94 protein-coding genes, 16 tRNA genes, 2 rRNA genes and 7 pseudogenes (2 of these 119 only partly in view) are annotated in these 115343 nt (G+C 34.8%); 31 read left to right on the top strand and 88 right to left on the bottom strand.

Annotated features, from left to right (window positions below; genetic code table 11):
- The 3 genes from ACXKY9_RS03995 to ACXKY9_RS03985 form a co-directional block, all read right to left on the bottom strand.
- Positions 1–318, bottom strand: partial view of a DUF2306 domain-containing protein gene (locus ACXKY9_RS03995; RefSeq protein WP_001080302.1) — the 5' end (the start) only. Its footprint begins 336 nt before the window's first position; 318 of the gene's 654 nt are visible here — the first part of the coding sequence; the start codon lies at positions 316–318; its stop codon lies off the left edge, out of view.
- A gap of 232 nt (positions 319–550) precedes the next feature.
- Complete coding sequence (locus ACXKY9_RS03990) at positions 551–1186, bottom strand: hypothetical protein (protein ID WP_000935784.1); 636 nt, start codon at positions 1184–1186, stop codon at positions 551–553.
- Positions 1187–1300: 114 nt separating this feature from the next.
- Positions 1301–1927 carry a VanZ family protein gene (locus tag ACXKY9_RS03985; RefSeq protein ID WP_000379423.1) on the bottom strand — a complete coding sequence of 209 codons (627 nt, stop codon included), beginning with the start codon at positions 1925–1927 and terminating at the stop codon, positions 1301–1303.
- A 216-nt stretch (positions 1928–2143) separates the two neighbouring features.
- Here ACXKY9_RS03985 and ACXKY9_RS03980 point away from each other — a divergent pair.
- The 4 genes and pseudogenes from ACXKY9_RS03980 to ACXKY9_RS03965 form a co-directional block, all read left to right on the top strand.
- Positions 2144–2245 (top strand): annotated as a pseudogene (locus ACXKY9_RS03980) (TetR family transcriptional regulator); the annotation flags it as partial.
- A gap of 193 nt (positions 2246–2438) precedes the next feature.
- Complete coding sequence (locus ACXKY9_RS03975) at positions 2439–2750, top strand: ArsR/SmtB family transcription factor (protein WP_000433539.1); 312 nt, start codon at positions 2439–2441, stop codon at positions 2748–2750.
- A 286-nt stretch (positions 2751–3036) separates the two neighbouring features.
- Complete coding sequence (locus ACXKY9_RS03970; RefSeq protein WP_000757551.1) at positions 3037–4212, top strand: MFS transporter; 1176 nt, start codon at positions 3037–3039, stop codon at positions 4210–4212.
- Positions 4213–4567: 355 nt separating this feature from the next.
- Positions 4568–4672 (top strand): YjcZ family sporulation protein, encoded by a 105-nt coding sequence (locus ACXKY9_RS03965; RefSeq protein WP_000505689.1) that lies wholly within the window; start codon positions 4568–4570, stop codon positions 4670–4672.
- 58 nt (positions 4673–4730) lie between these two features.
- On the opposite strand, the gene ACXKY9_RS03960 is transcribed toward ACXKY9_RS03965, so the two are convergent.
- From ACXKY9_RS03960 to ACXKY9_RS03945, 4 genes are all read right to left on the bottom strand, one after another.
- Positions 4731–6100, bottom strand: a protein-coding gene (locus ACXKY9_RS03960) for an IS3-like element ISBth167 family transposase (protein WP_087942837.1) whose coding sequence is annotated in 2 segments (ribosomal slippage) — positions 4731–5635 and positions 5635–6100 — 1371 coding nt in all. Because the reading frame shifts where the segments join, the coding sequence is not laid out codon by codon here.
- Positions 6101–6253: 153 nt separating this feature from the next.
- Positions 6254–6625, bottom strand: a complete 372-nt coding sequence (locus ACXKY9_RS03955; RefSeq protein WP_000620582.1) for an ATP synthase subunit I — start codon at positions 6623–6625, stop codon at positions 6254–6256.
- 22 nt (positions 6626–6647) lie between these two features.
- Entirely contained in the window at positions 6648–7232 is a 585-nt protein-coding gene (gene pssA / locus ACXKY9_RS03950; RefSeq protein ID WP_000041621.1) for a CDP-diacylglycerol--serine O-phosphatidyltransferase, read from the bottom strand.
- Complete coding sequence (locus ACXKY9_RS03945; RefSeq protein ID WP_000198950.1) at positions 7225–7683, bottom strand: MarR family winged helix-turn-helix transcriptional regulator; 459 nt, start codon at positions 7681–7683, stop codon at positions 7225–7227. The genes pssA and ACXKY9_RS03945 overlap by 8 nt, the downstream gene beginning before the upstream one ends.
- 436 nt (positions 7684–8119) lie before the next feature.
- Between ACXKY9_RS03945 and ACXKY9_RS03940 the strand changes: the two genes are divergently transcribed.
- The gene (locus tag ACXKY9_RS03940) at positions 8120–8404 is read left to right on the top strand and encodes a YmzC family protein (RefSeq protein ID WP_000400966.1); all 285 of its coding nucleotides are present in this window, start codon (positions 8120–8122) and stop codon (positions 8402–8404) included.
- 357 nt (positions 8405–8761) lie between these two features.
- Positions 8762–9307 carry a DUF4352 domain-containing protein gene (locus ACXKY9_RS03935; protein ID WP_001035574.1) on the top strand — a complete coding sequence of 182 codons (546 nt, stop codon included), beginning with the start codon at positions 8762–8764 and terminating at the stop codon, positions 9305–9307.
- 104 nt (positions 9308–9411) lie between these two features.
- Here ACXKY9_RS03935 and ACXKY9_RS03930 read toward each other — a convergent pair whose 3' ends face one another.
- The gene (locus ACXKY9_RS03930) at positions 9412–9669 is read right to left on the bottom strand and encodes a hypothetical protein (RefSeq protein WP_000013694.1); all 258 of its coding nucleotides are present in this window, start codon (positions 9667–9669) and stop codon (positions 9412–9414) included.
- A gap of 197 nt (positions 9670–9866) precedes the next feature.
- Here ACXKY9_RS03930 and ACXKY9_RS03925 point away from each other — a divergent pair, with 197 nt between their 5' ends.
- Positions 9867–9992, top strand: a complete 126-nt coding sequence (locus ACXKY9_RS03925; protein ID WP_000540377.1) for a YjcZ family sporulation protein — start codon at positions 9867–9869, stop codon at positions 9990–9992.
- A gap of 553 nt (positions 9993–10545) precedes the next feature.
- Here the strand turns inward: ACXKY9_RS03925 and ACXKY9_RS03920 are convergent.
- From ACXKY9_RS03920 to ACXKY9_RS03905, 4 genes are all read right to left on the bottom strand, one after another.
- The gene (locus ACXKY9_RS03920; protein WP_000532036.1) at positions 10546–11286 is read right to left on the bottom strand and encodes a YrrS family protein; all 741 of its coding nucleotides are present in this window, start codon (positions 11284–11286) and stop codon (positions 10546–10548) included.
- A 237-nt stretch (positions 11287–11523) separates the two neighbouring features.
- The gene (locus tag ACXKY9_RS03915; protein ID WP_002100802.1) at positions 11524–11958 is read right to left on the bottom strand and encodes a hypothetical protein; all 435 of its coding nucleotides are present in this window, start codon (positions 11956–11958) and stop codon (positions 11524–11526) included.
- An 865-nt stretch (positions 11959–12823) separates the two neighbouring features.
- Positions 12824–13474 (bottom strand): glycoside hydrolase family 18 protein, encoded by a 651-nt coding sequence (locus tag ACXKY9_RS03910; RefSeq protein ID WP_002100801.1) that lies wholly within the window; start codon positions 13472–13474, stop codon positions 12824–12826.
- A 902-nt stretch (positions 13475–14376) separates the two neighbouring features.
- Positions 14377–15228, bottom strand: a complete 852-nt coding sequence (locus ACXKY9_RS03905) for a helix-turn-helix transcriptional regulator (RefSeq protein ID WP_001060884.1) — start codon at positions 15226–15228, stop codon at positions 14377–14379.
- 122 nt (positions 15229–15350) lie between these two features.
- Between ACXKY9_RS03905 and fabF the strand changes: the two genes are divergently transcribed.
- From fabF to ACXKY9_RS03890, 3 genes are all read left to right on the top strand, one after another.
- A complete protein-coding gene (fabF, locus tag ACXKY9_RS03900) occupies positions 15351–16586 on the top strand; it encodes a beta-ketoacyl-ACP synthase II (RefSeq protein WP_000442906.1) in 1236 nt (411 codons plus the stop codon).
- An 83-nt stretch (positions 16587–16669) separates the two neighbouring features.
- On the top strand, positions 16670–17092 hold the full coding sequence (locus ACXKY9_RS03895; RefSeq protein ID WP_001026485.1) for a GNAT family N-acetyltransferase: 423 nt from the start codon (positions 16670–16672) through the stop codon (positions 17090–17092).
- A 540-nt stretch (positions 17093–17632) separates the two neighbouring features.
- The gene (locus ACXKY9_RS03890; protein WP_000501912.1) at positions 17633–18046 is read left to right on the top strand and encodes a hypothetical protein; all 414 of its coding nucleotides are present in this window, start codon (positions 17633–17635) and stop codon (positions 18044–18046) included.
- A 322-nt stretch (positions 18047–18368) separates the two neighbouring features.
- Here the strand turns inward: ACXKY9_RS03890 and ACXKY9_RS03885 are convergent, their stop codons facing one another.
- On the bottom strand, positions 18369–18776 hold the full coding sequence (locus ACXKY9_RS03885) for an Lrp/AsnC family transcriptional regulator (RefSeq protein ID WP_000883327.1): 408 nt from the start codon (positions 18774–18776) through the stop codon (positions 18369–18371).
- 119 nt (positions 18777–18895) lie between these two features.
- Between ACXKY9_RS03885 and ACXKY9_RS03880 the strand changes: the two genes are divergently transcribed.
- The 5 genes and pseudogenes from ACXKY9_RS03880 to ACXKY9_RS03860 form a co-directional block, all read left to right on the top strand.
- Positions 18896–19654, top strand: a complete 759-nt coding sequence (locus ACXKY9_RS03880; RefSeq protein WP_000354667.1) for an MBL fold metallo-hydrolase — start codon at positions 18896–18898, stop codon at positions 19652–19654.
- A gap of 681 nt (positions 19655–20335) precedes the next feature.
- Positions 20336–20818, top strand: coding sequence for a hypothetical protein (locus ACXKY9_RS03875; protein WP_000598086.1), 483 nt, complete (start codon positions 20336–20338; stop codon positions 20816–20818).
- Between the two features lie 477 nt (positions 20819–21295).
- Positions 21296–21547 carry a hypothetical protein gene (locus ACXKY9_RS03870; protein ID WP_000276006.1) on the top strand — a complete coding sequence of 84 codons (252 nt, stop codon included), beginning with the start codon at positions 21296–21298 and terminating at the stop codon, positions 21545–21547.
- On the top strand, positions 21540–21722 hold the full coding sequence (locus ACXKY9_RS03865) for a 3-alpha domain-containing protein (RefSeq protein WP_000589741.1): 183 nt from the start codon (positions 21540–21542) through the stop codon (positions 21720–21722). Before ACXKY9_RS03870 ends, ACXKY9_RS03865 begins: the two co-directional genes overlap by 8 nt.
- A gap of 12 nt (positions 21723–21734) precedes the next feature.
- Positions 21735–21935, top strand: a pseudogene (locus ACXKY9_RS03860) (MFS transporter); the annotation flags it as partial.
- A gap of 288 nt (positions 21936–22223) precedes the next feature.
- On the opposite strand, the gene ACXKY9_RS03855 reads toward ACXKY9_RS03860, so the two are convergent.
- Positions 22224–23240, bottom strand: a complete 1017-nt coding sequence (locus ACXKY9_RS03855; protein WP_000839699.1) for a hypothetical protein — start codon at positions 23238–23240, stop codon at positions 22224–22226.
- A gap of 323 nt (positions 23241–23563) precedes the next feature.
- Between ACXKY9_RS03855 and ACXKY9_RS03850 the strand changes: the two genes are divergently transcribed.
- Positions 23564–24994 (top strand): IS4 family transposase, encoded by a 1431-nt coding sequence (locus tag ACXKY9_RS03850; protein WP_000117012.1) that lies wholly within the window; start codon positions 23564–23566, stop codon positions 24992–24994.
- A 268-nt stretch (positions 24995–25262) separates the two neighbouring features.
- Here the strand turns inward: ACXKY9_RS03850 and ACXKY9_RS03845 are convergent.
- The 3 genes and pseudogenes from ACXKY9_RS03845 to ACXKY9_RS03835 all read right to left on the bottom strand — a co-directional run.
- Positions 25263–25646, bottom strand: a pseudogene (locus ACXKY9_RS03845) (IS4 family transposase); the annotation flags it as partial.
- Between the two features lie 143 nt (positions 25647–25789).
- Complete coding sequence (gene ltrA / locus ACXKY9_RS03840; protein ID WP_000169371.1) at positions 25790–27097, bottom strand: group II intron reverse transcriptase/maturase; 1308 nt, start codon at positions 27095–27097, stop codon at positions 25790–25792.
- Positions 27098–27610: 513 nt separating this feature from the next.
- Positions 27611–28660, bottom strand: a pseudogene (locus ACXKY9_RS03835) (IS4-like element IS231C family transposase); the annotation flags it as partial.
- A gap of 101 nt (positions 28661–28761) precedes the next feature.
- Between ACXKY9_RS03835 and ACXKY9_RS03830 the strand changes: the two are divergent.
- From ACXKY9_RS03830 to ACXKY9_RS03820, 3 genes are all read left to right on the top strand, one after another.
- Complete coding sequence (locus tag ACXKY9_RS03830; protein ID WP_000668849.1) at positions 28762–29940, top strand: NupC/NupG family nucleoside CNT transporter; 1179 nt, start codon at positions 28762–28764, stop codon at positions 29938–29940.
- A gap of 334 nt (positions 29941–30274) precedes the next feature.
- Positions 30275–31291 (top strand): LCP family protein, encoded by a 1017-nt coding sequence (locus ACXKY9_RS03825; protein WP_001986019.1) that lies wholly within the window; start codon positions 30275–30277, stop codon positions 31289–31291.
- Between the two features lie 234 nt (positions 31292–31525).
- A complete protein-coding gene (locus tag ACXKY9_RS03820; protein WP_000777363.1) occupies positions 31526–32788 on the top strand; it encodes a VanW family protein in 1263 nt (420 codons plus the stop codon).
- Between the two features lie 42 nt (positions 32789–32830).
- Here the strand turns inward: ACXKY9_RS03820 and ACXKY9_RS03815 are convergent, their stop codons facing one another.
- Together ACXKY9_RS03815 and ACXKY9_RS03810 are read right to left on the bottom strand one after the other, a co-directional pair.
- Positions 32831–33103, bottom strand: coding sequence for a hypothetical protein (locus ACXKY9_RS03815; protein ID WP_000288803.1), 273 nt, complete (start codon positions 33101–33103; stop codon positions 32831–32833).
- Positions 33104–33119: 16 nt separating this feature from the next.
- Positions 33120–33638 carry an RNase A-like domain-containing lipoprotein gene (locus ACXKY9_RS03810; RefSeq protein WP_000822692.1) on the bottom strand — a complete coding sequence of 173 codons (519 nt, stop codon included), beginning with the start codon at positions 33636–33638 and terminating at the stop codon, positions 33120–33122.
- A 396-nt stretch (positions 33639–34034) separates the two neighbouring features.
- Here ACXKY9_RS03810 and ACXKY9_RS03805 point away from each other — a divergent pair, with 396 nt between their 5' ends.
- On the top strand, positions 34035–34583 hold the full coding sequence (locus tag ACXKY9_RS03805; protein ID WP_000852235.1) for a TVP38/TMEM64 family protein: 549 nt from the start codon (positions 34035–34037) through the stop codon (positions 34581–34583).
- Positions 34584–34646: 63 nt separating this feature from the next.
- Here the strand turns inward: ACXKY9_RS03805 and ACXKY9_RS03800 are convergent, their stop codons facing one another.
- The 3 genes from ACXKY9_RS03800 to ACXKY9_RS03790 form a co-directional block, all read right to left on the bottom strand.
- On the bottom strand, positions 34647–36347 hold the full coding sequence (locus ACXKY9_RS03800) for a M4 family metallopeptidase (protein ID WP_000730368.1): 1701 nt from the start codon (positions 36345–36347) through the stop codon (positions 34647–34649).
- A 178-nt stretch (positions 36348–36525) separates the two neighbouring features.
- On the bottom strand, positions 36526–36780 hold the full coding sequence (locus tag ACXKY9_RS03795; RefSeq protein ID WP_000746247.1) for a hypothetical protein: 255 nt from the start codon (positions 36778–36780) through the stop codon (positions 36526–36528).
- On the bottom strand, positions 36777–38051 hold the full coding sequence (locus tag ACXKY9_RS03790; RefSeq protein WP_001187939.1) for a tetratricopeptide repeat protein: 1275 nt from the start codon (positions 38049–38051) through the stop codon (positions 36777–36779). Before ACXKY9_RS03790 ends, ACXKY9_RS03795 begins: the two co-directional genes overlap by 4 nt.
- Before the next feature lie 198 nt (positions 38052–38249).
- On the opposite strand from ACXKY9_RS03790, the gene ACXKY9_RS03785 reads away from it, so the two are divergent.
- Positions 38250–39713 carry a nicotinate phosphoribosyltransferase gene (locus ACXKY9_RS03785; RefSeq protein WP_000150184.1) on the top strand — a complete coding sequence of 488 codons (1464 nt, stop codon included), beginning with the start codon at positions 38250–38252 and terminating at the stop codon, positions 39711–39713.
- 203 nt (positions 39714–39916) lie between these two features.
- Here the strand turns inward: ACXKY9_RS03785 and ACXKY9_RS03780 are convergent, their stop codons facing one another.
- The 8 genes from ACXKY9_RS03780 to fdhF form a co-directional block, all read right to left on the bottom strand.
- Positions 39917–42283, bottom strand: coding sequence for a heavy metal translocating P-type ATPase (locus ACXKY9_RS03780; RefSeq protein ID WP_000796577.1), 2367 nt, complete (start codon positions 42281–42283; stop codon positions 39917–39919).
- A 22-nt stretch (positions 42284–42305) separates the two neighbouring features.
- Positions 42306–42683, bottom strand: a complete 378-nt coding sequence (locus ACXKY9_RS03775; RefSeq protein WP_000918378.1) for an ArsR/SmtB family transcription factor — start codon at positions 42681–42683, stop codon at positions 42306–42308.
- Between the two features lie 207 nt (positions 42684–42890).
- Complete coding sequence (locus ACXKY9_RS03770; protein ID WP_000390569.1) at positions 42891–43445, bottom strand: class I SAM-dependent methyltransferase; 555 nt, start codon at positions 43443–43445, stop codon at positions 42891–42893.
- 130 nt (positions 43446–43575) lie between these two features.
- A complete protein-coding gene (locus ACXKY9_RS03765) occupies positions 43576–44991 on the bottom strand; it encodes an amino acid permease (RefSeq protein ID WP_001284887.1) in 1416 nt (471 codons plus the stop codon).
- A gap of 103 nt (positions 44992–45094) precedes the next feature.
- Positions 45095–46228, bottom strand: a complete 1134-nt coding sequence (ald, locus tag ACXKY9_RS03760; protein WP_001219744.1) for an alanine dehydrogenase — start codon at positions 46226–46228, stop codon at positions 45095–45097.
- 369 nt (positions 46229–46597) lie between these two features.
- A complete protein-coding gene (locus ACXKY9_RS03755; protein ID WP_001164700.1) occupies positions 46598–48469 on the bottom strand; it encodes a glycerophosphodiester phosphodiesterase in 1872 nt (623 codons plus the stop codon).
- Positions 48470–48624: 155 nt separating this feature from the next.
- Entirely contained in the window at positions 48625–49107 is a 483-nt protein-coding gene (locus ACXKY9_RS03750; RefSeq protein WP_001040507.1) for a helical membrane plugin domain-containing protein, read from the bottom strand.
- A gap of 12 nt (positions 49108–49119) precedes the next feature.
- Positions 49120–52056, bottom strand: coding sequence for a formate dehydrogenase subunit alpha (gene fdhF, locus ACXKY9_RS03745; protein ID WP_000840675.1), 2937 nt, complete (start codon positions 52054–52056; stop codon positions 49120–49122).
- 300 nt (positions 52057–52356) lie between these two features.
- On the opposite strand from fdhF, the gene fdhD reads away from it, so the two are divergent.
- Positions 52357–53163, top strand: a complete 807-nt coding sequence (gene fdhD / locus ACXKY9_RS03740) for a formate dehydrogenase accessory sulfurtransferase FdhD (protein WP_000529230.1) — start codon at positions 52357–52359, stop codon at positions 53161–53163.
- A gap of 227 nt (positions 53164–53390) precedes the next feature.
- Positions 53391–53897 carry a GNAT family N-acetyltransferase gene (locus ACXKY9_RS03735; protein ID WP_000405883.1) on the top strand — a complete coding sequence of 169 codons (507 nt, stop codon included), beginning with the start codon at positions 53391–53393 and terminating at the stop codon, positions 53895–53897.
- Between the two features lie 507 nt (positions 53898–54404).
- On the opposite strand, the gene ACXKY9_RS03730 is transcribed toward ACXKY9_RS03735, so the two are convergent.
- Positions 54405–54527, bottom strand: coding sequence for a hypothetical protein (locus tag ACXKY9_RS03730; protein ID WP_001068392.1), 123 nt, complete (start codon positions 54525–54527; stop codon positions 54405–54407).
- A gap of 330 nt (positions 54528–54857) precedes the next feature.
- On the opposite strand from ACXKY9_RS03730, the gene ACXKY9_RS03725 reads away from it, so the two are divergent.
- From ACXKY9_RS03725 to ACXKY9_RS03715, 3 genes are all read left to right on the top strand, one after another.
- Positions 54858–55529, top strand: a complete 672-nt coding sequence (locus tag ACXKY9_RS03725; RefSeq protein ID WP_000238956.1) for a response regulator transcription factor — start codon at positions 54858–54860, stop codon at positions 55527–55529.
- Positions 55530–55594: 65 nt separating this feature from the next.
- On the top strand, positions 55595–57040 hold the full coding sequence (locus tag ACXKY9_RS03720; protein WP_000041028.1) for a HAMP domain-containing sensor histidine kinase: 1446 nt from the start codon (positions 55595–55597) through the stop codon (positions 57038–57040).
- 145 nt (positions 57041–57185) lie between these two features.
- Positions 57186–57698 (top strand): GNAT family N-acetyltransferase, encoded by a 513-nt coding sequence (locus ACXKY9_RS03715; RefSeq protein ID WP_000351212.1) that lies wholly within the window; start codon positions 57186–57188, stop codon positions 57696–57698.
- A 32-nt stretch (positions 57699–57730) separates the two neighbouring features.
- Here ACXKY9_RS03715 and pdxR read toward each other — a convergent pair whose 3' ends face one another.
- Positions 57731–59131, bottom strand: a complete 1401-nt coding sequence (gene pdxR / locus ACXKY9_RS03710; RefSeq protein ID WP_000891882.1) for a MocR-like pyridoxine biosynthesis transcription factor PdxR — start codon at positions 59129–59131, stop codon at positions 57731–57733.
- A gap of 120 nt (positions 59132–59251) precedes the next feature.
- On the opposite strand from pdxR, the gene ACXKY9_RS03705 reads away from it, so the two are divergent.
- Positions 59252–60178: a DMT family transporter gene (locus ACXKY9_RS03705; RefSeq protein ID WP_001059047.1), complete on the top strand. Its 927-nt coding sequence runs from the start codon at positions 59252–59254 to the stop codon at positions 60176–60178.
- A 186-nt stretch (positions 60179–60364) separates the two neighbouring features.
- Positions 60365–60889, top strand: coding sequence for a DUF4871 domain-containing protein (locus ACXKY9_RS03700; RefSeq protein ID WP_000719695.1), 525 nt, complete (start codon positions 60365–60367; stop codon positions 60887–60889).
- 292 nt (positions 60890–61181) lie between these two features.
- Here ACXKY9_RS03700 and ACXKY9_RS03695 read toward each other — a convergent pair whose 3' ends face one another.
- The 19 genes and pseudogenes from ACXKY9_RS03695 to ACXKY9_RS03605 all read right to left on the bottom strand — a co-directional run bounded on the left by ACXKY9_RS03695 (position 61182) and on the right by ACXKY9_RS03605 (position 81337).
- Positions 61182–62381: an NAD(P)-dependent malic enzyme gene (locus tag ACXKY9_RS03695; RefSeq protein ID WP_000880782.1), complete on the bottom strand. Its 1200-nt coding sequence runs from the start codon at positions 62379–62381 to the stop codon at positions 61182–61184.
- A gap of 59 nt (positions 62382–62440) precedes the next feature.
- Complete coding sequence (locus ACXKY9_RS03690; protein WP_000512720.1) at positions 62441–63787, bottom strand: 2-hydroxycarboxylate transporter family protein; 1347 nt, start codon at positions 63785–63787, stop codon at positions 62441–62443.
- A 122-nt stretch (positions 63788–63909) separates the two neighbouring features.
- Positions 63910–64617: a response regulator gene (locus ACXKY9_RS03685; protein WP_000598669.1), complete on the bottom strand. Its 708-nt coding sequence runs from the start codon at positions 64615–64617 to the stop codon at positions 63910–63912.
- Entirely contained in the window at positions 64614–66218 is a 1605-nt protein-coding gene (locus ACXKY9_RS03680; protein WP_000746423.1) for a sensor histidine kinase, read from the bottom strand. Before ACXKY9_RS03680 ends, ACXKY9_RS03685 begins: the two co-directional genes overlap by 4 nt.
- Before the next feature lie 78 nt (positions 66219–66296).
- Positions 66297–68279, bottom strand: a complete 1983-nt coding sequence (locus ACXKY9_RS03675; RefSeq protein WP_001169205.1) for a methyl-accepting chemotaxis protein — start codon at positions 68277–68279, stop codon at positions 66297–66299.
- Positions 68280–68560: 281 nt separating this feature from the next.
- The gene (locus ACXKY9_RS03670; RefSeq protein ID WP_000621163.1) at positions 68561–69310 is read right to left on the bottom strand and encodes a C39 family peptidase; all 750 of its coding nucleotides are present in this window, start codon (positions 69308–69310) and stop codon (positions 68561–68563) included.
- Positions 69311–69323: 13 nt separating this feature from the next.
- On the bottom strand, positions 69324–70145 hold the full coding sequence (locus ACXKY9_RS03665; RefSeq protein ID WP_000728596.1) for a hypothetical protein: 822 nt from the start codon (positions 70143–70145) through the stop codon (positions 69324–69326).
- A 231-nt stretch (positions 70146–70376) separates the two neighbouring features.
- Complete coding sequence (locus tag ACXKY9_RS03660) at positions 70377–71627, bottom strand: sensor histidine kinase (protein ID WP_000715830.1); 1251 nt, start codon at positions 71625–71627, stop codon at positions 70377–70379.
- A complete protein-coding gene (locus tag ACXKY9_RS03655; protein ID WP_001238623.1) occupies positions 71624–72295 on the bottom strand; it encodes a response regulator transcription factor in 672 nt (223 codons plus the stop codon). Before ACXKY9_RS03655 ends, ACXKY9_RS03660 begins: the two co-directional genes overlap by 4 nt.
- A 195-nt stretch (positions 72296–72490) precedes the next feature.
- Positions 72491–73195 carry a metallophosphoesterase family protein gene (locus tag ACXKY9_RS03650; protein WP_000821994.1) on the bottom strand — a complete coding sequence of 235 codons (705 nt, stop codon included), beginning with the start codon at positions 73193–73195 and terminating at the stop codon, positions 72491–72493.
- A 404-nt stretch (positions 73196–73599) separates the two neighbouring features.
- Positions 73600–74976, bottom strand: coding sequence for an ABC transporter substrate-binding protein (locus tag ACXKY9_RS03645; protein ID WP_000060579.1), 1377 nt, complete (start codon positions 74974–74976; stop codon positions 73600–73602).
- A 21-nt stretch (positions 74977–74997) separates the two neighbouring features.
- On the bottom strand, positions 74998–75819 hold the full coding sequence (locus ACXKY9_RS03640; protein ID WP_000635946.1) for a carbohydrate ABC transporter permease: 822 nt from the start codon (positions 75817–75819) through the stop codon (positions 74998–75000).
- Positions 75816–76748 (bottom strand): carbohydrate ABC transporter permease, encoded by a 933-nt coding sequence (locus ACXKY9_RS03635; RefSeq protein ID WP_000573803.1) that lies wholly within the window; start codon positions 76746–76748, stop codon positions 75816–75818. Before ACXKY9_RS03635 ends, ACXKY9_RS03640 begins: the two co-directional genes overlap by 4 nt.
- Entirely contained in the window at positions 76748–77845 is a 1098-nt protein-coding gene (locus ACXKY9_RS03630) for an ABC transporter ATP-binding protein (RefSeq protein ID WP_000571387.1), read from the bottom strand. The genes ACXKY9_RS03635 and ACXKY9_RS03630 overlap by 1 nt, the downstream gene beginning before the upstream one ends.
- Positions 77842–78408 (bottom strand): glycerol-3-phosphate responsive antiterminator, encoded by a 567-nt coding sequence (locus tag ACXKY9_RS03625; RefSeq protein ID WP_002100736.1) that lies wholly within the window; start codon positions 78406–78408, stop codon positions 77842–77844. Before ACXKY9_RS03625 ends, ACXKY9_RS03630 begins: the two co-directional genes overlap by 4 nt.
- 306 nt (positions 78409–78714) lie before the next feature.
- A pseudogene (locus tag ACXKY9_RS03620) lies at positions 78715–78990 on the bottom strand (GNAT family N-acetyltransferase); the annotation flags it as partial.
- A 142-nt stretch (positions 78991–79132) separates the two neighbouring features.
- Entirely contained in the window at positions 79133–80002 is an 870-nt protein-coding gene (locus ACXKY9_RS03615) for an ankyrin repeat domain-containing protein (protein WP_000287338.1), read from the bottom strand.
- Between the two features lie 441 nt (positions 80003–80443).
- The gene (locus ACXKY9_RS03610) at positions 80444–80947 is read right to left on the bottom strand and encodes a nitrous oxide reductase accessory protein NosL (RefSeq protein ID WP_000865666.1); all 504 of its coding nucleotides are present in this window, start codon (positions 80945–80947) and stop codon (positions 80444–80446) included.
- 135 nt (positions 80948–81082) lie between these two features.
- Positions 81083–81337 (bottom strand): hypothetical protein, encoded by a 255-nt coding sequence (locus tag ACXKY9_RS03605; protein WP_000857377.1) that lies wholly within the window; start codon positions 81335–81337, stop codon positions 81083–81085.
- Between the two features lie 254 nt (positions 81338–81591).
- Between ACXKY9_RS03605 and ACXKY9_RS03600 the strand changes: the two genes are divergently transcribed.
- Entirely contained in the window at positions 81592–82896 is a 1305-nt protein-coding gene (locus tag ACXKY9_RS03600; protein WP_000880474.1) for a CitMHS family transporter, read from the top strand.
- Between the two features lie 44 nt (positions 82897–82940).
- On the opposite strand, the gene ACXKY9_RS03595 is transcribed toward ACXKY9_RS03600, so the two are convergent.
- The 7 genes and pseudogenes from ACXKY9_RS03595 to colA form a co-directional block, all read right to left on the bottom strand.
- Entirely contained in the window at positions 82941–83633 is a 693-nt protein-coding gene (locus ACXKY9_RS03595) for a response regulator (protein ID WP_000503466.1), read from the bottom strand.
- Positions 83634–83635: 2 nt separating this feature from the next.
- Positions 83636–85243, bottom strand: a complete 1608-nt coding sequence (locus ACXKY9_RS03590) for an ATP-binding protein (protein ID WP_003283130.1) — start codon at positions 85241–85243, stop codon at positions 83636–83638.
- 147 nt (positions 85244–85390) lie between these two features.
- Complete coding sequence (locus ACXKY9_RS03585) at positions 85391–86251, bottom strand: methyl-accepting chemotaxis protein (protein ID WP_372584302.1); 861 nt, start codon at positions 86249–86251, stop codon at positions 85391–85393.
- 81 nt (positions 86252–86332) lie between these two features.
- Positions 86333–87367 (bottom strand): annotated as a pseudogene (locus ACXKY9_RS03580) (HAMP domain-containing protein); the annotation flags it as partial.
- A 241-nt stretch (positions 87368–87608) separates the two neighbouring features.
- The gene (gene floT, locus ACXKY9_RS03575) at positions 87609–89183 is read right to left on the bottom strand and encodes a flotillin lipid rafts scaffold protein FloT (protein ID WP_000155019.1); all 1575 of its coding nucleotides are present in this window, start codon (positions 89181–89183) and stop codon (positions 87609–87611) included.
- A gap of 12 nt (positions 89184–89195) precedes the next feature.
- Positions 89196–89744, bottom strand: a complete 549-nt coding sequence (locus ACXKY9_RS03570; RefSeq protein WP_000242433.1) for an NfeD family protein — start codon at positions 89742–89744, stop codon at positions 89196–89198.
- A gap of 246 nt (positions 89745–89990) precedes the next feature.
- Entirely contained in the window at positions 89991–92888 is a 2898-nt protein-coding gene (gene colA / locus ACXKY9_RS03565; RefSeq protein ID WP_001036423.1) for a collagenase ColA, read from the bottom strand.
- A 246-nt stretch (positions 92889–93134) separates the two neighbouring features.
- On the opposite strand from colA, the gene opuD reads away from it, so the two are divergent.
- A complete protein-coding gene (opuD, locus tag ACXKY9_RS03560) occupies positions 93135–94685 on the top strand; it encodes a glycine betaine transporter OpuD (protein WP_000591579.1) in 1551 nt (516 codons plus the stop codon).
- Between the two features lie 79 nt (positions 94686–94764).
- On the opposite strand, the pseudogene ACXKY9_RS03555 reads toward opuD, so the two are convergent.
- From ACXKY9_RS03555 to ACXKY9_RS03495, 13 genes and pseudogenes are all read right to left on the bottom strand, one after another.
- Positions 94765–94935: pseudogene (locus tag ACXKY9_RS03555) on the bottom strand (GNAT family N-acetyltransferase); the annotation flags it as partial.
- A gap of 122 nt (positions 94936–95057) precedes the next feature.
- Positions 95058–98033, bottom strand: a complete 2976-nt coding sequence (locus ACXKY9_RS03550; RefSeq protein ID WP_015382173.1) for an NEAT domain-containing protein — start codon at positions 98031–98033, stop codon at positions 95058–95060.
- Between the two features lie 128 nt (positions 98034–98161).
- A complete protein-coding gene (gene yhbH, locus ACXKY9_RS03545; RefSeq protein WP_000503518.1) occupies positions 98162–99337 on the bottom strand; it encodes a sporulation protein YhbH in 1176 nt (391 codons plus the stop codon).
- 452 nt (positions 99338–99789) lie between these two features.
- Positions 99790–101685: a PrkA family serine protein kinase gene (locus ACXKY9_RS03540; RefSeq protein WP_000353273.1), complete on the bottom strand. Its 1896-nt coding sequence runs from the start codon at positions 101683–101685 to the stop codon at positions 99790–99792.
- Between the two features lie 386 nt (positions 101686–102071).
- Positions 102072–104141 (bottom strand): sensor domain-containing protein, encoded by a 2070-nt coding sequence (locus ACXKY9_RS03535; protein WP_000657169.1) that lies wholly within the window; start codon positions 104139–104141, stop codon positions 102072–102074.
- A gap of 127 nt (positions 104142–104268) precedes the next feature.
- Entirely contained in the window at positions 104269–104757 is a 489-nt protein-coding gene (gene trmL / locus ACXKY9_RS03530) for a tRNA (uridine(34)/cytosine(34)/5-carboxymethylaminomethyluridine(34)-2'-O)-methyltransferase TrmL (RefSeq protein ID WP_000538147.1), read from the bottom strand.
- 58 nt (positions 104758–104815) lie between these two features.
- Positions 104816–105703, bottom strand: coding sequence for an amidase domain-containing protein (locus tag ACXKY9_RS03525; protein ID WP_000260592.1), 888 nt, complete (start codon positions 105701–105703; stop codon positions 104816–104818).
- A gap of 44 nt (positions 105704–105747) precedes the next feature.
- A complete protein-coding gene (gene queG / locus ACXKY9_RS03520) occupies positions 105748–106890 on the bottom strand; it encodes a tRNA epoxyqueuosine(34) reductase QueG (RefSeq protein WP_000345216.1) in 1143 nt (380 codons plus the stop codon).
- Positions 106891–107089: 199 nt separating this feature from the next.
- Positions 107090–107163, bottom strand: a tRNA-Gly gene (locus ACXKY9_RS03515).
- Positions 107164–107278: 115 nt separating this feature from the next.
- The gene (locus tag ACXKY9_RS03510) at positions 107279–107929 is read right to left on the bottom strand and encodes a DsbA family protein (RefSeq protein WP_000841306.1); all 651 of its coding nucleotides are present in this window, start codon (positions 107927–107929) and stop codon (positions 107279–107281) included.
- A 188-nt stretch (positions 107930–108117) separates the two neighbouring features.
- Positions 108118–108894, bottom strand: coding sequence for a transglycosylase domain-containing protein (locus ACXKY9_RS03505; protein WP_000664720.1), 777 nt, complete (start codon positions 108892–108894; stop codon positions 108118–108120).
- Positions 108895–109386: 492 nt separating this feature from the next.
- Positions 109387–109848, bottom strand: a complete 462-nt coding sequence (locus tag ACXKY9_RS03500) for an NUDIX hydrolase (RefSeq protein WP_000400458.1) — start codon at positions 109846–109848, stop codon at positions 109387–109389.
- A 146-nt stretch (positions 109849–109994) separates the two neighbouring features.
- Positions 109995–110714: a YebC/PmpR family DNA-binding transcriptional regulator gene (locus ACXKY9_RS03495; RefSeq protein WP_000532952.1), complete on the bottom strand. Its 720-nt coding sequence runs from the start codon at positions 110712–110714 to the stop codon at positions 109995–109997.
- 340 nt (positions 110715–111054) lie between these two features.
- Here ACXKY9_RS03495 and ACXKY9_RS03490 point away from each other — a divergent pair, with 340 nt between their 5' ends.
- Positions 111055–111375 carry a DUF3884 family protein gene (locus ACXKY9_RS03490; protein WP_000149815.1) on the top strand — a complete coding sequence of 107 codons (321 nt, stop codon included), beginning with the start codon at positions 111055–111057 and terminating at the stop codon, positions 111373–111375.
- Between the two features lie 117 nt (positions 111376–111492).
- Here ACXKY9_RS03490 and ACXKY9_RS03485 read toward each other — a convergent pair.
- From ACXKY9_RS03485 to ACXKY9_RS03405, 17 genes are all read right to left on the bottom strand, one after another.
- Positions 111493–111574: transfer RNA gene (locus tag ACXKY9_RS03485), tRNA-Leu, on the bottom strand.
- Between the two features lie 10 nt (positions 111575–111584).
- Positions 111585–111655 (bottom strand) — tRNA-Cys (locus ACXKY9_RS03480).
- 14 nt (positions 111656–111669) lie between these two features.
- Positions 111670–111744: transfer RNA gene (locus ACXKY9_RS03475), tRNA-Gly, on the bottom strand.
- 5 nt (positions 111745–111749) lie between these two features.
- Positions 111750–111824 (bottom strand) — tRNA-Gln (locus tag ACXKY9_RS03470).
- Between the two features lie 63 nt (positions 111825–111887).
- A tRNA-His gene (locus ACXKY9_RS03465) sits at positions 111888–111963 on the bottom strand.
- Between the two features lie 19 nt (positions 111964–111982).
- Positions 111983–112056, bottom strand: a tRNA-Trp gene (locus tag ACXKY9_RS03460).
- A gap of 7 nt (positions 112057–112063) precedes the next feature.
- Positions 112064–112147 (bottom strand) — tRNA-Tyr (locus tag ACXKY9_RS03455).
- 10 nt (positions 112148–112157) lie between these two features.
- A tRNA-Thr gene (locus tag ACXKY9_RS03450) sits at positions 112158–112233 on the bottom strand.
- 18 nt (positions 112234–112251) lie between these two features.
- A tRNA-Phe gene (locus ACXKY9_RS03445) sits at positions 112252–112327 on the bottom strand.
- Between the two features lie 9 nt (positions 112328–112336).
- Positions 112337–112412: transfer RNA gene (locus tag ACXKY9_RS03440), tRNA-Asp, on the bottom strand.
- Between the two features lie 3 nt (positions 112413–112415).
- Positions 112416–112492: transfer RNA gene (locus ACXKY9_RS03435), tRNA-Met, on the bottom strand.
- A gap of 26 nt (positions 112493–112518) precedes the next feature.
- Positions 112519–112594: transfer RNA gene (locus tag ACXKY9_RS03430), tRNA-Val, on the bottom strand.
- A gap of 4 nt (positions 112595–112598) precedes the next feature.
- Positions 112599–112673 (bottom strand) — tRNA-Glu (locus ACXKY9_RS03425).
- A 17-nt stretch (positions 112674–112690) separates the two neighbouring features.
- Positions 112691–112782, bottom strand: a tRNA-Ser gene (locus tag ACXKY9_RS03420).
- 2 nt (positions 112783–112784) lie between these two features.
- A tRNA-Asn gene (locus ACXKY9_RS03415) sits at positions 112785–112859 on the bottom strand.
- 8 nt (positions 112860–112867) lie between these two features.
- Positions 112868–112983: ribosomal RNA gene (gene rrf, locus ACXKY9_RS03410) — 5S ribosomal RNA — on the bottom strand.
- 100 nt (positions 112984–113083) lie between these two features.
- A 23S ribosomal RNA gene (locus ACXKY9_RS03405) occupies positions 113084–115343 on the bottom strand (it continues 663 nt past the right edge of the window).

Below are 115343 nucleotides of genomic sequence, written 5' to 3'. Positions count from 1 at the left end.
AAAAGATAGGTATAGTCCAGAAACGCCTCCTAATAATATACCAACCATATAGATTCTCCCAATTATTCGATGACGGTTGATATTCCTTTCTCTAAATCTAGTGGATAATGTAAAAGGACCAATTACTAATGCTACTATACTAGTTGTAATATGTATAAATAGCATCATATACCAGAACGCACTTAATTTAGATCCAAACATAAGCTTCACTTTTACAAGCCCTGTTTGAAATCCATCCATAATAAAATATTGGACAACAATATAACTAGCTACTAAAAATGCAAAACAAGTAACTACAAACCAAATTTTCCTGTTCAAATTTTACTGCCTCCTTATTACATTCACGAAAATTAGATTATATATTTCTTTTCATTCTCGGGAAAAATAGAAAAGCCTTCTTTACTCTCTTTAGCACATTGTTTTTATAAACCGAATGACTTACATGCAACGACGAATAAAATATATGATACAAGGCCCTTCTTCATACATAAAAACCCTCAAGTATGTCGTTCTATACTTGAGGGTTTTTTCATTTATTCTCTCTCGTCTCTCATTTTCTTAAATCAATAATTAGCTCATCTGTAATCTGCTCAAGATGGAAAAATCTTTTTATATAATGGATATCAGACCATTTTTCTTCTCCACCAATAATAAATAATTCTTGCGCATCATACATAAATGAAAAGCTTGGATAGAAACTGTCCGCTTTTATTTCAATCCCACCAGTACGATTACTGATAATCTTACAGTCTGCTGAATAGCTTAATAGCGTATAGAGAGAATCTTGTGCTGATTGGAAGAAATACTTCATAAGTGTGGTTATATCATCACTATTGGTAATGCACACTTTAAAAAAGTTCGTATCCTTTTTCTTATTAGTAAAAACTAGCTCAAAATGAAGTTTATTCTCTTCTAAAAACCCTTCAATAAAGTCTCTACATAAATAAGTTTCAAATAACATATACATAGGAAATTTGTTATGTGCGCCTATAAATCCTTTAATAATTTCTTCAAATCCTGTATGCTGATTCAAATTCGTTCCCACTCCTATCATAATAGGGTGATTTAAATAAATAGGATACGGTGATTGCCCTTCATCTTTTAACATATACACTCGTTTTTCATCTGTATGAAGAGCTGGTTTAGACTCTTTTAGTAAGTATTGAGATAATTGAACATTTAACACATTTACACCTGCCTATCATGTCATACATAAACTGTATCTATTAAGTTAGAAAAAAGGATGAACAATTCATATTTTACCGTGTATAAGCGAGAAGAACTAGAATAGATCGCCGGCTTACATGTCTCCAGGATAATAAATGAACATCGCACCTACAAATGAAAAAACTAAACAAAAAACAGCCTCGTATTTTATAACTAAAGAAGAGTTCGTATCAAGCCTTTTTTCCTCTCTTTTACATATCATTTTAAACATTTTAAATAAAACTCTATATATTACATACCCCACAATTGCCCCAAGGGTATTCGTAAATACATCATCAATATCTGTAATTCTATTATTTAATAATTGGTTTAACTCAATTGCCAATGAAAAAAAGAATCCCGCACATACGGTGTTTTTCATTTTTCTAAACTGCGACCAAATAGTCGGTAATAAAAAACCTAATGGCATAAACAGTACAATGTTCAAAAGATACGTCGTACTACCTGCCGTATCAAATAGAGTCAAGTTGATTTGACTTACACGAATCCACGTTTCATATCTACTTATATCCCATACAGTCGCGATCTGCGTCACCCTATACACTAGCGAAAGGTAGAATAGAAAAACATATACCCACAAAAAATGCAGAATAGATATAGTTCTTTTCGCTTTAAAATAAAATCCAATTTGAAACACAATACAAAACATAATAGTAAAAAAATAAGTATACAAATAACTCATCAAAACTCCTGTATCCATGTAGAATCCCCTAACTTTACAATTTCATCTATGACTTTGTTGTTTATAGGATAGGAGAAACTTTTAAAATAAAAAGTGGGGTAAACATAAAATTTTTCTTAAATCTTCAGTTGGGTTTTATTATTACTCTTCTTAGGAATCCACCATTGATAGCTAGGCAACAGTATGCTTACACTTAACAATATTATCATTTTTGCACGTAATCCTCGTAATACTTTAACCGATGAAGCATATATAAAATCATGTGAATCGTTTGTTCAGTTAAAACATGAAATTAAGAAATATATGACGTACTATAATCACTCTTGCTATCAATAGAATGTACAGAAGATGACTCCTGTTTGCATACAGAAATCATCTTTTTTAGGTTACCGATTTTTTTTATAATGTCCTTTACAAAGGGTACAAATCAAGAGCATCTTATTCCTATTCAAGGGGATCAACTATACCTTCCTCCCTTAAAATCACTAAAACCCATTTACGAATCTATAAAAGTAGATATAATATCCTTATGGAACCTTTATTAATTTATAAAGCATTGTCAAATGAAACAAGATGTCAAATTTTATCATGGTTAAAAAATCCAGAAAACCATTTCGACGAAAAACCTTACCTAGAACAAGACCTTAACTTTCAAGTTGGAGTATGTGTAGGAGATATCCAGCTTAAAACTGGCTTAGCTCAATCGGTTATTTCTAGTTATTTATTAACTATGAAAAAAGCAGGCTTACTAGAGTCTGACCGAATTGGAAAATGGACCTACTATCGTCGAAATGAAAAAACAATACGAGAGTTTTCTGAATACGTCCAAAACGAATTATAAAATGAAAGCTAATAATCAATCAGCATACTAATTGATTATTAGCTTTCACACATTCTGCTTTTTTACAGGTATCCAATGACTTCTTATAAATTGCACTGCCTGTAAAAGCAAGAAACATCGAAAGGAGAATTTTTTTTAATATATCATATCTAGTTATTTAGATATCTGTTATTGTATTTCAGATTACATACTCCTGATAATATTGGCATCCAATCATGCTTATAATAATGCTTCTTTGTTAATGAATTTACTTTCAAAATACTGATACGAATGGAGAGTTTTATAAATGAAAAAAGTAAATCCTTTACTTATTCTGACACTCGCAATAGGTGTGTTCGGAATTATTACTACCGAGATGGGTATTGTCGGCGTATTACCACAAATCACTGAAAAGTTCGGAATTTCAACTACACAAGCTGGATTTTTAGTAAGTATATTTGCACTAGTTGTTGCTATTTCTGGTCCGTTTTTAATTCTGCTCGTCTCTAGTATTAATCGCAAAATAATTTTATTAACAGCAATTTTCACATTTGTTATTTCAAATTTAATCTACGCTTATACAACACAATTTGAAGTCATGCTTGTTTTTCGTATTTTACCGGCAGCGCTTCATCCACTCTTCTTTTCAATCGCTCTTGTAACAGCTGCTAAACTTGTCCCTCCAGAAAAGAGCGGTCAAGCAGTTACAAAAGTTTTCATGGGAATTACTGTTGGTTTCGCTTTAGGTATACCACTAACCTCTTACCTTGCAGACCAATTTTCACTCGAAATGGCTTTCTTATTCGGAGCATTCGTTAACACTCTTGCATTCATTGGAATACTACTCCTACTTCCTTCTATGCCTGTTAAAGAAAAAATGTCTTTCGGCAAACAAATTCGTATACTCGGCAAACCAGGATTATGGTTAAATATTTTAACCGTCACATTCCTTTTTGCAGCCATGTTTTCCGTATACAGCTACTTCGCCGAGTACCTTGCAAAAGTAACTTCCATGAATGGATCTCTCATCAGTATCATGCTATTCATATTTGGTATAGTTATGATTTTAGGTAATCATTTATTTGGTGGTCTCCTGCAAAAAAGCATAATAAACACTGTAATATCATTCCCTATTCTATATTCTATTGTTTACATATTGGTTTATTATTTAGGTTCCTACCCTGTTCCAATGATTTTTATAGTATTCATTTGGGGAATCGTACATGCTGGTGGATTAATTGTTGGTCAAACATGGTTAATAAGTGAAGCTAAAGAAGCACCTGAATTTGGTAACAGTCTATTCGTTTCGTTCTCAAATCTCGGAATTACTTTAGGAACCACTATTGGAGGCTGGTTCATTTCAAACTTAGGTATTCACCAGCTTATTTGGAGCGGCTTTATATTCACACTACTCTCATTTCTATTAATTATAATAAAACTAAAATTTTTCAATTCTAATAGCCAGGCTTCATTATCAAGCTAGTACATTTTCAGTTCCAAATTCGATAAAGTGAAACTTTAATCAGCCCTCACCAATCGGACTTTTATTAATTTCAACGTTTAGACAGATACATAACTCCAAAACTAAAACGTTTATTGCAATTATCGATATGGAACATTTTACAAAACAACTTAACATGGTAAAATAATATTCGGACAGGAGTCCAATATTATTAAAATTAAGATGGTTCAAGTCGGAGGAAGGCACCTTAGGGTGTCTTTTCTTTATTTGCAAATGGACCTGCTCAATTATTGTGTAAAAAACATAAAGTAAGTTGAATCCATTAAAATACATGAGTGACCCCTTGTTTTCCCCTCTTATTAAAGGAGGAACTATTATGGGATTTGGTGGTAGTTGTAGTAGTGGTTGTGGCGGCGGCTTTGCTTTACTAGTTGTATTGTTTATTTTATTAATCATTGTTGGAGCTTCTTGCTTCTGCTAAAAAACTATTGGAAAAGACACTCTTATATGAACTGAACCCAAAAAATTAGACAAATATATTAAGCAGCTACTAAGGATTGAACTCTGTATTGCACAGGGGACAATCCTTTTAGTTTTGTTTTAATTCTTTTGTGATTGTAGTAATGAATATAAGTTTCTAGTTCTTGCTTAAATTGTTCCATACTTTCAAACTCTTTAAGATAAAGTAATTCAGACTTTAATAAGCCAAAGAAATTTTCCATGACTGCATTATCTAAGCAATTTCCCTTACGGGACATACTTTGGATAACGTTATGTTTTTTAAGCGACTGATGATATTGTCGCATTTGATAATGCCAACCTTGATCCGAGTGTAAAATAGGAGTTTCCTTATCATTCAAACATTGAAACGCCTTATTTAACATTTTAGAAACAAGGGAATAGGCAGGTCTATGTTCTATATTGTAAGCTATAATTTCTCCGTTATATAAGTCTAAAATGGGTGATAGATATAGTTTTTTACCATGTAAGTGGAACTCCGTCACATCTGTTACCCATTTCTCGTTTGGTTTTGATGCGTGAAAATTACGTTTTAAAATATTAGGAGCGAATTTCCCGACAGTCCCTTTATATGAACGATATTTTTTTAATCGAACAAGACATTTTAATCCCAGGATATTCATTAAACGTCGAACGGTTTTATGATTTAATGCATGGCCTCGATTACGTAATTCCAATGTAATACGACGATAACCATACCTCCCAAAATTCTCACTAAAAATCTCTTTAATTAATTCTTTAACTTTCTTATATTTATCTGGACGTTTCGCTTGTTTCATCCAGTAATAATACGTACTACGAGCGATATTAGCGACTTTCACAAGGTCAACGACCTTATATTTATGCCTTAATTCATAAATCAATTGCGCTTTGTCTTGGTCTGTGATGTTTTCTTCTTTTGAACTAAGGCATTCAACTTTTTTAAATAGTCATTTTCCATACGCAGACGTTCATTCTCTGCTTGTAGCGCTTCTATAGAACCTTCAAGAAATACTTCGTTTTGTTTTAAATGTTGGAGCTTAGCTTTTTCTTTGGCCATGGTTAGACGCCCCTTTTTCTTTGATTTTAGGGCATCTAATCCTTCTGTTTCATAAGCTACTTTCCATTTTCGGAGTGTTTCGCAAGAAGGAATATTAAAAAAAGCAGCTGTTTCTCTCAGAGATGTCCCATTTTCATTCATATAATGAATTACATCTAGTTTATACTCGAGAGGGTAAGTTGTATAGCGTTTTTCAAACGCCTTTTCCCCTGAAAATTCAAACCGTTTAATCCATTGATAAAGTTCTCTAGGATGAACCCCTATAGAATTAGCAATGGTTTTTCCGCCTTCCGTACCTTCTAGATATCGTTTTACTGCTTGTATTTTATCTTTTGAAGAAAATTTAGCCATAAAAAATGCACCTCCAATTGTTAGTTATGTGTCTAACAATTGGGGTGCACTTCATATATGGGTGTCTTTTCTTTGTAATAAAAAGCTCTCTAGAAAAGAAAGTTTTGAGGCTTTTACATTCAAATCATCCAAATTAGTTATTTACACAGCACTTTATTTCTTCTCATCCCTCATACTGTAATAGCCCAAATTAATAATAATCAGGAAATACCCACCCATAATTCCAGCTGCAAATGTCCACATGTACTCACGGTGTTCAATTTCATACATAATAATCGCACCGAGTATGGCGGCTGCAAACCGATTCATCATGCCGAGCATTGGTGCTTTTTCTTTTTTTACGATGCTATTTCCGAACTTTTCGATACGCCTTCCTAAAATCCAGGCGCAGTACATACTCACTAAAAGGCCGATGCTTATCCCTACAAACTGGGCTGGAAAAGGTGTCAGCAACCATCCCAATAACATCACGCCTAATAAACAATATATTTGTATGTTGAATGATCTTAATGCCATACGAATCATATTATGCTCCTTATCTTTCCTATTAATCCCATCTTTCGGACTTCAAGCTTTCCGATATATCTTTTTTAAAATGAGGGAATTTGATTTTACTCACCATTAAATAAGCGAGTACGCATGTGCCAAATGCCACGGAAACTGGGTTATTTAGGAGGCATAAAATGAGGAGACACATTGCCGCAAATGGAATGGGCATTCCGATGAATGTTGGGAGTTTGCTTTGTTGCGTGTTAAATCTAGCAAGCCGCAGCATTCCGCAAATACTATAAGCGAGCGCACATATCATCCCGATAAACTGCAAATCTTTTAAAGCGACACTATAGGCAAGAATAGATGGTGCCACACCGAAGGTCACTAAATCCGCAAATGAGTCTAACTCTCCGCCTATTTCCGAAGCAGCATCTAGTTTCCGAGCGACCATACCATCAAACAGATCAAATACCATACCTGTAATAATGAACATAACTGCACCATGCATATCGTGAACGAAAACAGCGTGAATAGCCAAAAGCCCACACACAAAATTTGCTATCGTAATCATATTTGGTATGTAACTCATCACACGCTTCTCCTCCTTTCTACTAATTGCTTCATCTTCATTCTTACTCATTAGACTCAAGATCCTTCTGCTTTTCTTCCAATATCACTTTATTTATTTTCGTTAACGTATCAGTCATTTGCTGCAACGCTCCAATATCAATTTTCGAGAAATATTTCTCGATCAATACATCATCTAACTCAGACAATCTTTCGATATATTTACTACCGTTTGGACCGATCGTAAGGAAATACTCCCTTTTATTGTTAGGATTCACTTGTTTCGAAATCATCTGTTGCTTTTCCAATTTCGATAAAACTTGGCTCACAGCACTTTTCGTTATATTAAACGTACTCGCAATGTTATTTGCTGTCGTGTTTTCATTTAAATGAATATGAAATAACATGCTCTCTTGCTGCCCAGTAAGACCGAACTCATCCTTTAAATCTTGAAATAGTAAAATATAGAGTTCCGTATAGGCTCGATTCATTTCATTAATTACTTCTTTATACGTTCTAGTCATAGCATCCTCCATGCTTTTATTTCGTTTTGCTTAATAGTTAAGTTTACTTAACTTAACTATATTATACCGTTATGTTTGTGTAAAGGGAAATATAACTCTACACTTTACTCACAATGATACAAAAAAGAAGACACTCTTCTAAAACATGTTTAGTCGCTTCTGTCTCACTGCTTTCCTCATCCAAATACTTGGCAAGTCATTCTGAATAATCAAAAAGAAAATCAACAAAATTCCATATAGACCCATTACTGGTTAAAATGTTATAATGGAATTACCCTACATAGTTACTCATAGCCAGACTGAGGAACTAGCGTCTTATTAAGTAATGCGCATAACTAAAATAAAAAAGACACTTTACGGTGTCTTTTTTATTTATATTCCTAGGAATTATCTCTTTTATAAACAGACTCTATCAAACAGTAAAGGAGACTAACAGATGGAACATCCTGTTGCAAGAGAATTACGTTTTATACGGGTATGTCTTATCATTTTGATTATTGTCATTGCGTTTTGGGACCGGGAGAAAACTGTAGAAATTACTGATCACGGTAGCGATCCTATCTTAAACACCAGCAATATGACCCAAGTTGGTGAGAATACATTTGCATACAAAGACGAATCAAATCAAATTAAAATATTTAAGTTTAATCCAGATACAAATGAAATATCACTTATTAAAGAGTTTCGTGCTGAGGAATATTACTCAGATACAGCTAAATAAAGTAATATTGACCACAAAAGTATAATGACCAAAGCCTTTAGCCATCATTACGACTAAAGGCTTTTTGTATGTAAGTAAATGAAAAAGGAGCTAATTTTATGGAACATAATAAAAATGGAATACTTGCTTTAATTGTTTTATTTTTAGGATTAGTGTTTTTTGTTAGTGGAATGGTTTATCATTTATGGGGCTCATTTTAATTTCAACTTTTAGACGGATAAATAACTCGAATCAGAGAAATGCACAATATTTCCCCTTTTCCTTCCAAAATTAATATAATAAGATATAAAATGTAATACATATAAAGACAAATATATAGCACTCATTAAAGTGCTTCTATTTTGGAAGGAAGAAACGATGAACAAAAAGTTATTAGCCTCATTATTATGTAGCACATTCTTGTTTGGAGTATCAGCTTGCGGTTCACATGATGCGCCTGCGAAAAATGAGCAGGCGACTTCTAAAAAAACAGAGAATGACAAACTTAGCAGCAAGGATTCGCAAAAAGAACTTCCTACCAATGTAGATTCCTCTGATGTATACATGTCAATGGGATCTGCCGAGTCATTAGATGTTATAGGGACTGGAGAAGTTAAAGCACAAGGTGTCTTTAAAGTATTAGACATCGCAGTTTATAATCGTAAAGAAGAACCCATTACACTAGATATTAACAACTTTAAATTAATTGATGGATTTGGAAGAGAATATCACATTTCTAATGAATATCAATCCGTACTTAAAGCTGCAAATACGTCTACATTTAAATTTGGTATTGTTAACCCTGATGAACATTCGGACGGAAACATTGTATTCGATGTACCGAAAAACACGCGAGGATTAACTTTAAAATTTAATAATGATAAGTTAGATAAAGAGCTCCAATTAAAAGTGGAATTGGAATAGGCAAAATAAATACGTCTCCCTTAACATTCTCTACTAACATAAAAAAGTACAGTCTTTTCTACAGCAGACTGTACTTTTTCATTTATCATTTCACATAACATTCCCTAATTTTTTTGACTAGATGCTCTCCAATCACGAAAGGATGTTGGGCGTCCAGAAAAAGCTCTTTGCTTTGTAACAGATGGTTTTTCTTCAGGAGTCATTGTTTTTTCTTTAAGCGTCGCTGGTTTTTCTTTAAGCGTCACTGATTTTTCTTCAAGAATAGTCACAGCTGTTTGCATTTTCTCTAACTGTTCTTTCAACAATTGTTGTTCAATCTTTAAATCCGTAAGTAAACGTAAAATCATCTCAGAATTAGCCATAAGATCCTCCTTCCCCCAATACACAGAATAAAATACAATATGTAGAAGGGGGGATACCGGTGACAAAAATAAGGTCGTCAACTCTTTTTAACTTCTAAAATCCTTTTATTTTTTTAAGGACCTGCTCCATTCATCCTTAAAAACATAAATTAAATTAAATCCATTAATAAATGGTCTTTATGGAAGGAGGAGTTAATATGGGCTATGGCGGTAGTTGTGGTGGAGGCTGTGGTTTCGGCGGCGGATTTGCCTTACTTGTTGTGCTCTTCATCTTATTAATCATCGTTGGCGCTAGCTGTTGGGGCGGCGGATTCGGCTGCTAAGGAGAGGCACTCTTGAGAGTGTCTTTTTTTTGGTATGTGGCTCGTATACATATTTAAAAAAATTTCCGTTCTAGAAGTACTATAATATTAGCTTAACATGTCAGTTCCCCCTAATTAATAGGTGGTTCTAGCCTATAGAATTCTTTTAAATATAAAATGAAACTATATTTCTCAATGAATAAAACAATTTAACATGGTAAAATAATATTTGGATGGGAGTCCAATATATTATTAAAATTAAGATGGTTCAAGTCGAAGGAAGGCACCTTAGGGTGTCTTTTCTTTTTTATAAATAATTATAAAGTAAAATTGCAAAGGATGCTTACTACTTACAAGGAACATTTTCTTCCCTACAACTATTTATTTGAAACTAATTACTATTATAAATATAAAGAAGTTATGGATAAAGTAGTGAGGTAAATAAAACAAAATATAGATTTAATTCATGTTTCTCAACGAGGTACCACCAGCATTTTCAAAAAAATACGCTAAGCAAAAAAAATAATCAGCTGTCCATATGGACAGCTGATTTACATCATTACATTTCTATTATTTATCTTACCACTTGTACAGATACTGGTTTCCACCCCTGATTTTCTACCCAATCAATATTAACCTTATATTTTTTATTATTTTGCTTATCTCGTACATTACCGTAGGCTTTATTATTACCATTATTCCCAATAAAATCGAAAATCAATTGGCTCTCTGGAACATCAACAGCATAAGAAATTGCTTTTTTCATCTCACTCCAATCTACTGTTCCTTCTTTAAATTTCATTTCAGGTTTTGCTCCTTGCTCGGTACCAATTGGCTTCCAAGAAGGATTAGTTTGAGAACCCTTTTCTTGAGATGCCGTTTTTTCTTCCTCATTATTTTCAGTTCCGTTCGTTTTTACCGATTTTTCTGTTTTTGATTTCTCTTCTAGCTGTGCTGCCTCTTTATCTTCAGTTTTCTTCTCTTCTATCTTTGCTGTTTCTTTATCTTCAGTTTTCTTCTCTTCTATCTTTGCTGTTTCTTTATCTTCAGTTTTCTTCTCTTCTATCTTTGCTGTTTCTTTATCTTCAGTTTTCTTCTCTTCTATCTTTGCTGTTTCTTTATCTTCAGTTTTCTTCTCTTCTATCTTTGTTACTTTCTTTTCTTGAGCAATTGCTTTCGTTGATGTATTAGAAGGGGTAAACAATTGGTATGTCACTATACCAACTGTCACTAATACCAAAGTAAATGCAATATTAAAAATTGCCTTTTGACGACGATTCTGTTGTTTTTCTTGAAATCTGCTTACTTGTCCCATTCTTCAAACCTCCGTGTTTACTTTCTCCTCTACTCTTTATGTATTATCCCTAAAATTCTTAATATTTTTATTAAACAATAGAAATAAACTACACTTTCCATACAGGATTTCATATCATAATAAAATTTGTGTTTTTTCAAGTATCTGACATATGTTATTCAAAATAGTTTAATACATTAAAAATAGATAAGCTTCTGCACTTAAGAAACTTTCAATTTTATTCAAAGGTGATTCCAATTATGTCCATATTAGATCTCCTGTAGAAAGCTTTTTAACAATTAAACCTCTTCTTCCCTTATTTATAATTTTTAAATTAAATTTCCCTCTATAGTATAATAAAGATGTTTCGTTTTCTAATGGGGTATGTCGTAAAATCAAAAGGGATTTTATCTCTTTTACCTTCTTTTCAGAGTAAATTTCACCACTAGGAAATTCTATTATTCCTAATGTAATCTTTAATTCGCTCTCATCGAAAGGCCACTCCTTATTAAGTTCCCTTATCTTTTGTATAAAGCTTCTTTTGGTTTGTCCTATATATAGCAATGTTACACTCTTAGCACATACTCTAGAGATTGCAAATATCCCCTTCTTAGAAGCTTCTTCCCTATTATAAAAATCATTTATACTATACATTCCATACCATTTAATATGTACTGTTTCTATGAATCTCACCTCATTTTTAGACAATATTATAATTTCTGAATGTTCAAATTATAATGGGCGCATAGTCCTGATTACTTGAATTATAAATTGTGCTTTTCAATAATACATTTTATTATTACTAATTTCAATAATACAAAAAAAATACAATATTATAGTTTAATTACAAAACTTTATAAAAAAACAAAGTGATGTCGTACCAAATATTATATTTTTTCAATATCAGACTATCGTGAACAAAAGTTAGAGAGTTATGGAATAAAATATAATTTGTATGTACATACATTTCTTTAAAAAGAAGTTTTGTAGTTTACAACTGAATTAAAAAAACATAGATTTTTATGACTCTTTCGGAGATATACCAAGATGGAATCTTTTATATGCACGTTACTATACCGAACTTTCGGTATAGTATTTTTTTGCAGCTCCTTGATTTTTCACCAAATACGTATAAAAATCAATAGTAGGAAAATAAACTGCTGGCTAAAAGTTTACTTTCGATAAAATAAAAAAGGACCTGCAAATCTGCAGATTCTCCTGATAATGATTATATAAGTATAGTATCATCCATTTATTTGACTATTATTCGGAAAGTATAAAACTGTTCACTAGATAGCAGAGTATTTTTACATATTGTATTAATTCCTTCTTCAAAAATCCCCCTAAAATAAAAAATACGCTATTCTTTCTGTAGAATCATAGGAAAGGGTGGTATTTTTGTATGTCTATTTCTGTATTTGATGAATTATAACTATTTGCTCAAGAAATTCAAAGCTTTTTATGGACTTTCTTTTATTATATCGGTTTCACATATTTCCTCTAAAATCTCTAATACTTGATTTTTCAATTCAGCCATTTACTTATTTTCTATGACTTCTTATTCTTTTTCTTTTATAGGAATCATTGCAAGAACTGTTAAATCTGCATTCGTTAAATCTTTTATCACTTGATGAGAAGCAAATACCGGTAGCGAAACAATAAAACCATCATCTACTTTTGTAATATCATTATGTGTAACATACTCCAGAAATACTTTATTTGCAGCCGCTACAAATTCTTCATCGCCTGTTCCATCAGGGTATGATACACCAATTTCCCCTAACATAATATAATATTGCTTTTTAATACCAGTCATATCCATTGGATCAATGGATTGAATTTTGTAATTTACCATTCCAGATTTCACTTTTCTTTCAGGAATATCTAAGTCAAAAAACTCTCCAGCTTCTTCCAAAATAATATTGATATCTTTGATTGTTGTTATAGCATTAGTTGCTTCCTTAAAAAACATGAGTTGCTCTCTTGATAAAACAATATTTTCTTCCTCTTTCTTAAACTGTAGATTTTCTAAAATATCTTCTATTTCTTCTACATTTTCCAGAAAAAATATATCATTCTCCATATGAGGAATTAATTCTTTTAAGTTTATCAAATACATCTGTGAATATTTTATATTCATCTCTTTCATTTCACGTAATTTGTCTAGAAATTTTAATACCTTAGCTTTACGATATGTTTCTGCCATCATTTTCACCTCTCGTTACATTTTGTATACAATCTGTATACAGATTGTATTGGATTTGCAAGTATTAATTTTAAAATACAAAATTAATTGGTATTGTTTAAAAATTTTTATTATAGCTATCATGAATTTACTAATACAACTCCACCTATAAAGGTTACGATTCTAAAAAATATTAGATTTTCAAACATTCTTCTTCGCCTGCTGAAACTCTTACAGCGAAACGGACGAAAATCCCCATCGATACAGGGAGAAAACAGTCTTTAATATATTAGGTGTCGTTTACAATTGGACCATGTCTGATAATTAAGCCGCTTAATTTTAAAAATGAAACCCGTTAGGATTTATTTGATATGCAGAATCCCCAATGATTTGCACTGGTTTTTAGAATAAGAAAAAATCCCTTCTGAAACTGCCCTTTCTTAGCCTTAGCTTGATAGCAATGTGGCGGTACACCATCGCTATCAAGCTAAGACTTTAAAGAAGCCCCTAAACGATAATTTTGTGTTTTTTACAGCACCGAAGTTCATTTTTATAGTTTTTGGGTAACCTTTTTTGTTAGGGTGATAGATATGGGGGCTAAGTCATAAATGTTTAAAAAAGAGCTCGTCCTATCTTTTCTGTACGAGAAACAAGATAGATTGACCTAGTACTGTGGAAATCTTTAATGGGTACAGAACAAAGAGATAAATGACCTATGTGTTCTGAAATTGTTCGAAACACGCTCTTACTTTATTTAATTGATTCATTCTTTTATAAAAAAGTCTGTTCATTTCTATGATCCTTCAACTAACGCCATCCACCCATTGAACAAAAAGGAAAAAGTAAAGTTAACTCTTTTTCCCATAAGGAATAATGACTTTGTTCAGTAATCATTATCATTTTGCTAATGTAATGAACTTACTTTATTAATTTTCAACGGATACCCTCTTCATTAATCGCTTTAATTTATTTTCTGTATCCGTTTCCCCTACTGGCGTATAGATACTACACCGTAAATCCATATCACCTTGAACTTGAAAAGAAGTTAAATTAAACAACATTTTGCCTGCTTTAGCATGTCTGAATTCAATTATCATGTCTGGAGCCTTACTCACTTGACTTTCTTGCCATAAATTCTGGAATTCTGGATGGGAACGACTCATTTCTTCAATAAACTGGCTGTACCATTCATCGTCTAAATAGCGTCCATAATAGGTACGGAAAATAGCAAGAAAACCTTTCACGAAATGTTCCCAATTGACGGCCAATGCTTTTAACTCTTTTCTAGTGAATACTAAACGAATCAAATTTCTTTGATTATTTGGTATTTGTTCAAAATCTAAAAAAACATGAGCAGCTGCAGGATTCCAGCCCATAATATGGCAATGTCGATCCGTAATGATAGTTGGACAATATGTTAATTCATCTAGTATTCGTATTAAAGAAGGGCTAAGCTTTGATTGATCCTTTTTTGGACTTGTACTTTCTGAATTTGTTTCGAATGCCAGGTCATATAAGTAGTCTGTTTCATCATTATTTAATTGCAAAGCTTTAGAAATACAATCAAGTACGATTGTAGAAACCTTTATATCTCTTCCTTGCTCTAGCCATGTATACCAAGTGGTGCTTACACCTGCTAACTGCGCAACCTCTTCTCTTCGTAACCCAGGTGTTCTTCTCCGGTTTCCGGCAGACAAACCAATAGACTCTGGACTAATTTGGGCGCGCTTAGCTTTTAAGAATGCCGACAGAGCTTTAAGCCTTGTTTTATTATTCATTTTTAAAACTCCTTATCTTATCAATTTATCCTAGTAGTAGTTATACTAGGATAAATCCCCCCTTGTAATAGGATAAATTGACTGTAAAATACAAGTATATTATTGATTGGAGGGATTGCAAAGTGGAAAGAGTTGTGATTACTGGTATGGGCGTAGTTTCTCCTATAGGAAACGACATCAAAACATTTTGGAACAATCTAATTAAAGGGGAATCTGGTATAGTCAATATCGATACTTTTGATGTTACCAATCATAAAACAAAAATTGCAGGTATCGTCCAAGATTTTGATGCAGATGAAGTTTTAGGAAAGAAAGAAGCAAGACGTTTAGATCGTTTTTCTCAATTTGCTTTGGCTGCAGCTGAACAAGCTTGGTCAGATTCTAAGTTAGACCTCGATCGTATAGATGTAGAAAGGTTAGGCGTATACGTAGGTTCAGGTATCGGAGGGATTGAAACCTTGATTGAAAATGTTGATGCACTTAGGCAGAAGGGACCAAGAAGAGTCAGCCCAACTCTAGTACCTGCCATAATGTCTAATGCTGCTGCAGCACAAATTAGTATCAAGTGGAATGCGATGGGACCTTCTATGTCACCTGTTTCTGCCTGTGCAATTGGAAATACATCTATCGGGGAAGCCTTTAGACTAATTCGTTCTGGGGAAGCTGACGTTATATTTGCGGGTGGAACAGAGTCAGCTATAACAGACTTATCAATAGCCAGTTTTGGTAACGCTACAGCATTATCAACAAGAAACGATAATCCCACTAAAGCTAGTCGTCCATTTGATGAAAATCGAGATGGATTTGTCATGTCAGAAGGAGCTGGAATTCTAATCTTAGAATCTTTATCTCATGCTTTACATAGAGAGGCAAAGATTTATGCAGAAGTCATTGGATATGGTGCAAGTTCAGACGCATACCATATCGTAGCTACACATCCGGAAGGTAAAGGTGCTTATCTTGCAATGAGATCAGCTTTAAAAAATGCCAATATATCGCCTGAAGAAGTTGATGTTATTAGTGCCCATGCAACAAGTACAAAAGTGGGGGACATCTCTGAAACGATGGCTATTAAGCAACTGTTTGGAAAACAAGCTTATCAGATTCCGGTAACAGCTAATAAATCTATGCTTGGTCATATGTTAGGGGCAGCTGGTGGAGTTGAAGCAATTGCTCTAGCAATGAGCTTAAAGGAAGGGACAGTTCCTCCAACAATTAACTTAGAAAATCTTGATCCATTATGTGATCTGGATTATGTACCATCTGTTGCTCGCCAAGTGAAAATAAATATAGGTCTATCTAACTCATTTGGTTTCGGAGGTCATAATGCAGCCATTGTTTTAAAGAGATACGAGTGAATAAATTTCTCTCGTAAATTTAACCGTTTACTCTAGAAACGGTTAGATTTATTTAATTAAAAAAAGGAAGAGAGAGTGAGAAAATGAATATTAGAGTAGCAACTGCATTAGACTACCCTAATTTAAGAAGGATATATTTAGAATCACGGCGTGAAAGTTTTCATTGGCTAGATAGAAATGAAATGACTGTAGAAGATTTTGATAAACATACTGAAGGAGAACATATACTACTAGCAGAGGAAGATAATCATATCCTCGGATTTGCTTCTTTATATTTACCTGAAAACTTTATACACAATTTATTTGTACATCCTGAGTTCTTTGGTAAGGGGGTTGGAAGACAGTTACTTCATGCTTCCATAGAAAAGATGAATATACCATTAAGATTAAAGTGTGTTTCTAAAAATCAAAAAGCATTAAAGTTTTATGAGAATATGGGCTGGAAAAAAGTTATTGAAGAAGGTGAGCTAGAAGAAAAATATTGGGTAATGATATATGAGAGGTAGCACCACATCCATCAACTTAAGAAATTAGGTATTCCAAAAACAAAAAATAAGCTAAGTGTTTTTATATTTTGTTTTATATTTATATAAAGGTGAGATGAAAAAAGACTTAATCCTTATGAGGAATTTAAGTCTTTTTATAGTGTTGTTATTAGGTGTCCTGCCAGCATTTCGGAAAAAAAACACGCTAAGAGTATGCAAGAACTTATGCAAAAAATAGGGAGACATCGGGAACTATAAGGAAGCCAAAAGGCGCCCCAGAATAAGAATGTATATAAAGATGCATAGAGTCATAGAAAAAGAAAAATCCCTTGTGAGAGTAAGGGAACGTCTTTCTCTTTGCTACTGATAATGAGACGTTATGTTAACTTCATATGCATATGGTATACATCCAATTTTTAATCATACATAAAGGTATTCAAATAAAAAGTCTATCGAATTTATCAGAATATTATTACAATTAAAAGGAAGGGGTGAAAACAATGAAAAAAAACGAAAAAGATTCTACAGTTATGTTCTCTTAGCATATTATTCTTAATTCCTATGGGATGTTCTAATCTTTCTTCATCAAAACCTACTGATACAAAAGAAAGTGCAACTATCCAATTAAAAGAGAAAGATATACAGGAAATCAGATTAGATTCCGCTGGAAAAGATAGCCACTCTAAATCAACAACAGACAATGAAGAAATAACAAAAGCTATCAAAACAGCTATCGAAACAGGAACACCTAAAGAAATCTCACTAGATAAACAAACAAAAGATTCAATCCACACTAACATGACAGTTACATTAAAAGATGATTCCAAAGAACAATATTTCGTTTTGATCAATGATAAAAACGAAATTACAATTGCTAAAGATACAGACAAAAAACATACACAAGGTATTTTACTAAACAACAAAGATTCTAAACTGATAGATAAATTTTTCACAAACAAAAACAGTCTTGATTAATCAAGACTGTTTTTGTTGTTTAATAGAACTTTTAAAATAACTTCCGCTAACGAAAATTATGTAAATGAGCCGTCCGTATGGACGGCTCATCGTATTTTTTGCTTAGCATGGGGTTTTTCCAAAATGCAGACGGTACCCCATGCCCATCAACTTAAGAATACAAACCAGCCCCAAAACGAAAAAATGAGCTTTTTTATTACAAATTAGCATAAAATCTTGTTTTGGGATATTATAAAACAACATTTCCCTAAAATGAAAAAAATGCTATTCTTTATATATATTTCTCCAGCAAGAATAGCGTTTTTTTATATCGATGGTTCTTCTATTTAATTACGATAGATAATTTGTAATTAGCATGTTCGTTTAGTTGAGTTAAGAATTGATCAAGGGCTTCATTAGATGGAAACTTACACTCTAGAAGATAACAACCTTCACCGCTAATTTTGAAGTTCTTTATGATATATTCGTGTTGTGTTTTTACAAATGATAAATAGGAACTGTGTTGAATGCTCCTTGTATAAATATTTATAAATGCGTGAACATAGTAACCTAGTTTTCTTTCATTCAGTTTAATCGTATAACCTTCTATGATGCCTTTCTCTTCCAGCCTTATTACTCTAGATGAGGTTGCTTGCCCTGTCAGATGGACTTTTTCTCCTAATTCCTTCATTGACGTACGGCCATTTTTCAATAACGCTTCTAGTATTTTTTTATCTGTATCATCTAACACCGTGACACATCCTTTCACATTTCAAGTCAAACCTTATAAATTTTTGATTTTATCTATGTAACATGATTTCTCTCATATTTTATACTATTGTTGAATCATATAAAAGGGAGGAATACCGCATGGATATTAGACTTATACGTAATGCAACACTTGTTGTACATTATGCAGACAAGAAGTTTTTGATCGATCCTTTTTTAGCTGACAAAGGATCCATTCCACCGTTTCCAAATACACCAAATCAAGATATGAGAAATCCGTTAGTTAGTTTACCAATTTCTATAGAAGAAATTATTCAGGTTGATGCGGTTATCATCACGCATTTACATCCTGATCACTTTGACGAAGTTGCTAAAAAAGTTTTACCTAAGGATATAAAAATCTATGCACAAAATGAACATGATATTGAGGCTATTAATAAAGAAGGCTTTCACAATATAGAATCTTTACAGCATGTTACCAACATAGAAGAAATTAAGCTATTTAAAACAAATGGACAACATGGAACTGGCGAAATCACAAAGTTTACCGGTGAAGTATCAGGTATCGTATTTAATCATCCAGACGAGCCGAGATTGTATGTGGCAGGTGATACAATATGGTGTAACGATGTTCAACAAGCAATTGACACGCACGACCCTGAAGTTATTGTGATCAATGGAGGTGCTGCTCAGTTTCTAGAAGGTGGCCCTATTACAATGACAAAAGAGGATATTTATGACACAAAACAGGCAGCACCACAGGCCAAAATTATCGTTTCTCATATGGAATCACTTAACCATTGCCTATTAACCAGAAAGGAATTGAATGACTTTATTGATAAGAAAGGATTATCTAACACTATTTTAGTGCCATCTGATGGGGAGTCCTATTCGTTTTAAAGTGGTGCAGTTAACCTAAACCAGAATATCAAAAGCCCGCTTTTGATTGATATTATCCCCTTTAGGTAGACAGTATGAAAAAGACCATGTATACACATGGATGTTACACTAATTGCTATTAAGCTAAGATAAATCTGTATCCATAAAACAAAAAAGCGCTATTCTTTTTGTAGAAATATACAGAAAGGATGGCGTTTTTGATGAACCCAATCATCTCAAATGAACTGAATCTTTTCGCACAAGAACTACAATACTTTTTATTAATTTTGAATATTAAAACCATAATTAACAAGTATATCAATATTGAGAAATTTATTACAAAATTAACTATAAATGATTCAAAACTCCAATGTAAACTTTTATCCAAAAGTTTACTTCCAAATTAGAAAAGATTAGGTCCTTAATTTGCTTTACCCCAGCCATAAACCTTACAATCAAAAACAAAGGATAATTCAACTATCAAACTCATATAAAATGTTAATCTTGTCTAAGCATTCATTAGGATATACAATTGATCATCTATTTTTCTTTACATAATCTCCAGATACAGTCCATATCAACTATAGATTCTTGCCTTATGCTAAATGTAATCAAAAAGCAAGTAGATAAAGATAATGACTAAAACATTAACTCTAGATACTTTTTTGATGAATATTACAAATAAACAGGAGGTAATGAAAAATGATTAAAACATTATTAGCAGGAGCATTTTTAAGTACAGGATTATTAGCGGGTGGTGCAATTGGTGCAGATGATGCGAAAACGGACAATTTAAAGTCAAATGAAAATTCAAATCAAGTAATTACACAGAGTGCAGATGGAACAACGTCTTCCTCACAAAACTTTGATTTACCTAAAGATGCAGTGCCAGCATCTAAAGGAGATGTAAAAACTGTTGAAAAATCAGAAGGTACAGGTACAGATTCTCAACAAGGAAAAATGGTAGAAACAAAAGAAGGTACAGAATCACAACCTGGAAAACATGCAAAAACTGTTGAAAGAACAGAAGGTACAGGTACAGATTCTCAACAAGGAAAAATGGTAGAAACAAATGGAGGTACAGAATCACAACCTGGAAAACATGCAAAAACTGTTGAAAAATCAGAAGGTACAGGTACGGATTCTCAACAAGGAAAAATGGTACCAACAAATGAAGAAAATTAAATAATATATAGTTATAACGAAGAGCATCCCAAAAGGGGTGCTCTTTTTATATTATAGAGATTAACTAGTTTTACTCAACATAGAGGTGTAGGAGGAATTGAGGGTTAGAACATGGGGTACTGTTTCTTCAAATTATGGTGTTTAGAGCAATAGTTTTGGTGGTAACGTTACAATACAAACAGTTTGTTAGAAATTTTTTTAATTTACATAGATTCTAGATAGACTACATATAAACTTCAGATACTTGTTTTATGATACAAGTAATCAAACAAAAGGAGGGGGTTACAACAGTATTAACAGGGCACGCCATTAGTAGATGGAGAAAATGTTGAAGATGTACAGACAGATAAAAACATATTCCATATAAATAAAATGAATTGCAAAAAGCTAAAAGTACGGTTCTAAGAAGTTTGAGTTATAAAAAGAAAATAGATAAGTATAGTGAAAATAGATAAATTGACAAGAGAAAAGCACTTTGTGTACATCACAGGTCCTTTTTATTTTTATTTTGATCTAGGACTTGAATTAAACTTTTATACTAAAATATATATAGGAGAAGGTGGAAGTTCATTGTACAAAATTATTTATGGAATATTAATTTTAATTTATACTTTGTATTCATTTTTTCTAAGTGATGGAAGTGAAGTAAGGTTTATTATGGTGTTAACTATAGTACTTATCTTTTCTGTGGTTTTAGAAAAAGGAAATGTAAAAAAAAGGATTGATTAAAGGTCGTTTTTTTTTACAACTCGTTGCATCGCATCCTAAAAAAGTATCAATTTCACAAGTCAATCATGTTAAGTTCCACGACAAATACAATATAGAAGCAATAGAACAGATAATTGAGGTGGATGCACTATCGGACAGCTTACGAGAGTTATTACTGAAACGATTAAATAAATAATTACACCACCAAACATCTATTCCCGTATTATGTATGGGCGTGTTTGCATTATTTACAGTTAAGGTGAATAAGAAGTATGGAGCAAAAAAGGCAATTCTAGCTTGTCTTATTTTAATTGGAGTTGCAACATGTATGAGAGTTTTTGCTTATTCAGTTTCCACATTACTGATTAGCTATCTATTTATTGGTAGGGGTCTCGCCACATCGCTACCAACCTAAGAAAACAGTTCACCCCCAAAACGATAAATAAGCTTTTTCGTTACAAGAAATCCTAAAAATTTCGTTCTGGGGGTGTATTAAAACTTTAGGTTGATGGGCATGTGTCTGTACCCCTAATTTAAGATGATGTCGTACTTCCTCTTCAATCAGATTCGGCTATACTTATTCTAACTTTCTACCTGTTAATAAACTTTACAACAGACCCCTAATTTGCAAGCTGGCGGAACAAATCGAAATATCATGCTTTCCCATCAAATAACAAACAGCAACAGTACTTTAAATTTAATTCTTAGGATATCGCTCTTTTACAAGTTCTTCGATGTTAATAGCTTTTTTAATTTCTTCTGATGATAACCAAGGTGTATATCTTGTTCCATTCTTATTGTCTAAATATATCTTAAATTTTTTATTATATAGTTCTTCTTTAAGGATTGTGGTTACCTTGATTAAATCTTTAATTACAAGGGGATTATTTTCAAATTCATTACTACTGGTATTAATAACTAAATACACCTTATATCCTCGAACATCCCCATCTTTCAAATTTGAATAAGTAATACCTTCCAATTCAAAATGATTGTTTTGAATTGCAATTAATCTCTCTTCTATTTTTGTATGATTTTTAATCCAATTTTCCAAATAAATGTCTATGGCATTGCCCATCGTTTTTTTCATTGTTAGTAACAGCTCTTCTTTTGTTATCATTTTTTGCACATTTTTAAAAGGTCCACCTAAAGATTTGCCATTATAATCCTTAATTTCAAGTTCTGTTATCTTTTTATTATTTTTCTGGATGAGTTGAAATAGAGTATATAAACGATCTAATTCTACTGATTCAAATTGGCTAAAGTCAATCTCGTTACTCATTTGCAAAGTTAATAATAATTCATTAGTTGGTTTTCCTTCATCTGATCTTCTATCCTCTGACAAATATTGAAGAGTGTTATCAGTTTTAGTTTCCACGTACCCTAATTTTTTTATTTCTTCTAGAGTTGGTTGGAATTTCTGATATGCCTCAAATGTTTTTTTTCCATATTTGTATTCATCACTTTTTATGGATGAATAGAAGAGACCATCTACCTCTACTCGAAATTGAATATTTTTATTATTCTTTGCTTGCACAGTATGGTATGCATGTCCCATATTATTTTCATTTAAAGGGCTCATATGTGTTACAACAACATCGATTCCGTGTTTTTCTTTTATATATTTTTGTACCTCATCTTCATTAACTTGATTACAACCACTTAAAAATATGAAACATACTACTAGCAATATTACATTTTTCATGCTTTTCATATAAGCACTCCCTACGTAAGATTAATTCTTGAATATGCAGCACACTGCAAAGCACTCTTTCCTTAGTCGTATACTTCAACTTTTATATAGTGTGAATCTTAAATCATTTAAGTTCTTGATGTTCCCATCTATACTGCTTGTAATATTACTGCATTAAAATATATAACTTATTTGTTTCAAGGTCTTTCTCAGTTCTAAAAGCATATGGTTCATTGGGCAAATATCTAAATTGTACATTCATACCATGAGACCTATTTTACTATAAAATAACGAAAAAATACGCTATTCTTTCTGTAGAATCATAGGAAAGGATGGCGTTTTTTATGTCTGTTTCTGTGTCTAACGAATTACAACTATTTGCTCAAGAGATTCAAAGTGCCCTATCTCCAAATGCCTTACGAAATCTTGCTAGAGATGTTGGCTTTGTACAACGAACCAGTAAGTACCAAGCAAAAGATTTAGTCGCTTTATGTGTATGGGTGAGCCAAAATGTAGCTATGACTTCTTTAACTCAGTTATCTAGCTGTTTAGAAGCATCAACAGAAGTACTCATCAGCCCTGAGGGCTTGAATCAACGATTTAATAAAGCGGCTGTTCAATTTTTACAACACATATTAGCTGAACTACTAAACCAAAAACTGACCTCATCTATGCCAATTTCTTATCCATATACTTCTGTTTTCAAGCGTATTCGTATTTTAGATTCAACTGCATTTCAACTTCCGGATATATTTTCATCAATTTATCCTGGTGCGGGAGGATGCAGCCATACAGCGGGAGTAAAGATACAGCTTGAGTATGGTTTATTAAGTGGACAATTCCTTCATATTCATACAGGTCCAGGTAAACAACATGATCGAACCTACGGTTCCCTGTGTGCCCCAACTGTAACAGCGAATGATTTATGTATCCGAGACTTAGGTTATTTTCATTTGAAAGATCTTCAACATATACAAGATAAAAAGGCTTATTATATCTCACGTATCAAATCAAATACACGTATTTATCAAAAAAATCTAAACCCTGATTATTTTCAAGATGGCAGAATTAAGAAGGGTACAGAGTATATCCAAATAGATATGGAGGTTTTAATGAACTCTCTTCAGCCAGGACAAACATATGAAATATCCGACGCTTATGTGGGAATGACTGATAAAGTGCCAGCTCGTGTGATTGTTCATCGACTTACAGATGAACAACAACAAAAACGATTACGTGATCAAGCTATACGAGAAAAAAAGAAAGGAATGAAGTATTCTCCTCGTAGCAAACGACTTAGTGGTATCAATGTATATATGACAAACGCCTCTACAAATATTGTCCCGATGGGACAAGTACATGATCGGTATTCTTTACGTTGGCAAATCGAGATTTTATTTAAAACATGGAAGTCATTCTTTCATATTCACCATTGTAAAAAGATAAAACGTGAAAGATTAGAATGCCATTTGTATGGGCAACTGATCGCCATTCTACTCTGTTCGTCTACTATGTTTCAAATGCGTCAATTACTTCTTATGAAAAAGAAACGAGAACTGAGTGAATATAAGGCCATATATATGATTAAAGATTACTTTTTTCTTCTTTTCCAATCGATACAAAAAGACACCCAAGAGCTATCAAAGGTATTACTTCGCCCGTTCAACCTCCTACAGCAAAACGGGAGGAAATCTCATCGATATGAGAAGAAAACAATCTTTGATATATTAGGTGTCATTTACAATTGTACCATGTTTGATAATCAAGGGGCTTAAATCAAAAAATTGAAACCCATTAGGGTTTATTTCGTATGCAAATCTTTAAATTCCCTACACATAGCTTTAAAAAAAAGAAACAACCTCTACTATAATTAACGTTGTATGGACTTAACTTGATAGCGATGTGGTGCTACCCCATCGCTATCAAGTTAAGCTTATGCAAAGTCAATTTTAGGCGAGATTGTTTCTTTTTTCTAAGGAGCAAGTATAGGTGATTGAAAGATTTGCATACGAAATAAACCCTACCGGGTTTCACTTTTTTGAATTAAGCGGCTTGATTATCAGACATAGAATTGTAAACGACACCTAATATATCAAAGACCGTTTTTTTCTCATATCGATGAGATTTCCGCCCGTTTTGCTGTAGAAGATTGAACAGACGAAGTAACACCTTTGATAGCTCTTGGGTGTTTTTCTGTATAGTTTGGAATAGAAGAAGAAAATAGTCTTTAATCATATATATGGCTTTATACTCACTAAGCTCTCGTTTTTTCTTCATGAGGAGCAATTGGCGCATTTGAAACATGATAGAAGAACAGAGTAGAATGGCAATCAATTGACCATATAAATGGCACTCTAATCGTTCTGCTTTTATCTTTTTACAATGATGAATTTGAAAGAATGACTTCCACGTTTTAAATAAAATTTGTCGGGTAAAAGACTGGCGCGGTATCAGTTGTGATCCGTTTCCAGCCTCTCCCCATAAGAACTGCTCGTGAGGTTTTCCCTCAAGCAGCTCACCCCATAAACTTCATCAAAAGGGTTATGAGACCTATCAAATGGCAGACACTTTCATCGGAAACTCTCTGCACTTTTCAGGGGAAGGACTTTCCAGTCCCAGTAAAGCCCCAGTACACCATAGAGATATTCGTTACTCCATCTCTGCCATCCGATGCTACGCTTTCGTCGTCGTTTCCTTCTCGTTAACAGTGTGCGAATTTTCATCTCCGTATAATCACGTACTTCACTGAAAGCTTGACTAGAGTTCCCAACCCGGAAGTAGTTCACCCATCCAGTCAGTACGGCATTGATTTGTTTTATTAAGTCTTGTGCTGGCTTCGCTCCTGCGTTTTGAATGAGTTCGCGAATTTTTGCTTTCACTGTCGTGCGAGCTTTCTTCTTCGGGATCATGAAAACGAAGAATCCATTCTTATTTCGGTTCGGTATTCGTCTCAGGTCAAATCCTAAAAATCCGAAGGATTCTCCTTTTAGGACATTGACCATCTGAGTCTTCTCCAGATTCAGTTCAACTCCCAAAGGCTTTAACTGTTCCCACAGTCGTCGTAATGCCAGTTCAGCCCATCCACTTTTACTGGAGTGTCCGCTTACAGCGATAACTATATCGTCGGCAAAACGGTGATAGTTTACAGCTTCGTAATTGCCATCAGCTGTTTTACGTCGAATGGTATCAAATGTCCAATCCACTTCATTGAGGTAAATGTTCGCGGCTAGTGGAGAAAATGGTCCCCCTTGCGGGACACCGATCTTTCCTGTTGCCTTAATTACCTGTTTTACAAGATGCATAACCTGTGGGTCTTGGACACGTTTCGCGATTTTCTCCAATAATATGTTGTGTCGGATTGTATCAAAGTAGCGTGACAAATCAACATCAATTATTATGGTCATACGGCGCAATATACTGCGTCGTACTTCTGCCAATGCCTGATGTGGAGAGCGTTTCGGCCGAAACCCATACGAGTTTGGACAGAAATCAGCTTCAAAAATTGCTTCTAATATGAGTTTTAGCGCTCCTTGTACTACACGATCTCGTATACACGGAATTTGCAGAGTTCGCATTTTGCCGTTTGTCTTTGGGATTTCTACTTTTCGATTGGCTTGTGGTTGGTATATTCCAGCTTGTAATTCTTCTTGAATACCCGTTAAGAATGGGATAACTCCTTCTAGTTCTATATCAGCAAAACTTTTTCCATCAATGCCTGGGGCACCATTGTTTTTCCTCGCCTGTTGATATGCTTCGTGAAGGGTTGTAATTTTGGTAATGTGGGTAAATATCCCCCAAAACCGGTGCGTAGGTTCAGACTTCGCCTTTCGATAGATTCGTTGCCTTAGTTCCTGCAAAGTGATGGGTGTTTTTGTCATAGCACCCTTGCCTCCTTTAGTCATACGAAATGTTTACAGGTTCGGATCCTTTCCTCCCCGCGTGTTTTGCTGCACGCAGATCTCTGGTACTACGATCCGTTCCGCCACCCTGACACCTACCGTTCTCACTTCCCGATCGCGGTTATAGAGACGGTCTCCTCGATGAGATTTCTTCATCGGGTGTCGAGGGCTTCTCCAGTTTCCACATTATCTTTCTCTCCATGTCGCCGCTGATACCCCGCCGGTGAGAACTGCCGTTCCAGACTCGTTTCGGTCAGTTCTTGTTGCTTTCGCACGTTATCGACCGTCTCAGCCACCGGAATTGCGTGTAACGAGGCTACATCTACGTTCACTGTACGTTACAACCTGGAGATTTGCCCACATGCCTTTTGCATGTGATGTCAGAGGGCTTCGCCATGTCGCTTTCACTTCATGGCGCCTCTCAGGCTACGGGAGTGGAGTCTATTCTCCCGATTGGACTTTCACCAACTAGATAATGTGTCCTTATCTGGACACGCCGATCTGCCAGCGGAGGGAGTAAAAATCATGGATTTGTTCCATCGGAACCACTTCCCAAGGCGTATTCGTAACATATATGTTGATACCCGTTAATCGTTTACTCTTTTCTGAAAATGTAATCCCCTTTTTACTTTCGGTATAGCTTTGTTTTTTTCTACGTTCCAGTATTTGTTCCTCTGTTAATCGGTAGATAATTACTCTTGTAAATAATCTTTGATTCTTGCCAATATACGACTCTTTTATTTCATACGTTTGTCCTGGTTTTAACGTGTGCATAATGTTCTCTAAATCAACTTGGATATACTGTGACTGTTTTTTGATTGTCCCATTTCGAAAGTATTCTGGAAATGGATTTTTCGTATAGACGGTATGGTTTAACTTAAGTCTTGATATATAGCACACGCCACGTTGATCCATTTGATCTAAGTCTTCCAATGAAAAATATCCTAAATCACGAATACACAGATCACCCGGCCGTAAGGTATCTAAGCAATCTGTTCCAAATGTTTTATCATTATTTTTTCCAGGACCTACCTGGAAGTTTAAAAACTGTCCGCTGTGTAAGTCATATTCTAATTGAATCTTGATACCTGCAGTTTGTGCACAACCACCTGACCCAGGATATACATGTGCTAAATGTTTCGGTACTTGGAAAATCGTCGCATCTAAAATACGGATTCGTTGAAAATACGTGAGTGCTGCACTTGAAATGGCTGATGTTTTACAAAGTTTACTTTTCCATAATGCAGAAAAAATATATTTCAAAAATTCAACCGCTTTTTTATCAAAGCGTTTATTGAGTCCTTCTGGACTCATAAGAGTGCCTGTGGCGGCGTGTAATTGACTGCATAGTCGAACGAGAGAATCACTCGCTGTACGTTGACTGACCCAGATACATATGGTAGCTAATTCATTTCCTGAAAACTTTCGTTTTCTTTTTACAAAACCTAATTCTTTAGCGAGTTCTTCCAAAAGAGAAGGGGTTAAATGACGATACAGCTCTTCAGAAAATAGTTGTAATTCATCTTGAATTGAAAGATTCATAAAAAATGTCATCCTTTCTAGCTAGCTTTTTAGAAAGAATAACGTTTTTTGACACTTGGGGGTAGTGCAAATTCTTAAGTTGATGGGCATGGGGGCTTACCATGAAATTCATTACTTTTTTCGTCGGATTAATTATTGTTTTCTTGCTCGCTTATATTGCTAGCAATAATAAGAAGCATATTAAATTTAAACCAATTTTTATCATGCTTATTATACAGTTAATTTTAACCTATTTACTATTAAATACAGAAATCGGCCTCATACTTATTAGAATCATTTCCAGTTTGTTTACAAAGCTACTCGAGTATGCTGCTGATGGAGTAAATTTTGTATTTGGTGGTCTTGCAAATAAAGGTGAAATGCCATTTTTCCTTACTGTATTATTACCAATCGTCTTTATTTCTGTTTTAATTGGTATATTACAACATTTCAAAATACTACCATTTTTTATTCATTGGATCGGGTACTTTCTTAGTAAAATAAATGGTCTTGGGAAATTAGAATCTTACAACGCTATCGCCTCTGCCATTGTCGGCCAATCAGAAGTTTTTATTACAGTGAAAAAACAATTAGCTCAAATTCCAAAACACCGTCTTTATACACTTTGTGCCTCCGCTATGTCAACCGTATCTATGTCTATCGTAGGTGCCTATATGACAATGATTGAACCTAAATATGTAGTAACTGCACTCGTTCTCAATTTATTTAGCGGTTTTATTATCGTACTCATCATTAACCCTTACGACGTTAAAGATGACGAAGATATTTTAGAAATCAAAGGTGAAAAACAAAGCTTTTTTGAAATGCTTGGAGAATATATTCTTGATGGTTTTCGTGTAGCCATTGTTGTCGGCGCTATGCTCATCGGATTTGTCGCATTAATTAGTTGTATTAATGACTTGTTCCTCATTATATTCGGTATTACGTTCCAACAATTAATTGGCTACGTATTTGCACCTATCGCATTCCTTATCGGTGTACCAAGCTCTGAAATTGTAGCAGCTGGTAGCATTATGGCAACGAAGCTTGTAACGAATGAATTTGTCGCAATGATGGACCTTAGTAAAATTTCTAATAGCCTTTCTCCCCGTACAGTTGGTATTATTTCTGTTTTCCTTGTATCTTTTGCCAATTTCTCTTCCATTGGTATTATTTCAGGTGCGGTAAAAGGACTAAACGAAGAACAAGGAAACGTTGTTGCGAGGTTTGGCCTTAAATTACTATATGGAGCTACTCTCGTTAGTATTTTATCTGCAATTATCGTAAGCATTATGTTGTAATTAGGTAAAATTTTATCATTTTCTTATCCCTATCTTTTGTATACAATAACGAATAGGTGTCTTATAAAGTGAAACTTTAATCAGAGTGGGGCTATCCCCACTCTGATTATTAGCCTTCATCAATCGGGTATTTACGGGCAGTTATCTCCCACCTAACTTCATTGTATTCACTGGACTTTGAGGTGGGCGTTTTACTGCTCGTTAATACCGGATAAATAATCAAGACATCTATTTTTTATACATGTACAATCGCTTTTATTTAGCGTAAAATATTTTTTATGTGTTTGAATACACTTCTAAATGTATACACTTTGATAGTTTTAAAGGAGAAAAAATGATGAAATCCGACACGAACAACGATACGCGAGCCAAAAAAGGACGCTCAAAGAAAAAACGCCTACTTTGGTTCCTTCTTATTCCATTACTAATTGTAGCACTTGGAGCAGGAGGCTACTCCTTCCATATATACAGTAAAGCAAAGTCCGTCTTAAATAATGCTTATGCTGAACTAGGTCGAGGAGAAAAGTCCAGTAAACGTGAAAAAGCTGTTAAACCTATGACCGACAACATTTCCGTACTAATTATGGGTGTTGATGAAAGTGATATTAGGGAAAAAGATTATGGAAAAGCAACTCGAACAGATGCGTTATTACTTGCAACAATTAATAAAAACGATAAATCCGTTAAACTTGTAAGCATTCCACGTGACTCACGCGTCTACATTAAATCACGTGATAAATACGATAAAATCACACATGCGCACGTATTCGGTGGTGTAGACAGCACAATTGATACGGTAGAGAACTTTTTAGATGTTCCAGTTGATTATTATGTAAAATTCAATTTTAAATCCTTTATTAAAATTGTTGATTCTCTTGGTGGCATTACTGTGGACGTTCCAGTTGAATTCACAGAGCAAAATAGTAAAGATGAAGCAGATGCAATTCATCTAAAAAAAGGACGTCAACATTTAAATGGAGAAGAGGCACTGGCACTAGCTAGAACTCGTCACATCGATAGTGATTATATGCGTGGCCAACGACAACAGCTTGTATTAGAGGCCATTGCTGAAAAGGCACTATCTCTTAATTCCATTAATAAAATCGGTGGCCTACTAGACGCTGTCGATAAAGACTTAAAAACCAATTTAACTTTTGATGATATGATGACAATTACAAAAAATTCAATGGATTCAAATTTAAAGATGGAAAAAATGCAAGTAGAAGGTACAGATAAATATATAGGTGGTATTTATTATTACGTGCCAAATGAAAAAAGCGTCGATACTATTTCAACTACCCTTCAAAAACATCTCGGTGTTACGAATAAAAATGAACATAAAAAATTATAATAAAAAGGCTGCTAGATCATTCTAGACAGCCTTTTTATTATATTTTTCAACATATTTTTCATACACATTGTGACAAGAAGTGACAATTATTACAGCGATGTAACATTTTTTATGAAAAAATTACACACACAGTGAAAATAATAGTATACTAGTACGTACATAATGTTATTTTCATCATTTTTATACAAAAAATGTAATACATATATTTATACATAAATTTCTGGGGGGAAATAAATGAAGCTAAGTAAAATACTGATTGGTTCTGCAATTGCTGGGGGCATATTACTTTGTGTAGGCGGTGTTGGGGGATATCAATATGTATCCAAATTAAATAATCAATTAGATACTACTGCATTACCAAATACTACATTTGAAGGTATTTCTCTCGATGGAAAAAATAAGAAAGATATTCAAGCAATTATTAATCAAAGGGTAACTGAATTAGATCAAAAATCCCTTACCTACATATTCCAAAACGATAAACAAACTTACACATGGAAAGATTTAGGGGTAAATTATAAAGAGAAAGATATTATTGACAAAATCTTCAAAGAACAAGAAGGAAACGTAATGAATCGTTACAAAATGCGCAAGCAAGCTGAAAACGGTGAATTAAAACGTGACTATAAATTAACACCACAATTAAATGCAACAGCTTATGAAACCTTTATAAAAGATAAATATAATGAAACATTAAAAAATCCTGTTAATGCAGAATTAAGCATTGAAGGCTCAACAGTAAATGTTAGTCAAAGCCAAAACGGAGAAAAAATTGATAAAGGAAAACTAAACAGTTTAACAAACGAAGCTATTACTACTGGTAAATCAGATGTTACATTACCAGTTACATTCATAAAACCAGAACGTTCTACAGAAGATATACAGAAAATGGGTATTAAAGAAGTCATTGCTGAATATTCTACTCCAATGGCTGGCCGTAACGGAAATCAATCATTTAACGTAAATAAGTCAGCTAATACTTTAAGTGGGGTTATTGTGGCACCTGATGAAACATTTAGTTTTAACGGCCGCGTTGGCGTAACTGATGCTGCACATGGTTACAAATCTGCAGCAGTATATTCACAAGGTAAAGTAATACAAAGTGCAGGCGGAGGAGTTTGCCAAGTCAGTAGTACTTTATACAGCGCCGCTTTAAGGGCTGATTTAGGAATTGTTTCTCGAAGCAATCATTCTATGCCAGTAAATTATTTACCACTTGGGCAAGATGCAGCAGTAGCAGATTATGGTCCAGATTTAAAATTTAAAAATAATACAGGCAATTATATTTATATTCAAGCATTTTCAAATGGAGGTAGTATTACTACACGCATTTTCGGTACAAATACTGGTAAAAATGTTGAAGTTTCTTCTCAAGTAATTAGTAGGACTAGTGATAAAATCACAGCGGTTACGTATAAAAAAGTAACACAAAACGGGGAAGTAATATCAAATGGACAAATTTCAAAAAGTGTATATAAAAGCGCCCCAAAGGAATAGATACTATCAACCGAATAGTATAAAGAAAAAGGCGTGATTAAATCACGCCTTTTTCTTTTGCAGTAATAGTAAAAAAGTTTCAAGATGGTCTTTCGTTTCTTCTAAAGACCACATACGATTTCCTTGCTTCGCAGCTAATACACACGCCTCTTCCCACGCGTTCTTTTTCTTCATATTTATTAATTCATCACGTAATTTCAAAACAATTTCTTCGTCTTCTTGTTCAATAAACTCTTCCATCACGCTTACTATTTCATCCTCATGAATACTTAACGTACAGTACGATTTAAGAAAGTATTGTAATGTCGTATACATAATGTACTCCCCCTTCTTATTTATCAGATGGATAAGAAGTAATAATCTTAAACCCTAATTCCCCTGACTTATCTCTTGCTAAAACAGTAACAGTTTTTACTAACTTGTCTTTTACACTCATATTTTTCTTTATTACCGTTTTTCCAACAGGGAATGAATGAGTTGTATTTAATACGAGACGAGCCTCTTTAGAATTTTTTAACCAATCTTGAATTTCCTTGTCATGTTGCTTCAAGCTATCTTTTACAGCTTTCGTCGCTGTTTCTTTATCATAGTATGTACTTGCGGCTGACACTTTATCTGTCTTCAAGCGATTCTTCAAATCCTCTTCTGACTTGCCTACATGTCTTTCAATCGTATGACCATTTTTAGGTGGTCCTTCCATTTCATCTAAAATATTATCACTAATTTTTTCTACCGATGCAGCTTGATTCCCTGTCTGTTTCTCTGATTTTTGTTCTTTTCCTGCACATCCACTTAAGATCAGCATTAATGCCAATAAACTACTGAAGAAAAGACTACTTATTCGTTTCATCATATCACCTCTTCCATGATTATTATCGCAACTTCACTAAAAGTCAATTTCACAACGAAAAAATCTATCATTTTTCATTTTTTTCATCTGTTTTTCCATATTTACCGCGCAATTTCATCAACCCTCTATTTTTCGCCTTTTATAATATATACCCCCTATATTTTATAATTATTTCCCAGATAAAATCGCCAATAACATAACTATAAAACTCTTTTATACAAAGGTTTTTATAGTGTTTTTAAAAATAATTTAAAATACCCCTGTTTTTATATACATAATACCTGTATAAGGTATAAACACCATTCTTATCAACGTTTTTCTACATTATGTAAATTTACCCTTGCCTATACAAACGAAATGTGGTGTAATGCAAAAAAAGATAAAGGATTTTAAACAATGGCTGAAACGATTCAAAATTTCTTAACAGAATACTATTCAATCGCAATTCCACTTAGTATCTTAATTAACATCATCATTAGTCTTTTAGGTGTTATTCCTAGCATCTTTTTAACCGCCATTAACATACAGCTCTTCGGTGTAACCAATGGCACAATCATTTCGATCGCAGGTGAGGCCTTAGGGGCTATTATCTCGTTTTATATTTATCGCATGGGCCTTCAAAAGTTCACTCACGATAAAGTCAATAAGTACCCAAAGGTAGAGCGTCTTCTTTATGTAGAAGGTAGAGAGGCCTTTCTACTCGTTCTATCGTTTCGATTGATACCTTTCATCCCATCAAGTATCGTTACTTTATTTGCAGCTCTAGGGAAAATGTCATTACTCTCCTTCAGTATTGCCAGTACAATAGGTAAAATACCGGCCTTATTGATTGAAGTATATTCGGCATACCAAGTCATGAACGGAACAAATGAAGCGAAGTGGGTTGTAACAATCGCAGGCGTTATTGGATTGTTTTATTTGTGGAAAAAATGGAGAAAAAAATAAAGAAGGAGCATAGGCTCCTTCTTTATTTTTGAGGTATTTTATTAATAGCTATCCGTTAAGTCCTTAGTTAATACCAACAGCACTAAATGATTGCTTAACTGCTGCTACTTCAGCAGAATTTGCACCATATAAGTCTGCTGCAGCTTGTACTGCACCAGCACGAGCTTGACTAAATGTAGTAGATTGCGTGAAATACTGTGTATTTGCACGGTAGTAAATCGCACCTAATTTATCTTTGCCGATACCATTTACAGTTACACCGTAATGCGTACCGCCATTTGCTAATAAATAAGCTTGTTTATTAATAATGCCGCTGTTTGTATGAACGCCACCGTTATCACTTGAACCAGTGTAACGCTTAGAATAATGGTCTGGATCACCATACTTCGTAGGATCACTCATAGAGCGAAGCGCGTCTCCTGCTTTACCAGGTGTGTAAATATCTTCACCAATCTCCCAATCCGGGTTACGGTTATCATAGAATTCTACTAAAGTACCAAAGATATCAGAAATCGCTTCATTTAAAGCCCCTGATTCATTTTGATAAATTAGATTTGAACTATTTTCCGTAACAGCATGCGTTAACTCGTGACCAATTACATCAATTCCACCAGATAATGAAGTAAATGTTACACCATCACCATCTCCGTATACCATCTGTGATCCGTTCCAGAATGCATTGTTATAATTACTTCCGTAATGAACTGTTGATTTTAACGGCGCTCCTGCATCATTAATTGAATTACGATTAAATGTATTCTTATAGTAATCATACGTGATACCCGCATAGTAATGAGCATCTACCGCTGCTGCATCATACGCTGCATTGAAAACATTATCTGCATCTGCCCATAATGTTCCTGGTAATGTTGAACGGTTTTTCGCATCATATGTGAAAATCGTTGCCCCGCGTGTATTATCTTGTAAGTAGTAAGATGATCCAGATAACGTTGTATTAAGAGACTTCGTATCTCCTAGTACGCCTTTACCAGTTCCTACTTTATTCGTTCCTGTTACAGGCTTTACAACAGCTTTCGCATCCTGTTTAGGAGCCTCTTGCTTAACTGGTGACTTATCATCATTCGTCACATGATCAATTGTATTAAACTTATTTAATACTTTACCGCTGTCTGCCTCAATGAAATAGTAGTAGTTTCCTGGGCTTGGATCTAAGAAGTTTAGATTTACAACATATGCATATGTTGTTTCCTCACCGTTTTGATATACATATAAGTCCGCTTTTGGTTCTACTTCATATTTCGGTGTTACCCCTAAATCTTGCTGCGCGATTTCAATTGCTTTTGCGCCTTCAATCTTATTTTTATTTTTCAACTTTTCCTTTTTGTCTAAATCAGGTGCAACTGTTCCAGACAATACTTTTAAAGAACCGTCCTTACTTACGTGAGCTACTTGAGTAGAACCCCATACAGGCACTCCTTCGTAAACTTGTTGCATACGTACTACTGTTGAATCAGTTACAGCATCTTTCTTCACTTGTTTCACTTTGAAAGAATCTTGTGCACTCTTTTCCCCTAGCTTGTAATCACCTTTTGCTGCGTTTAAGTAATCAAACACAACAGATTCTGCTTTCTTGCCAGTTGCTTCAGTTAGATCACCAGAAATAAACTCAGGTGACTGCACCGTCTCATTGTACTTCTTAGTAGAGAGCACATTTTTAGAATCCGCAAACGCAGAGCCTGTCCCTCCAAACGTTGTAACTGCCATTCCTGTCGCTAACACTAATGCTAAACTCTTCTTTTTCATATAACCTTCCCCCTAATAAAAAATTTTTTGAAAAAGAGTAGTTTCATATTAGCATTATGTTTCCACTATTAATATACTAAAAATTCAATTAATTTATTTCTCAAGTTTTGTAGAATTTTGAGGAACAAATATTGAAAAAACCCCTTTCCGATTGGAAAGGGGTTTTTTCAATATTTTCTTAACCATAAATATCTGGATTAGAGTAATTTATAACCTTTTCTTCTGAAAATTTAAAACCGTAAATATCTGGGTTAGAATATTTTATACTACTTTCTTTTAAAGCGTTTAATCCATAAATATCTGGATTAGAGTAATTTACTGAGCCTTCTTTTAAAGACTTTACCCCATATATGTCTGGATTTGAATAATTAACGCCTAAAGAAAGAATCGCTACTATTCCAAGCCCTACTGCACCATAAATGCGCTTTTTCAATTCAATTCCTCCTTTTCTTCTAAAACTTTAATAACTTCTTTATAATATTTATTACTTTCCTCATACTTAAATTCATTCTCTAAATACATAGCTAATTCTAAATAAGCATTTTTTAATTCCTTCATACTACCTACACTCTTAAAAAACGGAATAGCCTCATTCTCTAAAAATCTCTTAAATTCTTGAGATTCTCCAAAATATTTATACTTAAATATACAGAATGAATAAATCATTTTATTGTATTTCTCATCACTCCGTGAGCAATCAATTCCTTTTTCTATCCATTCCTGCGCTTCTTCATAACGTTTAAGATGAATGTATTGCTTAGCCAGTCCATAAATTGTTTCAATATAATTCATATTGACAGTCTTCTGCAATTCGAAACTTTGAAGAAAATAGTCTTTAGATTTATCATGCTCATTTTTATAATGGTATAATTCCCCCATATTATTTAAAGTCATAGCTTTAATCATATCTTTTTCCGCAAAAGAATCTACTTCTCTTAATATACTCTCATAAATCTTTAGAGCTTCTTCATATTGTGCTTTTTCAACATAACTTAAAGCAATAATCGTTTGACAATTTATTACATAACGGAATTTATATTCGTTACGGAACCCCTCCATGGCAATATGAGCAAAATGCATGGCTAAATGTGGTATATTTAGATGACTATACGCAAGACTTAGGTTATAATATATCCCCGTTTCATAATATCCTTGCTCTTTAGCCATTTCTTCTGTTTCAATTAAATATTTTAAACTTTCCTTATGCTTATATTGCAAACTAAGTAATAATGCCTTACTGTACGTATACAATAACTTTTGAAAGGGTGAGTATTTCTTGTACACTTTCTTCAATCTGTCCAATTCTTCTTCAAGAGCAGGTAGATCTCGCTTCATCATTAAATAACGTGTATACAGCAGTTTATAATAATTTATAATTTCAAAATCCAACACATGCTTCATTTCACCTTGCAACTCTTCATATATACGTTCTACTTGTTGCTTGTCCAAATGAACTAGTGCATTCAACCATTCATCCAGCTTCCCCTTCACATCTTCTTCTACATCTCTCAAATCCGTCACAGCAATTTCTAATCTTGCGCAGAGCAATTGTAGAATTTCTTCTGATGCTTCGATCTTTCCATTTTCGATCTTACTTAAGTATGAGACAGAACAAATGCCCTGACATAATTCTTCTTGTGTCATTTTTTGCTGAAGCCGTTTGTAAAAGACTTGTTTGCCTATTTTTTCTAATGTTTGTTGCATTGTCCTCCTCCATTCTCATTACCCCATTACTCTAATAATACATAAAATTTGGAGAAATATAAATTGATAAATATAAATTTTCTAAAAAATATGCATAATTTCATTTTTTTCTCTCTTGACTTCACATCAATATCTCTTCTTTGCTACCAATGGTGAAAAATTGGTATACTATAACCAAATTATGGAGGTGTTCTCGCGATGACTCATTATAAAGACGATAGTTATGCCTTACATACAGACCTATATCAAATCAACATGGCTTATACATATTGGAAAGATGGTATTCATAATCGCCGTTCTGTTTTTGATTTATATTTTCGAAAGCTTCCATTTGAGAACGGTTACGCTGTTTTTGCTGGCCTTGAGAAAATTGTAGAGTACATTGAAAATTTCAGTTTTACTGAAAGCGATATCGCTTATTTAGCAGAATTACAATTTGAAGAAGAATTCCTTCATTATTTACAAAATATGAAATTCACTGGGACGATTCGTAGTATGCAAGAAGGTGAAGTTGTATTTAATAACGAGCCTTTATTACGTGTTGATGCACCACTTGGTGAAGCACAAATTATTGAGACTGCCCTCTTAAATATTGTGAATTACCAAACATTAATTGCAACAAAAGCAGCACGTATGAAACATGCTGCAAGTAATGATGAGCTTTTAGAGTTCGGCACAAGACGTGCCCATGAGTTCGATGCTGCCCTTTGGGGGACGCGTGCTGCCTTTATTGGTGGTTTCTCCTCTACAAGCAACGTTCGTGCTGGGAAACGCTTTGGGATCCCTGTAGCTGGCACACACGCTCACTCTTTCGTTCAAGCATATCGCGATGAATACGTCGCGTTTAAAAAATACGCTGAAACTCATAAAAAGTGCGTCTTTCTCGTTGATACATATGACACATTGAAATCTGGTGTTCCAAATGCAATTCGTGTTGCAAAAGAATTTGGGGATCGTATTGATTTCTATGGCATACGTCTTGATAGTGGTGATATGGCTTATTTATCGAAAAAGGCACGAAAACTATTAGATGAAGCAGGGTTTACAAATACAAAAATTATCGCTTCTAGCGATTTAGATGAATACACAATTATGCACCTTAAATCTCAAGGAGCAAAAATTGACGTATGGGGCGTTGGGACAAAATTAATTACGTCCTTTGAGCAACCTGCATTGGGGGCTGTTTACAAACTAGTTGCGATTGAAGATACTGACGGAAAATTAAATGATACGATTAAAATTTCATCTAACCCTGAAAAAATTACCACTCCAGGACTGAAACGAATTTATCGTATTATCAATCGGGTAAATGATCATGCAGAAGGCGATTATATTGCATTAGATTCTGAAGAACCTGGAAAAGAAGAGCGCTTAAAAATGTTCCATCCAGTTCACACATATATAAGTAAATTCGTAACAAACTTTGAAGCCCGTGAACTGCATAAAGATATTTTCGTTAACGGTGAAAGAACATATGAACTACCAAGTATATTAGATATTCAAAAATATAATGAACAGAGTCTCTCTCTATTTTGGGAAGAATATATGCGAACTTTAAATCCTGAAGAATACCCTGTCGATTTAAGCCAAGAGTGCTGGGATCATAAAATGAATTACATTCAAACAGTTCGAGAACAAGTCGAAAAAAACATACAAAAGTAAACAGAGAAGTTTCCCCTTCTCTGTTTTTTCAATACTATATGGATATTTGTAAAAAATATATTAAAAGAATAAGACGAATGTATTTTATTTGTAAATTTTAATATAACGCTATTTAAAAGTAAAATAATATTTGGTATTATTTTATTGAGTCAATTTCAACAAAATCACCAATAAAAAAGAGGACGCGGGTCGCGTCCTCTTTTTTATAAATCTTTCACTCTTAATACACGCATTGCATTTAACACTGCAAGTAGTGTCACACCAACATCTGAGAAAACAGCTTCCCACATTGTTGCAATACCAAAAGCACCAAGTAATAAAACGATCCCTTTTACACCTAGAGCAAAGATGATATTTTGCCACACTATACTTCTTGTACGTTTTGCAATTTTTACAGCTGTCGCAATTTTTGAAGGCTCATCAGTCATAATAACGATGTCTGCCGCTTCAATTGCTGCATCTGATCCTAAACCACCCATCGCAATACCAACGTCTGCACGGGCTAATACTGGTGTATCGTTAATACCGTCACCAACGAAGGCAATTTTTTCTTTTCCGTGCTTCGCTGCATCAATTTTTTCAATCTCTTCTACTTTTTGTTGCGGTAGTAATTCCGCATGAACTTCATCTAAGCCTAATTCTTTACCGACAGCTTCACCAACTGGTTTTGCATCACCAGTTAACATTACTGTCTTTTTAATACCTAGTTCTTTTAACTTTTGAATCGCTTGTTTCGAATCCTCTTTTACCTCATCAGAGATAACAATATAACCTGCATATCTTCCATCTACAGCAACGTGAACTAATGTACCTACTGTTTCTGGTTGCTTAAATTCAATATTTTCTTTTCTCATTAATTTTGCATTACCTGCAAAAATTTCTTTTCCTTGTACTTTTACGACTGTACCGTGACCAGAAATTTCGTTATAATCATCGATTATTTTTTCATCAATTGATTTTCCATATGCCTTTCGAATAGATTGGGCAATTGGATGGTTAGAATATACTTCAGCAAATGCCGCATACTCTAATAACTCTTCACTTGTAGTACCTTCGCTCGGTTCCATTTTTGTAACTTTGAAAACACCTTTTGTTAATGTTCCTGTTTTGTCAAAAACAATATATTTTACATCATTTAAAGCTTCTAAATAGTTACTACCTTTTACTAACACACCACTTTTAGATGCACCACCAATACCTCCAAAGAATCCAAGAGGAATGGATACAACTAACGCACATGGACAAGAGATTACTAAGAACACTAAAGCTCTATAAATCCACTCAGAGAATGTAGCTCCTTCTAAAATAAGTGGTGGAATAAACGCCATGATCGCCGCTGTAATAACTACAACTGGAGTGTAGTAACGTGCAAACTTCGTAATAAAGTTTTCCGTTGGTGCTTTTTTACTGCTTGCATTTTGAACTAAATCTAAAATTTTCGATACAGTGGATTCACCGAATTCTTTTGTAACTTCAATTGTCAACACACCGTTTTGGTTCACAAAGCCACTTAATACATCATTTCCAACTTCAACTTCACGTGGTACAGATTCACCTGTTAATGCTGAAGTATCTACCATTGATGTTCCTTCAATTACTTTTCCGTCTAACGGCACCTTCTCACCTGGCTTAACGATAATATAATCGCCAATTTGTACATCTTCTGGTGATACTTGTTTCGTTTCATTTCCAACCTTTACATTCGCATAATCAGGACGAATATCCATTAATGAAGTAATTGATTTTCGGGAGCGGTTTACCGCAATACTTTGGAATAGTTCTCCTACTTGATAAAATAGCATTACTGCTACAGCTTCAGAATATTGTTGAATTGCAAAAGCTCCTACAGTTGCAATTGCCATTAAGAAGTTTTCATCAAATACTTGGCCACGAGTTATGTTTCTTATCGCTCTCCAAACGATATCTCCACCTATTAATAAATAAGCAAGGACAAATAACGGAATTGTTACCATTTGTGGTAAGCCCGCTAATGCAGCAATTGCTGTCAAAATTCCGCCGACCACTAATCTCCCTACCATCTTTTTCACATTTGCTTCACCATGATCGTGACTATGTCCGTGGTCATGACCGTTCTTCTCTTCACGAACAACTTTCACATCTGGTTCTAACTTTTGAACGACATTTGTTATATTTGCTACAGTCGCTTCTAGTTCTCTTTTATTCGCAACTTCTACTCGTAATTTCTTCGATACGAAATCAACAGTTGCTTCTGAGACAGCTGGCATTTCCTTCACTTTATTTTCAATTTTCATTGCACAGTTCGCGCGATCTAAACCTTCTAATATAAATACTTCTTTAGCAATTTTATTTTTTTGTTCTTCTTGAACTTTAATATGCGGTTCTAATTTTGTAACGAGTTGTTTTGCTTCCGTAACAACTTCGTTTTCTTTATTTTGTGCTGTTTCTAAGATCATTGTCTTTGTTGCGAAGTTTACAGAGCAAGAATTTACTCCTTCTATATTCCCAACACCTTTTTCAATTTTCATTGCACAGTTCGCACAATCTAAACCTTCTAACATCAGTTTCTTTTTCACCAATGCTTCAGCCATCGTTCTCCCTCCTCGCGTTCTTTTATTCTTCTTCGTTTACGTGTTCAAACGCTTGCTCGAAGATATGAATTACGTGCTGGTCAGCTAACGAATAATAAACAACCTTTCCTTCTTTACGATTCTTCACAAGTTTCGCTTGCTTTAACACACGAAGCTGATGCGAAATAGATGATTGTGTCATTCCTAATAAATAAGCTAAATCACAAACGCACATTTCAGCTTCAAATAGCGCATGTAATATTCTCGTACGTGTACGGTCACCTAATACTTTAAATAGTTCTGCTACTTTACTTAAACTTTCATCAGTTGGAATTGTTTGTTTTACTTGCTCTACAACTTCTTCATGAATTATCGTTTGAGAACATGTCTCTTGTGGTGTTTCTACTTTATTTCCAGCCATTATAGCTCACCTCTTTAATTGAACATATGAACAATCATTCATATATCTTATACTCTTATTATATGAGCGCCCACTCATATGTGTCAATGAAATCTGAATTTTTTTTATGAACATTCCGTTCACATTTTAATAAGTCGTATACATATTTTTCGCACTCTCTATATTCTCATACAAAAAAGGATGCACAATTCGCACCCCCCTTTTTACTTACTTTTCATTTTTCACCGCATCCACAATTAAAGAAACAAATCCTAAATGATTATCCCGATTTCTATGGTCAAAACGTTTCGAACGATAAATAAATCCATCTTTCTCATTCCAATCATTATAGTGAAACTTACCATTCTCATCACAGTATTCTAAGAGCCTTACTTGAAAACCTGCTGATTCAAACATGGACGTGATTGTTTTATAGCTATGAACAATTTTATGACTTGCTGCAGGATGATCTAATGGACCAGGTCCACCTACTTGTACCCCTTGCTGATATTCTTCATCTGGAAAAAATGCATCTGGTACTGCACAACGAATATATCCATTCTCCATTAAAAACTCATAACAAATTTTTGCAGCTTCAATTCCTTCTTCATATGATAAATGCTCCCATACATGTTCTGCCAAAATTACTGATAAAGAATTAGGTTGAAATTTATCAAGCCAAGCTTCTCTCCGTAATAAATTTAATTCTTCTTCATTCGTATGTAACCAACCAGGGTTATTATTATAACCCTCTGCTCCAACAACAACTTTTGCTTCTTCCATTTCGCTCCCACCCTTTTTTCATATTCCGACAGAAAAATTCGACAAAATAATATACATTCCCTTTATTTCAACAAAAGAAAAAGCCTTGCGCGCTCCCTAGACGCACAAGGCTTACTGTGTTTATATCCCTTTAATTAGCTTGTTCTAAATTATCCTGCGAACTTCCATCGTCTTTTAAATGACTATGTTTTTTCGAATAAACAAAGTATACAACTACTCCGATTGCTAACCAAGCACCGAAGTACATCCATGTTTTTAATGGTAGGTTTACCATTAAGAATAGACAACATGCAATTGAAATAATCGGCAAGATCGGTACAAGTGGTACCATAAATCCACGTTGTAATTTTGGATGTGTTTTACGAAGAATAATAACTGACACACCAACCATCGCAAATGTTAACAACGCTCCAATATTCGCTAAATTCGACAATTCTTTCAAATCGATAAATCCAGCAATTAAAGCACTACCAATTCCTGTTAACCAAACTGTAAATGTTGGTGCTTCTGTCTTTTTATTAATTTTCGCGAAAGATTCTGGCAATAAACCGTCACGGCTCATAGCGAAGAATACACGTGTCGTTGCATAAATGTAAGCAAAAATTACTGCCATAATACCAATTACAGCTCCAATTGCGATTATACCAGCTACTTTATCTTGTCCTACAACTTCTAACACATACGCCATCGCTTCCGGTACATCTAGCTCTTTATATGAAACCATACCCGTCATAACGAGACAAACTACAACATAAATGATTGTACAAATGACTAACGAAGCGATAATACCAATCGGTAGATCACGTTGCGGATTTTTTACTTCTTCAGCAGAAGTTGCTAATGCATCAAATCCTAAGAAAGCAAAGAATACTGCTGCTCCCCCCGCGAAAACTCCACTTAAACCATACGGTGCAAATGGTATCCAGTTTTCTGGTTTCACGTAGAATACACCAACTGCAATGAATAAAACAACGATACCAATTTTAATTAATACCATTATGTTATTCACTCGTTTACTTTCTTTCGTACCTCTTGATAATAACCAAGTTATAACTAATGTAACGATAACTGCTGGTAAATTCACTATACCACCTTGAGACGGAATCGTTAGCAGTGCTTTTGGAATTTCAAGCCCTAATCCACTCACTAAGTTATGGAAGTAACCAGTCCATCCGCCAGCTACTGCGGCAGTCGTTACAACATATACGGATAGTAATGTCCATCCCATTAAATGAGCTACAAACTCACCAATTGTTGCATATGAGTATGTGTACACACTACCTGAAACAGGAAGTGTAGAAGCAACCTCTGCGTAACATAATGCTGCAAATCCACAAACGATGGCTGCAATCATGAATGAAAAAATAACTGCTGGACCAGCATCTCTTGCTGCTACTAATCCAGTTAATACTAGAACTCCTGTACCAATTATCGCACCAATCCCTAGCATTGTTAGGTCAAATGCCCCTAGCGTTTTCGTCAAAGTTTTACTTTTACTTTCCCCTAACAATTGCGTAACGGATTTCTTTTTAAATAGGTTGGCCACGATGTATGCCCCCTTTTGCCAAGAAGAGCTAAGAGATCTTCACTCTTAGCCCTTATCATGTTGTTTTATATATTGTTCGATTTTGTTTTGTATAATGCTTCTATTAGCAAGATACTGTTTCTGCTTCTAATAATTCTTTAGCACCTTTGTACTCTACACCGTGAGCTTCTGCAACTGCTTCGAATGTTACATAGCCATCTAATGTGTTAATACCTTTTAGTAATGCAGTGTTACCTAGGCAAGCTTCTTTGTAGCCTTTGTTAGCAATTTGTACTGCATATGGTACTGTTACGTTTGTTAATGCAAGAGTTGATGTACGTGGAACCGCACCTGGCATGTTTGCAACTGCATAATGAACAACGCCGTGTTTTTCATAAGTTGGGTTATCATGAGTTGTAATACGATCAGTTGTTTCGAAAATACCACCTTGGTCAATCGCGATATCTACAACAACAGAACCTGGTTCCATTGATTTAATCATTTCTTCTGTTACAAGTTTTGGAGCTTTTGCACCTGGGATTAATACTGCACCGATTACAAGATCAGACTCTTTAACAGCTTCTGCAATATTGTAAGGATTAGACATTAAAGTTTTTACTTGGTTTCCGAAAATGTCATCTAATTGACGAAGACGTTCTGCACTTAAGTCGATGATTGTTACATCCGCACCTAGTCCAACTGCAATTTTAGCAGCATTTGTACCAGCTTGTCCACCACCGATGATTGTTACTTTACCACGTTTAACCCCTGGAACACCTGCAAGTAAGATACCTTTACCGCCTTTATTTTTCTCAAGGAATTGTGCACCAATTTGCGCAGCCATACGACCAGCTACTTCACTCATAGGTGCAAGTAATGGTAATGAACGGTTTTCTAATTGTACTGTTTCATATGCGATAGAAACAACTTTTTTCTCGATTAAAGCTTTTGTTAATTCTGGCTCTGGAGCTAAGTGTAAGTATGTGAATAAGATTAAGCCTTCACTGAAGTGTTTGTATTCGCTTTCAATTGGTTCCTTAACTTTCATAACCATTTCCATGTTCCAAGCTTCTTCAGCTGTATCAACAATTTTTGCTCCCGCTTCCACATACTGAGCGTCTGTGAAACCAGACCCTAAACCTGCACCCTTTTGAATGAATACTTCGTGATTGTTACGAATTAAATGTACAACACCTGCTGGTGTCATTGCCACACGGTTTTCGTTGTTTTTAATTTCTGCTGGTACCCCAATACGCATAATGAAATGCCCCCTTATAATTAACAGAAAAAAGAGATTCTTTTTTCTTTTTGTAATAATTAATAACTTATGTCCTTATTCTAGCATAACTTAAAAGTTATGAAAACGCTAACATACCATTTTACTAAAGTTTTTATATTTAGAATAGTGTAAATATATAAAACATTGATTCTATTAGGTGTTTCGTGTCATTTCATTATCTTTCACTCTATTTTTATTATACTGCTTCAAAATAAACAGCAATCATTTATTATTTGACAATAATGTAACAATGTAAGAAACCTAAGCGATAACGTATACATATACAGTTATTACTTTACTCAATACTTTAGAGATATATTCTTTTCACAAAAAAACAGCTACTAGCATTTAGCCAGCAGCTGGGTAACTTATAAATAACTTAGAAAATAAATCATCTGTCGTTTCAGTAATTTTATCAAACAGATCACTTTCTTCCGCTTCTTGCTCTTTTAACATCTTAATTGTTTCACGTGCATCTTCAGGGTAATCGGTTATGATACCATCTACGTTCAACTTATAATATGCCTTTAAATTTTCCATATCATTTACTGTCCATACGTAAATTGGTTTGTTTAACTTCCTTGCTTCTTTTACTAATTTCTTATTTAACATATATTCTTCTGCTACGTAAAAGTCAGCCTTCACATTCTTTAAGTTAGCTCTACTTGCATACAATATATACCCTACTTTTATATCTGGATTTGCACGCTTAAACTCTTTAATAAGTGGATAGTGTAACGTTTGAATTACACATTGCTTCTCAAATTCATTATCTTTAATCGTTTTTAAGACTTTGTTTACAAAATCTTTTTCGCCCCCATGAAGCTTCACTTCTATATTAAGTTTGATTTTGCCATTTGCTAGCTTAATGATTTCATCAAGTGTACTTATTTGTCCTGAAAGTCCATCTTGACTAAGGGTAAGTTGCCTTAACTCCGCCATCGTTAAATCTGACACATGCACATTGGCATTTGCGAGACGTTTCAGCTTCAAATCATGTATAACCGCTAGTTCACCGTCTTTCGTTTGTAATACATCTATTTCAGCGTAGTCTGCTTTTGCATCAATCGCACCTTGCACAGCTTCTTTCGTATTTTCTACGCCTTTTGATATATACCCGCGGTGCGCCATAATAATCGGTTCTTTATACGAATTTGAAATAAACGTTACAATGAAGGCAACGACCATTCCGGCAGTAATAATTCCTACAATGTATACGCCAATGAATTTCCAACGATGTTTTTGGAAAAAACATTTATCTGCTTTCGTTTTCGAATAATCTAATCCTTCTTCTAATAAAACATCCTCAACCGGTACCTTTTGTAAGTATAATCGCGTAATCGCCATAATATAAAATGGCGTCACGATAAAGCTGAATAAATACAATGTGCTCGTTAAAAATACAGAAATCGTTGATTCAGCTAATAATGCAAATGTTCCTTTCGGGTTTGTAAATTCATAAACACCCCATAGGCACAATAAATATATTCCCAAAAACACGACATATACAATTCCAATTGAAATAAAAAACCCTACTAAAAAGAATAGTACTTTAAAAAAGCTTTCCTTTACTAAAGTTGCACTTTTACGTGCTGCCACGCGAAATGGTTTTTGCTCTAAAACAACAATAGGTAGAACGAAAATCCATCGAAGATTCAAATACGCGACTACAGCAAAGAACGTGTAATAACCAACTTGTCCCATCGTTGTCTTAAACAGTTCTCCTGTAATAAAGTTAGGAATTTGAATTTGCGGGATTAATGCCGTTTCATATCCCATATTTAAAAGAGGCAACAATACGACAGCATATAAAATAAATCCTGGTAAGCAATATGTAAAAAGAGTAGGTAAATACGTTACCGTTTTATATAAAATCGGACGTAATTTCACCTTCTGTCTTTTATGAGCGAAATACGAAATAATAATAAGCACCGCAAATTCTGTAAAGATAAGAAACAGTGCTAACAATGATAAAATTACGATTGCTAAGATCCCATAAGGCGTCTTTAAAAACGCTAATAATTCATCATTTGTCGCATTTGCATAACCACCAAAATACAATAACTTATTAAAAATGATTCCAAATAGTGGAACAAACACAATCGCTGCTAATAATTTATAAGCAAGTTGAAAAGTTAATACATTCCAAAAAGCAAATTTAACTGTTTGAAAGGAATGTCCTATTACTCCTGGTATAGATAGTTTTTTACGGTGTTGCATATATTCCTCCACATTCTAAAACGATATTTGAGATGGATTCCATATTTCCAGTTCTAATCCATCTTTTTAATAATAATATATTCCGCTTAACATGAACACTCTTATACATATAATGAAAAAAGTGATGGCTACTTCCCATCACTTTTTCATTTATTCTATTTTTTCTCTAGCCCTTGTCCAAATGCTTTCAAGAAGCTAAAACCGAATGTAATAGCTCTATTGATATCTGGATCTTTTAATACTTTAAAGAAATCCATCACTTTTGTTTTTTTACCACTATTTAATTCATCTGTTGCAAATTGCAATCCTGTAACTAAACTGGACGTAATTTGCTTCGTTATTTCTGGGTCAACTGAAGATAACGCTTCTCCTGCCCCCATCATATTGTTGAGTGCATTTTTAACTGGTTCACGATTTAATTGCTCCACAGCGATTTTTGAAACATCTTCCTTCGCAGCAAGTAAACTAATCGCTGCATCTAATATGCCAGCCTTCTGCAACTGTGCTAAAAGCTGCATCGTTTCTTCTACTGCTTCACGATTATTAGATAGCTCATTTAGAAGTTCATCTGCTAATTGCTGTTTCTGTTCTTCCTCTGTTACAACTTTCTTTTTAATTATAGTAATTTCTTTCGCCACTATCTCCGCCCCCTAGTCCACAAGTGATACGTATTGTTTTCTTTGCCATTTTTGCTGGATTTCAACACCATTTTGCGGATTACGCTTTTTATCTCTCGGGTTTGAAGATGGTAACGGACGATTCCCTTTTTCACGTAGTACACGCATCTTTACCATCGTTTGTTTGTACGCTGGTGTACACGTATAAAGATCTGTCGCCGTTCCAGTTAAAATATTGATTGCCTCTTCATTTACCGTTGCATGCATCGGTAAATATAGCTCTTTCCCCGTTACACGATCTGTAACAAGTGCCTGTACTTTAATTTTCCCAAATGGTGATGCTAATTCTACAAGGCCACCATCTTTCACATTGCGCTCTAGGGCAAGTTCAGGCGAGATTTCAACGAACACTTCAGATACTTTAGATAAAATACCAGCCGATTTATTCGTCATATTCCCTTCATGGAAATGTTCTAACATACGACCATTATTTAAAAGTAAATCATACTCATCTGGTGCTACAACTGGTGGTACCCATTCATCTAATGATAGACGAGCTAGTTTATCTGGGAAGTTAAATCCGTCCACATATAATAGCGGTGTATCGCTACCATCATGGCTACCCCAACATAAACTATTCCATCCTTCTAAACGATCGTATGTTGCCTGAGAATATAAAGGTGCAAGCGATGCAATTTCATCCATGATTTCACTTGGATTTTCATAATTCCAGTCCCCGCCAAGTGCACGAGCTACTTTTTGTAAAATCCACCAGTCTGGCTTTGAATCACCAAGCGGCTTCAATACTTCATATAATCTTTGAATACGGCGCTCTGTATTCGTAAATGTTCCCTCTTTTTCTAAGCTTGGTGCTGCCGGTAAAATAACATCAGCAAAACGAGCTGTTTTCGATAAGAACATATCTTGAACAACAAGGAAATCTAAATTCGCTAAAATATGTTGTACATGGTTGGCATTCGAATCTACTAAAGCCATTTCTTCACCCATAACATACATACCACGCAGTTTTCCTTCATCTGCCGCAAGTAACATTGCAATATTATTTAAACCTGGTGCTTTCGGAATTGTAGTACCGTATGCTTTTTCAAATTTCGCACGGAGCGCATCATCTGAAACCGCTTGGTAACCTGGAAGCCAGTTTGGTAATGTTGCCATATCACAAGCGCCTTGTACGTTATTATGTCCGCGTAATGGATATGCTCCTGCACCAGGACGACGATAGTTACCCGTAACAAGCAATAGATTTGAAATTGCTGCTGAAGTTGTACTTCCTCCAGTATTTTGAGTTACACCCATTCCCCAAAGTACACAAGTACCATCTGCTTCATATACCATACGAGCCATTTCTTTCAGATTTTCTTTCGAAATCCCCGTAATTTCTTCTGTATAATCAAGCGTATACTTTTCTACCATTTTGCTATATTCATCAAAATTCTTCACATTTTCAGCTATGAACTTTTTATCGTGCCAATCTTGATCAATAATATATTTCGTAATACCAGCGAGCCATACGTAATCAGTTCCTTGGCGCGGATGAATGAATAAATCCGCACGCTCTGCCATTTCATGTTTACGAAGGTCTGCCACAATTAATTTTTGGTCATGTAATTTATGAGCACGTTTTACACGCGTTGCAAGTACAGGATGTCCTTCTGTTGGATTTGCTCCAACGATAATGACAAGGCCTGCTTCCGCAATATCTTTCACTGTTCCAGCGTCCCCGCCCATACCGACAGTTTTAAATAAACCGTCTGTTGCTGGAGATTGACAATAACGGGAACAATTGTCTACATTATTCGTTCCATATATTTGACGGGCTAGTTTTTGCATAAGATAATTTTCTTCATTCGTTACTTTCGAAGAAGAAATAAATCCAAATGCATCACTTCCATATTCTGATTTAATATGCTGCATATTGGATGCAACAACTTCCAGAGCCTCTTCCCATGAAGCTTCAACAAACGTATCTCCTTGGCGAATTAATGGCTTTGTAATACGATCTTCACTGTTTACAAAATCCCATCCAAATTTGCCTTTTACACATGTGGAAATACCGTTAACCGGCGCATCTGAAACAGGCTGCACTTTCAAAATGTGGCGGTCTTTCGTCCATACTTCAAATGAACAACCTACACCACAAAATGTACAAACTGTTTTTGTTTTATTCACTTTCGTCTTACGCATCGCAGCCTCTACTTCTGAAACTGCTAAAATACTACTATATCCCGGCTCTACATCCTTTACAAAATCAATCATCGGATCTAACACATCCGGTTTCAATCCTGTCATGAATCCAGCTTCACCCAGCATTGTTTTTTCCATTAACGCATTACATGGACATACTGTTACACACTGCCCACAACTTACACAAGATGAGTCATTTATACTTACACCATTGTCCCATATAACACGTGGACGGTCTAAGCTCCAATCAATCGATATAGTTTCATTCACTTGTAAGTTTTGACATACTTCTACACACTGCCCACAAGCAATACATTGATTTGGATCATATCGATAAAATGGATGTGACATATCCACTTCACACGCACTTACTTTTGGCTCATACGGATATTTCTGTTCCTCAATTCCCATCATATGTACTGTATTATGGACTTTACAGTTACCATTATTGTTATCACAAACGGTACAATACAATAGATGATTTTCTAATATTCGATCCATTGCCTCAGTCTGTGCCTCTTTTGCACGCTGGGACTGTCTTTCGATATGCATACCGTTCTCTAATTTCGTTGAACAAGCACGCAATAACTTTCCATTTACTTCTACAATACACGTATCACAAGTTTGAATTGGATCTACTTCTGGTACATGACAAATTTGAGGATGTTCCAAATTACTCTCGTTAAATAATTGTAGTATCGTCTTTTCACCTGATGCAGAAAATTCTTTACCATCGACGGTTACACGGACTGTCTGTTCTGCCATAGTTTCCCCTCTCCTTACAACCAACTGTACAACACAATTATGAATCCGTTTTCAAAATCGCATTACTGTACATATTTTTGAAACGCTCTACCCAAATACTTTCTTATGAAGTCGATTCTAGATGTTATAAGGTATAACTACGAAAGCTTGAAAATATCACTATTCTACAGTTCTATTATATCGTACATATACAATAATAACCAAAATAATCTGTGATCTTCTTTTTAATAGGTGTTTTTATTTTTTCCATTGTTTTATGATAAATGTGGGAGAGAAATACATATAAAAGGGGAATTAAATATGGGGCCTACGCAAGAGACTTATACAATTGTACGTTATCAATCTGGTACATTTTCAAAACAACTTGATGAGATTGTTACAGAATCTCCTATTACTATTAAATTGAATGGTGAAGAATATGTAACAGTCGTATGCACACCAAATTATATTGAAGATATGGTAATTGGTTTTTTAATTTCTGAGGGGATTATTTCTTCCTATAAAGATGTTGAAGAACTATGGGTTCAAAAAGATAACGGAATTGTCCATGTAAAATCATCAAAAGTGAATCCGCTCTATCAAACTTTATATAATAAACGATACATCACTTCTTGCTGCGGAAAAGGTAGACAAGGTTTTATTTTCGTAAACGACGCAGCAAAAGCAAAAGACTTACATGATATACATGTAAAAATTACTCCTGAAGAATGCTTTCATTTAATGAATACCTTGCAACAATCTTCTACTACATTTCGCCAAACTGGCGGTGTTCACAATACCGCGCTATGTGATCGAAACAATATCCTCCTATCAAGAATGGATATTGGAAGACATAATGCATTAGATAAAATATATGGTCATTGTTTGCGTAACGATATATCCATTAAAGGAAAAATCATCGCATTTAGCGGACGTATTTCATCCGAAATTTTACTCAAAGTTTCAAAAATCGGATGTGAAATTGTTCTATCTAAATCCGCTCCAACAAAACTGGCATTGCAACTTGCCCATGATTTAGGCATTACAGTCGTAGGGTTTATTAGAAATGAATCTTGTAATATTTACACACATCCAAAACGAATTGATGGCTATCAATCCAATGTTTAAAAAATAACTCCTCAATCGAGGAGTTATTTTAGTTATAAAAATGTAACATATTAAACACTTGAATAGTTAACAAAGTTAATATATAATTTCATTACATAATTAAAACAAAACATTGTAGCATATATCTTTTCATTCTTTTACAAATTAAAAGAGAATACTAACAAAACATATACTCAATCTTATAAAAGTAATGGATTTATTTGAAATCCACCAGGGAGGTTACAACTATGGAAATTCGCTTATTAACAACAGAGGACGCAGAAATATATTTAAAAGTTTGTATGGAAGGTTTAACGAAGAATCCGGAAGCTTTTAGCTCTTCTTATGAAGATGTTCTTAAACATGAAAATCCTGTGGCTGCTATGGCTAAACGATTAAGCAATCCGGATAAGTATACTCTAGGTGTCTTCAAAGATAATGATTTAATTGGTATCGCTACTTTAGAAACAAAACCATTTATTAAACAAGAACATAAAGCAAAAATCGGTTCCGTTTTTGTTTCTCCAAAAGCGCGTGGCCTTGGAGCAGGACGAGCTCTAATTAAAGCAATTATTGAAAATGCCGATAAATTACATGTAGAACAACTTATGCTCGATGTTGTAGTTGGTAACGATGCAGCAAAAAAATTATATGAGTCATTAGGTTTCCAAACTTACGGCGTACAAGAGCGTTCATTAAAACATAACGGTCAATATTGGGACGAGGAACATATGGTTCTGTTCTTAAATGATTAATACTTCAATATAAAGTGAAACTTTACTCAGTGGGTGATTTTTCCATCCTCCACTGAGTATTAGCTGAATCAATCGGGCTTTTACGGGCAGTTATCGCCCACCTAACTCCCTCGCATTCGCTGAATTTTAAGATGGGAGTTACTGCCCACAAATAGCGGGGTAGTTTTCCAAAAACATCTTTCTTAATAAGAAAGATGTTTTTTTGCATTACAACAATGTAATCTTCATGTCACCTTTATCGATCGTACCAATCCTTACCATTTATTATACTAAAAATATAAAGTGAAACTTTACTCAGTGGGGAACTACATCCCACGCTGATCGCATGTACTTGATATATAGAGGAGAATGTGACATGAAACAAAACAAACGAGCTATGCTTTTAATATTTACTACAGCAATTGTAACTTCTGGGTTAGCAATTTTACCTTGGTTTATCATATAGGAATACTCCCCTAACAATGAAAAAAGCTGATTGCTTCTTAAGAAGCAATCAGCTTTTTTATTTTATAAAATCCCTAAAATTTTATTTACACAACTTATAATAATAACCATAGATACGGCAACACACATGACAACCGTATTACGATCTTGCTTTTCTTTTTTTGAAATTTCTTCTTTTGGATTCATGTGTATGATCTCCTTTTAAAAAAAGTGTGAGATAGGAAATTTTTCTTATCCGATGCGAGGTGAATACGAAAACCCTCTCTATCTCACATACACAATAGAATGGAATTGTCATTTTATAAATAAAATGACATGACGTTATGTCGCAACATAGGGTATTTTGTGTCGCTACGTTTTTTATTATAAAAAATAGTTGTGCAAAACTAGTGCATTTTTTATGTCAATTACTCCGAGCGAAAAAATCATCCCTCCATTCAATCACATAAAAAGAGTTTTTTATTATTTTCATGTAAACTATACAAGTAGAATGAACAGTTTGGGGTGCACAAGATTATGGTAAAAATTTTATTAGTAGACGATGAAGAACGTATGTTACGATTATTAGATCTATTCTTAAGCCCTCGCGGCTATTTTTGTATGAAAGCTACCTCTGGCCTTGAAGCACTAAAATTAATCGAACAAAAAGAATTCGATATTATTTTATTAGATGTTATGATGCCGAATATGGATGGATGGGATACTTGCTATCAAATTCGTCAAATTTCTAACGTTCCTATCATTATGTTAACAGCTCGCAACCAAAACTACGATATGGTGAAAGGCCTCACGATGGGCGCAGATGATTATATTACAAAACCATTTGATGAGCATGTATTAGTCGCACGAATCGAGGCTATATTACGCCGTACAAAAAAAGATGGCTTTGTTAGTTTCAATGGTATTGAGTGGGATAAAACGAAACATACCGTCACAGTGTACGATGAAAAAATCTCGCTAACTCCTATCGAATTTTCGTTACTCGGACTATTTTTGCAAAATACAAACCGTGCTTATAGCCGAGATGATTTAATCGAAAAAATTTGGGGCTATGAAACAGATATCGAATATAGAACAATTGATTCACACATTCGTAATATCCGTGATAAACTACGCAAAAAAGGATTTCCGATTGAAGATTACCTAGAAACGGTCTATAAAGTCGGATATAAATGGAAAAGTGAATAATTACTTCGGTCAGTGGGAAATCGTATACCACTGACTCTTTATTATGAATAAGGTATGGTGAGAAAATGAGTAAACTTTCCCTTAAAATTGGGACATACTTTTTAATATTAGCTTTATGTATTGAAACAATTGCTTTCGTATCTTTTTATAAAAGCCTTTCAACAATGCGTGTGAAAGAAGAAACCGATGCTCTATTAGAGAAAGGTAATCGGTATCGTGATAAGATTGTAAACCGTGCAAGATGGAATGATCATTCTAAACAACAGCAATACACAGAACGTCCTAAACACCCTCGGTATCAGGATTTCACTATCGAGCATGCGGCTGAAGATTTAATCGGTTCCGAATTAATTGCTAATACTGATATCACAATCATTATAACTGACAATAACGGCAAAATTATTTCTAACTCAGAACCCATAACGAAAGAAATGCAAAAACAACTTATTTGTAAAACAAAATCTATTCCAAAAAGCGGGTTAATTGTAGAAAGAAACTGGAAAAAATCAAAATTCATCTCAACAGTAAGTCCACTTGAAATTCAAGGATTTCAAGGTAATTTACATATGTTATTAAAAACATCTTTCTTAGAAAAGATGTTACTTAAACTCCTGCATCAATTTCTTATCATTAGTATTTTGACGATTATTTTAACAACTATTTCTGTCTTTGTTTTTTCTAAATTTATTACAGATCCTCTTATAAAAATGAAGAGAGCGACAGAAAAAATGTCAAAATTAAACAAGCCAATTCAATTAGGTATTAAACGAAATGATGAACTCGGAAGTTTAGCAAAAACAATTGAAGATTTATCGAGTGAGCTTACGTATATGAAAAAAGAGCGCAATGAATTTCTCGCTAGTGTCGCTCATGAACTATTAACTCCATTGACCTATATGAAAGGTTATGCAAAGGTAGCAAAGAGAGACTCTTTAACAAAAGAGGAGCGAGAAGAATACTTACAAATCATTGAGGATGAAACGGATAGTGTAACCGATCTCGTCCAAGATTTATTTATGCTTGTACAATTAGAACAACACCAATTTGTTATAAAAAAACAAAAAGTGCTTCTTCAGCCATTTTTAGAACGAATGGTTGAAAAAACAAAAACAACATTAACGAATAAGCAAATGCAACTTCATGTATATTGCAAAGATGATTTAGAAGTTTGTATAGACGAAAGACGTATGGAACAAGTTATGTTAAATTTATTACACAACGCTTATCAACATTCGCCAGAAAACACATCCATTACGATACGTGTACTCATGGAAACATATTCTTTTACAATAAGTGTACAAGATGAAGGTGAAGGTATTCCTGAAGAAGATATCCCGCATATTTTTGACCGTTTTTATCGTGTTGATAAATCCAGAACACGAGCTACAGGCGGAAAAGGCATCGGGCTAGCTGTTGCAAAGGAAATTGTAGAATTGCATAACGGTTCTATTCTAGTAACAAGCCAATTAGAAGCGGGAACAAACTTTATAATCGAGCTACCTTTTGAATAATATGCGTGTGAAAACACCAGTAGTAGTAAACACTACTGGTGTTATTTTGTTCATAAAAACAGCTCATATAAGCTAAGCTTTTGAAATTATTCTTATTTCAATATAAAATAAAGGTACATTTGCAAAGATTTGGAGGGTGATATAATTGGATATCCATGTATTAACAAAAGACGAAGCAGAAATTTACTTAGAACTTCGCGTAGAAGGATTAAAGCAAAACCCTGAAGCATTCAGCTCTTCTTATGAAGATATTATTAATAAAGAGTGTGCGATTGAATATAAAGCACAAAAATTAGCACAAGATGAAAACTATACGCTAGGTGCATTTAAAGATGGAAAATTAATCGGGGTTGCAACGCTGGAAACGAAACCATATGTAAAACAAGAACATAAAGCTAAAATCGGTTCTGTATATGTATCTCCAAAAGCACGCGGACTTGGAGCAGGAAAAGCACTTATTAAAGAATGTCTTGAACTTGCTAAATCTTTAGAAGTAGAACAAGTTATGCTTGATGTTGTTGTTGGCAACGATGGAGCGAAAAAACTTTATGAATCATTAGGTTTTAAAACATTCGGTGTACAAGAACGTTCATTAAAATATAACGGACAATATTGGGACGAAGAGCATATGGTCTTATTCTTAGATGAAAATAAATAATAAAAAACATCCTCATGTTTGGAGGATGTTTTTTACTTTCTTGTAAACCATGCCGTGTGTAATAATTGAATCGCTTTCGCAATCTCTTCCTCTGATAATATCGCAAACCCAAGTAAAACTACACTCTCAGGCGCCGTACCGTCTTTATAGTACGTAGACACAGGATATATTTTGATACTATATTTCGCAGCTTCTTGAATTAATTCTTCTTCCCGCATTCCATTATGCACTTTTAATAAAATGTGTAATCCCGAATCTTCTCCTATCACTTTAACACGATTAGAGAAATACTTCTCTATTTCAAAAACAAGTCGATCTCTCTTCTTTCGGTAGACGACACGCATTTTATGAATATGTTTTTCCCAATAGCCTTCATTTAAAAATCTTCTAATCACTTCTTGGTCCATTCTTGAAACACTTTGTGTGTAAAATAAATATTGCTGTTGATACTTTTTAATTAATTTCTTCGGCAACACCATATAACTCATCCGTAGCGATGGCAATAATGCTTTAGATAGCGTCCCCATATAAATAACTTTCCCCTCTGTATCTAACCCTTGCAGCGCCGGTATAGGCTTTCCAGAATAGCGAAATTCACTATCATAATCATCTTCAATAATATACCTGCTCTCTTCTTTCTTTGCCCATTGTAAAAGCTGCATCCTTCTCGTAATAGGCATAATCATTCCATATGGAAACTGATGGGAAGGTGTAACAAATACAACATTCGCATTGCTATTTTCTAAATCTGCAATACAAATTCCATCTCTATCTAAAGATAACATTTGGACTCTTGCTTCTCCCTGTTCAAAAACAACCATCTTTCTATGATACCCTGGGTTTTCAACTGCATAATTGCTTCCCTTTAACAATTGAAACAATAGTTTCACTAATATTTGTGTTCCCGCTCCTAATACAATTTGACTAGCTGAACAACGCACACCTCTAGATTCATACAAATAATTCGTAATCTCTTCTCTTAAGCTTGCTTCCCCTTGAGGGTGTCCTAGAAAGAGAAGTTCGTTATTATGCGGCTGCCATACTTCATTTACAATTTTCCGATACATATTAAATGGAAAAGCATTTGTATCAATTCCTGTTTGTGTAAAGTCAAATTTATAACGCTTCTCCTGAAACGGGACTTCTTCTATCCTCTCTTCGCTATCCTCTACATGAACCATTTGCTCAATCTTGCATACAAAATAACCTTTTCTCGATATCGACTCAATATAACCTTCTGCAAGTAATTGTTCGTACGCTGCCTCTACTGTATTTTTACTTACTTGTAAATGTATCGCTAACTTTCGCTTAGCCGGTAATTTCGTAAAAGGGACAATTGATCCATCTTTAATCTCTTTTTTTATATACTCATACAATTGCACATATAATGCCTTTTTACTATTCATATTTAAATTAGGCGTTAATTCTAACATAGTATCTGACCCCTTAATAAAACTAAAATCTGATACTTTTTACAGTACCAGATTATATATATAATTCCTTTTATCATGTCACACATCAAAAATCAAATACTGGAGAGGAGAAACATGATAATGAACAACGGTAGACGTATCGGACTTATTATGATTATTACAGGGGCTACATTATGGGGATTATCTGGTCCAATGATTCAGTGGCTATTTCAGCATACTAATGTATCCTCAATTGATTTTTTAACAATTCGATTGTTGCTTGCAGGAATATTTATTTTGTCTTTCTTACTTATAAAGAAACAAAACATATTTCAAATTTGGAAACACCTTAGATATTCTATACAACTTATTATTTTTTCTATTCTCGGCATGCTCGGTGCACAATACGCCTTTATCGAAACGGTTCATATTAGTAACGCGGTCACTGCAACGCTATTTCAATTTCTAGGTCCTGTTCTTATTACCGTGTATGTTGCATTTGAACAAAGAAAATTCCCTGCTTCCATGCAACTATTCGCAATTATAGCCGCGCTAATAGGAACATACTTTATTATTACAAATGGCTCAATTGAAAATATTGTTTTATCTAAAGAAGCTATTATTTTTGGACTATTAACAGCAATCGGATTTGCATTTTATACCCTTCATCCGGCTTCTCTCATTAAAGAATGCGGGACAACTGTAGTAATTGGTTGGGGAATGTTAATCGGAGGAATTGCACTACTTATTTATAATCGTTCATTCGGGTGGAATCAATTTTCACAAACCCTTACACTGAAAACTTTTTCTATGCTTATTCTTATCATTGTTAGTGGTACCCTTTCTTTCCTTCTATATATCGGTAGTCTTAAATATTTAGCAGCAACAGAAACAAGCATTTTATCTAGCATTGAACCCCTTGTAGCTGCCATCGTTTCAATCACTTGGCTAAATGAAGCTTTTGGAGCATACCAATTATTAGGCGGCGTATGTATCGTTCTGTCCGTTATTTTTTTGACGATGCCTCAAAAAGAAACCGAACCAACCTATACAACGGAACAAATATAAAATGAAACTTTAATTAGTGGGGCTATCTCCCACTGATTATTAACCTACACCAATCGGGCTTTACGGGATAAAAAATGTCAAAAGAGGTCGTACAAAACTTACGACCTCTTTTTATACTTTAAAGGAATTGTCCCGCCTTCTAGCAAATACAATTACACTAACAATAAAAACTAGGAGTGTGGCACCATGAAAAAAATCGGAACTATGCTACTTCTCTCCCTCCTCATCACTGGATGCACACAAACTCAACCGGATTCAAAAGAACAAAAAAAAGACGTAATAGCAACTTCATCCACTCAAGTGAACGCACCTTCCTTCTTTCACCTTAGTGTTTTAAAAGATGTAAATTGGGAAGAAGCCCCCTCATTCATAGACGGAAAAATACCTTTAAAAGGCATCGAAGGAAAAATCGCAATGGCTGATAGTCCTATTATCGCAAATGAACAAAATGAAATAATGTGGTACTTTCTAGATTCTGAAATACCTACTGGAAAATTGTCTATTATTGCGCTAAAACAAGGATCTGTAACTCCAACACCAGTACTCTTTCAAAAAGAAATTTCCAAACAAACTTGGACTACTTCAAATACAATCAATTCTACTACAAGCGAACTCCCTCTCGCTATGTCACTACCTTCATCTGGATTATGGTTATTAAATATCTATGTGAATGAAAAATATTATGATCAGTTTGTAATCACCGCTAAGTAAAGTGACAAAAATAAACCACTTTCTTACAACAATGTAATTTCTACGTCATGTACTTCGATAGTTGAATTATCTCTCTTCTCTTATACTTAAAGTAAGAAATGAAGCGAGGAGAGATGAGAGATGAAAAAAATGATAGAAGTAATCGTAGCAGTAACTGAGGTTTTAGTGAATGGTAAACAAGTTGCAATGGAATTAAATAAATAGTGAAGAAACATAAATAATTCTACACTTCTTCATTATTTTGATTTCTTATCTCAAAAAAGCAGTGCCTTTTAGGCACTGCTTTTAGCTATTAATAACGTGGTATTTTCGTAATTTGTGCCACGCCTGAATCAATAGCTGCTTTCGCTACTGCTTCCGCAACACTTGGAACAACTCTTTTATCTAATGGATTCGGGATTACATAATTCGCATTACGTTCTTCATCAGTAATGATGTTAGCGATCCCATATGCTGCCGCTAATTTCATCTCTTCTGTAATATCAGTTGCGCGCACATCTAACGCACCGCGGAATATTCCGGGAAACGCCAATACATTATTTACTTGATTCGCATAATCCGAGCGCCCAGTTCCTACTACAGCTGCCCCAGCCTCTAATGCATCCTCAGGGAAGATTTCTGGAATTGGATTCGCCATTGCAAACACAATTGCTTTCTCATTCATCGTCTGTACAAGTTCTTTCGTTAATACGTTAGGAGCAGATACGCCAATAAAAATATCAGCTTGGTTAATCGCTTCTTTTAACGTTCCACGCACATGTTCACGATTTGTCTTTTTTGAAACTTCAATTTGCGCTTCGTTCATCCATGTTTCACCTTCACAAACAATACCTTCTAGGCTAACTAGCGTAATGTGCTTTGCACCAGCCTTTAATAATAATTTTCCAATTGCAATTCCTGCCGAACCCGCACCGTTAATAACGATTTTCACATTATCCATTTGTTTGCTAACAACTTTTAATGCATTAATAACAGCTGCTAAAACGACAATAGCTGTTCCATGTTGATCATCATGGAATACAGGAATATTCGTTTCTTCTTTTAATCGTTTTTCAATTTCAAAACAACGCGGTGCTGCAATATCTTCTAAATTAATCCCTGCAAATGTAGGCTCTAAATTTTTCACAAGGGTAACGATTTCATCTACATCCGTTGTGCCTAAACATAATGGGAAAGCATCTACATTCGCAAACTTCTTAAACAAAATACTTTTCCCTTCCATAACAGGCATAGCCGCTTTCGGTCCAATGTTTCCTAAACCGAGTACCGCTGTTCCATCTGAGACAACTGCCACCATATTACCACGTGCTGTATAGTCATACACCGTTTCTTCATCTGCCGCAATTGCTTTACAAGACTCCGCTACACCTGGTGTATACGTCAGGCTTAAATCATCCGCTGAATTTACTTCTACTTTACTTGTAATTTCAATTTTTCCTACTAATTCTTTATGCAATAACAATGATCTTTCATTAATTTGATTTGCTAACATACTTATAATCTCCCCTTAATTTGACAAGCTAGCTATATGAATATAGCTAGCTTGTTTGATCATGAAAACATCTTTAATAATATTGTCGCTGTTACAACCATTGCCGCTCCGCCTAAACGAGTCGAAATTTGCGCGAACGGCATTAATTCCATACGATTTGAAGCTGATAAAATAGCAACATCTCCAGTTCCACCTAAACCGCTATGACATCCAGTTACAATCGCTGATTCAACTGGATACATTTTCATCACTTTCCCTACAAGAAAACCTGATGCTACCATTGTAAGAACAACCGATGCGCACACAACAACATATCCTACTGAAAGAACTGCTGCTACGTCTTTTAACGGAATATATAGCAATCCTAATCCAACCATTAAAGGCCAAGTTAAATTCTTCGAAATAAATTTATATAAATGGAATGCTCCTTGCTCCATTTTTGCTGGCATTAATTTAAAGTATTTCACAAGCGCTGCTGAGAAAATCATAATGATTGCCCCAGGAATACCGATGAACTTAGAAGCAAATCCTCCGAAGATGAAGAACGTACACGCAATTAATAAACCTGCTCCCATTAATGAGAAGTCAATTGGCTTCTCTGTATTTTGTTCTTTTAATAATTCTGCTTGATTGTCTGTTTTCACTAATACACCGTTACCACTAAGCTCCGGTTTCTTCTCACCTAAACGCTTCATATACCCTGCACTTACAATTGCGAACATATTTCCAATAATAGCTGCTGGAATAAGCTGTGATACAAACGTTGCTGATGATTCATTTAAAATATCACTATAAGCTAGCGACAATGGTAAAATCCCTTCCCCGATACCACCACTCACAATTGGTATGATGATAAAGAAGAATGTGTGCTTCATTTCAAATCCAAATAATGAACCGACCAATAATCCTACTGCTACAGAAGCTAACGTCCCTACTACTAAAGGAATAAACATACGAACGAAACCTTGTACTAACACTTTACGGTTCATTCCTAAAATACTTCCGACTACTAAACAAGAAATATATAAATATAAAAAGTTCGATTTTTTCATTAACATAGTCGCAGCTTCCATTGAAGCTGGATTCATCCAGTTAAAAAATACAAGTAATGATGGAATAAATAACGAAAGTATTGCTGGACCACCGATATTTTTTAAAATTGGAATTCTCATCCCAATATCGCCTAAGAAAATCCCCATGATCATAATAACTGCAAATCCACCAATCATATCTGCTGGCAATTTATTATATACAGATGCCCCATAAATAATAGCAGCCAATACTACATATAACGGTAAAGGTATAACACCGATTTTTACATTCATAATTTTAGAAGCGAAAGATTCTCTTTGTACTTCATTTCCTTCAGAAAATGATACCGCTTCCACATTCTTTTGAATTCCCATATGGCACCCCCTCGTTTTCTTAATAACAATATTAAAACGCTTTCAATAGTAAAAATAGTTTTTGTAAGTTTTGTAATTGATTTTGTAATTAAAAAAAGTATAAGCGACTTATGTTAAGTCGCTTATACGTAAAACTCTATTTTCTTTTGATCAACACATCTTAATTTACTTACAGGTCTTCCCACATGTTGGTACATCATTTCGTTTTCTAACACCCCAATGTCAGTCAGAAACATTACATATTTTCGAATAGAAACTCTTGAAATTCCAACTAATTGTGCCATTTCATCTGTTGTAAATACTCTTCCATTCAGAGACTCGATCTTCTGCCAAATTAATTGCAACGTTTGCTTCGTTAACCCTTTTGGAAGCTCTTTCGTCACAGTAGGCTCTCTTTTTTCTTTTTGTAAAATTAATGAATCTAATTCCGATTGACTAATTTTTTGTTGTTCTTTCATGAAAGTAAGTTTTTCTCGATATATAGTTAATGCCTTTTTAAATCGTTCAAATGTAAATGGTTTAATTAAATAATCTACTACGCCATATTGTAATGCTTTTTTTATACTTCCCATATCATGTACAGCTGAAATCATTATAATATCGCTTTCTTTTTCTTGGTTCCGGATATACATTAAAAGCTCAAAACCAGTCTCTTCAGGCATAAAAATATCAAGTAATACTAAATCTACTCGTGATTTCTCTAATATTTCTATCGCTGACTTTACTGAGTTAACTGCTTGAACAAGTTCAAATCCTCCTACTTGCTCTAAATAATGCGTATTTAACATTGCTACCATCGGGTCATCTTCTACAATTAAAACTTTAATCATATTTGCCTCTCATCCCTACCTTTAGGTATTTCAATCGTTATCGTTGTTCCCTTTCCTACTAATGAATGCATATGAATTTCCCCATTTATTCGCTGTATACTTTCTTTTACAAGATACAAACCATAACCGCGGTTATCTCCCTTTGTGGAATAACCTTTCGTAAATAATTCCTCTATTTCTTTTTCTTGTATACCTTTTCCTGTATCTTGCACTGTAATAGTTAGTATATCCCCATGTTGTATCTTAACTTCAACTCGCTTCTTTTCACAATTCGTAACTGCCTCTAATGCATTATCAATTAAATTTCCGACAATCGTAATAAGTTCATGAGTAATACTTTCAACATCTATTTCCGGCATGTAAGAATCTTCACTTATAATTAATTTTATATTTTTCTCTCTAGCATAGCTGAGCTTACCTAGTAAAAAACCAGCAAATACTGGACTTTTTATTCTTTTCATAACTCCACCAATTTCATATTGATGCTCTGATACCATGCCGCTTATATACTTCTGTAATTCTTCATACTGTTTCATATGTGTAAGCCCTAATACGACATGCATCTTATTCATAAACTCATGAGATTGTGCCCGTAATGCTTCTGCATATAGTCTAATACCAGTTAGTTCCTCTGCTAGTTTTCTAATCTCTGTTTTATCACGAAATGTTGCAATTGCACCAACTATTTCTCCTTTTACATATAAAGGAACTCGATTTGTCACAATCGTAATTCCATAAATATTTTGTTCTTCGTTTAATTGTACTTCTCCCGTTTGCAATACTTCTTTTATACGTGAATTTGGCATATACAACTCAACATCTTTACCGATAAAATCTTCTTCAAGTCCGCTTTTTTTAAATAGACGTTTCGCTTCATTATTAATTAACGTTACTCTAGCCTCTTTATCTACAGCAATAATACCTTCCTTTACAGATTGTAGCATCGTATTTCTTTCTTCAAGAATTTTTGCTATCCTGTGCGGCTCAAGACCGAATAAACTTTTCTTTATATGTCTAGCTAGCAATATTGCTCCTATAATTCCGACTAATACACCCACTCCGACACCAATATAAATAATATGTCTACTTTCCTTAACTCTCTCTTTTACATTATCTGCTGAAATACCAACAGCCACTGCTCCAAGTTGTTCACCTGTTTCAGAAAATATTGGTACAAACACTCGCATGGAAATACCTAAAGTTCCTTCTGCTAACGATACATGTTCTTTTCCTTTCAATGCAGGCCCTTCATCTCCCCCAATAAAATGATGCCCTATTTTTTGAGGATTTGGATGTGACTTTCTTATTCCATTCATGTCCATAACTACAATAAATTGAACACCTGTGTTTTGTAATATTCTATTTGTATACGTTTGGATTGCAGAGGTATCTGCTTTCCCAACCAAACCATCGATTACAATCGAATCATTCGCCACAATGTGTGCAATTGTTTTTGCTTTCTCTGCTTGGCTATCCTCCGTCGTCCGTTCTACATTATGACTAATTAATATATCTGTCACAAGTAAAGAAAAAATTACAACTGTACAAACTAACAATGTAATCGTTTTCCATAAATTCCATAGTCTTTTTCTTTTTTTCATCCTGTTAATGACTCCCCTAATTGCTGAATAGAAAAATAAGTAAGGTGATATTATTTTCACCTTACTTATCTGCTGTTATTATACTTTAAATTTACTAGTCATCGCTTGTAGTTCTTCTGCCATCTCAGCTAAGTTTTGCGAAGCTGAACTAATTTCCTCCATGGAATTAACCTGTTCTTCTGTTGAAGCTGCAACACTTTGCATACTAGCTGTATTTTCTTCTGCAGCAGCTGCAATTTCATCAATAGCATTTGTCACTTCATTTGCATCTCCAGCAATTCTCTTCGTTGTTTCTACCATTTGATTAACTTGAGAAACAATATGTGTAGTAGAACTTAAAATTTCCGTAAAACTTACTTTCGTTTTTGTTACAACATCAAGGCCTTGTTGAACTTCTCCATTCACATTATCCATCGCCTTAACAGTATGTTCAATATCCGCCTTAATTTCTGCAATTAAATTTGCAATCTCTCCAGATGACTCTCCTGATTGCTCTGCTAATTTTCTAACCTCATCTGCTACAATAGCAAATCCTCGTCCCTGTTCACCTGCTCTTGCTGCTTCAATAGCCGCATTTAAAGCTAATAAGTTTGTTTGAGTTGCAATGTTTTGAATTGCTTCAGAAATAGCTCCTACTTGCTTTGATTTCTCATCAAGAAGTTTAATAATAGCATCTGACTCGGATACCGACCTAGAAATAGACTGCATTTGTTTTGCGGTTTGTTCAACTAAATCTTCTCCCTCTTCAGCTCTTTCACGGGCATGTAATGAGGAAATAGAAATTGACTCTGCGCTTCCAGTTACATCTTGAATTGCTGTATTTACTTGTTGTAATGTAGCCGCACCTTCTTCAACACCTTGACTTTGTGACTCAGCCCCACCTGATACTTGTTCCATCGCAATTGTAATTTGATCTGTCGCATCATTTGCTTGCTGTACGCTCGCTGTTAACTCTTCAGCCGATGCTGCAACATGTTCTGCTGAAAAGCTAATTTGGGTAATAACATCTTGTAAAGACATAGACATTTCATTAAATGAATTCCCTAATTTCCCTATGTCATCCTTGGAATGGATTGTAATTTTCTCTGTTAAATCTCCCTTACTAATTTTATATGCCGATTCAGCTATTTTTCGTAATGGCCCTGTAATAGACTTTGTAATGAAATAAATTAATATACTACCAAATGCAATAGCAATAGCAATGACAATCAAAGTCTTATAAAACACTGGATTGGCAGCTTGGTTAATTTCTTCATCGAACATAACACCAACTACTTTCCAGCCTGTTTTCTCATTTGTTGCAAAGATTAAATTCTTTTTATCATCTTGTTCTGTATAAGACACATTTCCTTGTTTTTCTTCATAAATTGGTTTAATCCAAGGATCAGTAACTTTTGCACCTGGTTTTCTAGATGGATGACTAACAATTTGCTTATTTTGATCTAAAATAACTGCATAACCTTTTTCACCAATATTAATCATTTTGGAAATTTTTAAGATGTTATCTAAATTTAAGTTAATTCCTATAACACCTTTACCATCTTTTACTTCTTTAGCAATTGTCACTACCATATTTTTGGTAGATGCTGATTGATATGGTGAAGTAACAATTACTTTCCCTTTATTTTCATGTGCTTCTTTATACCAAGATCTATCTCTTGGATTGTATCCATCAGCCATTTGGATAAATGGTTCTCTTATAAACTTTCCCGTCTCTGTTCCAATATAAATACCTTCTACTTCTGGATGAAGTTTTATATATTGCGCTAGCTTCGTTCTTACTATTTCTTCCTGTCCATTTAGATATGTATCTTCTGTTAAGATGTCTGCAAAGTACGTCGCATCAACAAATTTCTCTTCTATATTTTGAGAAATAACAGTATTTAAAATCGAAATATTCTCCTTTGCTTTAGCTGTCATTTGATGTTCAAAATTTGTTTTGGCAGTTTGATATGAAACACCACCAATAATAATTCCTGGTATAGTTAAAATAATAAAGAATGAAATGATTAATTTTTTATTGATACTCATACATTTAACCCAGTTAAATATTTTTTGCATAATAAGCCTCCTTTATGTAATGTGGATACTTGTGTCATTTTATACAATTAACATGCATAAAACAATATATAATGATAACATGTGAATTTTTCGTCAATTATGCATTTTTGCATATCCACTCCTTATACGTATTTTAATCATAAAAATAAGAGAACTTTAGCATTATATATGCTAAAGTTCTCTTATTTCTTAACAGCTTCTACTCTATAAAACTTCTCTTATAATCCTTAAATCTTTACCCTTCGCCTTATAGTCATATTACTAAAACTCTTCGTCCTAATTTATTTGACGCTCTTTACATAACTAATTGCCTGACTTCCCATTTGTACCCATGCCTGTTCAAAGGTTTCTCTCGGTACTTTTACATCTAAGCTATCCTCAAGTGGATCTCGAATATATACAAATTCCTGATCATATCCAATAAGTACAACACAATGTTCATTATACGTAATAGAAACATCTCCACTATTTGTTTCCCATGTAGTAAATTCAGCTGCATCTAATGGTGCAAATGTTGCATTTGTGATCATGACTACAGGTTGCCCTGCTTTTATCCTCTTATAAATTTCTTCTATATTCTTCCCTGTTAAGTCTACAGCTTTATTAGGTAAATATTTTTCCGCTAACTGAAAAAGTGGCCCATGATATACACCATATCCCGATTCAGAAAATGTATAAATATTACCTACAAATCCTTCATTTGGATTCCCGCGCACACCATCGTCTATAAAATCAACTTTTTTTATTTCATTTGCTAATGTCATCTTATCCACTGAAACACCAGCGTATTGTAACATCATCGCTAAGCTTGTCACTTCACAGCCTCTATCTAGCTCTGGTAGTTGCTGAATTAATGGTACACTTGATAAAATGACCTTTTCATCATTATTACTAAATTCCGGTTCTTTCCCGTTTTGTATATTGAAGAATGTCCACTTCTCCCCATACTTTGTAATTCCATTTGTATATACACTCCATACCGCTATAGCTAGTAATGCTATACATATATACCACTTAAACCTCCGTATCACTCTCACGCCCTTTTTAGTTCGTTAAATAAGAATAAAATGCGTCAGCATCCGTTCGAATCACTGGTACAAAATTTAGTTCTTTTTCTCTCTCAGGTTGATCTTTTTTTATTTTTTCTGTTAGCTCTTGAATATTCATGTTCGCTTTATCCATATTAAGCTCATCTGCCAATTGTAGCACCTTTTGTTCATTAATTTCTCTTAATACTTGATATATATCTTTCCCATATAAATCAATATGATATTTTTTTGCTTCTTCCTGCACTTTTTGTTCGTACACCTCTTGTGCTAACACTTCTATCTCTTTTCCTTTTGGTGAAATACCTAACTTCCCTGCTTCCTCTCTTACCTTCGTTCCATAGATTTCTTCTGCAATGTCCTCTATTTCTTTTCCATTTGTCGAAATACCTAATTTATCCGCTTCATCATTAATTTTAATCGTATTAATTTGATTAATTAAATTTACAATTGATGTATTTTCTATAGATATGCCTAGTTTTAACGCTTCTTGCTTTACTTTTGTTTCATAGATTTCTTCTGACAGCGTCCCAACATCTTTTCCTTCAATCGAAATTCCTAGCTGCTTCGCTTCTCTTCCTACTTCTGTCTCATGAATTTCTTTTTCTAACGTAATTTGTTCTTTCCCTTCCGTTTCAATACCTAGATTCTCTGCCTTTTCTTCTGTATGCACAGCATGTATCTTTCCATTATTTAATTGTTCTTTACTACGTTGTGTGTAATCTGTCTTTCCTTTTGATGTTTCAGAAGGAGAGGCACCCCCTAATATACTTAAGCTCATTACTCCAATAGTGAATACCGTCATCATTTTCTTTTTCAAAATTAATTCCTCCCTCTTATACTTTCTTTCCCATCATTCCCCTAGTTTTTTTAATACTATACATACATCTCATCGCTGCTTGAGATAACATTATGATTGATAAACCCCACTCACATACACCTAGTCTCTTCTTCATGTAACGAACTTTCTTCATGCCATATATAATATAAATAGTTTCTTAACTTTGTCTTAAAAAAAGACGACCTTGTAAAAACAAGATCGTCTTCTTACTTATATTTTTTGGTTTTTAGGGAAAATCACTTCAAAACAAGTGCCATCTCCCCATTTGCTCTCTACTGATATTTTTCCGTAATGCTTTTCTACAATCCAATTTGCGATTGAAAGACCTAATCCAGCTCCTTCTGACGTACTTCTTGCTCTATCCCCTTGATAAAAACGATCAAATAATTTCGGAATATCTTCTTCTTTCACTCCTATCCCGTCATCTTTCACCTGTATGCGAATCGAACTACTCGTCTGCGTGCAATCAATTTGAATATGCCCGCCTTCGTTTGTATACTTCATCGCATTATCTAACAGTATGACCATCATTTGATGAATCCGCTCTCTATCAGCCATAAAAGATACGTCACGTTCTACTTTTAGTATCATTTCTTTTTCTTGATAAGAAGCAATCTCTTTATATGGAGCTACTATTTCTTCTAACAATTTATCAAGTTCAAATGTTTTTTTATCCATCTCAATTTGATTAGAATCAGAACGTGCTAGTAATAATAAATTACTAACGAGTTTTGATAACCGCCTACATTCTTTTGAAATTGTAGAAATATCCATCGCTTTTTCTTCTATCGTAGCGGATGGTGACTGAAATAACACATCCGTTTTTGATTGAATAACTGCAAGCGGTGTCCTTAGTTCATGTGATGCATCAGAAACGAATTGCTGCTGTTTCTCCCATGAATTTTGAATAGGTACGAGTGCTCTGCCAGCTAGGAAAAAGCCGATACCTATCGCACATAAACTTCCTATGCTACAACCTATAACGAGGATTAAAAATAAAGTATTTAACATTCCTTCTTCCGCTGTTATATCTCGCACGATTTGAACTATTTCTCCATCTTTTTGAAGCGAAAATGCTCTAAAATATCGTCCTTGTACTTTGATATCTTGTAACTCCCCTATTTTTTCCGGAGAAAACTTTTCCAAATTCTCTTCAAAAATTGAACGGAATTTACGATTATCGCCCTCTATTTTCACTATTTTCCCATTCCAAGTTATTCTAGTTACTCGCGGATCTCCAATTTGGATATTCTCCATACGTTTTCTTGGTGGTATTTTAACATCTAATTTTTCTCTATACTGAGCCATCATTTTTATAGATTGATCCACTTCATTATAAATACGCTTATATGTGTATGAATAAATAATACTACCTAATATACCTATTAATAGGATAAATACTAATGAATTCACTATAGTCAAACGAATGCGTGTCTTTTGAAACATACTTCCCTTTTTCATTGTTCTTTTAATATATATCCAATACCTCGAACAGTTTGAATATCTTTCTGATAACCGAATGGTTCTAATTTTTTACGCAAATGATGCACATACACTTCCACAATGGCTACTGTCGTATCTGAATCAAATCCCCAAACACGATCAAAAATTTGTTCACGCATTAAAATCTTCCCGCTATTTTGAATGAGATACTCTAGTAGCTCATATTGTTTCAATGTCAACTTAATACTTTGTCCATCTACTTGAACGTCTTTATCTTTTCCGAACAATTCAATCCCTTTATAACGAATCGTTTGCTGCGTTGTTAAACTACCACTTCTGCGTAGTAAAGCGCGAATTCTCGCTTTTAATTCAGGGGCCTGAAATGGCTTAACGATATAGTCATCTCCACCAAAATCCAATCCCTTCACCCGATCTTCTAAAGAATCTCTCGCTGTCAAAAACAGGACTGGTGTTTCAATCTTTTCATCACGTATTTTTTGAATTACTTCAAATCCATCCATCCCTGGCATCATCACATCCAGCAAAATTGCATCATATATATTTTGAAGCGCTAAAAACAATCCATCTTCTCCATTTATTGCCGTATCTACTTCAAATTCATCACGCAAAATTTGTACGATAGACTCTAATAACGAGGCATTATCTTCTACTACAAGTAAGCGCATGCTCTCACCTTCCATCAAATAGTTCAATTCTATTTATTATTACATTTCTTCTCTTCATAACAAAAGAATGTAGTTACATTACGTATTTTCATTTTTAACTATTTCCTTCTAAAATTTTGAAGTTTTATTATAAAAACTTTGTCTTAAATTTAGCTTAATAAAAAATTGAAAGAAATAAGATTCCTCTTATCTCTTTCAATTTTTTATTACATATACCTTTTTACTCGGCAATTCCAAACAATTTAGCTGACCACCGTACACAGCCCCGCCATCAATTCCAATAATACGATTACTACCAAAATACACTCCGCACTCCTCACTACCATGAAGCGTTTTTGTTTCCGTATGCCCAAATACAACAACCTTTTCACCGCTATATCCATTATGAAATTCATTACGGATCCACATTAACGTATATGGTTCAGATTCAGAAACTCGTTTCATCGGTTCAACCCCAGCATGTACAAATATATACTCTTCTGTTTCAATGTAATGATCTAATTCTTGAATAAACTTTATATGTTCCTCTAATACACGGGAGTGTAAAATCGGTTTTTGGAAGTCTTTCTCATTAACCGCAATATCTTCTTCTACAAATCCATAGCTATATAATGTCTTATCTCCACCATTTCTTTTTACCCAATGGTTCCATGAATGTTCCTCATTTGTCGTTAACGCCTTAATCATCATATCTTCATGATTTCCCTTTAAAATGAGTGCTCCCTCTTCTTTCAATTCTCTTACCTTTTCAATTACAGCACGCGCATTTGGACCACGATCTACATAATCTCCCAGTAAGATTAATTGATCCTGTTTCGCATCATATTGAGCTTCTTCCAATAACTGTTCAAACTTTTTTATCTCTCCATGAATATCACTAATAACAAGAATTCTTTTCATATTATCCCCCCTCTTTCTAATTATAGTTCAAAACGGCAGAAATTTCTGAACTCAAATCTAAAATCACATTTATTACAAATAAAATGATTATCCTTACAACGATGTAAGTCTCTTGTCATCCAATTCGATAGTTGTAATTACTGTATTTCCTTATACTGAAAGTAAGAAATGAAACAAAAAACAAGGAGAGATGAGAGATGAAAAAAGTAATGGAAGTTGTAGTAGCGGTAGTAGAGGTTTTCGTAAATGGTAAACAAGTCACAATGGAGTTAAATAAATAATGAAAAGGACAACATTTACTCTAGACCCTTTACTCATATAAAAGAGATAAGACTTCATCATTTCTTTGATCCCTTATCTCCCTATAAAGAAAGCCGTATCCCTTTTAAGGATACGGCTTTCTCTTATTTTTGACTCGTACGAGCTGAAATGCTAATTGCTCTATCTGTTGCTTTGGCAGCTTCATCTAACGCTTCTTTACTATTCTTCCCGTCATACATCGCTTCTAATGCTTTTACAACTGCATCTCTTGATTCTGGGAATACACTAATTAAAGCACCTTGTGTTGCTGGAGATTGCTTCGTTGCTTGCAGTTGATCTACTGTTACTTTCAACTGTGGGTATTTTTCATATTGCTCTTTTACTAATGGCTCATTATATGCATCTGGATTAATTGAGAAATAGCCTGTTGCAGTATGCCATTTTGCTTGTACGTCTGGCTTCGTTAAATATTTCATAAAGTCCCAAGCACCTTGTTGCGTTTCTTCTGAAACCATATTCGTCATCCATAATGATGCTCCACCAATAACAACACCATTTTGTTTCGAATCCTCTGGATACGGAATATATGAAACACCTACATTAAACTTAGATGCATCAATTAAATCACGAACACCTGCTGAAGAATCTAAATACATAGCAACTTGTCCAGACTGGAACGCGGCACGAATATCATCCCAACTTGCTCCATACTTTCCAAGTGCGCCAGCTTTATTTAAATCATCTAACATTCCAAATACTTTCTGTCCTTCTTTACCGTTAAATACCGCCTTTTTTGCAGCATCCTTACGGCCGTTTTCGTTATCTACATATAAAGCACCTTGTGTCGCTAACAATTCTTCAAAGAACCAACCGTAGTTAAGCATGGAGAATCCATATTGTTTTACATTTCCGCCTTCTTTAATCGTTAACTTTTTCGCTGCTTCTTGTAATTCCGCATATGTTTTCGGAGCTTTCTCTGGATCTAAGCCCGCCTTTGCGAAAGCATCTTTATTATAAATTAATACTGGTGTAGATGAATTAAATGGCATAGAATACATTTTTCCATCAACTGAATAATAATTTGTAATTGCTTTTTCTAATTTTGACGTATCGTACTTATCTTTTTTTATCCAGCTATCAATTGGTGTGATTTTTTTACTATCAATCATATATTTCGTTGTAATTTCACTCGATTGAACTAGAGCTGGCGCTTCTTTCGTTGCAGACATCGTTCTAAATTTCGTTAAAGACTCTTCATATGTTCCTTGGAACTCTGCCTTTATCTCATATTTATTTTGTGACTTATTATAGTCTGCAACAAGACCATCTAGTACTCCTTGTGTTTTTCCACCCATCGCATGCCAGAAGCGAATTACAGTTTTATCACCATTTTTTTCAACTGGTGCTACTTTTGCCTGTGCTTCAGGTTTTCCTTCTGTTTTACTATTTGAACAAGCGGCACTAGATAATGCCATTGTTGCTGCCATTAATAGAGCAGCACCTTTTTTAACTAGACTCATTTAAATCTCACCTTCTCTTAGTTATTTAATTGCACCTTTTGTTAATCCTTGTTGTAATTGCTTTTGCCCTAAAAATAGTAAAATCAATGTTGGAATAACGATAACCGTAACACCGGCCATTACGCTTCCCCAATCAGTTGCAACTTCTTGAGACTGAAGCTGCTTCACACCGATTTGCACTGTTCTTACTTTTTCATCAGTGGTCACTAAAAGTGGCCATAAATACATATTCCATGTTGTTAAAAAGCTATATACTCCAAGCGTAATAAAACTCGTTTTACAATACGGAATTACAACGCTGAATAGAAATCTTATATTTCCAATCCCTTCAATAAACGCAGCTTCTTTTAGTTCATTCGGAAGTGTCATAAAATGTTGACGTAACAAGAAAATACCGAAAGCTGTTGCAAAAAACGGCACTGTCATCCCGGCGAAACTATTGATCCAGCCAAAGTTTTGAATCGTTAAAAAGTTAGGCACCATCGTTGCTTCCCACGGAATCAGCATCGTTGAAATAAACAGGAAGAAAATTAAGTTTCTCCCTTTAAACTGAAGAAAAACAAAAGCATAAGCTGCTAAACTTGATACGATAAGTTGTCCAATCATAACGACTGTCGATACAATTAAACTGTTATATAAGTATGTAAAAAGTGGTACTTTTTGAAAAATATTAATGAAATTATCAAAAGTAAACTGGGTCGGAAATAACCTTCTCATTTGAATATCGTCTGGTGTCATAAAACTTATTAAAAATGCATACAGTACAGGAAAAAATACCATTACTGCACTAATAATGAGCAGCATGTATAATAGGAAATTTTGTTTCCACTGTTTAACAATCATTTATAATGCACCTTTCTCTCAGCAAACTTAAATTGAAGTAATGTAGCAAGAAAAATGAAAACAAATAATACCATTGCTTGTGCACTTGCTGTTCCAAATTGATGATTCACAAACGCCTCTTTGTAAATCGAGTACACAATCAAATTCGTTGCATCATTTGGTCCACCGTGCGTTAAAATATCAATTTGTCCAAAGCTTTGGAACGCACTAATTAATGTTACTGTTACAATAAAGAATAAAGTTGGTGATAGCATCGGTAATGTAACACGGCGAAGTTTATATAAATAACTAGCACCATCTATAGATGCACTCTCATATAACGACGTATCAATATTTTGTAAACCACCTAATATAACTAAAAATGCAAAACCTGTATTCACCCAAACTGTTGTAACTGATACAGAGAATAGTGCCCAGTCCGGACTCGTTAACCATGCGATTGCAGGAAGGTTCATAGAGGCTAATATATTATTAAATAATCCTACACTTGGATGAAATAAAAATAGCCAAATCACTGCACTAGCAGCTACTGATATTCCCATCGTCGAAGAAAACAGAACTCGGAATAACCCAATACCTCTTACTTTTCCATTTGCAATCAATGCAAGAAACAAAGCAAATATAATACTCGTAGGCACTGTATATAAAACAAATAATAAAGTTGATTTTATACTTTTGTAGAAGGCTGGATCAGAGAATAAGTATTGATAATTTTCTAAGCCAACGAAAAGATTAGCTTCCCCATGTATATCGGTTAAATAAAAGCTATAGTAAATTGTCCTAAACAATGGATAGAACAAAAAAATCGAAAATAACAAAATAGATGGCGCCAAAAACAATAATCCTATTCTTAAATCTTTCGTTCTCCCCCATAATTTTTTCTTTTTTGACACCTTTGTTTGAACTGGTAACTTACTTACTTCGATCATTATTTCGCCACCACTTTCAACTCTTCTTCAGCTACCACTTTTAAGCGTTCATTCGTGTTTTCATTAAAGAAGCATAACTTTTCTTGCGAGAATAATAATTTTACTTTGTCACCTTTGTTCAAGAGTAACTGTCCGATGACTTTCGCACTCCAAGTTGTTCCATTTACCGCAAAGTTCAATATAGATTCATTCCCTAATACTTCTACAGATTGCAACGTCACTTCTTGTCCCTCCTCAGACAGTGCAATATGCTCAGGACGCATGCCTATGCGAATTGTTCCTTCTGGTAATTGCTTTAACTGTCTAATAGATAATGGAATTTGCAATTGCCCTATATGTAATACACCTTTTTCTTTATTTACTTCCCCATCATTTATATTCATAGAAGGAGAACCTATAAAGCTTGCAACAAATTCGTTTGCTGGTTCGTTATATATGTCAAGTGGTGTTCCAACTTGCTGTATACTTCCTTTATTTAAAACCATGATACGATCTCCCATAGTCATCGCTTCTATTTGATCGTGGGTAACGTAAATCATCGTAATTCCTAATCGCTGCTGAATTTCTCTAATTTCAATTCTCATTTGCGCACGTAATTTCGCATCCAAATTCGAAAGTGGTTCATCCATTAAACAGATTGGTGCTTGACTCACAATTGCCCTGGCAAGTGCAACACGCTGTCTTTGTCCGCCTGATAATTGGCCTGGTTTCATTTTCACATACTCTTTCAGTCCTACCATTTCAATGGCTTCCATTAATCGCTTTTGTCGCTCTTCTTTTTGTACTTTTCTTACCTTAAGTCCAAATAAAATATTTTCTTCTACAGATAAGTGTGGATATAATGCATAATTTTGAAATACCATTGATAGATTACGGTCTTTCGGCTCTAGATCATTTGCAACACGTTCATTAATAATTAAATCTCCTGAAGAAATCTCTTCTAAGCCAGCGATCATTCGTAATAATGTGCTTTTCCCGCATCCCGAAGGTCCAACTAAAACAAAAAATTCACCCTTCTTAATATGAACCGATACGCCTTTAACCGCTGTCTCTTCTGCATTTTTATATACCTTTGAAACATTTTTCAATTCAATCACAAGGTTGCACTCCTTTTTTCTTCTTGTATCCATACTTCATAATGACTTGTTGAAATCGCACTTGCTCCTGCATGAATTGCAATTTCCGCATCTTCTCGCGTTTGAATCAGCCCACCTGCAATAATAGGAAACTCTATTTCCTCTACTAGCTGTTTAATTATAGAAGGCATAATCCCCGGCATAATCTCTACTGCATTTGGTTTAGTCGTTTTACAATTTTCAATTGATTTAGTAAGGGATAAAGTATCTACAATAAAAATACGTTGAATTGTTTTCAATCCAATTTTATTAGCATTTCGAATTGTTGAACCCTTTGTTGAAATAATACCTTGTGCCCCGATAACATCTTGAATATACAAAAGCGCTTCCTCTGTATTCGTATTTAAGCCTTGTATAAAATCACAATGAAGAAATACATCATGTCCATGTTTCTGCAATTCATATACACGCTCTGGTAATTCCAGCATTGAACCAGTCATAAGAAAAACTTTTTTCGGCAATTTTTTGTATGCTTTGTATCCTTTCCAATCCTTTATCATCGCAATATAAGGTTCTTTAAACATTTTTCCACCTAACTGTTCTATTTTTATCCAAACTAAAAACACCTACTTACATAGAACGCCTTTCTCCTTATTTGAACTCTAGGGAATAGAGCACACCTAAGAAAGTGGCACATTATATGTAAGTGGGTGTTCTCAAATGTTCTCTACCCTATTTATTTTGTTACCTTTACTATATTACGCATTTATTAAGTCAGTTTTGATAGATTGTTAATTAGGTGTTAATCAAATGTTAATATTCACCATATTTTCTTAATATTAATCTAGATATACAAATAAATCCCAACGGCAAACAACTATCTTTAAAATTTAAGTGATATGTAAATTCATTCCATAGTTAATAAGTTTTAGTTTTCTCGCAACGGCTTGTGAAGCATAATTATTCCAAGAAGTACTATAAAGTGGAATGCTTTTTTCTTCTTTTATTGATATCGCCCAGGCTGTAACACCATCAGTACCATATCCGTTCCCTTGAAACTCCGCTAAAGTTTCCACACTTGCCTCAGCAGCTACGGGCGTACTTCTGGCACTGCAACAAACAGAAACTACCTTTTCATTTTTTACAATTGCCAAATAAGGTTGCCTCCTTATTTACTCCATTTACCATCCATTCATAATCTATTTTTCATATTCAAAATAAAAATCCCATTCAAATACACATTACTGAATCCATCATACTAACTGATTTCTTCATTCTGTCTATCTAAATGGGATTATTTTTCGTTTTTTACTCTACTGGCTGTTGTGGCTGTACTACTTCATTCGCTCCAGCTACCCTCAACATATTTACAATATCTTTAAAACCTCTTTTTTCAGCGTATTGCAGTGGCGTCAGATGTTCCTTGTTAGCCATGTTTACATCTGCACCGTGATCAATAAGCAATTGAATTACTTTCTTATGGTTTTCACTACCATTTCCTAATACAATTGCTTCTAATAACGCTGTTCCACCACGTTCATTTGTATAATTCACATCAATATCTGTATGCTCTAATAATTCTTTAACAACCTCTACATGGCCACGCTCAGATGCAGAAATAAGTGCTGTCCCACCTGACCTAGTCGTTTCTTTCGTATTAACTCCTGCATTAATTAATACTTTTACAATATCCGTATATCCTTCTCTACTTGCATAAAGAAGTGGATTACTTTTTTTCTCATCTTTAATTTCAATATTAGCACCTGCACCAATTAATGCTTTAACTGTCTCTACATGATTTTGGTACGTCGCTGCAAGGACAGGCGTTTCTCCGTTGTCACCTTCTACGTTTATATTCGCTCCATCCTGAATCAACTTCATAGCTGTCTCTGTATCTCCAAGGGTAGCTGAAAGTAACAACTGTTTGTCCATTAAATTTATACTTTTCTCTTCTTTAGATTCTTCCTGTTCTTTATGCTTCTCTTTTTTCTTTTCATTTTTCACATGAACCGGTTTCGATTCTGGTTCTTCTTGCTTATCGCAAGCCACTACCGTCATTAAAAGTCCTAATAAAATACATAATAAAATTTTTTGTTTTCTCACAACTACAGCTCCTATGAAAGATAATGTTTTCTTAACCATTCCTCCATCACATACAATAACTCTTCTTGAGTACATTTATCCATAAGCCCTTTATATTCCTTCTTTAATCGGATTATCTTAAGCTTATACTATGTTTCTCAACCTATTGAAATGATACGCCTGATGGCCCCATCATTAACATTATGAAGCAATTAGTTTAGCACGTTTTTACCGCATTTGTATACATTTCTAAAAAGTACATAAAGTGAAACTTTAATTAGTGGGGGTTTTGTTCATCCACCACTAATTATTAGCCCACACCAATCGGGCTTTTACGGGCAGCCCGACTCCACCTAACTTCTTTGCTTTCACTAAATTTTGAGGTGGGGATCTTATTGCCCGTTAATGCGGGATAAATGATTGCTTTAGGTTACTATATTCCATTGTAACCGTTCTTCTAAAAATTTTACACCTTTTCTATATTTGCACCTGATTAATAATAGAAAAAGACAACTATATAGTTGTCTTTTTCTATTATTAATGATGTCCACCATGATTTCCTGCTTTCGGTTTCCCCATCATCTCTTTATTCATTTCCCATTTATGCTCTGCTAGCTCTTTATATGAAAGAACTTTCCCCTTATAGTTAGATACAAAGCTCTCTGCATCTTTTTTATTTTTAAATGAAATGACATTATAAGCCATCGGTGTCGTTATTGTTTTATCATATACGTAAGTAGCGTCTTCTAACGAAATCCAATCTTTCGAATCATAATCTCGAACAAATTTCTCTTTCGTCTTTTCACCTGAGTTGATCTCCATCCATTTATACATACAACCGATATCATCAAACTTTAACGCTTTTCCATTTTCTAAAATAATTTCTGTTGCAAATTGATTATCTGTTACCCCAATTTGACAAATATCACATTTATCATGTTTCTCATCAATGGCAACAGCTGCTGTTTCCTTTTTCCCACACCCGACTACCGTAAATACGAAACATAAACATATAGCAAGTACGACATATTTTACTTTCATCAATATTCCTCCCTAGAAACCGTATACTCCACGAAAAGAATACCAAAAGGTTGTGTGAGATTTGTGAAAAAACAATGTGCTTTTTGTAATATAGGAAACAAAAAAAGATGTGTAGTTATTTCTACACATCTCTCATCACTCACAACCTGTAATTAATAAATCATCTTCTAATTTAACTAATAATGTATCCTCACTAATTTCCTGTCCAACTTCTACATTTACCAATCTTATATTTCCACTAATCCCGACTGCAATTTTTTTAAGCTCACCGTCATTTTTTCGGATCATCAGTAATTTCTCCCATTCATATACGTAAGAAGATTCATTAATAAAAATCTCCTCTACTTTTCCTTCATAAGAGCTATAAATCTCTTCAATTCTCGTTTTCATATAACATCTACTCCCTATTTCACACTTCACTATTTTCATCTTATTCTACCATTCTTACGAGGAGCAGCTTACTTTTTAAAAATTCAAATTAACTACCATGAACAAAATGAACAAAATAAAAATTATGCTTCTAATGATGTTATTTTTCAAATTATTTACCATTTGAATAGATGCTTTTATTATAAATAAAAAACCTTTTTCTGAATTTTTATTCCATTTTGAAAGCGCAATCATTCTTTTGAGGGGGAAATTACATGTTAGCACTACTTGGATTTGCGATGGTATTTGTCTTTATGTTTTTAATTATGACGAAACGTATGTCAGCGCTAGTAGCATTAATATTAATTCCGAGTGTTTTTGCATTAATTGGCGGATTCTATGCCAATATGGGGCCTATGATGTTAGAGGGAATTCAAAAATTAGCACCTACTGGTATTATGCTTATGTTCGCTATTTTATATTTTGGGATTATGATTGATAGCGGTTTATTCGATCCTGTCATTAGTAAGATTTTAAAATTTGTAAAAGGAGATCCTTTAAAAATCGTTGTCGGAACAGCTATATTGACTATTATCGTTTCTCTAGATGGTGACGGTACAACAACATACATGATTACAGTTTCCGCAATGTATCCACTATATAAGCGCCTTGGAATGAACCCCCTCATATTAGCTGGAGTTGTTATGTTAGGGGCGGGGGTAACAAATCTTACACCTTGGGGTGGACCCACAGCTCGTGTTATGAGCGCACTTGGACTTGAGGCTTCTGAATTATTTACACCTCTTATTCCAGGAATGATTGCTGGTGCAATTTGGGTTGTTTTCGTTGCTTACTATCTTGGAAAAAAAGAAAGAAAACGTTTAGGAATTATGGATGTACAGTATTTAAAACAAATGCAAACAATGGATGAGCAAGCTGCAACTGTCGAAGCCGCAGTGCATAAACGTCCTAAACTTCTATGGATTAACTTTTTATTAACCGCTACATTACTTGTCTGTCTCATACTAGAAGTTATGCCGTTACCTGTTTTATTTACAGTCGCTTTTGCTATTGCTGTTATGATTAACTATCCAAACTTAGAACAACAGAAAGAACGTATTGCTTCTCATGCAGGGAATGTATTAGCAGTTGTTTCTCTCGTATTTGCTGCCGGTATTTTCACTGGTATTTTATCTGGAACAAAAATGGTAGATGCAATGGCTAACAGTGTAGTAACTCTTATACCAGATGCACTTGGACCACAATTGCCAATTATTACAGCTCTTCTCAGTATGCCATTCACATTTTTCATGTCCAATGATGCATTTTACTTTGGGGTATTACCTATTTTAACTAAGGCTGCTGCTACTTACGGAATTAGTGCAGCTGAAATGGGACGTGCTTCCTTACTTGGGCAACCCGTTCACTTATTAAGTCCTCTTGTCGCTTCCACTTATTTATTAGTTGGGATGGCAAAAGTTGATTTTGGTGAACATCAACGTTTTACTTTATTGTGGGCAGTTGGAACGACAATGGTGATGTTGATTACTGGCATTGTAATTGGGATTATTCCAATATAAGACGCAAAAAACAGTAGAAGAAATAAATCCTCTACTGTTTTTTATTATGAAGAAACAAGAAAATACCGTCTCTCCGGTCTCCCCACACTCCCATATATTAGCTCTGCGTGGACTTTCTTCCCAGATATTAAATACTCTAAATAGCGCCTTGCAGTTGATCGGCTTACGCCTACCATTGAACTTAGTACCTCTGCTGTAATCCCTTCTTCATTAACTGTTAACATATGCTTTTTTATTTTCGCTAAAGTTAAAGGATCTATCCCTTTCGGGGCATATTCCATTTCATTTCCCTTCACGCCTCTTTGAGACCATAAATATTCAATTTGTTCCGTAGATAATTGATTGTTTTTCTTTAACTGTATAATCTTTTTTTGATAGCCTTCCAGACTTGCTTTAAATCGGTCAAACATTAGTGGCTTTACGATATAATCTGTTACTCCGCCCCGCAGGGCGTGCCTCACTACATCTGCTTCCGATGCTGCTGTAATCATAATAATATCTGTATCGTGCAAATGATTCCTAATATATGTGACAAGTTCCGTTCCTTGCATATCAGGTAAGTACACATCTAATAAAACAAGCTGTGGCTTCACAAGCTCTAGCCATTCTTTCGCTTGTTCTCCAGTCGTTGCCGTTCCAATTACTTTAAATCCCTCAATTTTTTCAGTAAAACGACGATGAATGTCCGCAATCCGAATATCATCTTCTACAATTAATACTTCAATCTCCTCACCCATTACTATTCGCCTCTCTCTTTCGGTAGTGCAATAATAAATAACGCACCACCTAAATCCCCTTTTTCGATTGCAATACTTCCATTTAAATCTTCTACTAACTCTTTCACTTTTGCTAATCCATATCCTCGCTCTCCTCCTTCTTTCGTCGAAAAGCCTTTATAGAATATGCTAGTAATTATTTCATCATGAATCCCTTGCCCTGAATCTTCCACTTCAATTAATATTTCTTCTCCAATATCAGTTACAAACATCCTTACTTTCTTATCATTCTCTTCATTTTTTTCAATTGCTTCAAATGCATTCGTAATTAAATTTCCTAAAATAGAAACGACATAATTACTCTCAATATGTGGACTTAATTTGTCTAAACCACTTTCTCTATCTAGCATAAAATCAATCTTCAACTCTCGTGCTCTATTATAAAATCCAATTAAAATTCCACCTAGCCATGGATTTTGAATCCGCTTCATAATAAATTGAACAAAATCTTGATATACCGCTGTTTCCTTATGAATAAGCTCTAAAGCATCTTCGTATGATTCTAATTGGATAAGACCTGAAAGCGTATACAATAAATTGTTATATTCGTGCGCTTGCGCTCGTAATGCCTCTGTATATTGCTTCGTCTGAGATAATTCTGCTGTTAACTGATCCATTTCAGATTTCAAACGTAAGCTCGATACAACGCCAGTTACTTTATTCTTTACTTTAATAGGTAGACGGTTCGCAATAACAGCCTGTCCTTTTATATTTAATTGGCGATCAAACTGTTCTTCACCAGTTTGAAGTACATCTAGTATCGTTGAATTAGGAATTACATTTAAAATAAATTCCCCAATAATATTTTGTTGTTTATCTAGCGAAAGAATATCATAGGCTGCTTGATTGACTAAACTAATCATGCCATTTTTATCGATTACAATAATCCCTTCACGTACAGATTGAATCACTGTACTATGCTCTTCATATAAAGATGAAATTTCTTCTGGTTCCATACCGAACATCATTCTTTTTATACTTGCCGCTAAATATATAGAGCCGATTACTCCAATTAATAGCCCTATTATTGTAATCCAAAATACACGCTTTCCATACACTTCTACCGCTCCATGAATATCATCCATTGAAAATCCAACAGACACAACACCAATGATTTCATTTTCCTGATTACGGATTGGAACTTTTCCGCGTAATGAAGGGCCTAATGATCCAGTTGCTTTCGAAACATATGATTTTCCTTCTAATAAAACGCCTTTGTTATCTCCACCAATCATCGCTTCTCCTATTTTATCTCGCTCAGGATGTGCATATCGAATCCCCTCTTTATTTCCAACTACAATGAAGTCAGCCTCTGTATCCATTCGAATTCTTTCTGCAATCGGCTGAATAATAGAAGCTGGGTTTTCTTTTTGAAAAGCTTCCTTTATTTCAGGTATAGCAGCAACTGTTTTCGCAACATGTAAAGCCCTTTTGCCAATTTGCTCTTCTACCGTTTCAGATAATATGTAATAAAATAAATAACTCGTTAGCATAAGTACAACTAAAATAAGTATACTAATAGTTAATGTAATTCTCGGTTGGAGTTTTAATTTTTTTAACTTCAAAACCATTCCCCTAACATGATTAAAGATAGAATTTAAAGAATATACAGTCTCTTTAATTATACTTAATCATAACACGGTTACTCTATATTTCTTTTTCTCTTCATAAAAAAAGAAACGAAGTAAAATTACTACCTCGTTTCTTAACATTCGTTATTACACTTTAAACTTACTAATCATCTCTTGTAATTCTTCTGCCATTTGTGATAAATGGACTGCTGCTGCATTTATTTCATCTACTGAAGCTAATTGTTCCTCAGAGGAACCAGCAATATTTTGAACGCTTGCTGCATTTTCTTCAATTGTAGCTGCAATTTCATTAATAGATGCACTTACTTGTTTTGCATCTACCGTCATTTGTTTTGCTACATCTACCATGTTATCAATTTGTACAACTGTATCATCCGTAGATTTCAATATTTCAGCAAAGCTTTGCTTCGTTTCATTTGCAACTACAAGTCCTGATTGTACTTCTGCTCCAACTTGATTCATAGAGCTTACTGTTTCTTTTATATCAAATTGAATCTCTTTCACTAGTTTCCCAATTTCCGTAGAAGACTGTCCTGATTGTTCTGCTAGCTTTCGCACTTCATCTGCTACAATTGCAAATCCTCTTCCTTGCTCTCCAGCTCTCGCAGCCTCAATTGCCGCATTTAACGCTAATAAATTTGTCTGTTCTGCAATATGTTGAATCACTTCAAGGATTGCTCCAATTTGTTTCGACTTATCGTCTAACAAACCAATGATTTTGTCTGACTGTGAAACAGACTCATGAATTAATTGCATTTGATTCACAGTTTGTTCAACTAACTTCCCACCATTTTCAGCTTTTTTCTTCGTATACATAGAGGCTGTAGATACTAATGAAGAACTATCTGCAACACGCTGAATTCCTTCTGTAACTTCTTCTAACAATGTTGCTCCTTCTTCAACTTCTTTCGTTTGTATTTCTGCACCACTTGATACTTGCTCTATCGCCTGTGTAATTTGTTCCGTTGCTTCGCTTGTCTGCTTCATACTAGCTGTTAATTCTTCTGAAGATGCCGCTACATGACTTGCTGAAGTGTTTATATTGGAAATGACACTTTGTAACGATGCAGCCATCTCGTTAAAACTTTCTCCTAGCTGCCCAATTTCATCTTTAGAATGAACTGTAATTGACTCTGTTAAATCGCCTTCACTAATCTTTTTCGATGAGATAACAAGTTGTTTTAACGGACTAATAATAGAAGCAATTATGAAGTAAATTAAAATCCCACCAATTACTAATGAAATACCAATAACAGTTATTGTTTTATAGAAAATAGGGTTAGCTGCTTCGATAATTTCTTTTGAAGGCATAATTCCTGCTATTTTCCATCCAGTCTGCTTATTTGTTATAAAGGTAATATTGCGATCATCACCATCAAGTTTGAATTTAAAATCACCTGTTTCTTGTTTATACAATTCCTTCTCCACTTTTTCTTCTACCTTGTCACCTGGCTTCATCGTCGGATGCGCTATTACATTTTTAGATTGGTCAAAGATTGCTACATATCCTTTTTTGCCGATATTGACCATTTTTGAAGTATTTACAATATCATTAATAATTAAATCAATACCGAGAACACCACTTTTATCCTCATTTTGTTTTGCTATTGTAATAACAATATTCCCTGTTGTACTTGACTTATATGGGGCTGTGATAACCACTTCTCCGCTTTTTTTCGCTGCTTCTTTATACCAATCTCTTTCGGTAGGATTATACCCATCTGGCATTTGAATAGACGGTGATTGAATAAATTGTCCTGTACTAGATCCCGTATAAACTGCTTCTATTTCTGGATGTAATTTATTATATTCTTCTAATTTATTTTGCACATTTTGGAGCTGATCAGTTCCGTAACTTACTCCATTAAATAACTTTGTAAAATATACTGCGTCTACCTTTTTACTGTCTATCTCCTTGTTAATAACATTATTTAAAATCTTTACGTTATCTTCCGCTGATTGTAAAATTGTTTCATTAAAATTTGTCTTTGCTTGTTGATAAGACGTCCAACCAATTACAATACTTGGAAGAATTAAAATGATAACAAATGACACAAGTAACTTTGTTTTTAAACTACTACTCCTTAATTTCCCTTGAAACATATTTCTACCCCTCCATACCGTTTTAAATGTAATTATCTCACATTTAATTTATTTATATAAATTACACGATTAATTGTATTAACTCTTTGTCTCTTTTTCTATTAAAGAGTTAATACATACCTTTTTCATTCTATATAAATTAAATAATTAAAACAATATATAAAAATGTATATTATTCGAAATATTATAATTCACAGAAGAACCTCCAGTATTTCACTTACTAGAGGTTCTTTCCACCTTACTATTCTTTATCTTTTTCTACTTCTTTTTTCTCATCTTCTACTACAGATACAACAGGTTTATCACTTGATAATTGTTGTACCGCTCCTTTTCCAGCAAATCCTTCTAATAGCTCTTTTAAGTCAATTCCAGAAGAAGCTTTTAACGTTTCTTGCATCGTTGCCATTAAATCAGTTGCATAACCCGCAACTTTTCCGGCGCCGCTATTTTTACCACCGCCGCCTGTATCAACAACTGTAATTTTATCAATGTTACTAAGCGGACTTGCAACTTCCTTCGCATAACTTGGAAGCATTTTAAGAACCATATCCATAATTGCCGCTTGGCCATATAACTCAAATGCCTCTGCAATTTTTTGCTTCGCTTCTGCTTCTGCTAAACCTTTTAATCTAATAACATCTGCTTCCGCCGTACCTTGTGCTTTTTGTACTTCCGCTTTCGCTTGACCTTGCGCTTTTTCGATTTCCGCCTTCGCTAAACCTTCTACACGTACTTCTTCCGCACGAGCTCTCGCTTCAGCTTCAATCTTATATTGATCCGCATCTGCCTTTTTAATTTGTTTTACTTTTTCTGCTTCCGCTGATTGCTCAACAGCATAGCGATCTGCATCTGCTTTTTTCTTAACTTCTGCATCATATTGCTTTTCACGACGCGCAATCTCTTTTTCTTCTAACTCGATTTGCTTTTCACGCTCAATGATTTTAACGCGCATTTGCTCTTCTGTAACACCTTGTTGTGCTTTCGCTTGTTGTAATTCGTAAGAAAGATCCGCATCTGCACGGGCTTGCTCTTGTTCCCTCTTATAGGACTGTACTTTTAATTCTTTATGTTTTTCAGCTTCAGCGATTTGTGCATCACGTTGATATTCTGCTTCTTTTGCCTCTTTTTCAGCACGTGCTTTTTCAATACGTGCTTCTTTTTCACGCTCTGCGTTCGCAATTGTTGCATCACGCTTAACGGTCGCAATTTGCGGCTGACCAAGCGCATCTAAGTATCCGTTTTTATCCATTATTTCTTTAATTGTGAAAGAAACAATGCGAAGTCCCATCTTCTTTAAATCTGTAGAAGCTACTTCATGTACCTTTTGAGCAAATTGCTCTCTATTACTATACGCATCCTCTACTGTCATAGAAGATAAGATTGCACGTAAGTGACCTTCTAAAACCTCTTTTGCTTCTACTTTTAACTCTTCCGTTTCTTTTCCTAAATATTGCTCAGCTGCAGTAGATACTTCTTCAATTGTAGAACCTACTTTAATAATAGAAACACCATTTACTGTAACTGGAACACCTTGCTTCGTATACGTATCACGTGTACCAACTTCTAATTTGTAGTTTAATAGGCTTAAAGGTTCTGCTCTTTGCATAATTGGAACTACGAAAGTACCGCCCCCGCGGATAATCTTAATCTTCTTTCCATCATCAGTGGTAACAACATTCTTTCCTCCACCAAGCCAGTTCCCTGTAACAATTAACGCTTCATCTGGACCAACCGTACGATACTTCGTAATGAATACTAAAATGAGTAGAATTAAAATTGCCAGTAAAACTCCACCGATAATTAATGGAATCGTCATGTAAATTCCCCCTTATAATTTTGGTTTTTTTAAAGAATAAGCGATGTTTTGTACAAGTAAAACACCATCTTGGACTCCCTCGATAATAACCTCTGTTCCTTGCGAAATATCTTTTTTTCCAACTGTTTTAGCTGGGATTGCATTACTTCCAAATTGGGATGAAATTAATACTTCACCAAATCCTTCTGTAGGAATTGTCGTAATGACTTCTCCTTTGCAACCGATAAATTCATCCATACGTTGTACGGTATTTTGCTCTGCTTCTGCAATCGGTTTTAAAATTAGTATTTTCATGATGAAAACACCGATAAAAGATATAGCAAATGCAGCCCCAAAAATAGTAATACTATTAAAGGAAAACAAATATTCTCCTATATAACTAAGCCCACATAACATGGCGAAGAAACTAAGTAATAAAGTAACAACGGATACAGCTCCGCCCCCAAAACTAAATATCGATTCAAATATATCTCCAAAGAAGATATAAATAACAGTGAGTATAGTAGCAATAATAAATCCATATAAATAAATTGTTTCAAGTGGATAACCAAACAAGACCATTTCTTATCCCCCTTTCTTAAACAATCCCTTTTTTGTTATATGTATGCCCCACCTCTTTCAAAGATTATAGTTCTTAATTTTCAGTTATTTACCTTTTAAAGAAAAGCCTGTAAGACAGGCCTCTAAAAAAGAACAGGAGAAACCTATTGTGACAGGCTCCTCCTAGAAAATAACCGATATATTATATATCTATATAATATACTATTTTCCACAAAAAGTAAAGTTAAACATACATTGGAAAGACACTTATTTTACTGATAATTTGTACGTTCCATCACCATTATCATATTTATATACATACAAGTAATACTTGCCTGGTTTTGCATTAAATTTCGCTTCTATATGATTCCCATTGGCTTGACCGTAAGCTGCATAATTTTGCATATCTGATTCATGGTGAAGTACCCATGTCATCCCAATTCCATACTCATTTAAAACAGAAATGTCGATATCTTTCGCTGATGCTACATTAAATGTATAAACATCAGTGTGGTCCCCGCCAATAAGACTGCCTTTTATCGTACTATTTAGCCCGATACGATTTGCTTCTTCTAGACGATTATTTGGTTCTGATTCTGTTAAACTTCCATCTTTAATCGTAACAGTTGTTTCGCTTCTGCTCTCTTTGCCTTTATCATCTTTTACTCTTAATGATACTTTATAAGAACCTTCTCTTTCATATACATGTACTGGATTCACTTCTGCACTTGTGCTTCCATCTCCAAATTCCCATAAATAAGAAACAATTTTTCCATCTTCATCGTTTGAGCCATCACTTTTAAATTGAATTCCCTCTTTTACAAGACCGCTATAAGGGCCATTTATATTAACCGTTGGAGCTTTATTTTCTCCATCATCTTTTGCGATTCCATGGAAGACTACATCATATTCAAATTCATTTGAACTATTCACACGATAATTGACGAAGTATGCTGTAACAGTTTTGTAGCCACTCCATTCTTTTTGCGCCAATTGTTCTAAAGATTCATTTACTCTTTTACTCATTGCTTTCCAATCTTCTGATTCACCTTTTGTGACACTACCTGTATACGTACCTTCTAATGTAAATGTATTAAAGAATTGAGAATTATGTTTTGTCATTTTTGTATCTTTCATAGGCAACGTATCACTAATTTCTTTTTTCACTTCAGTTAACGATTTCGGTGCATGTTCAGCTAAATAATCATCTGCTACTTCCGGTACATTATATTTATCTTGATTATCAATTAACTGCTGCATATACTCTTGATACTCTTTATTTAACTTAGGATCTTTACTTAGATTTTCATGATATGCATCATAATTTTTCACGTCATTCGCACGAATCAAATCTTGAATTTTATCAAATGTTTCAAACTGATGCGTATATAAGTAAGACTGCAATGCGAACGAGTAATTATAGAAATCCCAAGAACCGTATTTAGCAAATAGTGTACGCTCTGCTGTATAACGGCTTGCAGGATCAGATGATAATCCGCTAATTATACTCTTTCTTGGTACAACGTTATTCGTACGAGTAGATCCTGCGAAAAACTCTGCATTTCCTTCTTGGAACCAAGTTAGCCTTTCATTTTGATACATATCTCCTCTTCCAAATAAACCAGGAACTTCATATCTCCCTTGCAGATAATGAGTAAATTCATGACGGAATAACTCTTCTAAACTATAAATACTTTGCTCTGGTGTACGCTCATATGTAAAGAATGTACCTGTCTCTTCAATATAAATTCCACCGTTGTTTGTTTCATATCCATACAATTGTCTATTTAACTGATATTCATCTGGACTATTATAAATTACGATCGTTAATACATCATCCGCATTTCCTGGCTCTAACGCTTTGTCATTTCCAATTACACGGTGATACTGTGCCTTTACTTCCTTCGCAGCCCAATATAGTCTCTTAATTTTTTCTTCTGATACTTTATCTCCTGTTTTGAACACAATTGATCCATCGTCGAATGTATACGTTTTTGGTAAGTATTGCTCTTTTCCTTCTTTACGTATTTTCTCTAAATCTACTGTATTCCCGCTATAATCTTTACCATTATAATTTGTTGTAATTTGTTCTACCGCAACAAAATACGGTTCACTTAAGCGCGGGTACATATGCATTGCTTGTGTAACAACCTCTAATCCTTTATTTGGATTACTATGAAACTTCCCTAAACGGCTAGCAAAATAAATGCCATTATTAACAAGCCATTTATTTTCTGGCGTTACTTCATTTAGAAGAGCAATACGATTTATTTCATTAATAAACCCATCTACTTTTCCATACCACATCGTTTCATTCGCTTCTTTACGAGCTTCAGTTAAGTACGACTGTATATCATAGTCAATACCTTGCATGATATCGTATATTGCTTGTCCCTTCATTCGATCATTTACATAAGTAGTATAATTATCATTGTATTGCTTTAAAATATTCGATGCGTATTGAACCGTTTCAACATCGCTTGAAGCATTACTAATTAATTTACCGTATGCAGATACGACTGTATCTTGTTCAACTGTACCAAGCTTAAAGTTTGGATTGTTTGCGATTGCTTTTAAAGCAGGTAAACATTTATCCTGGAAGCTTCTTTCATTTAAGTCGCTTAATTCACTATTATAAAATGCAAGATAAAAAGCTGAACGCAGCACTTCAGTAAACGTTTGAATTCCTTTTGAATCATCTTTCGTAAATGTACTACCTCTATGAGCTAATTCATCTATAATGACTTGCATTTTTCCTTTATCTTTATAAAAAGCCTTTGCATCTTCATTAAACTGGAATAAGTCTGTAATTTGGTGCCACTTAATACTGCCTAACGTTTCAACTAATTCTCGATCATTCATTTTGTTTAAATCAGCCATTGAATAGCTTTCTTTAACTTGCTTTACTGCAGTTTTCTTCGTAATAGATGCTGGTCGCTGTGAAAAATCTCCTACTTTTAAACGTTCTTGAAATGATAAAGTTTCATCAACTTTTGAAATATGTCCAACTTCATCTACCGACTTTTCAATTCCAACCGGTTTCGTTTTCAACACGTTATACGGTACTTTTTCTTCCGCTGCTGCATGAGTTTGAAGTGCGCCTAACGATAAAGCCATTGTACTAATGCTAAGCATCACTTTATTGATCTTTGATTTCTTGTTCATATCCTTGCCCCCTATTTTAATATTCCATTCAAGAATTTAACATAAAATCTGGATGTAACAATATAAAATGCAATATTTCATATTATTTCTTCCTATAATTTGTACATATCGTGAACACATTGCTCTTTACCTCCCTAAAACAAATTGCATCCTTTCACATTATAAAAAGGTAATTTTTTGACAATTAAAAACTTAATTGTTATGATTATTATAATTGTTAACTTTATTAAATAAGGGTGGGATTCTATGATAAAAAAAGAAAACAGTGTATTTTATATCTCCTTCTTGCTAACAACATTATTCATTATATGGGGAATTACCCCAGCAAGTTGGATACAAGGCTACGATTTACAAAGTGTTACATCTTCTTTAAACTCATTTATCCTCAATAAATTTGGGTGGTTTTACTCTCTACTTATGACTACAATGATTATTTTGGCTGTTTATTTAGCATTTTCTAAGTACGGTTCTATTCGTCTTGGTAAAGATGGAGAAAAGCCAAAATATAATTATCCATCTTGGCTATCCATGTTGTTTGGGGCAGGAATGGGAATTGGACTCCTCTTTTATGGAATCGCTGAACCGATTTCACATTTTACAGATCCATTAACAGGAAAAGCGGGGACAGAGGAAAGTGCCAAACTCGCTATGCAATATTCATTTTTCCACTGGGGACTCTTTCCGTGGTCACTATACGCAATGGTCGCTTTAACAATTGCATATTTCACATTCCGCAAACAAAAAGGTAGCACTATCGGGGCTACAGTTACTCCATTATTTAATCGATCGAAAAATTCTCGTATCGGAAAAACAGTTGATATTCTAGCTGTTTTAGCCACAGTATTTGGCATTGTGCCATCTGTTGGGATTGGTGCTCAACAAATTGCTGGAGGATTAAGCTATTTATTCCCTTCCATTCATAACACTTTACTTACTCAGCTCGTACTTATAGCTATCTTCGCCGTTTTATATTTAACGAGTGCACAAACTGGCTTAGATCGTGGGATTAAATATTTGAGTAACTTGAATTTCTCTCTTGCAGGTATTTTACTCATCTCTTTCTTACTTTTAGGACCAACTGTATTTATTATGAAATATTTCACATCTACACTCGGTTCTTATATCGGCGCTTTACCTAGTATGGGATTAAATTTAGGAGCATTTAATGAAAAATCTTCTTCTTGGATTGAAAACTGGACTATTTTCTATTGGGGATGGTGGATTTCTTGGTCTCCATTCGTCGGTACATTCATCGCTCGTATTTCTAAAGGGCGCACAATAAAAGAATTTATTTTTGGAGTTGTATTAGTCCCGACTCTTATCTGTACATTTTGGTTTGCAGTATTTGGTGGTACCGCAATCCATATGGAAATGTTCCAATCGCTTGGAATAGCTGATGAAATTGCAAAAAATGGTACAGAGATTGGATTATTTGCTGTTATTTCACATCTACCATTCTCTACATTTTTAACGATTATCGGGTTAATTTTAGTAGCCACATTTTTCGTTACTTCTGCCGATTCAGCAACATTTGTTGTTTCAATGCAAACGAGTAACGGAAGTTTATCACCGAAAAATAGTTTAAAACTTATATGGGGATTAACAATCGCGATAATTGCCGCTATTTTATTACAAGCTGGAGGATTAAATGCACTACAAATCGCAGCTATAATTGCTGCGCTACCATTTTCTATTGTAGTCGTTCTTATGGTTACTTCACTCTTTAAAGAGCTACGAAAAGAAGATGTTAATTTGCAAACGAAAGAAGTGCCGAAAAAAATAAAAAAGGTTATGTAACGATTGGCGCCTCAAATCACTTCTAAATCCGTAATAAAACCCATTCATATGAAATATCATTTTCATATGAATGGGTTTTTCACTCTATTATATAGTGTTGTAAACATGCTTTTTCCTCAAAGCCTACTTTCTTGTACAATTTCATCGCACGATCATTATTCGTATTCAAACATAGTACTATCTCTCTCATCCCTTGGAAGGAGAAAATATACTGAATTGCAACTTGTAATAACTGCTCTCCGACACCTTTTCCATTTATATCCCCCTTAAAAAAGACATTATCATAAGCCTATTTCAAAATGAAACTGCCATGATAATGTCTTCTCAAAAACTTATACAATTATTTTACAATATAATAAGATAACACGTTATTTATTTCTTAAATAATCTCTTTCTAAATACAAACATACTCAGTGCTGAAAGAACTAATACTACGCCTGAAAGTAACTTTGATGTATTCGCTTGTCCACCTGTTGCTCCTAATGATTTCTTACTTTCTTCCTGTTTATTAGCAACTGGTTTATTTTCTTTCACAACTTGATGATTCATGTTTTGTTCTTGGACTACTTCGGATGGATTTACTGCTTCTTTTGAACCTTCAATTTCTTTTCCTGTTTCTTTCCCCTCCGCTTTCGACTCTTCAACTCCTGTTGTTAGCTCGTCCACTTCTTCTTTTGGCTCTTCAACTTCTTTTGCAGGTTCTTTCACTTCTTCTTTCGATCCTTCAACTTCTTTTACCGGTTCCTTCACTTCTTCTTTCGATCCTTCAACTTCTTTTATCGGTTCTTTCACTTCTTCTTTTGTTTCTTCAACTTCTTTTACCGGTTCCTTCACTTCTTCTTTCGATCCTTCAACTTCTTTTATCGGTTCTTTCACTTCTTCTTTTGCTTCTTCAACTTCTTTTACCGGTTCTTTCACTTCTTCTTTTGTTTCTTCAACTTCTTTTGTTGGTTCTTTCACTTCTTCTTTTGCTTCTTCAACTTCTTTTACCGGTTCTTTTACTTCTTCTTTTTCCACTATATTCTGTATAACTGTTCCGTTAAACCTTATGCTAATTTCATCAGAATCTAAATCAAATTTATACACCTTTTCACCTGGCGTATTCCATTTTATTACTCCGTTATTAAACGTCCCTCCCTCACTTGTCAATTGAATATTTTCAATACTTTCTCCTTCTAAATCATATACAGGAACTTGAATTTCTTCGTTTATTTTTGCATCATTTAAAATGATATTTTGTCTTCCAACATCAATTGTAAACCACTGCCCTAATTGTATTAACGACCTGACATCACGAATCTCATTCCCAGCTAGATTTAAGCTAAATAAGTTTAGCATGGAACCAATAACCGTTACATCTTTAATATGATTGTCCGCAAGATTTAACCACTGTAAATTTTCCAATGAAGATAGTGGTGTTATATCTTCAATTTGATTATGAGATACATTCACATTATTCAATTGTTTCAAGTTTGAGATGAACTCAATATTTTTCAGGCCTACTCCTTCTAAAGTGAGTTTTTCTAAGTTCGTCATGTACTCTAAACCTGTTATATTTTTTATCTCATTTCCATTTTCTTTAAATATCTCTAATTTTTTAATCTGTAATAAATCTTCTTTTGTAATAGGAGCGTTTAAATTCTCTCTACCTAAATTCTCTTTATTAATATGTTGTTGTAAAGTTTTATCGAGAATTATATTTTCCTTTTGTTCATTATCCTCTTTTATTGTTTCCTTGATTTCGTCTAATCTTTCAACAACATTTTGAATTACTGTTCCATTAAACTTAATACGATTCTCTTCTGGCTTTATATCCAACGTAAATTCATATATTTTTTCACCAGTAGTCCCCCATTTAACAGAACCATTATTAACTATCCCATCTTCACTCTTCAATTGAATAGTATCAAGTGGCTCTCCTTGTAAATTATAGATAGGTATTTTAACTTCCTTATCTTTTTCTACATTATCTAAAAAGATTTTTTGTCTTTGAATATCGATATATATCCTTTTTCCTAGCTCTTGAACAGGTCTAACATCACGAATTTCATTTGAACCTAGCTTTAAATCATATAAGTCTGTTAAGTGACTAAGTGGCGTTATATCTGAAATATAGTTTTCTTCTAAATTAAGTGATTGTACAGTAGATAATCTTGATAAAGGTTCGATGTTTTCTAATTCATTTTTAGCAAGATCTAACTCTACTAATTTTTTCATTGATGTAATATGTTCAATATTCGTAAGTCCATTGTTACTTAAAGATAAGTTTTTTACATTTTTCAATTGCTCAATTCCAGCAAGGTTATCATTACTAATTTGATTATTTGCCACAGTCAAAGTCCTTAAAGATTTCACTGTAAATAATGGTTTAATATCTTTTATATAATTACTATTTAAATCTAGCATTTTAATCTTCTTCATTTGGCTTAATGGGCTTAAATCTGAGATTTTATTGTTTCTCAAAGTTAAAAACTCAATATGCTCTAACTCAGCCAAAGGTCCAATATCTTCAAGTTCACCATAGGTTATACTTAATGATTTTAATTGTCTCAATCCCGAGATAAATTTTATATTTTTTAACTTAACTTCTTCCAAAGTTAAGTTTTCTAAGTTCGTCATATATTCTAGACCGCTTACGTCTTGTATTCCTTTATTTTTAGCTTCAACGACTATTAAAGCTTTAACTTTTAATAAATCTTCCTTAGTTATTGGGGTATCTAGATTTTCTCTATTCAAATTATATTTATTAATATGCCTTTGTAGTTGCTTATCTACTATTACATTTCCAATTCCATCTTGTTGATCCACTTTATCCTCTTTATTTTCCTTTTGTTTTTCTGGAACATTGTTCTCTAAATTCAATGTATTTACTTCAAACTGTACTTGGTACTTATTATCATAGGCCATTGTTGGAATATAAATATGCATTCGCATATTATACCTTTTTCCTAATTCCCCTACTTCAAACCGAATCACTTTCGTTCCATTTTTCTTTTTATCTTCTGATATTACTTTCACATCATGAAACACACCTGGAGTATGAATATCCTCTGTTTTCAAGTATTGAAAGAAATCACTATCACTTAATGTTGCTGTTACAATTTTCTTTCCATTCTCAATTGTTAATTTCGGATCCTTTATATAAACAGCTGCCATAGACTCTTCATTCGTTTTATCTTTATACGCTTTAATAACAGCATCATATGTACCATCTTCTAAACCTTGTCCAGTTTTATTCGCCTCAATTGCTACTGCCGCTAAAGCAGGTGTTGAATAAACAGCAAACGGAAGTGATAACGCTGCCGCTATAATCATTGCATTTATACGTTTTCTTTTATTTTGTTTCAACTTTACATCTCCTCCGAAATATATAATTCGAAATGTAATCATTTCTCGAATAAACGATAATGATTTTCATTATCATTGTCAACTAGGAAAATAAAAAGTTTACAAAAAAAGAACCTCTTTAAAAGAGGTTATGCCATTTTCTCACCTGATTCTTCTCTAAAAAAGCTTTTCATCGCATGAAATACGTCTGCTTTTTGCTTTAAAATATAGTATCTAAAGTTTTCATCTTTAATATTTTTATAGGCTGACATGAGTGTACTATGGCGGTTGTACTGATTCACTTCCCCATACCCAAACATATTACACTTCTTCATTAGCTCTTCAACAAGTTTTACACATCTAGCATTATCTGATGTTAAATTATCACCATCTGAAAAATGGAATGGATAAATATTATAGCGGTCTGGTGAATATTTATTATCGATAAGTTCGAGTGCTTTTTTGTATACAGAAGAACAAATCGTTCCGCCACTTTCTCCTTTTGAGAAAAACTCTTCCTCTGGAACTACTTTTGCCTCCGTATGATGGGCAATAAATTCAATATCTACTGTTTCATACTTTGTGCGTAAAAATCTTGTCATCCAGAAAAAGAAGCTACGTGCCATATATTTCTCCCATATTCCCATCGATCCACTCGTATCCATCATCGCTAATACAACAGCTTTTGAATCTGGCTTTAATACTTCATTCCAAGTGCGGAACTTTAAGTCTTCTTGGTGAATTGGATGAAAAGATGCTTTACCACTCATTGCATTTCGTTTATATGCGGATATCATTGTTCTTTTCTTATCGATATTTCCCCATAATCCTGTTTTTCTAATGTCATTAAATTCAACATGTTCAATCCGGTTTTCATCCATTTCTTTTCTCTTTAAATTAGGCAGTTCTAACTCTCTGAAAAACGCTTGCTCTAATTCTAAAATAGAGACTTCAGCTTCATAGTAATCTTCCCCAGCTGCATCTCCTGCTCCTTGCCCTTTTCCTGGCCCTTTTTGTTTTTGACCACCTGATCCATCTCTCGCAACGACATCACCAACTTTGCTGTCACCGTTTCCTTGCCCAACATGTTTATTTTTATCATAATTGTATCTAATCTTATATTCATCTAGAGAACGAATTGGTATTTTTACAACATCCTTGCCATTAGACATAACTATACTTTCTTCTGTTACAAGATCGGGTAAATTATTCTTAATTGCCTCTTGTACTTTTTCTTGATGGCGCTGTTGGTCGTCATATCCTTTGCGATGGAGGGACCAGTTTTCCTGTGAAATCGTATAATTTGGTTGATTTTCTTCGCCCATTCCTTTCCCTCCTTACTGTAATTGTCTTCCTGTATGAACAGCAATCTATAAATTTTGTTCTGTAATGTGCAAGCTAGAATGTTTGAAAGGTAACTGCCCACAGAAAATCATCCCATAAACATTTATAACGTTTTTCATACAATACCCCGAGCATCCTAAACAAAATTTTGCCACTCACATAATAGAAAGAAATATTCAGCCACTGATAAGAAAGAAACACAATGCATTGTTGCACATATTTTTACTTTGCAACATATTGTATTGTGTTGGCTTTTTTCGTATGAATGGTTGGTTACTCTATCATATGCATATTGTAAAAATAATTGACAATAAATTCATAAAATTGCATCTTAATTTATTACATTTGGACAAGGTATGACACTTTATACACATATGAACGGATAATAAAACGCTGTCCCGCAAAATACAAGAGACAGCGTTTTGTTATCAAACTATCTGTTTAACAAGCTACCTACATAGCGTAGTAATTCATTTGCTGAAGAAGAATTATAGCCATGCTCATCAATTAAACGCGCAACAACATCATTGATTTTCTTAAGCTGATTTTCGTCCGGCGTTTTCGTTGACGTTGTAATTTTCACTATATCTTTTAAATCAGCAAATAGTTTTTTCTGAATCGCTTCACGAAGACGTTCATGTGAATTATAATCAAAGCGTTTTCCTTTACGGGCATAAGCAGAAATGCGAATTAAAATCTCTTCACGGAACGCTTTCTTAGCATTTTCTGAAATTCCAATTTGCTCTTCAATTGAGCGCATTAATTTTTCATCTGGACTCATTTCTTCTCCTGTTAACGGATCACGTAATTTCGATTTATTGCAGTACGCCTCAACGTTATCTAAGTAATTATCCATAAGCGTCTTAGCTGATTCTTCATATGAATAAACAAACGCTTTTTGTACTTCTTTCTTCGCGATTTCATCGTATTCTTTTCTCGCTAATGAGATGAAGTTCATGTAACGTTCACGGTCTTCATTACTAATGGATGGATGCTGATCTAGCCCATCTTTTAAAGATCTAAGTACATCTAACGCGTTAATAGATGGTACCTCTTTTCGAATGATTGTAGACGAAATTCGGTTAATGACATAACGAGGATCAATACCCTTCATACCTTCATCTTGATATTCGCGTTGTAATTCTTCTACATCAATCGCATTATAACCTTCTACCGTTTCCCCATCATACAAACGCATCTTTTTAATTAAATCAATATCCGGACGCTTCGGATCTTTTAAACGAGTTAAAATGGTGAACATTGCTGCAACGCGAAGTGTGTGTGGTGCAATGTGAACATTCGATACATCACTTTCACGAATCATTTTTTCATAAATATGTTCTTCTTCACTTACTCGTAAATTATAAGGAACTGGCATTACAATAATTCTTGAGTGCAATGCTTCATTTTTCTTATTTGCTATAAATGAGCGATACTCTGTTTCATTCGTATGCGCTACAATTAATTCATCTGCTGAAATAAGCGCAAATCTTCCCGCTTTGAAATTCCCTTCTTGCGTAAGTGATAATAAGTGCCATAAAAACTTCTCATCGCATTTTAACATCTCTTGGAACTCCATCATTCCTCGGTTTGCCTTATTTAATTCTCCATCAAATCGATACGCACGCGGATCTGATTCTGAACCATATTCTGCAATCGTAGAAAAGTCCAGACTACCTGTTAAATCTGCAATATCCTGTGATTTTGGATCAGACGGGCTAAATGTACCAATCCCTGTACGACGATCTTCAGAGAAGAAGATACGCTCTACAACTACATCCTCAATTCTTGATCCGTATTCTTGCTCTAAACGCATGACATTTAGTGGTGATAAATTCCCTTCAATTCTAACCCCATACTCATCAAAGAAATCATCTCGTAAATGATGTGGAATTAAATGCAGTGGATCCTCGTGCATTGGGCATCCTTTAATCGCAAAAATTGCTCCGCGATCTGTTCTTGAATATGTTTCTAATCCTCGTTTCAACATTGTAACTAACGTTGATTTCCCTCCACTAACAGGACCCATTAATAATAAAATTCTTTTTCTAACATCTAATCGTTTTGCAGATGGATGAAAATATTCCTCTACAAGACGTTCTAGAGCATCCTCTAATCCAAAGAGCTGATTACTAAAGAAGTTATACTTTCTTCTACCATCAACTTCTTCAATTCCAGCATCTTTTATCATATTGTAAATGCGAGAGTGTGCTGTTTGAGCCACCCATGGTCTTTCTTTCACAAGCTCCAAATACTCTGCAAACGTACCTTCCCATTGTAAACGTTCTTCTGCTGCTCGATGCTGTTCAATCTTTTTTAGAATATCCATTATAGCTCCTCCCCCATCTCCTTGTTCAATCGGATTATTATAAAAGGTATGCTAGGATGTCCTTAAACATTCTTTAAATCAAAACGAAATATATAATAGCACACTAAAATTCTCTCCAAAATTCAAAGAAAATTCTGTATAATATAGGTATTAACGTTTTTACACTGCTATTCATTATAAATAAATTCTTTTCTTCTAAGAACCTTACATACATTTTGGGTAATAAATAAAACTCATGAACCGAAAAAAGTAAGGAGGATATTAGTATGAAATTATTATTAATTTTAGGTGTATCACTCACATTTCTTACAGCTATTTTTACATCCGGTTACAATGACAAACCAGGTACACATAAAAAATGATGTGCTTTTAGCACATCATTTTTTTTATTTATAATACATATTTTCCATATCATATTTGGATAGTGGTCGGCTATAATAATAACCTTGTACAAGCTTCACATTCTTTTCTTTCAAAAACTGTATTTGCTCCTTTTTTTCTACTCCTTCTGCAATTACATTTAATTCTAAAGTATGAGCTAAATGAATAATTGCAGCTGTAATATTCGTATCACGTTCATCTATATGTATACCTTCCATAAAAGAACGATCAATTTTTAAAGTATCAATTGGATATGTTTTTAAATAACTTAAAGATGAATAGCCTGTTCCAAAATCATCTAAATGAATCTTTAAATTTTGCTCTTTTAATTGTAGTAACACTCTCTTCGATATATCTTTATGTATAAGAGCTCCTTCTGTAACCTCTATCGCTAATAAATGAGTTGGTACATTGTACTTATTTAAAGCCCGTGTAATCATCTCTATTAATGTAATAGAACGAAAGTGTCTAGCTGAAATATTAACTGCAATTGGGACCACATCATACCCTTTATTTAACCATTCGCGCAATTGCTGACACACTTGATTTACTACCCATTCATCCAGCTTAATAATAAATCCTGTTCTTTCTGCCAACGGAATAAATTGGTTTGGAGAAACAAATCCTAATTCCTTATTCTCCCACCTTATTAAAGCTTCCATACTAGCTATTTTTTTCGTTTCAATATTAATTTGTGGCTGATAATATAAGAAAAATTCATTTTTTTCTATAGCACGATGTAACTGGTTTTCTATTATAAACCTTTGTTCACGCTCACAGTCTAATCCACTACAATAAAAATGATAATGTCCTTTTCCTTTTTCTTTTGCTTTTTCTAAAGCAGCATCGACTCTCTGAAATAGTATTTTTTCATCTTCTCCATCTGTTGGAGCCATTACAATTCCAATTGACGCGCTTAAATATACATCTTCTTCTTCGATTACAAAATATTCACTAATGTTTTTTAATATGCTTTTTGCAACTTCCTCTACATATTCTTTCGTTATATTTTCTATCAACATAACAAATTGATCATCGTGTTCTCTAAATAAGTGCATATCTTCTATTTTTAGATTACTTAAACATTCTGTAACTTTTTGTAATACTTTATCTCCCTCTTTATGACCAAATGTATCATTAATACGATGAAACTCATCTAAATCTATAAATACAAGTGCAAAATTTACACTCTCATTTAAAAAAGTATTTAACTTATTTGTACATGAAATTCTATTCATTAATCCCGTTAACTGGTCATAGTAAGCTAAATATTCTGTTCGCATTTCGTTTAATACTTGCCTTGTAACATCTCTCGTAACAATATAAATCCCAACAATTTCACCGTTCACAATAATCGGGATAGTTCTCAAAGAAATATATAGCTCGTACCCTTCTTTATGAACATATTTCTTTGAAACAATTTGTTTTGCTTTTCCTTGCATCGATCCCTTAAATATAATTTGAAAATCTTTTTCATATTCTTTATTAATGAATTCAAAAATAAATTTATTATTTAATTCCTCATACCGGTATCCAAATATTTCATACGTTGCCGGATTTGCATATGTAACTCTCCCTATAGAATCTATAGATATAATTGAGTCATTATTATATTCCAGTAACGACTTAAATAACATTTGTTTTTCCTCTATCTCTGTCTTCTCCTCAATTTGAGCTGTAATATCTCTTGTAATACAAATAACAAATTGACATATTCCTTCTTCGTCGCAGACAGGATTAAGTGAAGATTCATAGTGTATCTCACCTTTTGGTAAATTGACTACATCACAAAAGGTGTGTGCTTTCGCTTCTCTCACTACTTTTGCATATTGCCTTTGCAATATCCCCGCTATATCTTTTGGTAATACTTCTGCAAAGGTTTTTCCATAGCACTCTTCGCTTAACCTAGCATAATCCATTCCTATTTTATTCACATACATATATTGAAACGTTTCATTATCAATAACTTTCAATATGAATACTAAATCTTGAATAGCATGTAATAATCCTTGTCTAATTAAATCCATATCTATCATACTTAAAAAGGTATTTTGATTACTATATTCTTCCTTCATATTTATCTCAACCCGTCTTATCTATTTTTAATCATATATCCCATTCTATATGATTATGTCCTCTCTTTTAAATGTATGATTATATATTATTTTTATTTTATAAAAAAAAGTCGCCATATGGCGACTTTTAATAAACGATTTCTAAATCTAATCCAGGGTAATTTTGTTGACGGAACGCTTCATAAATTAAAATTGCTGCTGTATTAGATAAATTTAATGAACGTACTTTATCTGTCATTGGAATACGTAAACAATGATCAAAGTTTTCTTCGATTACATTAGCTGGTAAGCCGTTTGTTTCTCTTCCAAATACAAAATAGTAATCCTTCTCGCGCTTGCTATAGTCAAACGCTGTATGAGCTTTCTCGCCATACTTTGTTAAATAGAAGAATTCACCGTCTTTATTTTTTTCATAAAATTCTTCAATTGAATCATAATACGTAATTTTCACGTGCTGCCAATAATCTAATCCTGCACGCTTTAACATTTTATCATCCGTTGAAAATCCAAGCGGTCTAATCAAATGTAATTCTGTTCCAGTTGCTGCACAAGTACGAGCAATATTCCCTGTATTTGCTGGAATTTCTGGCTGATATAAAACAACATGTACTCCCACGCGATATTCACCTCTGTTTTTTGTCTACTACGTATTATACCACTTGAGCGAAAAATCTCTACCCATTAATAATATGAAAGAATTTATATTTCATTTGTGGTGTATATTTACTAGAGTCTTCATAGTTCCAATAACGTCGACGGCTATTCGCTGAATGTGCATTTACAAGCGGCATACCATCTGCATCTTTTGCTACTACAATCGTCGTATGATTCCATCTTCCGTCATCCTCGAAATCATAAGCAATGACATCTCCAAGAATAAGTTCTTCTGGCCTCTCTACCGCCTCTGCTCGAAGTCCTGTTGTAGCACCTGACAAATACCAATAAAAAGAATGTGCAACAGCCCAGCTCCAGCTCCACTGATTCTCCCTTTGCCACCATCCTTTACGAATATTAGGATATCCGCTCATAGGTACTTCTCCAGTATGAAGACATTGAGAAATGAAATTCGTACAATTATCAGGGAAATTACGATACATAGGATTTCGGTCATCCCACCAACGCTCTGCATATTTCACTGCCTCTAAACGATTATACTGATAAGAACCGTACTTCTCTTTCGTAATTTCCCTTTCTAATGTCTCACCCATTCTAATTTCTTCTGACACTTCAATAGCATAATCGCCTATAATTCGACTATTATTTAAACAAACTCTTCGTTTTAATTGTTCCTCTTCAATATAAAATAATTCTTTATGCTTAATTAAATATTTAAAATGTATTTGATAATCAATTTCTTGATGGTCATTACTATTTAATTGTCTAATGAAAGAAACATCCGCAGTTGCTTTCACTATATGTGCACTACGTCTTTGAAACAATTGTTTCTTTCTCAGTGCCATTTGTAGTAAATCCTCAGCAATACCATCCACATTCGTTCTTTTCTCCGTTATATATGCTAAAAATTGTTGTACTTGGTTTTCAATCTTCGTTTTTACAACCATTCTGTCTCCCTCCCATATTACAATATGAAAAAGGGAAATATTATCTACTCTTTTTTCTGTGCTAACAATTCAAGCCCGCGATTCATTTCATGAAGCACTTCTTCATCTTTCTCACGTTCCATCGCTTTCTCAATCGCTTCGCCTACTCCATCTCCGCCAATTTTCCCAAGTGCCCATGCTGCCGTTCCGCGTAGTACTGGTCTTGGGTCATCTTTCATAACACCAATTAAATCAGGAATTGCCGATGTTTCTTTAAAATGTGCTAATGCTAAAATCGCATTTCTTTGCAGTGGCTTTTTCCCTCTCCATGATCCTGACATAATCCCATATTTCTCTTTAAAATCACGATTACTAATTGTTAAAAGTGGTGTTAATAATGGTTTAACTAGCTCAGGATCCGGCTCCATCTCAGGATGATTATGAAAATCCATTCCTTTGTTTTTCGGGCAAACAGTCTGACACGTATCACATCCATATATACGATTTCCTATTTTATCGCGATATTCTTCAGGTAGGAATCCTTTCGTCTGTGTTAAAAACGCAATGCACTTCTTCGAATCTAACTGTCCCCCCTGTATTAAAGCACCGGTAGGACAAATATCGATACATTTCGTACAGCCCCCGCATTGATCTTCTATCGGCTTATCTGGCGGGAATGGAACATTTGTAATCATTTCCCCTAAGTATACGTACGAACCAAATTCAGGTGTAATAATAGAGCAGTTTTTACCGCTCCATCCAATGCCTGCACGCTCTGATACAGCTCGATCACTTAATTCACCTGTATCAACCATGGACTTCACTTCTATATCCGGAAGTTTTTCAATTAAATATGCTTCTAATTTTTGCAAACGATCTCGTAAAACAAGATGATAATCTTGTCCCCAAGAAGCACGACAAAAAATCCCACGGCGTTCTCCACGCTTACTTAATGGTGCATTTTTTAATTTTGAAGGATATGCTAAAGCAATCGCAATAATTGATTTAGCACCCGGTAATAACAGTTGCGGATTCGTTCTCTTCTCTATATCAGGCTCTTCAAATCCAGATTGATAATTTAATTGTTGTTGCTGGATTAAGCGCTGCTTTAATTCCTCAAAAGGAGAAGCACTCGCAAAGCCTATTTTATCTATGCCAATTGTTTTACTATACGCAATTACATCTTGCTTTAATTGTTCAAAATCCATTCCTAATCGCCTCCTCAGATGAATCCATCCCTTATGTAACGACCCTATTGGTTAGTAATTCACTTTTGGAATACTATTATTTACTTCTATTTTCGCATGTAATTAGGTTTTTCAAACATTAAAAAACGCAATGCCTCGTTTATCTCGGAAACGAAACACTGCGTTGATCACAATTTATAGAAAAACATTTAATAAAATTTGGAGCGGGTGAAGAGAATCGAACTCTCGACCAGAGCTTGGAAGGCTCTTGTTTTACCACTAAACTACACCCGCAAATATGAATTACATATAAGATATTAGAATAACTTATGTAAAGTAGTATAGCATGTAAAAAAAGTAGAGGCAAGAATTTTATCGAAAAAAGTCGAAAAAGTGATGAGAGACCTCATCACTTTTTCAATTCTTTATCAATTGCCTTCTTCATACTATCGAAATCAGGGTTTGCAAGATTTCCGTTTACATATACAGAAGGAGCACCTTGAACTTTTAATTTTTGAGCACGATCTGAATCTTTACGTACTTTTTCTTTAATGTCTTTACTGTGTAAATCTTTCTTAAATTGCTCTACATCAACTTTTGGAAGTTTCTCTTTCACAATGCTAAGAAGCAAATCTTCTGTAATCCATTCTTCCGTATCTTTCTTTTGATTTTGATAAATCTCATCATAGAAAATCCAGAATGAATCTTTATCTTGTTTATAAATTGCTTCACCAGCTGCTGCACCTAAATCCGAGTCTTTTCCGATAAATGGGAAGTTAATAAAATATAACTGCACTTTGCCTTTATCAATATACTCTTCTTTTAATCGAGGTAATACCGTTACATCCCAAGTACGACAAGCAGGACATTTAAAGTCTCCAAATTCAACTACCTTAACTGGAGCATCATCTTTCCCTAAAGATTGTTGCGTAGAATAAGCAAACATCTCATTCCCTTTATCTTTTTTGTCATTTATGATGCTATACGCAATTGTTCCAATTACAATCAATACTGCGATAGAAAAAACTATACCAAGAGCCATGAGTTTATTTGATTTCATATACATTCCTCTTTAAATTCATATTCTGTATACAGCATTGTACACAATACACATAATATCAACACTTATATACGTCACGCAATGAACACGCTCACATAAATTACAAAAACACAATAATTGTGACGATATTGTGTCACAATTTGTCACAATTTATTCAAAAAAAAGAAGCTCCTCTGTAGGAACTTCTCTTAACTTACTGCTTTTTTACGCGCGCTATTTAACATCGACTGCTCTATTTTTATATCATGACGAATTACTAATTTCTCACTAACTGCTTGAACATACTCATCATGGCTTATATAGCCTTCTTTCTCCATTAGTCTCAAAACGACATTTCGTCTCTCTACTGCTTTATCATAGTTTTGGGCAGGTGAGTAATAAGCAGGTGCTTTTACTACAGCAGCCATCATTGCACTTTCAGCCAACGTTAATTGGTTCACCTTTTTACCGAAGTAAAGGTTTGCTGCTTTTTCAATTCCCCATGCTCCTTCTCCATAATAAATATTACTTACATATAATTTTAAAATTTCATCCTTCGTAAATGTGCGTTCAATTTTTTTCGTATAAAAAATCTCTTTCCACTTACGAGAAAATGTACGTTCATTTGTTAAAAAGGCATTTTTAGATAGCTGTTGTGTAATCGTACTTCCTCCTTGCACGACACCACCAGCCTTTATATTCTCAACTGAGGCCCTAATAATTGCTATATAATCTAAACCGTTATGATGATAAAATCTTTTATCTTCTGTCGCAATAAATGCATGTGTTAATGATTCTGGCACCTCTAACTTAGCCGGTACATGTAATTTACTAATATCACTTTTCTCAATCATTACATTTCCAACGAATAATAACGTACAACTTAACAATAATAATAATATAATGGCTTTATAAAAAAGTTTAGTCATTGGATTTAATGCAACTTTTTGATGATAGTTCACCCTAGATAATACTCGTTCTTTCATCTTGAACACCTCTTTTCCACACAGCATATAACTCTTACTTTAAGAATACATTGTTGTAAAAAAATATCCCATCGATTTCTCTTACACGTACCTTACATCATTGTAAGGTATAAAGTGAAACTTTAATGAGCCCTCATCAATCAAGCTTACTGCCCAGCAAATAGTGGGATAAAAAAGTATTGTATCACAGTATTTTTTTATCTACTATTCATCTGAAATATTGAATATAGGTTATGTTAAAGCACGAATAACCAATAAAAGAGAAACCCTTAAGACTATTATATTTTCACTTTACACTTTAATTATATCATCTACAAATATATATACTTTTGACTATCTAGTAATCTAAATGTATATAACATATAGATTTATTATACAGAACAAATGTTCTGCAAATCAATACTAGTGCTATTATTATTTTGACCTTTTTCTTAAACAGTATACAAAAAAGAGTAGTGATTCGAATGTATCTCAAATCGGCTACTCTTTTCTTTACAATCTTCCTATTAAATTATACGGCTGTACTTCCCACGTTTCATACGGAATAAAATGTGTTGCTCTCATTGCATCAAGCGTTCTGGATTTCATATGAGGACGCGTTATATACTCATCTATGTTCTCTTCATTTAAATCAACAAATTTACCCACTTGTATCTCTTCGGGTTGAGTTTTTATTTCACCACTTATATATGCTACTTTAAAAACAACAGCTAGAATATGCATAGAGGTATTATAATAAACCCCTGTAATTCCGATAGGCTTCACCGTTAACCCTGTTTCCTCTTTTATTTCCCTACAGACAGCTTGATCGAGCGCTTCGCCTTCTTCTACCTGTCCTCCTGGCAACTCCCACGTATCAGCTCGCCAGTGCACTTTTGTTAATAACACTTCATTTTTTTCATTTGTTAAATAACCTGCTACAGCAACTATATGCTTTGGTGTCTTATGTTCCATATTAAGCCTCCTAGAGATAATGAATATTTTGTATATCCCTATAATCATATTCACTACCTACAACAAAATACCTTTAATACTTCATCACCTTAATTAACTTCATAAAAAAGACCCTATCCGCTAAGCGAAAAGGGTCATCTATCGTATTACTCTCCTAAGTCTACGTTGTGATAAACTTGTTGAACATCTTCCAAATCTTCTAATGCATCAACCATTTTCTCAAATTGTGCTTGAGCATCTTCAGGAAGTGTTACATCACTTTGTGCAAGCATTGTTAATTCTGCAACTGTAAACTCCTCAACGCCAGCACCTTTAAGTGCAGATTGTACTGCATGGAATTGATCTGGTTCAGCATACACGATAACAGAATCTTCTTCTTCTAGAATGTCACGTGCATCTACATCTGCTTCCATTAAAATTTCAAGAACTTCATCTGATGTTTTACCTTCAAGGCCGATAACAGCTGTCGCATCAAACATGTAAGCTACAGAACCGTTCACACCCATATTACCACTGTTTTTGCTAAATGCAGCTCGTACATCTGCTGCAGTACGGTTTACGTTATTTGTAAGTGTATCTACAATAACCATAGCTCCATTTGGTCCGAATCCTTCATAACGAAGCTCGTCATAATTTTCTTCTGAACCGCCTTTTGCTTTTTCAACTGCACGATCAATAATTGTTCTTGGAACATTGTATGTTTTCGCACGCTCTAATACAACTCTTAGCGCTTGGTTTGATTCTGGATCTGGCTCGCCTTGTTTTGCTGCCACATAAATTTCACGCCCAAATTTCGCGTATATACGGCTTGTATTTGCATCTTTTGATGCTTTTTTGTCTTTAATATTGTTCCATTTACGGCCCATACTTTCCACTCTCTTTCCCGTTTTAAATCTACATAAAAATATTAATATGAAATATAATGTGTGTTCAACACATTTTTAAAAGAAATATAAAAAGTTCATTTTTGATTCATATTATAGACATAATATAAATCACTATCATTTTGTTCTTTCGACAAGTTATATTATACATGAATTCCTACGTTTATTACGAATTTTAGAAGCACATAGTATAATTTAACAAAAAGACTCTAACATTTCTGTTAGAGTCTTTTTATATTGCTGACACCTATTCCCATAATTACTTTCTATTGTTGTATAATAAAAATAGGGAAAAATTTGAAGAAAAGAGAGAAGGAGAATTATGACACATTCAAATGAGAAAAAAGCACATAGTCTTAAAGGGATAGAAGAAAAGTTAAACCCAACTATCTATCAAGTGAGATTCATGAAATTAGATGAACCAATTCAATTTGAGTCGTTCCCTGAATTAAAAGATTTAGGGGACTGGTTAAGTACTTCAACGCATATGTGGGCGTGCCACTCAACTATGTATAAGTACAACAGAGAAGGGTTTGAAAAGAAGTTTTTAGAGATTACAAACTTAACCGTTGATAGTGTACTAATATCTACTGGTGGTATCGGATTTAACTTCATGTCACCGGGGTGGAGAAATTCTCTCTAGAGTACTCGAAAGAAATATTGTATATACAATACTTTTTCTGCTTATTTTGTCATGTAATGAAAAGAAAACAAAAAAGCTCTATACTAATTGTATAGAGCTTTTTTACGCCGTTCATGATACCGATGGTCGGGGTCGAACCGACACTCCCGAAGGAACACGATTTTGAGTCGTGCGCGTCTGCCAATTCCGCCACATCGGCACAAAAGAAAAGGCGGCAACCGGATTTGAACCGGTGATAAAGGTTTTGCAGACCTCTGCCTTACCACTTGGCTATGCCGCCATATTAAATTTTATTGGAGCGGAAGACGGGATTCGAACCCGCGACCCCAACCTTGGCAAGGTTGTATTCTACCACTGAACTACTTCCGCAAAAATGGCTGGGCTAGCTGGATTCGAACCAGCGCATGACGGAGTCAAAGTCCGTTGCCTTACCGCTTGGCTATAGCCCATCGAATTCTTACTTAATTATATGTAAGTATCCATTAGATTATTTGTAATTTTTAAAATAAAAATGGGGCGACTGATGGGAATCGAACCCACGAATGCCGGAGCCACAATCCGGTGCGTTAACCACTTCGCCACAACCGCCATGTTGTGTAAATATATTTGGCAGGGGCAGTAGGAATCGAACCCACACTGGAGGTTTTGGAGACCTCAGTTCTACCTTTAAACTATGCCCCTATGTAAATGGTGGAGGGGGGCAGATTCGAACTGCCGAACCCGAAGGAGCGGATTTACAGTCCGCCGCGTTTAGCCACTTCGCTACCCCTCCGAAACTTACATGGTGCCGGCTAGAGGACTTGAACCCCCAACCTACTGATTACAAGTCAGTTGCTCTACCAATTGAGCTAAGCCGGCGTATTTTATTAAAATAAATGGTGGCTCGGGACGGAATCGAACCGCCGACACGAGGATTTTCAGTCCTCTGCTCTACCGACTGAGCTACCGAGCCTTATTAAAATGGCGGTCCCGACCGGGGTCGAACCGGCGATCTCCTGCGTGACAGGCAGGCATGTTAACCACTACACCACGGGACCATTTGGTTGCGGGGACAGGATTTGAACCTGCGACCTTCGGGTTATGAGCCCGACGAGCTACCGTGCTGCTCCACCCCGCGATAATACTATTCATATAAAATTTATATGGTGGAGGATGACGGGATCGAACCGCCGACCCCCTGCTTGTAAGGCAGGTGCTCTCCCAGCTGAGCTAATCCTCCAAAGTGGTGACCCGTACGGGATTCGAACCCGTGTTACCGCCGTGAAAGGGCGGTGTCTTAACCACTTGACCAACGGGCCAAATACTATAAATCCTATGGCGGAGAGCAAGGGATTCGAACCCTTGATACGCTTGTGACGTATACACGATTTCCAATCGTGCTCCTTCGGCCAACTCGGACAGCTCTCCAATGGCTCCGCAGGTAGGAATCGAACCTACGACCGATCGGTTAACAGCCGATAGCTCTACCGCTGAGCTACTGCGGAATAATATTGCCTGGCAACGTCCTACTCTCACAGGGACAAGGTCCCAACTACCATCGGCGCTAGAGAGCTTAACTTCCGTGTTCGGTATGGGAACGGGTGTGACCTCTCTGCCATCATTACCAGACATTATTCTTTTGAGACAATCATTATTATAACTTATTTACTTTAAAAGTCAACAAGTTTTTTATGTTCTCTCAAAACTAGATAACATTGCTACATATTATATGGTTAAGTCCTCGATCTATTAGTATTCGTCAGCTCCACATGTCACCATGCTTCCACCTCGAACCTATCAACCTGATCATCTTTCAGGGATCTTACTAGCTTACGCTATGGGAAATCTCATCTTGAGGGGGGCTTCATGCTTAGATGCTTTCAGCACTTATCCCTTCCGCACATAGCTACCCAGCTATGCCCTTGGCAGAACAACTGGTACACCAGCGGTGCGTCCATCCCGGTCCTCTCGTACTAAGGACAGCTCCTCTCAAATTTCCTACGCCCACGACGGATAGGGACCGAACTGTCTCACGACGTTCTGAACCCAGCTCGCGTACCGCTTTAATGGGCGAACAGCCCAACCCTTGGGACCGACTACAGCCCCAGGATGCGATGAGCCGACATCGAGGTGCCAAACCTCCCCGTCGATGTGGACTCTTGGGGGAGATAAGCCTGTTATCCCCGGGGTAGCTTTTATCCGTTGAGCGATGGCCCTTCCATGCGGAACCACCGGATCACTAAGCCCGACTTTCGTCCCTGCTCGACTTGTAGGTCTCGCAGTCAAGCTCCCTTATGCCTTTGCACTCTACGAATGATTTCCAACCATTCTGAGGGAACCTTTGGGCGCCTCCGTTACACTTTAGGAGGCGACCGCCCCAGTCAAACTGCCCACCTGACACTGTCTCCCGGGTCGATAAGACCCGTAGGTTAGAATTTCAATACAGTCAGGGCGGTATCCCACCAGCGCCTCCACCGAAGCTAGCGCTCCGGTTTCAATGGCTCCCGCCTATCCTGTACAAACTGTACCAAAATTCAATATCAGGCTACAGTAAAGCTCCACGGGGTCTTTCCGTCCTGTCGCGGGTAACCTGCATCTTCACAGGTACTATAATTTCACCGAGTCTCTGGTTGAGACAGTGCCCAAATCGTTACACCTTTCGTGCGGGTCGGAACTTACCCGACAAGGAATTTCGCTACCTTAGGACCGTTATAGTTACGGCCGCCGTTTACTGGGGCTTCAGTTCAGAGCTTCGCTTACGCTAACCCCTCTCCTTAACCTTCCAGCACCGGGCAGGTGTCACCCCCTATACTTCGCCTTACGGCTTCGCAGAGAGCTGTGTTTTTGCTAAACAGTCGCTTGGGCCTATTCACTGCGGCTTTCCGTTAAGAAAGCACCCCTTCTCCCGAAGTTACGGGGTCATTTTGCCGAGTTCCTTAACCAGAGTTCTCTCGCACACCTTAGGATTCTCTCCTCGCCTACCTGTGTCGGTTTGCGGTACAGGCACCTTTTACCTCGCTAGAAGCTTTTCTTGGCAGCGGGGAATCAAAGACTTCGCTCCATAAGGAGCTTCCCCATCACAGCTCAGCATACGCGATAAGCGGATTTGCCTACTTATCAGCCTAACTGCTTGGACGTGCACAACCAATCGCACGCTTCTTCTATCCTTCTGCGTCCCTCCATTGCTCAAACGATAAAGAGGTGGTACAGGAATATCAACCTGTTGTCCATCGCCTACGCCTGTCGGCCTCGGCTTAGGTCCTGACTAACCCTGAGCGGACGAGCCTTCCTCAGGAAACCTTAGGCATTCGGTGGACGGGATTCTCACCCGTCTTTCGCTACTCATACCGGCATTCTCACTTCTAAGCACTCCACCAGTCCTTACGGTCTGACTTCACTGTCCTTAGAACGCTCCCCTACCACTGATACCATTCGGTATCAATCCGCAGCTTCGGTGGTGTATTTAGCCCCGGTACATTTTCGGCGCAGAGTCACTCGACTAGTGAGCTATTACGCACTCTTTAAATGGTGGCTGCTTCTAAGCCAACATCCTAGTTGTCTAAGCAACTCCACATCCTTTTCCACTTAATACACACTTTGGGACCTTAGCTGGCGGTCTGGGCTGTTTCCCTTTTGACTACGGATCTTATCACTCGCAGTCTGACTCCTAAGGATAAGTCATTGGCATTCGGAGTTTGACTGAATTCGGTAATCCGATGAGGACCCCTAGTCCAATCAGTGCTCTACCTCCAAGACTCTTACACTTAAGGCTAGCCCTAAAGCTATTTCGGGGAGAACCAGCTATCTCCAGGTTCGATTGGAATTTCTCCGCTACCCACACCTCATCCCCGCACTTTTCAACGTGCGTGGGTTCGGGCCTCCATTCAGTGTTACCTGAACTTCACCCTGGACATGGGTAGATCACCTGGTTTCGGGTCTACGACCACGTACTAAACGCCCTATTCAGACTCGCTTTCGCTGCGGCTCCG

It is taken from the genome of Bacillus sp. 2175 (assembly GCF_057812155.1).
This window is presented reverse-complemented; position numbering and strand designations above follow the sequence as displayed.

Coding starts and splice junctions, on each gene's coding strand:
- ACXKY9_RS03735 (WP_000405883.1), top strand. CDS start 53,391: ATGGAAATTCGCTTATTAACAACAGAGGACGCAGAAATATATTTAAAA.
- ACXKY9_RS03590 (WP_003283130.1), bottom strand. CDS start 85,243: ATGGTTTTGAAGTTAAAAAAATTAAAACTCCAACCGAGAATTACATTA.
- ACXKY9_RS03805 (WP_000852235.1), top strand. CDS start 34,035: ATGGCTGAAACGATTCAAAATTTCTTAACAGAATACTATTCAATCGCA.
- ltrA (WP_000169371.1), bottom strand. CDS start 27,097: ATGACAAAAACACCCATCACTTTGCAGGAACTAAGGCAACGAATCTAT.
- ACXKY9_RS03660 (WP_000715830.1), bottom strand. CDS start 71,627: ATGAAAAAGGGAAGTATGTTTCAAAAGACACGCATTCGTTTGACTATA.
- ACXKY9_RS03570 (WP_000242433.1), bottom strand. CDS start 89,744: ATGGTCTTGTTTGGTTATCCACTTGAAACAATTTATTTATATGGATTT.
- ACXKY9_RS03825 (WP_001986019.1), top strand. CDS start 30,275: ATGATGAAATCCGACACGAACAACGATACGCGAGCCAAAAAAGGACGC.
- ACXKY9_RS03930 (WP_000013694.1), bottom strand. CDS start 9,669: ATGGCTAATTCTGAGATGATTTTACGTTTACTTACGGATTTAAAGATT.
- ACXKY9_RS03940 (WP_000400966.1), top strand. CDS start 8,120: ATGGAACATCCTGTTGCAAGAGAATTACGTTTTATACGGGTATGTCTT.
- ACXKY9_RS03540 (WP_000353273.1), bottom strand. CDS start 101,685: ATGGATATTCTAAAAAAGATTGAACAGCATCGAGCAGCAGAAGAACGT.
- ACXKY9_RS03525 (WP_000260592.1), bottom strand. CDS start 105,703: ATGGTTGTAAAAACGAAGATTGAAAACCAAGTACAACAATTTTTAGCA.
- ACXKY9_RS03910 (WP_002100801.1), bottom strand. CDS start 13,474: ATGATGGCAGAAACATATCGTAAAGCTAAGGTATTAAAATTTCTAGAC.
- ACXKY9_RS03700 (WP_000719695.1), top strand. CDS start 60,365: ATGAAAAAAATCGGAACTATGCTACTTCTCTCCCTCCTCATCACTGGA.
- ACXKY9_RS03675 (WP_001169205.1), bottom strand. CDS start 68,279: ATGCAAAAAATATTTAACTGGGTTAAATGTATGAGTATCAATAAAAAA.
- ACXKY9_RS03890 (WP_000501912.1), top strand. CDS start 17,633: ATGGGATGTTCTAATCTTTCTTCATCAAAACCTACTGATACAAAAGAA.
- ACXKY9_RS03905 (WP_001060884.1), bottom strand. CDS start 15,228: ATGAATAATAAAACAAGGCTTAAAGCTCTGTCGGCATTCTTAAAAGCT.
- ACXKY9_RS03610 (WP_000865666.1), bottom strand. CDS start 80,947: ATGAAAGTAAAATATGTCGTACTTGCTATATGTTTATGTTTCGTATTT.
- opuD (WP_000591579.1), top strand. CDS start 93,135: ATGATAAAAAAAGAAAACAGTGTATTTTATATCTCCTTCTTGCTAACA.
- ACXKY9_RS03815 (WP_000288803.1), bottom strand. CDS start 33,103: ATGTATACGACATTACAATACTTTCTTAAATCGTACTGTACGTTAAGT.
- ACXKY9_RS03725 (WP_000238956.1), top strand. CDS start 54,858: ATGGTAAAAATTTTATTAGTAGACGATGAAGAACGTATGTTACGATTA.
- ACXKY9_RS03965 (WP_000505689.1), top strand. CDS start 4,568: ATGGGATTTGGTGGTAGTTGTAGTAGTGGTTGTGGCGGCGGCTTTGCT.
- ACXKY9_RS03635 (WP_000573803.1), bottom strand. CDS start 76,748: ATGATCGAAGTAAGTAAGTTACCAGTTCAAACAAAGGTGTCAAAAAAG.
- ACXKY9_RS03595 (WP_000503466.1), bottom strand. CDS start 83,633: ATGGGTGAGGAGATTGAAGTATTAATTGTAGAAGATGATATTCGGATT.
- ACXKY9_RS03695 (WP_000880782.1), bottom strand. CDS start 62,381: ATGTTAGCAAATCAAATTAATGAAAGATCATTGTTATTGCATAAAGAA.
- ACXKY9_RS03875 (WP_000598086.1), top strand. CDS start 20,336: ATGATTAAAACATTATTAGCAGGAGCATTTTTAAGTACAGGATTATTA.
- ACXKY9_RS03495 (WP_000532952.1), bottom strand. CDS start 110,714: ATGGGCCGTAAATGGAACAATATTAAAGACAAAAAAGCATCAAAAGAT.
- ACXKY9_RS03880 (WP_000354667.1), top strand. CDS start 18,896: ATGGATATTAGACTTATACGTAATGCAACACTTGTTGTACATTATGCA.
- pssA (WP_000041621.1), bottom strand. CDS start 7,232: ATGAGTAAGAATGAAGATGAAGCAATTAGTAGAAAGGAGGAGAAGCGT.
- ACXKY9_RS03970 (WP_000757551.1), top strand. CDS start 3,037: ATGAAAAAAGTAAATCCTTTACTTATTCTGACACTCGCAATAGGTGTG.
- ACXKY9_RS03500 (WP_000400458.1), bottom strand. CDS start 109,848: ATGGAACATAAGACACCAAAGCATATAGTTGCTGTAGCAGGTTATTTA.
- ACXKY9_RS03730 (WP_001068392.1), bottom strand. CDS start 54,527: ATGAATCCAAAAGAAGAAATTTCAAAAAAAGAAAAGCAAGATCGTAAT.
- ACXKY9_RS03585 (WP_372584302.1), bottom strand. CDS start 86,251: ATGAAGCAGACAAGCGAAGCAACGGAACAAATTACACAGGCGATAGAG.
- ACXKY9_RS03505 (WP_000664720.1), bottom strand. CDS start 108,894: ATGAAAGAACGAGTATTATCTAGGGTGAACTATCATCAAAAAGTTGCA.
- colA (WP_001036423.1), bottom strand. CDS start 92,888: ATGAACAAGAAATCAAAGATCAATAAAGTGATGCTTAGCATTAGTACA.
- ACXKY9_RS03920 (WP_000532036.1), bottom strand. CDS start 11,286: ATGGGACAAGTAAGCAGATTTCAAGAAAAACAACAGAATCGTCGTCAA.
- ACXKY9_RS03985 (WP_000379423.1), bottom strand. CDS start 1,927: ATGGATACAGGAGTTTTGATGAGTTATTTGTATACTTATTTTTTTACT.
- ACXKY9_RS03935 (WP_001035574.1), top strand. CDS start 8,762: ATGAACAAAAAGTTATTAGCCTCATTATTATGTAGCACATTCTTGTTT.
- ACXKY9_RS03655 (WP_001238623.1), bottom strand. CDS start 72,295: ATGCGCTTACTTGTAGTAGAAGATAATGCCTCGTTATTAGAGTCTATC.
- ACXKY9_RS03855 (WP_000839699.1), bottom strand. CDS start 23,240: ATGAAAAGCATGAAAAATGTAATATTGCTAGTAGTATGTTTCATATTT.
- ald (WP_001219744.1), bottom strand. CDS start 46,228: ATGCGTATTGGGGTACCAGCAGAAATTAAAAACAACGAAAACCGTGTG.
- ACXKY9_RS03680 (WP_000746423.1), bottom strand. CDS start 66,218: ATGAAAAAAAGAAAAAGACTATGGAATTTATGGAAAACGATTACATTG.
- fdhD (WP_000529230.1), top strand. CDS start 52,357: ATGGGGCCTACGCAAGAGACTTATACAATTGTACGTTATCAATCTGGT.
- ACXKY9_RS03975 (WP_000433539.1), top strand. CDS start 2,439: ATGGAACCTTTATTAATTTATAAAGCATTGTCAAATGAAACAAGATGT.
- ACXKY9_RS03800 (WP_000730368.1), bottom strand. CDS start 36,347: ATGAAAAAGAAGAGTTTAGCATTAGTGTTAGCGACAGGAATGGCAGTT.
- fdhF (WP_000840675.1), bottom strand. CDS start 52,056: ATGGCAGAACAGACAGTCCGTGTAACCGTCGATGGTAAAGAATTTTCT.
- ACXKY9_RS03690 (WP_000512720.1), bottom strand. CDS start 63,787: ATGGGAATTCAAAAGAATGTGGAAGCGGTATCATTTTCTGAAGGAAAT.
- ACXKY9_RS03755 (WP_001164700.1), bottom strand. CDS start 48,469: ATGCAACACCGTAAAAAACTATCTATACCAGGAGTAATAGGACATTCC.
- ACXKY9_RS03785 (WP_000150184.1), top strand. CDS start 38,250: ATGACTCATTATAAAGACGATAGTTATGCCTTACATACAGACCTATAT.
- ACXKY9_RS03790 (WP_001187939.1), bottom strand. CDS start 38,051: ATGCAACAAACATTAGAAAAAATAGGCAAACAAGTCTTTTACAAACGG.
- ACXKY9_RS03510 (WP_000841306.1), bottom strand. CDS start 107,929: ATGAAATCAAATAAACTCATGGCTCTTGGTATAGTTTTTTCTATCGCA.
- ACXKY9_RS03780 (WP_000796577.1), bottom strand. CDS start 42,283: ATGGCTGAAGCATTGGTGAAAAAGAAACTGATGTTAGAAGGTTTAGAT.
- ACXKY9_RS03625 (WP_002100736.1), bottom strand. CDS start 78,408: ATGTTTAAAGAACCTTATATTGCGATGATAAAGGATTGGAAAGGATAC.
- ACXKY9_RS03770 (WP_000390569.1), bottom strand. CDS start 43,445: ATGGAAGAAGCAAAAGTTGTTGTTGGAGCAGAGGGTTATAATAATAAC.
- ACXKY9_RS03705 (WP_001059047.1), top strand. CDS start 59,252: ATGAACAACGGTAGACGTATCGGACTTATTATGATTATTACAGGGGCT.
- ACXKY9_RS03850 (WP_000117012.1), top strand. CDS start 23,564: ATGTCTGTTTCTGTGTCTAACGAATTACAACTATTTGCTCAAGAGATT.
- ACXKY9_RS03830 (WP_000668849.1), top strand. CDS start 28,762: ATGAAATTCATTACTTTTTTCGTCGGATTAATTATTGTTTTCTTGCTC.
- ACXKY9_RS03615 (WP_000287338.1), bottom strand. CDS start 80,002: ATGTACTCAAGAAGAGTTATTGTATGTGATGGAGGAATGGTTAAGAAA.
- queG (WP_000345216.1), bottom strand. CDS start 106,890: ATGGATTTTGAACAATTAAAGCAAGATGTAATTGCGTATAGTAAAACA.
- ACXKY9_RS03650 (WP_000821994.1), bottom strand. CDS start 73,195: ATGAAAAGAATTCTTGTTATTAGTGATATTCATGGAGAGATAAAAAAG.
- ACXKY9_RS03810 (WP_000822692.1), bottom strand. CDS start 33,638: ATGAAACGAATAAGTAGTCTTTTCTTCAGTAGTTTATTGGCATTAATG.
- ACXKY9_RS03645 (WP_000060579.1), bottom strand. CDS start 74,976: ATGAGTCTAGTTAAAAAAGGTGCTGCTCTATTAATGGCAGCAACAATG.
- ACXKY9_RS03925 (WP_000540377.1), top strand. CDS start 9,867: ATGGGCTATGGCGGTAGTTGTGGTGGAGGCTGTGGTTTCGGCGGCGGA.
- ACXKY9_RS03490 (WP_000149815.1), top strand. CDS start 111,055: ATGACACATTCAAATGAGAAAAAAGCACATAGTCTTAAAGGGATAGAA.
- ACXKY9_RS03895 (WP_001026485.1), top strand. CDS start 16,670: ATGAATATTAGAGTAGCAACTGCATTAGACTACCCTAATTTAAGAAGG.
- ACXKY9_RS03535 (WP_000657169.1), bottom strand. CDS start 104,141: ATGAAGGAAGAATATAGTAATCAAAATACCTTTTTAAGTATGATAGAT.
- ACXKY9_RS03720 (WP_000041028.1), top strand. CDS start 55,595: ATGAGTAAACTTTCCCTTAAAATTGGGACATACTTTTTAATATTAGCT.
- ACXKY9_RS03775 (WP_000918378.1), bottom strand. CDS start 42,683: ATGGCTGGAAATAAAGTAGAAACACCACAAGAGACATGTTCTCAAACG.
- ACXKY9_RS03640 (WP_000635946.1), bottom strand. CDS start 75,819: ATGATTGTTAAACAGTGGAAACAAAATTTCCTATTATACATGCTGCTC.
- floT (WP_000155019.1), bottom strand. CDS start 89,183: ATGACGATTCCATTAATTATCGGTGGAGTTTTACTGGCAATTTTAATT.
- ACXKY9_RS03955 (WP_000620582.1), bottom strand. CDS start 6,625: ATGATTCGTATGGCATTAAGATCATTCAACATACAAATATATTGTTTA.
- pdxR (WP_000891882.1), bottom strand. CDS start 59,131: ATGTTAGAATTAACGCCTAATTTAAATATGAATAGTAAAAAGGCATTA.
- ACXKY9_RS03945 (WP_000198950.1), bottom strand. CDS start 7,683: ATGACTAGAACGTATAAAGAAGTAATTAATGAAATGAATCGAGCCTAT.
- yhbH (WP_000503518.1), bottom strand. CDS start 99,337: ATGGGCGAAGAAAATCAACCAAATTATACGATTTCACAGGAAAACTGG.
- ACXKY9_RS03820 (WP_000777363.1), top strand. CDS start 31,526: ATGAAGCTAAGTAAAATACTGATTGGTTCTGCAATTGCTGGGGGCATA.
- ACXKY9_RS03685 (WP_000598669.1), bottom strand. CDS start 64,617: ATGATTAAAGTTTTAATTGTAGAAGATGACCCGATGGTAGCAATGTTA.
- ACXKY9_RS03605 (WP_000857377.1), bottom strand. CDS start 81,337: ATGAAAACGAGAATTGAAGAGATTTATAGCTCTTATGAAGGAAAAGTA.
- ACXKY9_RS03600 (WP_000880474.1), top strand. CDS start 81,592: ATGTTAGCACTACTTGGATTTGCGATGGTATTTGTCTTTATGTTTTTA.